General features: G+C 58.3%; 111 protein-coding genes (2 of these 111 only partly in view). 66 read left to right on the top strand and 45 right to left on the bottom strand.

What is annotated here, in order from left to right; all coding sequences use genetic code 11:
• On the bottom strand, positions 1-416 hold the 5' portion of the coding sequence (gene ndk / locus ACR1XY_RS03210; RefSeq protein WP_068334875.1) for a nucleoside-diphosphate kinase. 7 nt of this gene lie to the left of the window's left edge; only the first 416 of its 423 coding nucleotides appear in the window; it begins with the start codon at positions 414-416; its stop codon lies off the left edge, out of view.
• A gap of 102 nt (positions 417-518) precedes the next feature.
• Complete coding sequence (locus tag ACR1XY_RS03205) at positions 519-1,721, bottom strand: multidrug effflux MFS transporter (RefSeq protein WP_480589782.1); 1,203 nt, start codon at positions 1,719-1,721, stop codon at positions 519-521.
• Between the two features lie 243 nt (positions 1,722-1,964).
• Between ACR1XY_RS03205 and ACR1XY_RS03200 the strand changes: the two genes are divergently transcribed.
• The 8 genes from ACR1XY_RS03200 (at position 1,965) to ACR1XY_RS03165 (ending at position 9,239) form a co-directional block, all read left to right on the top strand.
• Positions 1,965-2,240 (top strand): hypothetical protein, encoded by a 276-nt coding sequence (locus ACR1XY_RS03200; protein WP_480589779.1) that lies wholly within the window; start codon positions 1,965-1,967, stop codon positions 2,238-2,240.
• Positions 2,241-2,299: 59 nt separating this feature from the next.
• Positions 2,300-4,153: an ABC-F family ATP-binding cassette domain-containing protein gene (locus ACR1XY_RS03195; protein ID WP_480589776.1), complete on the top strand. Its 1,854-nt coding sequence runs from the start codon at positions 2,300-2,302 to the stop codon at positions 4,151-4,153.
• Entirely contained in the window at positions 4,150-4,773 is a 624-nt protein-coding gene (locus ACR1XY_RS03190; protein ID WP_058281008.1) for a MarC family protein, read from the top strand. Before ACR1XY_RS03195 ends, ACR1XY_RS03190 begins: the two co-directional genes overlap by 4 nt.
• Before the next feature lie 41 nt (positions 4,774-4,814).
• Positions 4,815-5,396, top strand: coding sequence for a retropepsin-like aspartic protease family protein (locus ACR1XY_RS03185; RefSeq protein ID WP_480589774.1), 582 nt, complete (start codon positions 4,815-4,817; stop codon positions 5,394-5,396).
• Between the two features lie 59 nt (positions 5,397-5,455).
• Positions 5,456-6,076: an ImuA family protein gene (locus tag ACR1XY_RS03180; RefSeq protein WP_480589771.1), complete on the top strand. Its 621-nt coding sequence runs from the start codon at positions 5,456-5,458 to the stop codon at positions 6,074-6,076.
• Between the two features lie 64 nt (positions 6,077-6,140).
• A complete protein-coding gene (locus ACR1XY_RS03175; RefSeq protein ID WP_480589768.1) occupies positions 6,141-7,355 on the top strand; it encodes an MFS transporter in 1,215 nt (404 codons plus the stop codon).
• Positions 7,352-7,948, top strand: coding sequence for a YceI family protein (locus ACR1XY_RS03170; RefSeq protein ID WP_480589766.1), 597 nt, complete (start codon positions 7,352-7,354; stop codon positions 7,946-7,948). The genes ACR1XY_RS03175 and ACR1XY_RS03170 overlap by 4 nt, the downstream gene beginning before the upstream one ends.
• Positions 7,949-8,018: 70 nt before the next feature.
• Complete coding sequence (locus tag ACR1XY_RS03165; RefSeq protein ID WP_480589764.1) at positions 8,019-9,239, top strand: MFS transporter; 1,221 nt, start codon at positions 8,019-8,021, stop codon at positions 9,237-9,239.
• A gap of 11 nt (positions 9,240-9,250) precedes the next feature.
• Here the strand turns inward: ACR1XY_RS03165 and ACR1XY_RS03160 are convergent, their stop codons facing one another.
• Entirely contained in the window at positions 9,251-10,186 is a 936-nt protein-coding gene (locus ACR1XY_RS03160; RefSeq protein ID WP_480589762.1) for a hypothetical protein, read from the bottom strand.
• 174 nt (positions 10,187-10,360) lie between these two features.
• Between ACR1XY_RS03160 and metG the strand changes: the two genes are divergently transcribed.
• The 3 genes from metG (at position 10,361) to ACR1XY_RS03145 (ending at position 16,649) form a co-directional block, all read left to right on the top strand.
• Complete coding sequence (gene metG / locus ACR1XY_RS03155; RefSeq protein ID WP_480589759.1) at positions 10,361-12,079, top strand: methionine--tRNA ligase; 1,719 nt, start codon at positions 10,361-10,363, stop codon at positions 12,077-12,079.
• Between the two features lie 268 nt (positions 12,080-12,347).
• The gene (locus ACR1XY_RS03150; RefSeq protein ID WP_480589757.1) at positions 12,348-13,508 is read left to right on the top strand and encodes an efflux RND transporter periplasmic adaptor subunit; all 1,161 of its coding nucleotides are present in this window, start codon (positions 12,348-12,350) and stop codon (positions 13,506-13,508) included.
• 3 nt (positions 13,509-13,511) lie between these two features.
• Positions 13,512-16,649, top strand: a complete 3,138-nt coding sequence (locus ACR1XY_RS03145) for an efflux RND transporter permease subunit (protein WP_480589754.1) — start codon at positions 13,512-13,514, stop codon at positions 16,647-16,649.
• Between the two features lie 38 nt (positions 16,650-16,687).
• Here the strand turns inward: ACR1XY_RS03145 and glpD are convergent, their stop codons facing one another.
• Positions 16,688-18,274 carry a glycerol-3-phosphate dehydrogenase gene (glpD, locus tag ACR1XY_RS03140; protein ID WP_480589751.1) on the bottom strand — a complete coding sequence of 529 codons (1,587 nt, stop codon included), beginning with the start codon at positions 18,272-18,274 and terminating at the stop codon, positions 16,688-16,690.
• Positions 18,275-18,463: 189 nt separating this feature from the next.
• Between glpD and ACR1XY_RS03135 the strand changes: the two genes are divergently transcribed.
• The 6 genes from ACR1XY_RS03135 (at position 18,464) to ACR1XY_RS03110 (ending at position 23,208) form a co-directional block, all read left to right on the top strand.
• Complete coding sequence (locus ACR1XY_RS03135) at positions 18,464-19,225, top strand: DeoR/GlpR family DNA-binding transcription regulator (RefSeq protein WP_480589749.1); 762 nt, start codon at positions 18,464-18,466, stop codon at positions 19,223-19,225.
• Positions 19,226-19,340: 115 nt separating this feature from the next.
• Positions 19,341-19,496, top strand: coding sequence for a DUF5993 family protein (locus tag ACR1XY_RS03130; RefSeq protein ID WP_480589746.1), 156 nt, complete (start codon positions 19,341-19,343; stop codon positions 19,494-19,496).
• A gap of 10 nt (positions 19,497-19,506) precedes the next feature.
• The gene (locus ACR1XY_RS03125) at positions 19,507-20,070 is read left to right on the top strand and encodes a disulfide bond formation protein B (protein ID WP_480589743.1); all 564 of its coding nucleotides are present in this window, start codon (positions 19,507-19,509) and stop codon (positions 20,068-20,070) included.
• Between the two features lie 34 nt (positions 20,071-20,104).
• On the top strand, positions 20,105-20,467 hold the full coding sequence (locus ACR1XY_RS03120; RefSeq protein ID WP_480589740.1) for a DUF3302 domain-containing protein: 363 nt from the start codon (positions 20,105-20,107) through the stop codon (positions 20,465-20,467).
• 21 nt (positions 20,468-20,488) lie between these two features.
• A complete protein-coding gene (locus ACR1XY_RS03115; RefSeq protein WP_480589738.1) occupies positions 20,489-21,634 on the top strand; it encodes an HlyD family secretion protein in 1,146 nt (381 codons plus the stop codon).
• A gap of 11 nt (positions 21,635-21,645) precedes the next feature.
• A complete protein-coding gene (locus ACR1XY_RS03110) occupies positions 21,646-23,208 on the top strand; it encodes an efflux transporter outer membrane subunit (protein WP_480589735.1) in 1,563 nt (520 codons plus the stop codon).
• Between the two features lie 3 nt (positions 23,209-23,211).
• Here ACR1XY_RS03110 and mprF read toward each other — a convergent pair whose 3' ends face one another.
• Together mprF and ACR1XY_RS03100 are read right to left on the bottom strand one after the other, a co-directional pair.
• On the bottom strand, positions 23,212-25,821 hold the full coding sequence (gene mprF, locus ACR1XY_RS03105; RefSeq protein WP_480589733.1) for a bifunctional lysylphosphatidylglycerol flippase/synthetase MprF: 2,610 nt from the start codon (positions 25,819-25,821) through the stop codon (positions 23,212-23,214).
• A gap of 103 nt (positions 25,822-25,924) precedes the next feature.
• Positions 25,925-26,353: an Lrp/AsnC family transcriptional regulator gene (locus ACR1XY_RS03100; protein WP_170324645.1), complete on the bottom strand. Its 429-nt coding sequence runs from the start codon at positions 26,351-26,353 to the stop codon at positions 25,925-25,927.
• An 86-nt stretch (positions 26,354-26,439) separates the two neighbouring features.
• On the opposite strand from ACR1XY_RS03100, the gene rocF reads away from it, so the two are divergent.
• Genes rocF through ACR1XY_RS03085 form a run of 3 tightly spaced genes read left to right on the top strand, consistent with a single transcriptional unit; the run spans position 26,440 to position 29,327 of the window.
• Positions 26,440-27,360 carry an arginase gene (gene rocF, locus ACR1XY_RS03095; protein ID WP_480589731.1) on the top strand — a complete coding sequence of 307 codons (921 nt, stop codon included), beginning with the start codon at positions 26,440-26,442 and terminating at the stop codon, positions 27,358-27,360.
• Positions 27,360-28,277 carry a citrulline utilization hydrolase CtlX gene (gene ctlX, locus ACR1XY_RS03090; RefSeq protein WP_480589729.1) on the top strand — a complete coding sequence of 306 codons (918 nt, stop codon included), beginning with the start codon at positions 27,360-27,362 and terminating at the stop codon, positions 28,275-28,277. Before rocF ends, ctlX begins: the two co-directional genes overlap by 1 nt.
• 9 nt (positions 28,278-28,286) lie before the next feature.
• Complete coding sequence (locus ACR1XY_RS03085) at positions 28,287-29,327, top strand: ornithine cyclodeaminase (protein ID WP_480589727.1); 1,041 nt, start codon at positions 28,287-28,289, stop codon at positions 29,325-29,327.
• A gap of 51 nt (positions 29,328-29,378) precedes the next feature.
• Here ACR1XY_RS03085 and ACR1XY_RS03080 read toward each other — a convergent pair whose 3' ends face one another.
• The 3 genes from ACR1XY_RS03080 to dctP all read right to left on the bottom strand — a co-directional run bounded on the left by ACR1XY_RS03080 (position 29,379) and on the right by dctP (position 32,495).
• Positions 29,379-30,782: a TRAP transporter large permease gene (locus ACR1XY_RS03080; protein ID WP_480589725.1), complete on the bottom strand. Its 1,404-nt coding sequence runs from the start codon at positions 30,780-30,782 to the stop codon at positions 29,379-29,381.
• A 3-nt stretch (positions 30,783-30,785) separates the two neighbouring features.
• Positions 30,786-31,415 (bottom strand): TRAP transporter small permease subunit, encoded by a 630-nt coding sequence (locus ACR1XY_RS03075; protein ID WP_480589723.1) that lies wholly within the window; start codon positions 31,413-31,415, stop codon positions 30,786-30,788.
• 63 nt (positions 31,416-31,478) lie between these two features.
• Positions 31,479-32,495, bottom strand: coding sequence for a TRAP transporter substrate-binding protein DctP (gene dctP / locus ACR1XY_RS03070; protein ID WP_480589721.1), 1,017 nt, complete (start codon positions 32,493-32,495; stop codon positions 31,479-31,481).
• A 415-nt stretch (positions 32,496-32,910) separates the two neighbouring features.
• Between dctP and acs the strand changes: the two genes are divergently transcribed.
• From acs to ACR1XY_RS03030, 8 genes are all read left to right on the top strand, one after another.
• Complete coding sequence (gene acs / locus ACR1XY_RS03065) at positions 32,911-34,875, top strand: acetate--CoA ligase (protein WP_480589719.1); 1,965 nt, start codon at positions 32,911-32,913, stop codon at positions 34,873-34,875.
• Between the two features lie 7 nt (positions 34,876-34,882).
• The gene (locus tag ACR1XY_RS03060; protein WP_480589717.1) at positions 34,883-35,566 is read left to right on the top strand and encodes an adenylate kinase; all 684 of its coding nucleotides are present in this window, start codon (positions 34,883-34,885) and stop codon (positions 35,564-35,566) included.
• A gap of 184 nt (positions 35,567-35,750) precedes the next feature.
• Positions 35,751-36,035, top strand: a complete 285-nt coding sequence (locus tag ACR1XY_RS03055) for a DUF4212 domain-containing protein (RefSeq protein WP_480532861.1) — start codon at positions 35,751-35,753, stop codon at positions 36,033-36,035.
• 15 nt (positions 36,036-36,050) lie between these two features.
• The gene (locus ACR1XY_RS03050; protein WP_480589716.1) at positions 36,051-37,835 is read left to right on the top strand and encodes a sodium:solute symporter family protein; all 1,785 of its coding nucleotides are present in this window, start codon (positions 36,051-36,053) and stop codon (positions 37,833-37,835) included.
• A gap of 109 nt (positions 37,836-37,944) precedes the next feature.
• Entirely contained in the window at positions 37,945-39,768 is a 1,824-nt protein-coding gene (locus tag ACR1XY_RS03045; RefSeq protein WP_480589715.1) for a DUF294 nucleotidyltransferase-like domain-containing protein, read from the top strand.
• 48 nt (positions 39,769-39,816) lie between these two features.
• A complete protein-coding gene (locus ACR1XY_RS03040) occupies positions 39,817-40,335 on the top strand; it encodes a hypothetical protein (protein ID WP_480589714.1) in 519 nt (172 codons plus the stop codon).
• A 1-nt stretch (position 40,336) separates the two neighbouring features.
• A complete protein-coding gene (locus ACR1XY_RS03035; RefSeq protein ID WP_480589713.1) occupies positions 40,337-41,749 on the top strand; it encodes a 3'-5' exonuclease in 1,413 nt (470 codons plus the stop codon).
• An 88-nt stretch (positions 41,750-41,837) separates the two neighbouring features.
• Positions 41,838-42,338 carry a flavin reductase family protein gene (locus ACR1XY_RS03030; RefSeq protein WP_480589712.1) on the top strand — a complete coding sequence of 167 codons (501 nt, stop codon included), beginning with the start codon at positions 41,838-41,840 and terminating at the stop codon, positions 42,336-42,338.
• Here ACR1XY_RS03030 and ACR1XY_RS03025 read toward each other — a convergent pair.
• Genes ACR1XY_RS03025 through ACR1XY_RS03015 form a run of 3 tightly spaced genes read right to left on the bottom strand, consistent with a single transcriptional unit; the run spans position 42,335 to position 44,564 of the window.
• Positions 42,335-42,814: a DUF6505 family protein gene (locus ACR1XY_RS03025; protein ID WP_480589711.1), complete on the bottom strand. Its 480-nt coding sequence runs from the start codon at positions 42,812-42,814 to the stop codon at positions 42,335-42,337. The two genes, ACR1XY_RS03030 and ACR1XY_RS03025, sit on opposite strands and share 4 nt — an antisense overlap.
• Positions 42,814-43,506, bottom strand: coding sequence for a biotin/lipoate--protein ligase family protein (locus ACR1XY_RS03020; protein WP_480589710.1), 693 nt, complete (start codon positions 43,504-43,506; stop codon positions 42,814-42,816). The genes ACR1XY_RS03025 and ACR1XY_RS03020 overlap by 1 nt, the downstream gene beginning before the upstream one ends.
• Positions 43,503-44,564, bottom strand: coding sequence for an Mrp/NBP35 family ATP-binding protein (locus ACR1XY_RS03015; RefSeq protein ID WP_480589709.1), 1,062 nt, complete (start codon positions 44,562-44,564; stop codon positions 43,503-43,505). Before ACR1XY_RS03015 ends, ACR1XY_RS03020 begins: the two co-directional genes overlap by 4 nt.
• Positions 44,565-44,672: 108 nt before the next feature.
• Between ACR1XY_RS03015 and ACR1XY_RS03010 the strand changes: the two genes are divergently transcribed.
• Complete coding sequence (locus ACR1XY_RS03010; RefSeq protein ID WP_480589708.1) at positions 44,673-45,401, top strand: c-type cytochrome; 729 nt, start codon at positions 44,673-44,675, stop codon at positions 45,399-45,401.
• Here ACR1XY_RS03010 and ACR1XY_RS03005 read toward each other — a convergent pair.
• The gene (locus tag ACR1XY_RS03005) at positions 45,395-47,347 is read right to left on the bottom strand and encodes a 4Fe-4S binding protein (RefSeq protein ID WP_480589707.1); all 1,953 of its coding nucleotides are present in this window, start codon (positions 47,345-47,347) and stop codon (positions 45,395-45,397) included. The genes ACR1XY_RS03010 and ACR1XY_RS03005 overlap by 7 nt on opposite strands.
• 232 nt (positions 47,348-47,579) lie before the next feature.
• On the opposite strand from ACR1XY_RS03005, the gene ACR1XY_RS03000 reads away from it, so the two are divergent.
• From ACR1XY_RS03000 to ACR1XY_RS02950, 11 genes are all read left to right on the top strand, one after another.
• Positions 47,580-48,134 (top strand): DUF3305 domain-containing protein, encoded by a 555-nt coding sequence (locus tag ACR1XY_RS03000; RefSeq protein WP_480589706.1) that lies wholly within the window; start codon positions 47,580-47,582, stop codon positions 48,132-48,134.
• Positions 48,131-48,691, top strand: coding sequence for a DUF3306 domain-containing protein (locus ACR1XY_RS02995; RefSeq protein WP_480589705.1), 561 nt, complete (start codon positions 48,131-48,133; stop codon positions 48,689-48,691). The genes ACR1XY_RS03000 and ACR1XY_RS02995 overlap by 4 nt, the downstream gene beginning before the upstream one ends.
• 4 nt (positions 48,692-48,695) lie before the next feature.
• On the top strand, positions 48,696-49,307 hold the full coding sequence (locus tag ACR1XY_RS02990) for a TorD/DmsD family molecular chaperone (RefSeq protein WP_480589704.1): 612 nt from the start codon (positions 48,696-48,698) through the stop codon (positions 49,305-49,307).
• A gap of 61 nt (positions 49,308-49,368) precedes the next feature.
• Positions 49,369-49,557, top strand: a complete 189-nt coding sequence (locus tag ACR1XY_RS02985; RefSeq protein WP_142634359.1) for a ubiquinol-cytochrome c reductase iron-sulfur subunit N-terminal domain-containing protein — start codon at positions 49,369-49,371, stop codon at positions 49,555-49,557.
• Positions 49,558-49,690: 133 nt separating this feature from the next.
• A complete protein-coding gene (locus tag ACR1XY_RS02980; RefSeq protein ID WP_480589703.1) occupies positions 49,691-52,585 on the top strand; it encodes a formate dehydrogenase subunit alpha in 2,895 nt (964 codons plus the stop codon).
• Positions 52,586-52,596: 11 nt separating this feature from the next.
• Complete coding sequence (gene fdh3B / locus ACR1XY_RS02975) at positions 52,597-53,190, top strand: formate dehydrogenase FDH3 subunit beta (RefSeq protein ID WP_170324620.1); 594 nt, start codon at positions 52,597-52,599, stop codon at positions 53,188-53,190.
• 110 nt (positions 53,191-53,300) lie between these two features.
• Positions 53,301-53,651 carry a putative quinol monooxygenase gene (locus tag ACR1XY_RS02970; protein WP_480589702.1) on the top strand — a complete coding sequence of 117 codons (351 nt, stop codon included), beginning with the start codon at positions 53,301-53,303 and terminating at the stop codon, positions 53,649-53,651.
• Positions 53,652-53,678: 27 nt separating this feature from the next.
• On the top strand, positions 53,679-54,878 hold the full coding sequence (locus ACR1XY_RS02965) for a formate dehydrogenase subunit gamma (protein WP_480589701.1): 1,200 nt from the start codon (positions 53,679-53,681) through the stop codon (positions 54,876-54,878).
• Positions 54,879-56,156: a c-type cytochrome gene (locus ACR1XY_RS02960; RefSeq protein WP_480589700.1), complete on the top strand. Its 1,278-nt coding sequence runs from the start codon at positions 54,879-54,881 to the stop codon at positions 56,154-56,156.
• On the top strand, positions 56,153-56,278 hold the full coding sequence (locus ACR1XY_RS02955) for a hypothetical protein (RefSeq protein ID WP_302478164.1): 126 nt from the start codon (positions 56,153-56,155) through the stop codon (positions 56,276-56,278). The genes ACR1XY_RS02960 and ACR1XY_RS02955 overlap by 4 nt, the downstream gene beginning before the upstream one ends.
• Positions 56,279-57,151 carry a substrate-binding domain-containing protein gene (locus ACR1XY_RS02950; protein ID WP_480589699.1) on the top strand — a complete coding sequence of 291 codons (873 nt, stop codon included), beginning with the start codon at positions 56,279-56,281 and terminating at the stop codon, positions 57,149-57,151.
• A gap of 6 nt (positions 57,152-57,157) precedes the next feature.
• Here the strand turns inward: ACR1XY_RS02950 and ACR1XY_RS02945 are convergent, their stop codons facing one another.
• From ACR1XY_RS02945 to ACR1XY_RS02905, 9 genes are all read right to left on the bottom strand, one after another.
• Positions 57,158-57,973: an ABC transporter substrate-binding protein gene (locus ACR1XY_RS02945; protein ID WP_480589698.1), complete on the bottom strand. Its 816-nt coding sequence runs from the start codon at positions 57,971-57,973 to the stop codon at positions 57,158-57,160.
• Between the two features lie 22 nt (positions 57,974-57,995).
• Positions 57,996-58,730 carry an ATP-binding cassette domain-containing protein gene (locus tag ACR1XY_RS02940; protein WP_480589697.1) on the bottom strand — a complete coding sequence of 245 codons (735 nt, stop codon included), beginning with the start codon at positions 58,728-58,730 and terminating at the stop codon, positions 57,996-57,998.
• The gene (locus ACR1XY_RS02935; RefSeq protein WP_480589696.1) at positions 58,723-59,436 is read right to left on the bottom strand and encodes an ABC transporter permease; all 714 of its coding nucleotides are present in this window, start codon (positions 59,434-59,436) and stop codon (positions 58,723-58,725) included. The genes ACR1XY_RS02940 and ACR1XY_RS02935 overlap by 8 nt, the downstream gene beginning before the upstream one ends.
• 153 nt (positions 59,437-59,589) lie before the next feature.
• Positions 59,590-60,579: an ABC transporter substrate-binding protein gene (locus tag ACR1XY_RS02930; protein WP_480589695.1), complete on the bottom strand. Its 990-nt coding sequence runs from the start codon at positions 60,577-60,579 to the stop codon at positions 59,590-59,592.
• Positions 60,580-60,635: 56 nt separating this feature from the next.
• Positions 60,636-61,481 (bottom strand): ABC transporter permease, encoded by an 846-nt coding sequence (locus ACR1XY_RS02925; protein WP_480589694.1) that lies wholly within the window; start codon positions 61,479-61,481, stop codon positions 60,636-60,638.
• Positions 61,478-62,410: an ABC transporter permease gene (locus ACR1XY_RS02920; RefSeq protein ID WP_480589693.1), complete on the bottom strand. Its 933-nt coding sequence runs from the start codon at positions 62,408-62,410 to the stop codon at positions 61,478-61,480. The genes ACR1XY_RS02925 and ACR1XY_RS02920 overlap by 4 nt, the downstream gene beginning before the upstream one ends.
• Positions 62,403-63,197, bottom strand: coding sequence for an ABC transporter ATP-binding protein (locus ACR1XY_RS02915; protein ID WP_480589692.1), 795 nt, complete (start codon positions 63,195-63,197; stop codon positions 62,403-62,405). Before ACR1XY_RS02915 ends, ACR1XY_RS02920 begins: the two co-directional genes overlap by 8 nt.
• A 56-nt stretch (positions 63,198-63,253) precedes the next feature.
• Entirely contained in the window at positions 63,254-64,708 is a 1,455-nt protein-coding gene (gene hydA, locus ACR1XY_RS02910) for a dihydropyrimidinase (protein WP_480589691.1), read from the bottom strand.
• Between the two features lie 91 nt (positions 64,709-64,799).
• A complete protein-coding gene (locus tag ACR1XY_RS02905; RefSeq protein ID WP_480589690.1) occupies positions 64,800-66,050 on the bottom strand; it encodes a Zn-dependent hydrolase in 1,251 nt (416 codons plus the stop codon).
• 171 nt (positions 66,051-66,221) lie between these two features.
• Here ACR1XY_RS02905 and ACR1XY_RS02900 point away from each other — a divergent pair, with 171 nt between their 5' ends.
• Together ACR1XY_RS02900 and ACR1XY_RS02895 are read left to right on the top strand one after the other, a co-directional pair.
• Positions 66,222-66,830 carry a TetR family transcriptional regulator C-terminal domain-containing protein gene (locus tag ACR1XY_RS02900; RefSeq protein WP_480589689.1) on the top strand — a complete coding sequence of 203 codons (609 nt, stop codon included), beginning with the start codon at positions 66,222-66,224 and terminating at the stop codon, positions 66,828-66,830.
• A 582-nt stretch (positions 66,831-67,412) separates the two neighbouring features.
• Complete coding sequence (locus tag ACR1XY_RS02895; RefSeq protein WP_480589688.1) at positions 67,413-67,958, top strand: M48 family metalloprotease; 546 nt, start codon at positions 67,413-67,415, stop codon at positions 67,956-67,958.
• Between the two features lie 475 nt (positions 67,959-68,433).
• Here the strand turns inward: ACR1XY_RS02895 and preA are convergent, their stop codons facing one another.
• Entirely contained in the window at positions 68,434-69,738 is a 1,305-nt protein-coding gene (preA, locus tag ACR1XY_RS02890; protein WP_480589687.1) for an NAD-dependent dihydropyrimidine dehydrogenase subunit PreA, read from the bottom strand.
• 47 nt (positions 69,739-69,785) lie between these two features.
• On the bottom strand, positions 69,786-71,120 hold the full coding sequence (locus ACR1XY_RS02885; protein ID WP_480589686.1) for an NAD(P)-dependent oxidoreductase: 1,335 nt from the start codon (positions 71,118-71,120) through the stop codon (positions 69,786-69,788).
• A gap of 311 nt (positions 71,121-71,431) precedes the next feature.
• Here ACR1XY_RS02885 and ACR1XY_RS02880 point away from each other — a divergent pair, with 311 nt between their 5' ends.
• The 3 genes from ACR1XY_RS02880 to ACR1XY_RS02870 all read left to right on the top strand — a co-directional run bounded on the left by ACR1XY_RS02880 (position 71,432) and on the right by ACR1XY_RS02870 (position 74,554).
• On the top strand, positions 71,432-72,427 hold the full coding sequence (locus ACR1XY_RS02880) for a hypothetical protein (RefSeq protein WP_480589685.1): 996 nt from the start codon (positions 71,432-71,434) through the stop codon (positions 72,425-72,427).
• Positions 72,428-72,499: 72 nt separating this feature from the next.
• Positions 72,500-73,792, top strand: a complete 1,293-nt coding sequence (locus ACR1XY_RS02875) for an O-acetylhomoserine aminocarboxypropyltransferase/cysteine synthase family protein (RefSeq protein WP_480589684.1) — start codon at positions 72,500-72,502, stop codon at positions 73,790-73,792.
• Between the two features lie 3 nt (positions 73,793-73,795).
• Positions 73,796-74,554 carry a GNAT family N-acetyltransferase gene (locus tag ACR1XY_RS02870; protein ID WP_480589683.1) on the top strand — a complete coding sequence of 253 codons (759 nt, stop codon included), beginning with the start codon at positions 73,796-73,798 and terminating at the stop codon, positions 74,552-74,554.
• Here ACR1XY_RS02870 and ACR1XY_RS02865 read toward each other — a convergent pair.
• On the bottom strand, positions 74,510-75,205 hold the full coding sequence (locus ACR1XY_RS02865) for an SIMPL domain-containing protein (RefSeq protein WP_480589682.1): 696 nt from the start codon (positions 75,203-75,205) through the stop codon (positions 74,510-74,512). The two genes, ACR1XY_RS02870 and ACR1XY_RS02865, sit on opposite strands and share 45 nt — an antisense overlap.
• A 164-nt stretch (positions 75,206-75,369) precedes the next feature.
• Between ACR1XY_RS02865 and ACR1XY_RS02860 the strand changes: the two genes are divergently transcribed.
• Positions 75,370-77,226, top strand: coding sequence for a hypothetical protein (locus ACR1XY_RS02860; protein WP_480589681.1), 1,857 nt, complete (start codon positions 75,370-75,372; stop codon positions 77,224-77,226).
• Positions 77,227-77,259: 33 nt separating this feature from the next.
• On the opposite strand, the gene hppD is transcribed toward ACR1XY_RS02860, so the two are convergent.
• On the bottom strand, positions 77,260-78,357 hold the full coding sequence (gene hppD, locus ACR1XY_RS02855) for a 4-hydroxyphenylpyruvate dioxygenase (protein ID WP_480589680.1): 1,098 nt from the start codon (positions 78,355-78,357) through the stop codon (positions 77,260-77,262).
• A gap of 145 nt (positions 78,358-78,502) precedes the next feature.
• On the opposite strand from hppD, the gene ACR1XY_RS02850 reads away from it, so the two are divergent.
• Positions 78,503-78,958, top strand: coding sequence for an Lrp/AsnC family transcriptional regulator (locus tag ACR1XY_RS02850; RefSeq protein ID WP_480589679.1), 456 nt, complete (start codon positions 78,503-78,505; stop codon positions 78,956-78,958).
• A 19-nt stretch (positions 78,959-78,977) separates the two neighbouring features.
• On the top strand, positions 78,978-80,858 hold the full coding sequence (locus ACR1XY_RS02845) for a monovalent cation:proton antiporter-2 (CPA2) family protein (protein ID WP_480589678.1): 1,881 nt from the start codon (positions 78,978-78,980) through the stop codon (positions 80,856-80,858).
• Between the two features lie 28 nt (positions 80,859-80,886).
• Here ACR1XY_RS02845 and cobT read toward each other — a convergent pair whose 3' ends face one another.
• The gene (cobT, locus tag ACR1XY_RS02840; RefSeq protein WP_480589677.1) at positions 80,887-81,900 is read right to left on the bottom strand and encodes a nicotinate-nucleotide--dimethylbenzimidazole phosphoribosyltransferase; all 1,014 of its coding nucleotides are present in this window, start codon (positions 81,898-81,900) and stop codon (positions 80,887-80,889) included.
• Positions 81,901-81,979: 79 nt separating this feature from the next.
• Here cobT and cobS point away from each other — a divergent pair, with 79 nt between their 5' ends.
• On the top strand, positions 81,980-82,744 hold the full coding sequence (gene cobS, locus ACR1XY_RS02835; protein WP_480589676.1) for an adenosylcobinamide-GDP ribazoletransferase: 765 nt from the start codon (positions 81,980-81,982) through the stop codon (positions 82,742-82,744).
• On the opposite strand, the gene ACR1XY_RS02830 is transcribed toward cobS, so the two are convergent.
• The 6 genes from ACR1XY_RS02830 to ACR1XY_RS02805 form a co-directional block, all read right to left on the bottom strand.
• Positions 82,741-83,511, bottom strand: coding sequence for an ion channel (locus ACR1XY_RS02830; protein ID WP_480589675.1), 771 nt, complete (start codon positions 83,509-83,511; stop codon positions 82,741-82,743). The two genes, cobS and ACR1XY_RS02830, sit on opposite strands and share 4 nt — an antisense overlap.
• A 112-nt stretch (positions 83,512-83,623) precedes the next feature.
• Entirely contained in the window at positions 83,624-84,133 is a 510-nt protein-coding gene (locus tag ACR1XY_RS02825; protein ID WP_170381457.1) for a CarD family transcriptional regulator, read from the bottom strand.
• A gap of 285 nt (positions 84,134-84,418) precedes the next feature.
• Positions 84,419-84,757 carry a ferredoxin FdxA gene (gene fdxA / locus ACR1XY_RS02820; protein ID WP_170742515.1) on the bottom strand — a complete coding sequence of 113 codons (339 nt, stop codon included), beginning with the start codon at positions 84,755-84,757 and terminating at the stop codon, positions 84,419-84,421.
• Positions 84,758-84,822: 65 nt separating this feature from the next.
• Entirely contained in the window at positions 84,823-85,188 is a 366-nt protein-coding gene (locus tag ACR1XY_RS02815) for an RNA-binding S4 domain-containing protein (protein ID WP_480589674.1), read from the bottom strand.
• 6 nt (positions 85,189-85,194) lie between these two features.
• On the bottom strand, positions 85,195-88,002 hold the full coding sequence (locus ACR1XY_RS02810; RefSeq protein ID WP_480589673.1) for a helicase-related protein: 2,808 nt from the start codon (positions 88,000-88,002) through the stop codon (positions 85,195-85,197).
• A 21-nt stretch (positions 88,003-88,023) separates the two neighbouring features.
• Positions 88,024-88,632 (bottom strand): tetratricopeptide repeat protein, encoded by a 609-nt coding sequence (locus ACR1XY_RS02805; RefSeq protein WP_480589672.1) that lies wholly within the window; start codon positions 88,630-88,632, stop codon positions 88,024-88,026.
• 30 nt (positions 88,633-88,662) lie between these two features.
• Between ACR1XY_RS02805 and ACR1XY_RS02800 the strand changes: the two genes are divergently transcribed.
• The 3 genes from ACR1XY_RS02800 to ACR1XY_RS02790 all read left to right on the top strand — a co-directional run bounded on the left by ACR1XY_RS02800 (position 88,663) and on the right by ACR1XY_RS02790 (position 91,833).
• Positions 88,663-88,953, top strand: coding sequence for an SCP2 sterol-binding domain-containing protein (locus ACR1XY_RS02800; RefSeq protein ID WP_480589671.1), 291 nt, complete (start codon positions 88,663-88,665; stop codon positions 88,951-88,953).
• Positions 88,953-89,930, top strand: a complete 978-nt coding sequence (locus tag ACR1XY_RS02795) for an alpha/beta fold hydrolase (RefSeq protein ID WP_480589670.1) — start codon at positions 88,953-88,955, stop codon at positions 89,928-89,930. Before ACR1XY_RS02800 ends, ACR1XY_RS02795 begins: the two co-directional genes overlap by 1 nt.
• An 82-nt stretch (positions 89,931-90,012) precedes the next feature.
• Positions 90,013-91,833 (top strand): M3 family oligoendopeptidase, encoded by a 1,821-nt coding sequence (locus ACR1XY_RS02790; protein ID WP_480589669.1) that lies wholly within the window; start codon positions 90,013-90,015, stop codon positions 91,831-91,833.
• On the opposite strand, the gene ACR1XY_RS02785 is transcribed toward ACR1XY_RS02790, so the two are convergent.
• From ACR1XY_RS02785 to ACR1XY_RS02775, 3 genes are read right to left on the bottom strand one after another with little or no spacing between them, the layout of a single operon-like run.
• The gene (locus tag ACR1XY_RS02785; RefSeq protein ID WP_480589668.1) at positions 91,834-92,709 is read right to left on the bottom strand and encodes a DMT family transporter; all 876 of its coding nucleotides are present in this window, start codon (positions 92,707-92,709) and stop codon (positions 91,834-91,836) included.
• 13 nt (positions 92,710-92,722) lie between these two features.
• Positions 92,723-92,992, bottom strand: coding sequence for a DksA/TraR family C4-type zinc finger protein (locus tag ACR1XY_RS02780; protein WP_480589667.1), 270 nt, complete (start codon positions 92,990-92,992; stop codon positions 92,723-92,725).
• Between the two features lie 59 nt (positions 92,993-93,051).
• Entirely contained in the window at positions 93,052-94,026 is a 975-nt protein-coding gene (locus ACR1XY_RS02775; RefSeq protein WP_480589666.1) for a Gfo/Idh/MocA family protein, read from the bottom strand.
• Positions 94,027-94,178: 152 nt separating this feature from the next.
• On the opposite strand from ACR1XY_RS02775, the gene ACR1XY_RS02770 reads away from it, so the two are divergent.
• Entirely contained in the window at positions 94,179-95,357 is a 1,179-nt protein-coding gene (locus ACR1XY_RS02770; RefSeq protein WP_480589665.1) for a dipeptidase, read from the top strand.
• A gap of 207 nt (positions 95,358-95,564) precedes the next feature.
• A complete protein-coding gene (locus ACR1XY_RS02765) occupies positions 95,565-96,644 on the top strand; it encodes a fasciclin domain-containing protein (protein ID WP_480589664.1) in 1,080 nt (359 codons plus the stop codon).
• Positions 96,645-96,692: 48 nt separating this feature from the next.
• Here ACR1XY_RS02765 and rpoH read toward each other — a convergent pair whose 3' ends face one another.
• Together rpoH and ACR1XY_RS02755 are read right to left on the bottom strand one after the other, a co-directional pair.
• Positions 96,693-97,589 carry an RNA polymerase sigma factor RpoH gene (gene rpoH / locus ACR1XY_RS02760; RefSeq protein ID WP_170324581.1) on the bottom strand — a complete coding sequence of 299 codons (897 nt, stop codon included), beginning with the start codon at positions 97,587-97,589 and terminating at the stop codon, positions 96,693-96,695.
• 145 nt (positions 97,590-97,734) lie between these two features.
• The gene (locus tag ACR1XY_RS02755) at positions 97,735-98,769 is read right to left on the bottom strand and encodes an RluA family pseudouridine synthase (protein ID WP_480589663.1); all 1,035 of its coding nucleotides are present in this window, start codon (positions 98,767-98,769) and stop codon (positions 97,735-97,737) included.
• Here ACR1XY_RS02755 and ACR1XY_RS02750 point away from each other — a divergent pair.
• A complete protein-coding gene (locus ACR1XY_RS02750; RefSeq protein ID WP_480589662.1) occupies positions 98,768-99,073 on the top strand; it encodes a DUF6476 family protein in 306 nt (101 codons plus the stop codon). The genes ACR1XY_RS02755 and ACR1XY_RS02750 overlap by 2 nt on opposite strands.
• A gap of 3 nt (positions 99,074-99,076) precedes the next feature.
• On the opposite strand, the gene ACR1XY_RS02745 is transcribed toward ACR1XY_RS02750, so the two are convergent.
• From ACR1XY_RS02745 to ACR1XY_RS02725, 5 genes are all read right to left on the bottom strand, one after another.
• Positions 99,077-100,060, bottom strand: a complete 984-nt coding sequence (locus tag ACR1XY_RS02745) for a hypothetical protein (RefSeq protein WP_480589661.1) — start codon at positions 100,058-100,060, stop codon at positions 99,077-99,079.
• A 31-nt stretch (positions 100,061-100,091) separates the two neighbouring features.
• Positions 100,092-101,090 carry a glycosyltransferase family 2 protein gene (locus ACR1XY_RS02740; protein WP_480589660.1) on the bottom strand — a complete coding sequence of 333 codons (999 nt, stop codon included), beginning with the start codon at positions 101,088-101,090 and terminating at the stop codon, positions 100,092-100,094.
• Positions 101,091-101,226: 136 nt separating this feature from the next.
• Positions 101,227-103,215, bottom strand: coding sequence for a hypothetical protein (locus ACR1XY_RS02735; RefSeq protein ID WP_480589659.1), 1,989 nt, complete (start codon positions 103,213-103,215; stop codon positions 101,227-101,229).
• Positions 103,212-104,147 (bottom strand): hypothetical protein, encoded by a 936-nt coding sequence (locus ACR1XY_RS02730; RefSeq protein WP_480589658.1) that lies wholly within the window; start codon positions 104,145-104,147, stop codon positions 103,212-103,214. The genes ACR1XY_RS02735 and ACR1XY_RS02730 overlap by 4 nt, the downstream gene beginning before the upstream one ends.
• 5 nt (positions 104,148-104,152) lie before the next feature.
• Positions 104,153-105,136, bottom strand: coding sequence for a glycosyltransferase family 2 protein (locus tag ACR1XY_RS02725; RefSeq protein WP_480589657.1), 984 nt, complete (start codon positions 105,134-105,136; stop codon positions 104,153-104,155).
• A 322-nt stretch (positions 105,137-105,458) separates the two neighbouring features.
• Here ACR1XY_RS02725 and ACR1XY_RS02720 point away from each other — a divergent pair, with 322 nt between their 5' ends.
• The 9 genes from ACR1XY_RS02720 (at position 105,459) to ACR1XY_RS02680 (ending at position 111,957) form a co-directional block, all read left to right on the top strand.
• Positions 105,459-106,634 (top strand): tyrosine-type recombinase/integrase, encoded by a 1,176-nt coding sequence (locus ACR1XY_RS02720; protein WP_480449960.1) that lies wholly within the window; start codon positions 105,459-105,461, stop codon positions 106,632-106,634.
• Positions 106,635-106,704: 70 nt separating this feature from the next.
• Entirely contained in the window at positions 106,705-107,559 is an 855-nt protein-coding gene (locus ACR1XY_RS02715; RefSeq protein ID WP_480589656.1) for a hypothetical protein, read from the top strand.
• 91 nt (positions 107,560-107,650) lie between these two features.
• Complete coding sequence (locus ACR1XY_RS02710; RefSeq protein WP_480449962.1) at positions 107,651-107,926, top strand: helix-turn-helix transcriptional regulator; 276 nt, start codon at positions 107,651-107,653, stop codon at positions 107,924-107,926.
• Entirely contained in the window at positions 107,923-110,025 is a 2,103-nt protein-coding gene (locus tag ACR1XY_RS02705; RefSeq protein ID WP_480589655.1) for a VapE domain-containing protein, read from the top strand. The genes ACR1XY_RS02710 and ACR1XY_RS02705 overlap by 4 nt, the downstream gene beginning before the upstream one ends.
• A gap of 229 nt (positions 110,026-110,254) precedes the next feature.
• On the top strand, positions 110,255-110,482 hold the full coding sequence (locus ACR1XY_RS02700; RefSeq protein ID WP_170716965.1) for a hypothetical protein: 228 nt from the start codon (positions 110,255-110,257) through the stop codon (positions 110,480-110,482).
• 15 nt (positions 110,483-110,497) lie between these two features.
• Positions 110,498-110,953, top strand: a complete 456-nt coding sequence (locus ACR1XY_RS02695) for a hypothetical protein (RefSeq protein WP_480589654.1) — start codon at positions 110,498-110,500, stop codon at positions 110,951-110,953.
• On the top strand, positions 110,941-111,213 hold the full coding sequence (locus ACR1XY_RS02690; RefSeq protein WP_480589653.1) for a hypothetical protein: 273 nt from the start codon (positions 110,941-110,943) through the stop codon (positions 111,211-111,213). The genes ACR1XY_RS02695 and ACR1XY_RS02690 overlap by 13 nt, the downstream gene beginning before the upstream one ends.
• A complete protein-coding gene (locus ACR1XY_RS02685) occupies positions 111,210-111,440 on the top strand; it encodes a hypothetical protein (RefSeq protein WP_480589652.1) in 231 nt (76 codons plus the stop codon). The genes ACR1XY_RS02690 and ACR1XY_RS02685 overlap by 4 nt, the downstream gene beginning before the upstream one ends.
• A 46-nt stretch (positions 111,441-111,486) precedes the next feature.
• Positions 111,487-111,957: a hypothetical protein gene (locus ACR1XY_RS02680; RefSeq protein WP_480589651.1), complete on the top strand. Its 471-nt coding sequence runs from the start codon at positions 111,487-111,489 to the stop codon at positions 111,955-111,957.
• Here the strand turns inward: ACR1XY_RS02680 and ACR1XY_RS02675 are convergent, their stop codons facing one another.
• Positions 111,958-112,167: a hypothetical protein gene (locus tag ACR1XY_RS02675; RefSeq protein ID WP_480449968.1), complete on the bottom strand. Its 210-nt coding sequence runs from the start codon at positions 112,165-112,167 to the stop codon at positions 111,958-111,960. It abuts the gene before it with no gap.
• The gene (locus ACR1XY_RS02670; protein ID WP_480449969.1) at positions 112,164-112,334 is read right to left on the bottom strand and encodes a hypothetical protein; all 171 of its coding nucleotides are present in this window, start codon (positions 112,332-112,334) and stop codon (positions 112,164-112,166) included. The genes ACR1XY_RS02675 and ACR1XY_RS02670 overlap by 4 nt, the downstream gene beginning before the upstream one ends.
• Before the next feature lie 469 nt (positions 112,335-112,803).
• On the opposite strand from ACR1XY_RS02670, the gene ACR1XY_RS02665 reads away from it, so the two are divergent.
• Positions 112,804-113,280 carry a plasmid mobilization protein gene (locus ACR1XY_RS02665; RefSeq protein ID WP_480589650.1) on the top strand — a complete coding sequence of 159 codons (477 nt, stop codon included), beginning with the start codon at positions 112,804-112,806 and terminating at the stop codon, positions 113,278-113,280.
• Positions 113,277-113,313, top strand: partial view of a hypothetical protein gene (locus tag ACR1XY_RS02660; RefSeq protein WP_480589649.1) — the 5' end (the start) only. The gene runs 1,199 nt beyond the window's last position; only the first 37 of its 1,236 coding nucleotides appear in the window; its start codon is at positions 113,277-113,279; its stop codon lies off the right edge, out of view. The genes ACR1XY_RS02665 and ACR1XY_RS02660 overlap by 4 nt, the downstream gene beginning before the upstream one ends.

The following is a 113,313-nucleotide window of genomic DNA, read 5'->3' as shown; positions in this document are numbered from 1 at the left end:
ACCAGTTCGATGCCCGAGAAGAAGTAGGCGATCTCAACAGCTGCGGTTTCCGGAGCATCCGAGCCGTGGACCGAGTTTTCGCCAACCGATTCAGCGAACTCGGCGCGGATGGTGCCGGGGGCTGCGTCTGCGGGGTTGGTTGCGCCCATGACTTCGCGGTTCTTTGCAATGGCGCCTTCGCCTTCCAGAACCTGAACAACAACCGGAGCCGACGACATGAATTCGCACAGTTCGTCATAGAACGGACGCTCGGCGTGTACTTCGTAGAATTTGCCGGCTTGTTCTTTGGTCATGTGGATGCGCTTTTGCGCAACGATGCGCAGGCCCGCTTCTTCGAACTTGGCGTTGATTTTGCCAGTCAGGTTGCGGCGGGTTGCATCGGGTTTGATGATCGAGAATGTGCGTTCCAGTGCCATGTCGGCCTCTCCTTAACATAAGGCGCGGGGTCGCGCCGAAATCCATCGCGCGCCGCCTAGCATGGTCTGTCTCATATGAAAAGCACTATGATGCGCTACGGCTCAGATCGTTTCGGGCAGTGGGTCATGGCGGTCAACCCAACGCACATACAGCACCGCCAACAGCCCGGCGAAACTGCACGCCCACATCATGCCCAGAACCAGAAACGGACCGTTTTCGGGGCTAACCCAAACACCGGTGAGCGAGGTCAGAACGGCCCCAAGTGCCACGATCATTGCGCCGGACAGGCCAGCGGCGCTGCCCGCCAGTTTGGGGCGGACTGACATCGCCCCGGCGGATGCATTGGCATTGGTCAGACCATTGCCAAAGCCGACGAAGATTGCCGAACCGAAAAACACCCAGACCGAACCCAGTTCGGCAAGGAACAGAAACAGACCACCCAGCGGTCCCGTCGATGCAATAATGCGCCCGATCAGAATCATGGTGGTTAGCCGGGTACGCACCGCGATCCGTCCGGTGATAAAGTTCCCCACCATAAAACCTCCGGTGATAATCCCGATGCCAAGCCCCAGCATCGCCGGGCTAAGATCAAACCAAGCTGCTGCCACCAAGGGCGCTCCGGTGATGAAGCTATAGAACCCGCCGATCGAAAAGGCCGCGCACAGGGCATAGCCCCAGAACCGGCGCGCGCGGAACAGGTGCGGGTATTCCCTCAGTTGCGCGGCGAAGGTCGAGGACCGGTTGTCGTTGGTCTCGCCCATATCGACCCAAAGCAACAGCAGCATCCCTGCCCCCAGCACGGAATACAGAACAAAGCCAGCGCGCCAGCCAAACACACTGTCGAGCGCACCGCCCAGCATCGGCCCCAGCATCGGGGCCAGCGCCATCGCCATGGCCACATAGCCCAGTTTGCTGGCGGCCTCGTTTGGCGAGTACATGTCGCGGATGGCGGCGCTGGACAGAACAGGCCCGGCTACCACGGCGGCCTGCATCAGGCGGAAACTCAGAAAAACCCAGATCGCGTCGGCCAGCACGCAGCCGACCGACGCGGCGACGAAGACCACCATACAGATCAGCAGAACAGGTCTGCGGCCAAACCGGTCGGACAACGGTCCCATGATCAGTTGCAGCACGGCAGACACCGCCAGGTATCCCGCCACGGACAAGTTCACCAGCGCGTAATCGACCTGAAAGTCTTCCCCCATCCGCGCCAGCGACGGCAGGAACATGTTAAGCGACAGTACTGACAACGCAGTCGCAAAAACCAGTGTTACCAGAGATGGAGGTGATTGTGCCGCGCGCATGAAGAAATCCGGCTAGAAATGCAAATCACGGCAGAGCTATCACAAGGTCCGCGTCGTGCCCATGCCAATCACTTGGCGCAAAGCCTGTAGGTGTGGGCCTCTCGGACAAGGTTAAACGCGCAATGCGCCAAAGGGATAGCGCGTAAGAATGACGCGGTTGAAAGAAATCGATTTTATTGCCTGACTTTTTCTGTCAGTTATTTTGCTGTGCGGACAGAAAGTGTTAACAAAAAGGCCACTCTGATGACACCGAAAATTGCGGCTATCGCCTGCATCCTTGCCTCAACCGCCGTAGCCGATCCGGCGCCCGTGCCGATGAACTACGAACTATTCGAAACAGCGGTTGCTCACACCGATCTGGAAACCTGCCCGTTAAACCTGTCTCAGTCGGGTGTGTTTTGCCGTGCCACGTTGCACCACGACGAAGTTCACGTCTTTGCATTCAGCGAAGAAGGTGACCAGGCTTTGGTTGGTTTTGCCTCGTACCCCTTTGAAGACGTGGCCGCAGAACTAAACTGACAGGCCATCGGCGATTCACCCCATTGACAAGCGTCAGGCCGTGCCGCAGTGCTCGGCCTATGCTACGGATCGAAGACATCACCTTTGCGGTCGAGGGCCGCCCCCTGTTTGACGGTGCCAGCGCCACCATTCCCGACGGCCACAAGGTTGGTCTGGTGGGGCGGAACGGCACCGGCAAGACCACTCTGTTCCGCCTGATCCGGGGCGAGTTGGCGCTGGAATCGGGCAATATCGTTTTACCGAAACGGGCGCGGATCGGGGGCGTGGCACAAGAGGCACCCTCGTCCAACGTGTCGCTGATCAACACGGTGCTGGCGGCTGATACCGAACGCAGCTCTTTGATGGCCGAGGCCGACAGCGCCGAAGATCCCGCGCGGATTGCAGAGATTCAGACCCGTTTGGCGGATATCGACGCTTGGTCGGCTGAAGCCCGCGCGGCCTCGATTCTCAAAGGGTTGGGGTTTGATGATGAGGACCAGTTGCGCCCCTGCTCCGATTTCTCAGGCGGTTGGCGGATGCGTGTCGCGCTGGCTGCGGTACTGTTCTCTCAGCCCGACCTGCTGTTGCTGGACGAGCCGACCAACTATCTGGACCTCGAAGGTGCGCTATGGCTGGAGAGTTATCTGGCCAAGTACCCGCATACGGTCATCATCATCTCTCACGACCGTGGACTGCTGAACCGTGCGGTAGGGTCGATCCTGCATCTGGAAGACCGCAAGCTGACCTACTACGCGGTGCCTTATGACAAGTTCGCCGAGCGTCGCGCCGAACGTCTGGCCCAGGCAGAATCGGAAAACGCCAAGGCCAAGGCCCGCATAGCCCATCTGCAGAGCTTTGTTGACCGTTTTCGTTACAAGGCATCCAAGGCGGTGCAGGCCCAGTCGCGACTGAAAATGATCGAACGCATCCAACTGGTTTCGACCCCGCAAGAGGCCGCCCTACGCGCGTTTTCTTTCCCCGGACCCGAGGAGCTTTCGCCGCCGATCATCCAGATCGAGGGCGGAGTGACCGGCTATGGTGAGACTGAAGTTCTGCGCCGACTGAACCTGCGCATCGACCAGGACGACCGCATCGCGCTGCTGGGGAAAAACGGTCAGGGCAAGTCAACGCTTTCCAAGCTGCTGTCCGACCGCCTGCCCCTCATGGCGGGCAAGATGACCCGCAGCAACAGGCTGCGTATCGGATATTTTGCACAGCATCAGGTCGATGAGTTGCATGTGGACGAAACACCACTGGACCATCTACGTCGGCTGCGCCCGGATGAGGCTCCGGGCAAATGGCGGTCGCGCCTTGCTGGGTTCGGGTTGAATGCTGATCAGGCGGAAACTCTGGTCGGGCGGTTGTCCGGGGGCCAGAAGGCGCGGCTGTCGCTGCTGATCGCGACCATCGATGCGCCACATATGCTGATCCTCGACGAACCGACCAACCATCTGGACATTGAAAGCCGCGAAGCGCTGGTCGAGGCGTTGACCGCCTATTCCGGCGCGGTGGTCCTGGTCAGCCACGACATGCACCTGCTGTCGCTGGTAGCAGATCGACTGTGGCTGGTCTCGGACGGCACGGTCAAACCCTTCTACGGTGACCTCGAAGCCTATCGCGCCATGCTGCTGGCCCGCGACAAACCGGTCAAAGAAAACCCTCGGGTGGAGAAACCTAAACGCGCTTCGCGCGAGACTGTTTTAGCCCTGCGCGCCGACCTGCGTAAGTGCGAGGACCGGATCGAAAAGCTATCGGACATGCACGAAAAACTCTCGGCCAAGCTGGCAGACCCTGCCCTGTACGAAGACGACAAGATCAACGATCTGGAAACCTGGAACCGTAAGTTCGCCGAGGTAGTCGAAGCGATGCAAAAGGCGGAGTCGCTTTGGGTCGCCGCCGCCGAACGCCTTGAAACCGCCGAGAATGCCGCATGATGGATCTGGCCTTTTTCATTACTGCATTTACCACCTTGTTCGTGGTGATCGACCCCTTTGGCACCACCCCGATTTTCGTGGCGCTGACGCAGGGTATGGATTCGCGCGCGCGGCGCAAGGTGGCGTTGCGCACCTGTGCCGTGGCTTCGGGAATCCTGATCGCTTTTGCGGCCTTTGGCGAGGCAGTGTTGGGCTTTGTCGGCATCTCGATGGAGGCATTCAAAGTCGCCGGCGGAGCGCTGCTATTCCTGACCGCGCTCGACATGCTGTTCGAACGCCGCACCAAACGCCGCGAAGACCGTGTCGAAGAGGAAGAAGAACACCCCGACCCATCTGTGTTCCCTCTGGCCATTCCGCTTGTCGCCGGCCCGGGATCGATTGCGACCATCATTCTTCTGGCCGGTCAACATCCGGGCATTCTGGGCATCTTTGAAGCTATTCTGGTGATGCTTGCAGTGATGGCCGTGGTTCTGACGTTCTTCCTGTCCGGTGGCCTGATTGCACGTATTCTGGGCAAAACCGGCCTGAACGTGTTGACCCGGTTGCTGGGCATGCTACTGGCGGCGCTGTCGGTTCAGTTCATATTGGATGGCCTGAAGGCCTTTGGTTTTGCGTCTTAAATCCCCATATACCTAAGAGTGAATTCAGTTAGGGTAACGGTATGGATGGCGACAGCATTGGGCGTTTGGTGTATCTGGTCGTGCTTGGCGCGGCGGTGGTGTTTTGGTTTGTCTCGCAGAACCGCCAGTCGCTGAACAAAACCATGCAGCAGGCTATGGCTTGGGTGTTCATCTTCGTCGGTGCAATCGCCGTTGTCGGCTTGTGGGAGGACATCCGCTCGACCGTTGCCCCTGCCCCGCAGATGACCGTCACCGGCGAAACCATCGAAGTTCCGCGTGCCTATGACGGACATTATTATCTGCCTGTTGTCGTGAACGGAGAGCCAATCAACTTCCTTGTCGATACCGGTGCAAGCCAGATTGTGTTCAGCGAAAAGGACGCCCGGCGTATCGGCGTTGACCCCGACCAGCTGAATTACCTTGGTCGCGCTTCGACTGCGAACGGAGAGGTGCGCACCGCGCCCATCCGGCTGGACAGTCTTGAACTTGGCCCGATCACCGATCATGGCGTTGCGGCCTGGGTCAATGAAGGCGATTTGCGTCAGTCTCTGCTTGGCATGGACTACCTACATCGGTTCTCGAACATCCAATTCACGGATGGCCGCATGATTCTGTCCCGGTAACGGGTTCATGGCAGCATTCCCAGATTGAGAACAAAATGAGAACATGCTAGGCTGGCGGCATGTCTACAAATCTTCTTGGCCGCAAGCCCGCGCGTGAAGCGCCGGGGCTGGCCCTACACTCGCAGATCACCCTGCAACTGGGCCGCGTGCACGAGGCCTGCGGCCCCGCCCGGCGCAGCTTTGCCATGTGGTTAGCGGGCCAAGCACAAGGGCCGGTGCTGTGGATTTCCCCCGCGTGGGAGCCCGGCCAACTGAACCCCGATGGGATGATGCCCTTTGCCGATCCTGCCCGGTTTATCTTCGTCCGTCCCACCCGTGCCGAGGATCTGCTGTGGTGCATGGAAGAGGCGCTGCGCAGCGGAGCGATCCCGCTCATCATCGGCGACCTGCCCGGCGCGCCGGGGCTGACGCCGGTGCGGCGAATGCATCTGGCCGCCGAACAGGGTGGCGCGATGGGGCGGGCTCCACTGGGCCTGCTACTGACACCCGGCGATGGCGGCGCGCAAGGGGTCGAGACTCGCTGGCACATGGCGGCGAACCATCAGGGAGAGGCCCGCCGCTGGACCCTGACCCGCCGCCGCGCCCGCGCCCTGCCCCCGGTTAGCTGGCAGGCCACCCAGACCAAACCGCGCGCCGGGCTGAACCTGACCCGGATCGAAACGCAAGATGTATTGGGGTGACACCTCACCGGGATCACAAAACATGTGACTGGCCAAAGCCCGACCCCGGCCCTAGCGTTTCCGTATGAGCCACCCGATCCATGACAGCCGCTACTCCTGGCTTCGCCTTCTGATCACGCTCGCCATAGCAATGGTGGCAAATGTGGGCATGTGGGCGGTGATCGTGGTGATGCCCGCCGTCGAGGCGCAGTTCGGGGCCGGACGGGCCGAGGCTTCTTTGCCCTACGTTCTGGCCATGATCGGCTTTGCGTTGGGGAACATGTGGCTGGGCCAAATGGTCGACCGGCTGGGCGTGACCAAGGCGCTGATCGGAGCCGCAATTCTAAGCGCAATAAGCTACCTGCTGGCGACATGGGCACCGAACATCCTGCTGCTGTCGGTGGCGCATCTGCTGCTGGGGCTGGGCACGTCCATTGGGTTCGGGCCGCTGATCGCCGATATCTCGCACTGGTTCATGCGGCGGCGCGGGATCGCCGTCGCGCTGGTGGCCAGCGGGAATTACCTGTCCGGGGCGATCTGGCCCACCCTCCTGTCGGGCATTCTGGCCCGCGACGGCTGGCAGCAAGTCTATCTGACGCTGGCAGTCATAACTTTGGCGGTCGTCATCCCCCTGTCCCTTCTTCTACGCCGTCAGGTCCCGGTCGAGGCGCACAGCACCGCCGCCGCCAACGCGCAGATCAAAGCCCGCAGCGTTGGAATATCGCCACGCGCCCTGCAATACATTCTGGGTCTGGCGGGGATCGGATGCTGCGTGGCCATGTCGATGCCGCAGGTTCACATCGTCTCGTACTGCGTCGGTCTGGGATACGGTCCGGCCGTCGGGGCCGAGATGCTGTCGCTGATGCTGTTGGGCGGCGTGGTCAGCCGCGTGATCTCGGGACTGGTGGCCGACAAGTTGGGCGGGGTGATGACCCTGCTGATCGGCTCGGTTCTGCAATGCATCGCCCTGTTCCTGTTCCTGCCTTATGACGGGATGGTCTCGCTTTACGTCATCAGCCTGCTGTTCGGGCTGGCGCAGGGCGGTATCGTGCCCAGCTATGCACTGGTGGTCCGCGAGTATATGCCTCCGCAAGAGGCTGGCGCCCGCGTCGGGTTCGTCATGATGATGACGATCATGGGCATGGCTTTGGGTGGCTGGATGTCCGGTTGGATTTACGACGTGACCGGCAATTACCAACTGGCCTTCATCAACGGCATTTTGTGGAACGGCTTGAACATTGCCATCCTGCTGGTGCTGCTGAACCGTTCACGCCCGCGCAGGCAGGAGGCCTTGGCATGACCCACCTGACCCGGCGCACACTTCTGGCCGGGTTGGCCATTCTGCCTCTGACCCGCCCGGCCCATGCGGACCTCAGCACCTACGTGCTGGTGCCCAAGGGCACATCCGTGGACTTTACCTTTGACCTGTCGGGCCTTGCCCAATCCGGCACCATGCCGATCCACTCGGCCGATATCCGGATCGACCTGAGCAACCTGACCAACAGTCGCGTCAGTGTCACCCTGAACGCCGCCGAAGCCCGCACCAAACTGCCATTCGCCAGGAACGCGATGCTGGGTGCAAGCGTATTGGACGTCGCACGGTTCCCGACCATTCACTTCGTATCGACCCGGGTACAGCTGGGTGACGGCGGGCGGATCTCCCGCGGGGCGAAAATCACCGGCAACCTGACCCTACGAGGCGTCACGAAACCGATCGCCTTGCAAGCCGACCTCTTTCGCCCGCCAGGCAGCACCTCTGACAATCTCGACATGCTGTCCATCCGCCTGACCGGCGCGCTGAACCGCCACGATTTCGGCGCGTCCGGATACCCCGATCTGGTGCAGGACACCGTCGGGCTGAACATCCGGGCCGAAATCAAAAAGGCAGGATAGCCAAAAAACGACGCCTGCGCGTCGATAAGGCGCGCGCATTACTGGCGTATTGGGTAAAGGTGAGCCCATCATGCGCACGATCATTTCCTTTGCCGCCCTTTTTCTTTCTGTCATTCTGCTGCAGCTCTCCACCGGCGGCGTCGGACCACTGGACGCCATCTCGGGCATTACACTGGATTTCACGACCGAGCAGATCGGTCTGTTGGGATCATCGCATTTCCTTGGCTTTTTTATTGGCTGCTGGTGGGCTCCACGGCTTATGGGGAACGTCGGCCACTCGCGGGCCTTTGCCGTCTGTACAGCCTTGGGGGCGATGGGGCTGATCGGGCATACTCTGACTGACAACCCTTATTTATGGGCCCTATTGCGGATCGCCTCGGGCACCTGCGTAGCAGGCAGCTACACTGTGATTGAGGCCTGGCTGAACGCCAAAGTCACCAACGAAACCCGTGGGCGCGCCATGGGGACGTATCGGTTCGTCGACATGGGGGCGTCGCTGGGTGCGCAGTTGATCATTGCCGTGCTGCCGCCCGCCTCGTACGTGTCCTATAATCTGTTGGCGATCCTGTGTTGCGCTTCGCTATTGCCGCTGACATTGACCCGCGCCAGCCAGCCGATCACACCTGACGCCCCCCGCCTGAGACCGAAACTGGCCTGGCGCAGTTCCCCCCTGGCGGTGGCGGGAGTGATCGTGGCGGCGCTTAGTTCGGCCTCGTTCCGTATGGTCGGCCCCGTTTACGGGCAAGAGGTAGGGCTGGTCGTGGATCAGATTGCGTTTTTCCTCGCCTCATTTGTTTTGGGAGGGGCTCTGGCCCAATACCCGTTGGGATGGCTTGCCGATAAATATGACCGGCGCTGGGTGCTGATCTGGCTATCCGGTGCTGCCGTGCTCAGTTGTGGTGTTACGATGGCCGCAAGCGGCACCGGTACGCTGGGTGTTATGCTGGCCGCTGGAATCTTTGGCCTAACGACCTTTCCGATCTTCTCGGTTTCCTCTGCACACGCAAATGACTTTGCTACCACGGAGGAACGGGTGGAACTGTCAGCCGCGCTGATGTTCTGGTACGCGCTGGGGGCAATTGCCTCACCTTACATCTCATCCACGCTGATCCAGCAATTTGGTCCCGGTGCCCTGTTCGCCTTTGTGGCCACCGGACACTTGGTTCTGATCGTATTCGGCGTGGCGCGGATGCGCTCTCGTCCGACACCGGAAGAGCGAACCAACTATGTCTATGCCCCGCGCACCTCGTTCACCATCGGGCGTTTGCTGAAACGGTCGCGCGAGGAATAGAGCCCCGAACGCTACTCCGGCGGCGGCACGGACGGGATCATTTCATCGAGAAGCGAGCCTGCTTCATAGCCCAGTAGATCAACCTCCATGCGCCCCGGATCCCCGAATGCCCAAGCGCCCACAAGACGTTGCATCTTCTCATAGCCGACGTAATCGGCCATCGCCTTGTTGCCATGCGCATTTTCGGCAAACATAACCTGACCCGTCAGAACTTTCTGCGGCATCACGCGCTCCAGATAGAGTTCGACAACATTGATCCCCGTTACATTGGACCCGCCGTGATGAACCACATACATTTTATCCCAGTCTTCTTTGCTGATTGCCGCACGCGCCTCAGTCACGGCCTTGTGCAACGAGGCAAGCTCAGCTCGCGCCGCCTCGCGCATGTTGGCCGCCCAGATGGGACGCATGTCGTTGATCACTCTTGAGACGTCTTGTCGTGTAAGGGTTCCGCGCTGGACCGCCATATTCGTAAAGCTACGCGCGGCCTCAAGCATCTGACGTTGCCGGGCAATCTCCTCTTTTGGCAGGTCGAGCTTCTCTATCCACGGCGTCAGCGTATCGATTTCCTGCGCGATGGCCGCAAAATCCTTTTTCCATCTTGCGCCATCGGCATATTCCGTGGGCCACGGGGTCACAGCACCGATAATCCCCAGAAGAACGTGTGATGTAGATTTGAAAATCAGGTAGTTTGGCGCGTCCCTGGGAAACGACACCTGCCCATGCTCGGACAGGACCGTAACATCCCGTGCGATCACCATGACCGGGCGTGTCTGCGACGTCAGCGTATCCTGACCACGGCGGAAAATCGACAGCATCGCCTTGTCAAAGCTGTCAATCGCATCCATGGCTTCGCCTTGGTCTGCCTGAACGCTCGGCGCCAGGAAATTGATCAGACAGAGAATTGCGGTCACCTGTATCAGGCGATGAACCAAGAATAGTTTCATTTTATCCCCCGTGAACGAATTGCGCGCCCATTATACATGGTCAGGGGCCATCACGCGAAAGCCACGCGCACATGCGCATACACTTCTTTTCAGGCGCTTATCGGTGAAACCGGGCTTTTGCTGGCGGGTCACATAAGGTAGACGGGCGCGCAGATAGATACTTGGAAGCGCAAAATGGCTCGGATTCTCATCACTTCGGCGATCCCTTACATCAACGGGATCAAGCACCTCGGCAACCTGATCGGCTCGCAATTGCCTGCCGACCTGTACGCGCGCTACCAGCGTGGCCGGGGGAATGAGGTCATGTTCCTGTGCGCGACCGACGAACATGGTACGCCGGCGGAACTGGCTGCTGCCAAGGCGGGCAAACCAGTGGCCGAATACTGCGCCGACATGTATGCAGTTCAGGCGGATATCGCCAACCGTTTCGGCCTCAGTTTCGATCACTTTGGCCGTTCGTCCAGTGATCAGAACAAGCGCCTGACACAGCATTTCGCGGGTAAGCTGGATGATGCCGGATTGATCCGCGAAGTCAGTGAAAAACAGGTCTACTCCAACGCTGATGGCCGTTTCCTGCCCGACCGTTACATTGAAGGCACCTGCCCCAACTGCGGCTATGAGCGCGCACGCGGGGATCAGTGCGAGAATTGCACCAAGCAGCTGGACCCAACCGATCTGATCGAGCCGCGCTCGGCCATTTCCGGTTCAACCGATCTGGAGGTGCGAGAGACCAAACACCTGTACCTGCGGCAATCCGCGATGAAGGATCAACTGGATGAGTGGATCGATGGCAAGGCTGACTGGCCGATCCTGACCACCTCGATTGCTAAGAAGTGGCTGCATGATGGCGACGGCCTGCAGGATCGCGGCATTACCCGCGATCTGGACTGGGGTGTTCCGGTCAAGAAAGGTGATCAGGATTGGCCGGGCATGGAAGGCAAGGTCTTCTACGTCTGGTTCGACGCGCCGATCGAATACATCGCCTGTGCCAAGGAATGGGCGGATGCCAATGGCAAGTCCGATGCCGAGTGGGAGCGCTGGTGGCGTACCGACAAAGGCGCCGACGACGTGCGATATGTGCAGTTCATGGGTAAGGACAACGTGCCATTCCATACACTGTCCTTCCCGGCCACAATTCTGGGATCGGGCGAGCCGTGGAAGATGGTCGACCACCTGAAATCCTTCAACTATCTGAACTACGATGGCGGTCAGTTCTCGACCAGCCAAGGCCGTGGCGTATTTATGGATCAGGCGCTGGAGATTCTGCCCGCCGACTATTGGCGCTGGTGGCTGCTGAGCCATGCGCCGGAAAGCAGTGACAGCGAATTCACCTGGGAAAACTTCCAGCAGTCGGTGAACAAGGATCTGGCTGATGTGCTGGGCAACTTTGTGAGCCGGATCACCAAGTTCTGCCGTTCGAAATTCTCAGAAGCCGTGCCCGAAGGCGGAAGCTATGGCGAGCGTGAACAGGCACTGATCGAGGAACTCACCCGTCGCGTCCGCGCCTATGAAGGGCATATGGAGGCAATGGAGGTTCGCAAGTCCGCGCAGGAACTGCGGGCAATCTGGGTGGCAGGTAACGAATACCTACAAGCCGCCGCTCCGTGGTCGACATTCAAGGAAGACCCGGAACAGGCCGCAGCTCAGGTGCGCTTGGGTCTGAACCTGATCCGTCTCTATGCCGTTCTAAGCGCCCCCTTCATCCCCGAAACTTCGGCCAAAATGCTGAGCGCGATGAACACGCTGGACACAAACTGGCCCGATGATGTCGCGGCCGCGCTCAGCGCCCTGCCCGCCGGGCACGCCTTTACCGTGCCCGACGTTCTGTTCGCCAAAATTACCGACGAACAGCGCGAAGACTGGCAGACCCGATTTGCCGGCACACGCGACTGATCGAACACTTGATATTGAACAGGGAACGGGGGCATACACGGCCCCCATTTTCGTAATCCTGACGTGAAATTTGAAACGCGCGGTTAAGAAAGCCGGTCTAAGTTGACCGGATGGCGCGAAAAATTCCACGAACCGGGACAAATAAATCGCATTCAAGAAGCTTGAGATATACACGCAAAACCGCCATCCTGACCAAGAATTCAATCGACTCGTCGGGGTGCACAGCCTGCCTTGGCGCAAAAACCGTAGTTTTAACGAGGCGCCTGCCATGTCCCTTGCATTGAAGATTTCCCAATCCCGCTTCTGCGGGCCATTCATTGCGGCTTTGGTCTGCATGGGCATGGCACATGCAGCCCTGGCACAGGATCAAGGCGACGCACCACCGCCCAAAGTGTCCATTGCTGCGGCCTACACGCAGGAAATCACCGATGAAGCCGTGTTCATCGGGCGGGCTGAAGCCTTGGACAGAGCGGACATCGTGGCACGTGTCAGCGGCTTTCTGGAAAGTCAGGACGTGGAAGACGGGGCGCTGGTAAAACAAGGCGACGTTCTGTTCACCATCGAACCCGACCTCTACGAAGCGACACTGGAAGCCCGCAATGCCGATCTGGACCGGGCCGAAGCCAACCTGGAACTCGCCAAGGTCGAACTGGCCCGTAAGGAAGAACTCTATCTGCGCGATGCCACGCCGGAATCCGAACGGGACATCGCCCGCGCCAACGAACTGGTCGCCGAGGCCGAGGTCAAATCCGCCAAGGCCGCCATCCAACAGGCCGAGCTGGACCTGAGCTATACCAAGATCCATGCCCCGTTCTCGGGCCGCATCGGTCGGGTTGCGATTAGTGTCGGTGACGTTGTCGGACCGACCAATCCTCCGCTGGTCAATATCGTCAGCGAAGCCCCAATCTATGTTAATTTTTCCCTGAATGAGAAACAATTTACGACCGTTCTTGAAACCGTAGGCGAAAACGCCTCGTCGCTGGCTGAAAGCCAGAAAAGCCCCGTTGTTCGCGTGACTTTGCCGAACGGGACCGAGTTGGACGAGACAGGAAAGATCGTTTTCGTCGACAACCGGATCGATCCCCTGACTGGCGCAATCACGATGCGCGCCGAGTTTGACAATGACAGCCGACTGATCGTCGACGGAGCCTTTCTGAACGTGCACATCGAGGCGCTTGAACCCACTCTCGAGGTTCTGATCCCTCAGGCCGCGCTGCAACGTGACCAGAGAGGCGATTTTGTGCTGGTCGTAAATGACAAGCAGATGGTCGAACAACGCTATATCACCACCGGAGATAGTGTCGACTCGGCGATCATCGTAAAAGAAGGATTGCGCGAAGGAGAAAGCGTGATCGTTGAGGGCCTGCAAAGGGTTCGTCCGGGCGTGGCCGTGGATGCGGTCGTGGCCTCTGAGCAGCCGGGAGAGTAACAGATGTTCTCTGCCCTGTTCATTAGCCGGCCCAAGCTGGCGCTTGTTATTTCGCTGGTCCTGACCATCATGGGCGGGATAGGCTATCTGGTTTTGCCGGTCGCCCAATTCCCGGACATCACGCCGCCTGTGGTCAGTGTGACCACCACCTATACCGGCGCTAACGCCGAAACCGTGGAAAACACCGTCGCTGCGCCTATTGAGGCTCAGGTGAACGGTGTGGACGACATGATCTATATGACGTCCACCTCGTCCGATAACGGTTCCTACTCGCTGAACATCACATTCGAAGTCGGAACCGACCCCGATATCGCCTCGGTCAACGTGCAGAACCGCGTGGCGCAGGCGATGTCCTCGTTGCCGGCCGAGGTGACGTCCTCGGGTGTGGTCACGCAGAAAGCATCGACCAATATGCTGTTGCTGGTCACTCTTACCTCACCCAATGGCACCTATGACAGTGTGTTTCTGTCGAACTATGCCTCGATCAACCTGAAGGACGCTCTGGCGAGGGTTCAGGGTGTGGGTCGCGCGGACGTTTTGACCAATCTGGAATACGCAATGCGGATCTGGATGGACCCTGATCAGATGGCGGCCTTGTCCATCACGCCCGGGGATGTGATCAACGCCATCCGCGAGCAGAACGTCGAAGTTTCAGCCGGTTCGATCGGTGCGCCTCCGGTGCCCGAGGGGCAAACGTTTCAATACACGATCAAAACCAAAGGCCGCCTGACTTCGGCCGATGAGTTCGGTGAGATTGTCATTCGGACCGGTGATGCCGGTTCAATTGTGCGGGTCAAGGATATCGCACGGGTAGAACTGGGCGCGGAGTACTATGCGGCCTCCGGTTTCTTTGACAGTGTTCCGGCAACCGTCATCGGCATCTATCAGGCCCCCGGCGCCAACGCGCTGGCAGTATCTGATCGGGTCGAGGCCGAACTGGAGCGGTTGTCGCGCAGCTTTCCCACGGATGTGGAATTCGCCGTGCCGTTTAACACAACTGACTTTGTGGAACAGTCGCTGAACGACGTGGTCACAACGCTGATCATGACCTTCACGCTGGTGATCACGGTTGTTTTCATCTTTCTGGGTAGTTGGCGGGCCACGATCATTCCCGCTGTCGCAATCCCGGTTTCTCTGATCGGTACATTCGCCTTCTTGCTGCTTTTCGGCATGTCGCTGAACACGATCTCATTGTTCGCGTTGGTTCTGGCCATCGGGATCGTGGTGGATGACGCCATTGTTGTGGTTGAAAACGTAGAACGGATCATTGCCGACGAGGGGCTGCCCCCTGCCGAGGCAACCCGAAAGGCCATGGGTCAGATCACCGGCCCGGTCATCGCGACCACGCTGGTTCTGCTGGCCGTGTTCGTACCAGTGACCTTTATGCCGGGTATCTCTGGGCGGCTTTATTCGCAGTTCGCTGTGACGATCTCGACCGCTGTTGTGATCTCGTCAATCAACGCGCTGACCCTGTCACCGGCCTTGTGCGGGCTGGTTCTGCGTGCTCGCTCGGGTCCGCCAAAGGGGCTGTTGGCGGTGTTTGAGAATTTCATTGGCACCATTCGTGGCGGCTATGTGGCCATCGTGCGCAAGCTGCTGATCCTTCCGGTCATTGGCCTTGGTGTGATTGCCGCGCTGGCTATGGGTACCGGGACAATCATGTCAAATACGTCCAGCGGGTTCCTGCCGCTTGAGGACAACGGCTATCTGTTTGTCGACATTCAGCTGCCCGATGCGGCGACGCTGGAACGTACCGAGATTGTCTCCGCCCGTGTCGATGATCAGATTCAGCAGATCCCCGGCGTGGCCAGCACCGTTCTGATCAACGGGTTCTCGATCCTGAACGGCACCACGACTAACGGCGCTGCGATCTTTGTGAACCTGGATAACTGGGATGAGCGTCAGGAAGACGGCCTGAGCGCGGAGGCGATCCTGCAAAAGGTACTGGCCATCGCCTATGGTGAGTCCGCGGCCTCGATCGTGGCCTTCAACCCGCCGCCCATTCAAGGCTTGGGCATGTCTGCAGGTGTCGAGATGGAGGTCCAGCAGACCGGGGGCGGAACGCCTCAGGATCTGGCCTCGGCCGTGGGATCGTTCGTCTATGCGGCGAACCAGCGGCCCGAGATCGGACAGGCCTACACCACTTTCCGAGCAAACGTGCCGCAGCTTTTCGTCGATCTGGACCGTGAGAAGGCCAAGACGCTGCAAGTATCCGTGGCCGAAGTGTTCCAGACCATGCAGGCGCAGTTGGGGTCCTACTACGTGAACGACTTCAACCTGTTCGGCCGTGTCTATCGCGTGATGATCCAGGCCGACGGCAGCTATCGCGACAACGTCGAGGACATTTCAAACCTCTATGTCCGCTCGCAACAGGGTGAGATGGTTCCGCTTGGAACGCTGGTCGATGTTGAAAACGTGCTGGGTCCGGTGCTTCTGAAACGCCACAATCTGTTCCGCTCGGCGACTGTGACGGCAGTTCCTGCGCCGGGGCTTTCGACGGGCGATGCGATCAATGTCATGACCGAGGAATCAGCGACCGCCCTACCCCCAGGCTATGCGTTCGAATGGACAGGGACTGCGCAGCAACAGCTGGCTTCGGGCAGTCTCGTGATCGTCATTCTGGGTCTGGCTATCCTGTTCGGCTATCTGTTCCTTGTCGGGCAATATGAAAGCTGGACGATGCCGGTTTCAATCCTGCTATCGGTGATTGTCGCCCTGTTCGGGGCCGTGGCTGCCGTGGCCATCGTGGGTAGTGACATCAACCTCTATACGCAGATCGGGATGATCATGCTTGTTGGTCTGGCCTCGAAAAACGGCATTCTGATCGTTGAGTTTGCGATGGAGCAGCGGGCCAACGGTCTTTCGATCAAGGACGCCGCCGCCGAGGCCGCATTCCAGCGATTCCGCGCGGTGATGATGACCGCGCTGTCCTTCCTGTTGGGTGTTGTGCCGCTGCTGGCAGCGAGCGGCGCAGGTGCGGCCAGCCAGAAAGCCATCGGCGTCGCCGTGTTTGGCGGCATGCTGGCGGCCACGCTGGTCGGTGTGATTCTGGTTCCGGTTCTGTATGCCCTGATGCAAAGCCTCAGGGAATGGATCAAGGGAACAAAGAATGATCCGGGACCTTCCGAGGAAGCAGCGTAACTCAACAAAAAGCCCCACCAGACAGGTGGGGCATTTTCTTAGGCAGCAGCTTGCGCGCAGTGCTGCGACATCCAATCATCGATCCGGGCAATCTGATCGGCAGTCAGCCGCAAGCCCAATTTGTTTCGGCGCCAGACGACATCATCAGCCTTGCGCGCATATTCCTGGTCCATCAGCCATACCAGTTCCCTCGCGGTCAGAGTGGCACCAAAGTCCTCTCCCAAATCGCCCGCAGATTTGGCATCGCCTAAAATAGCGCGGGCCTCGGTACCATAGGCCCGTACAAGACGTTCAGCCCAGGCGCGATCCAGAAAGCTGAAATCAGCCTCAAGTCCAGCCACCAGATCCTGCACTCCATCGACAGCGAAGTCCCCACCGGGCAAAGCAACCCCTGCCGTCCAGGGTCCAGGCAGGTCTGCAAAATGCTCAGCAACTTTCTCTAGCGCGCTCTCCGCCAAGCGCCGATAGGTGGTGATCTTGCCACCGAAGACGTTCAGCACCGGTGCTCCGCCCTGCGCGTCGACCTTCAAGGTATAATCCCGCGTCGCAGTCGTCGCACTGCTGGCCCCATCATCGTACAGGGGCCGCACGCCGGAATAGGTCCAGACGATATCATCGCGGGTCACCGGGCTTTTGAAATACTTCGTTGCGAAGGCGCACAGGTAATCCTGCTCGGCTGCAGTACAGATCGGAGGCTCGGACGGATTCGGATGATCCTGATCCGTGGTGCCAATCAGGGTGAAGTCGCGCTCATACGGGATGGCAAAGATGATGCGACCATCTTCGCCTTGGAAGAAATAGCATTTATCGTGGTCGAACAGCCTGCGGGTCACGATATGACTACCGCGCACCAGCCGAACGCCTTCACGCGAATTCACGCGGATTTTCGTCTGGATGATGTCCCCGACCCACGGACCGCCCGCGTTGATCAGCATTTTGGCCCGAACAACACATGTCTCGTCGCTGTCACGATCCCGTACCGTCACCTCCCACAGGTCGCCTACACGTTCCGCCGACAGAACCTCGGTACGGATCATGATCTTCGCCCCGCGCGCCTCGGCATCGCGGGCGTTGAGAACAACCAGCCGGGAATCCTCGATCCAGCAATCCGAATACTCATAGGCCGTCTCGAACTTGTCATGCAACGGCCGCCCTTCGGGTGCGATTTTAAGGTCCAGCGCATCCGTGCCGGGCAGAATTTTACGCCCGCCCAGATGATCATACAAGAACAGGCCGAGGCGGATCAGCCACGCCGGGCGCCGCCCTTTCATCCACGGCATCACCATGCTCAGCAGGCGCGAGGTCGGGGTTTCCGAGTCAAACCGCATATCCTCGTGATACGGCAGCACAAACCGCATCGGCCAACTGATATGTGGCATCGCTCGCAGCAGGGTTTCGCGCTCGATCAACGCCTCACGCACAAGGCGGAACTCAAAGTATTCCAGATACCGCAACCCGCCGTGAAACAGCTTGGTCGAGGCCGAAGACGTCGCCGAGGCGAGATCGTTCATCTCGGCCAATGTCACCGACAGCCCCCGCCCCGCAGCATCGCGGGCAATACCGCACCCGTTGATACCGCCGCCGATGATAAAGAGATCGGAGATCTGATCCTGTGTCTGCTTCATATCCGGATGATTCCCCATTGGTGGAAAACGCGCGTTCATTAACCTTACGCACCCTCGTTTCGTCAACGTTTGTTTTCGTTTATGTTCGTTTTGTCACATATTCACGCGGATAACCTTTTCCCATCCCTCAATGAGTTGAAAATTTCTAAAAACAGAACAAAAACGAAAACACCGTATTCGGAGCCAGCCGTGTCCTTATCCTTTCGCCAATCAGATATCCTGAACCTCGCCAGACAGGACGGCCGCGTGATGGTTGAAGATTTGGCCACGCGGTTCGAAGTCACGGTTCAAACCATCCGCCGTGACCTGTCCGAACTGGCCGACATGGGCAAACTCGACCGGGTACATGGCGGCGCGGTCCTGCGCTCGGGTGTGTCGAATATCGGCTATGAGGATCGACGCGCTCTGAACGCCGACACCAAGGCGCGCATCGCTCAGACATGTGCGCAGGATATCCCAAACGGTGCGTCTGTGTTCCTGAACATCGGCACCTCGACCGAGGCCGTTGCCCGGCAACTGCTGAACCACAAAGACCTGATGGTGGTGACCAACAACATGAACGTCGCAAACATCTTGGTGGACAACCCAGATTGTCAGATAGTTGTGGCCGGTGGCGTGCTGAGACGATCCGACGGTGGATTGATCGGCAACCTGACGATATCGACCATTGAACAGTTCAAGTTTGACTATGCGATCATCGGCTGCTCCGCGCTGGACATTCACGGAGACCTTCTGGACTTCGATTTTCAGGAAGTGCGGGTCAGCCAGACCATCATCATGCAGGCGCGCAGGATCTGTCTTGTGGCCGACCAGTCCAAGTTCCAGCGCGCCGCGCCGGCGCGGATTGCCTCGCTGTCCGATGTTGATGTGCTCTACACCGACCACGCCCTGCCCGATGAGCTGACCAGGAAATGCAAGGAGTGGAAAACCCACGTCAAACTCTGCGATTAACGTTAAGTAACTCTCATTAAAAGTGAATCCTGAACGCGGGTTCTTGCCAGACCGGCTATCACCTGACACACTCGCCCCATACAGCAATCGTCGCACGGGAGGGGAGAACCGGGCCATGATAGCGCTTTTATTTGCGTTACTTACAGCCACGATGGGGCTGAATTATTTCAATCGCACCACAGCCGCCAATGTGCTGTTCTTTTTCACGCTGGCGTTGAGTGTGTATTGGTTTAAGTTCCACGCCACCAGCCAACTGACGATCCAGTTGTAGGAGGGCTGAGATGACACCGGAACTCTCACGCAGCCTGAACGCGCTTGGCATGTTGGCGGTATCTCTGGTGCTGTTGCTGGCCTATATCTATCAGCTGAAACTATACGAACTGCCCTGCCCATTATGTCTGTTGCAGAGGGTTGGCTTCGTCGCTGTGGGCGTGGGACTGGGGTTGAACCTGCTCTACGGTGCCCGCCCCCGGCACTACGCAATAATACAGCTCGCGGCATTGTTCGGCGGCAGTGTTTCCGTGCGCCAGATCCTGCTGCATATCGTGCCGGGAACCGGGCATTACGGCTCGCCCGTGCTGGGGCTGCATTATTACACTTGGGCCGCGATCTGTTTTTTCCTGATCCTGCTGGGCACGGCACTCATGCTGTTGTTTGACCGCCAGTTCAACAAAGAGCCACAGCCCCGTTTCGGCGGCAGCACGCTGGCGAAAACCGCGTTTTTCATCATGTTCGGTTTGGCCGCGCTGAATGCGGTCTCGACCTTGGTGGAATGCGGGCCGGGTATCTGCGCCGATCCTCCCACCAGCTATAAATTGATTGACGAAATGGGTGGCAACGGCTGAGGATGAGGTAACCTTCCCAAAAGGAGGCACGAGCATGGGTTTACTGGGACAGCCGCTTGGCTTTTACGACTATCTGACCTTCGTGGCACTGATATTGCTGCTGGCAGCGGTGATGGCATTGTTTCTGTTCATCATGGGGCTGCCGGGGCGGATCGCGATCAAACGCAACCATCCACACGCCGAAGCAGTCAAGATCATGGGTTGGATGGGGTTTCTGGCAGTTGTTCCTTGGGTTCATGCCTTCATGTGGGCATTCCACGATGGCGTTACCGTTGACATTCGCCGTACGCCTGATGACGAAAAGGATGCCATTCGCAAGGAAATCAAACGGTTGGGCGGTACGGTAAACGAAGAATACCGCGACCCGCTGGACCCGGACGACACACAGAAGAGCTAAAGCCAAAGGAATACACAGACTATGTTCGTCGCCCTCGGCATTACGCTGTTCTACATCATTTTCGTCTGGTTCATTTTTTTCAAAGTTCAATGGCTGAAGTTCAACATCACCTGGGGGATTGTCACCTTTTGGATTGGTGCACACCTGTTGCTGGTGTTTCTGGTGGCGCTACGGTTCTTTCAGCCGTTCTCGATCGACAGCCACGTTGTCCGTTCGACCATTCAGATCGTGCCGCGGTTGACCGAACCGACCATTCTGACCGAGGTGCTGGTCGAACCGAACACCGAGGTCAAGAAGGGCGATCCCCTCTACCGCTTTGACGACACCGTGTTCGCGCTAGAGGTCGAGGAGGCTACCGCGCAACTGGTCGCAGCCGAGCAGAACGCCAAGATCTTGGAACAGGATGTCATTGTCGCGGGTGAAAACGTAGAACGCGCAAACGCGCAACTGGCCTATGCGCTGACGCAACAAGCGCGCTATGAAAACCTCGTGCCTGCGGGCGGTGCACGTCAGGATGAGCTGGATCGTTGGAATGAACAGGTCACCGAGGATCAGGCGCAGATCAATGAGGCCGAAGCCAACCTGGAAAAGGCCCAACTGGCGCTGGATTCTCAGATTGACGGAGTGAACACCGGCATCCTTCAGGCGCAGGCTCAGTTGGAAAAAGCCCAGTACTTCCTTGATAACACAACGATTTACGCACCCGAAGACGGTATGATCGTATCACAACAAGCCCGTCCGGGTCTGGTTGTGGGTGATATCCGTTTGGGTGCAATCGCCAGTTTTGTCACCAAGGACAACCCCTATATCCTGGCCACCTACCGCCAGCAGAACCTGAAATTCGTCGAAGTCGGTCAGCCGGTTGAAGTGGCATTGGACCTTTATCCCGGCGAGATTCTCACCGGCAGGGTCGAGGCGATCTGGTGGGCAACCCGTCAGGGTCAGTATCTGCCCTCGGGCCGCCTGCCCGGCTTTGAACTACCAAGACTGCCGGGGCGCATCGCGGTGCAGATCTCGGTCGATATCCCGGACGGTCACACCTTCCCCGCAGGCGGACATGCGGCGGTGGCAATCTATACCGGTCAGGGAAAAAGCTTCGAGTTTCTGCGGCGCATCAACATCCGCCTTTACTCTTTCGCCAACTTCATCAGACCTTTGGATATCTGAGGACGCATGACATGACCCGGGCCAAGCTTCACCGCACACTGATCGGCACTGCCCTATGCGCGACCCTGCTGGTCGGCTGCGCACCTGTCGGCCCGGATTTCGTGCGTCCGAATTCTCCGGTCGTGAAAGAATGGATTGAGGTCAACAGCCCCAGCGCCGGTCCTAGCGGCCTGACCTCGCGCAGTGCGCCGGTGGTGAAATGGTGGGAGACGTTCAACGATCCCACCCTGAACAAACTGATCGCCGAGGCTTATGCGCAGAACCTCGATCTGCAGGTCGCAGGAGCTCGCGTTCTGCAAGCCCGCGCGCAATTGGGGATCGCGTTCGGAGAGCTGTACCCGCAATCGCAGGCCATCGGAGGATCGATTGAGCGGCGGCAGATCAGCGATAACCTCGGACCGATTTCCGATATCCAACGGATCATTCCCTTGGATACCGAGTTTTCTACCTCGCAAGTTGGTTTCGATGCACAATGGGAACTGGACGTCTGGGGCCAACAACGCCGCGGTGTTCAGGCCGCGCGCTCAAATCTGGCGTTGCAGGTGGCAAACTATGACGACGCACTGGTTACGCTGACCGGCGACGTCGCGGCGCTGTACGTAAATATCCGCGCCTTACAAGAGTCCCTAGCCGTCGCACGTGAAAACATCAAATTGCAACAAGAATCCGCTGACCTGACCGAATTGCGTTTCAACAACGGCGTAACAACCGAGTTGGACGTGCAGGAGTCCACGGCCCTGCTGAACAACACTAAGGCTCTGGTGCCCGAGATTGAGAGCGACATACAGCAAGCCAAGAATGCGCTAGCCGTTTTGCTGGGCACCACTCCGTCGCGGATGACCAGCCTGCTGGGCAATTCCGGGCGCATCCCCTCGGCCCGCTCCAACGTCGCCGTTGGTGTTCCGGCCGAGCTGTTGCGCCGCCGCCCGGACGTGCGCGCAGCCGAACTGGCGGCGGCAACGCAGTCGGCCCAGGTCGGAATTGCGATGGCCGATCTCTACCCCCAATTCATTCTTTCGGGGTCCATCGGCCTGCAAGCCTCGGGCGGGCGGGATCTGTTTTCTTCGGCCAGCACCACCAGTCTGGCCAATGCAGGTGTAGTCTGGAACGTGCTGAACTATGGCCGGATCAAGAACAACGTCCGCGCTCAGGACGCGGCCTATCAGGCGCTGATCGCGAACTACCAGAACACCGTTCTAACCGCCTATTCCGAGGTTGAAAGCGCGATGGTTGCCTATGCCCAGTCGCGCAAGCAGGTTGGATTCTATGAGAACAGCGTGGCGGCATCGCGCAAAGCGGCCGAGATTGCTGTGGACCAATACCGAGACGGCATTGCTGATTATTCCCGCATCCTGAACACGCAAACTGCGCTGCTGCGGTCGCAGGCCAATCTGATCGAGTCGCGACAGCAGGTGTCCAGCAATCTGGTGGCGGTGTACAAGGGTCTGGGCGGTGGCTGGCAGATCCGTCAAAATCGGGAGTTCCTGCCCGAGACCGTTCTGGCCGAAATGGCCTATCGCACAGATTGGGGCGATCTGCTGCAGGAAACCCCGACCCGCGCCAGCCTGAACTGACCCCTACTTCGTCAGCCCGCGCAGCCCGCCGGATATCAGGATATTGACTTCGTAAAGAATGCGCGGCGCAGCCAAACCGCCTGGGCTGGCCAAGTAGTTCGGGCTCCATTCCGGGTCGAATTTCTGTTTGAACGACCGCAGCCCTTCAAAGTGGTAGAACTGCTCACCATGCTCATAGACGAACCCGCCGACGCGGTTCCAGAATGACGCCAGCTGCCGGTTCTCAATCCCCGAAAACGGCGCCGCCCCCAGCGAGAACCAGTGGAACCCCTGCTCCGCCCCCCAGGACATCATCTCGGCAAACAAAGCGTCCATGATGAAATTCGAGCCGTCCGGCTCATACCGCATCAGGTCCAACGACAATTCGGATTTGTGCCCGCCCTGAAACAGGTTGGCGAAGGCAACGATCTGGCCTGTGTCGCCCTTTCGCAGCACGGCATGATCAAAATAGGACAGGTATTTCTCGTCGAACCCGCCAAGGGCAAACCCCTTCTCTTCGCCCGCCTTTTGCTGAAGCCAGTCATCGGAAACTTTGCGCAGCTCGGGCAGGACCGGTGCCAATTCCTCTTTCGGAATGACCTCAAAAACATAACCTTCGCGTTCCGCACGATGCTTGGCCTGTCTGAACCGCTTGCGGGATTTACCGTCCAATGAGAAGTCTTTCAGCGGCACCCGGGCGACCTCACCGATTTTCAGGATCGACAGACCAAGGTCCAGAAAGGTCGGCAGATACTTGGTCGAAACACTATAGAACGCACACAGCTTGCCCTCACGATCCGCCAATTCCCGCAGTTGCCAGATCAGTTGCTGGCCGGCTTTTTCATCCCCAACCGGCTCTCCTTTGGTGATCAGCGCGTTGCCGGTATCGGCATAAGCCAGAAACGCGCCTTCATCCGGTGCGATCAGGAACTGCTTGTCTCCGGTCAGTGAAATCTGCGCCTCTGTATCTTCGCTTTCCAGTGCGAGGCGTTCCACGGCCGGAGGAATTTCCGTACGCTGCAACTGGGGAATTTCCCGCCCGAACAACGAATTCACCGCCACCACCCCAAGAATGACCGCCACCACAAGACTGGACCGAAGAAAGCGCGAGGCGTCGCCGTTCCATGCAAACTCCCACCACAACGCGTTCTGGTATTCGACGTGGGAATAGGCGAACAGACCGATCCAGAAAATGACAGCCAGCAATGCGATGACACTGACCAACCACGGGATGTTCAGGCGAAAGATCGAGGCGCCACTGACGCGGTAAAACGCCCCGCGGAAGGTCGCCAATACGGCGATCGAGGCCAACATGCCGATCGCCTCATGCGTATCCAGCCCTTTGGTCAGTGAGGCCACAAACCCAGCCACCATCAGCAACATCGCCACGATCCACGCGCGATAGAGCTTGCGGAACAGCCCGCGCGAGATAAGGATCAGCAGAACGCCAACCGCACTACCCGCCAGATGGGAAGCTTCGACAAAGGACAAAGGCAGGAAGTCCCGCAACACGCCAAGGTTCTGCGTACTGGACGGCAAAGCGCCCGAAACCAGCAGGATGATTCCCGCCACCGCAGTTACACCCGCGGCCACCATCGGAACAATCGGTCGGATTGCACGATAGACCCAAGTTGCCGCTCCGCTGATGTGGTGGCGATGCGTCAGCGCCGAGGCGACAGCGATTGACAGGCTGGCAATGGCAAAGGGCAGGAAGGTGTAGACCAACCGGTAAAGCAGCAAGGCCGCGATCACGTCAGACCGGCCCGAAGCCCCCAGCCCGGCGATCAGCGTTGCCTCAAACGCGCCGATTCCACCCGGTGCGTGGCTGACGATGCCGACGGCAATCGCCCCGATATAGATCGTGAAGAAATAAGGATAGCCGACCCCAATATCATCGGGCATCAGCGTATAAAGCACCATCGAGGCACCAAACAGGTCTCCGATCGCGGCCAATGTCAGCAAACCGGCCAGCTTGCCACCGGGCAAATTGAACCCAAGCCCGCCATACGCCAGCCTGCGCCCCCCCTTTGCGAGCCAGAGGAACAGGACAACGACCGCCGTCAGCAGGCACATACCAATCACGGTTTCAATCGTGTCACTGATTGGCAGAACGTTGGAAATCCCGTCGGGGTGCAAGGTCAGAAGGATACCCAGCAACAAAACCAACCCTGACCAGAACGCGATCCACGAGGTGGCTATGACTCCGGCAACACGGCTCAGGTCCAGCCCAAGCGAGGCATAGATGCGATACCGGATGGCCGTCCCGGTAATGTAGGAAAACCCAAGACAGTTGGATACGGCGTAACCGCTGGCCCCGGCCATGCCTGCAACTGGTAAAGGCACCTCTCCGTCCGCCACACTCTGCACGGCGAGCACGTCATACATGGACAGAGACAGAAAGCTGAAACATGTCCAGCAGAAGGCAACGAACAGCAGCTTCCACGAGGTGTTCGCAACATCCGTTTGCACGTCCCCCCATTTCACATGATGAGACAACTCGTGCAGCACCACCAGCGCGATCAGGGTGACCAGGATCGGCACCGCAATCCTGACCAGAGGTTTCTCGAGAAACCCGGTAACCCGCTCAGCCCAGCGTACGGCCCAGAGTTCTTTGCCTGTCTCCTGCGTGGTCATGGTTTTTCCCTGCTCTGAGGTGCTGCAATGATCCCGCGGGCGGATCGGCCGCGCGAGGGAACTCTTGCACATTTTCCTTGAACCTCAAAGCACTATGGGCGGATCAGACGCGACCCTTGCGCGTGGACAGCAACAGATTGGTCTCGGACTTGGTGATCCCTTCCATCCTCCGGATCTGAAACAGAACCTCATCCAGTTCGGCTAGAGTTTCGGTTCCGATTTCGGCGATCAGGTCCCAACTGCCATTGGTCGTATGCACGGCGCGGACCTGACGCAGGGCGGCGATGCGGGCCATCGTCCGTTCGGTTCCGCGTCCTTCGATCTCCAGCATCATCAACCCTCGCACCGGGCTTTCCGCCACGTCCTGCCGGGTCAGGACGGTAAAGCCCACGATCTCACCGGATTGCTTCAGGCGTTGCAGGCGGCTGCGGACAGTCGTGCGGGTAACGCCAAGCGTTTCGGCCAACTCGGACAGCGATGCCCGCGCGTCTCGGTGCAAAGCATTCAGCAGTCTGCTATCCAAATCGTCCATGATAGTTTCTCATTTTGTATATCTAAGTTTCATTTTGAGCAATTTGCCCTCTTCTCGCAACCCGGCCCGCAGCCCTAAATAGTCATATGGATAGTAAACACGTAATATTGGTCGGCGCTCCGATGGACGCTGGCAAGCGGCGACAGGGCTGCCGGATGGGGCCTGATGCCTATCGCGTGGCGGGTCTGGATCAGGCCCTGGCGGATCTGGGACACCGGGTGACCGATCTGGGTGACATCATCCCGGACAAAACGGCAACCCCCAAGCACACACATCTGTTCGCCCTGCCCGAAGTGATCGGCTGGACCAGCGCCTTAAGCCGAACGGCGAAGGACATGGCACCGAAAGGCCTGCCAATCTTTATGGGCGGTGATCACGCCCTATCGATGGGTACCGTCTCAGGAATGGCAGTCCATGCTGAAAAACTCGGACGACCGCTCTTCGTACTCTGGTTGGATGCTCATAGCGATTTTCATACGCCCGACAGCACAGACAGCGGCAACCTGCATGGCACACCCGTGGCGTACTTCACAGGCCAGCCCGGTTTCGACGCCTTCCCGCCTGTAACAGCCCCGGTGCCAACCAACCGCGTTGGCATGATCGGCCTGCGCTCCGTCGACCCGGCCGAACGTGCCCGGCTGGAGCAGGACCACGCCATGCTGGCCGATATGCGCAGCATTGACGAGCACGGGATAAAAGCGCCTCTAATAGCGTTCCTGGATCGGGTTCGGGCGGCCGATGGCATACTGCATGTTTCACTGGACGTCGATTTCCTCGACCCATCCATCGCCCCTGCCGTCGGCACCACCGTCCCCGGCGGCGCAACCGAGCGCGAGGCGCATCTGGTGATGGAACTGCTGCACGAAAGCGGCCTCGTCTGTTCGCTGGATCTGGTCGAGTTGAACCCGTTCCTCGACGAACGCGGGCGTACCGCAAAACTTATGGTCGATCTGGCCGCCTCACTGTTGGGGCGCCGCATTTTTGACCGCCCAACCCGGAGTTTCTAATGCAGTCCCTGCAAGCCCCTTCAGCCGTTGTGATGATCCGGCCCCATGCCTTTACCTCGAACCCCGAGACACAGGGTGACAACGCGTTCCAGACACTCGCCACGCGCTCGTCCGAACCCTCGGCCGCGGCACGCGCGGAACATGACAAAGCGGTCGCTCAGTTGCGGGACGCTGGTGTGAGGGTTCACGTCTTCGACGATCTCGGCGATCTTGACACACCAGACAGCGTTTTCCCGAACAACTGGTTTTCGACCCATCCCGGTGGGCATGTGGCGATCTATCCGATGTACGTTCCGTCGCGCAGACGCGAACGCCGGGCAGACGTCATCGAAATGCTGAAACAGGAATACCGCGTTCAGGACGTGATCGACTATTCCGGGTTGGAACAGGACAAGCTGGCGCTGGAAGGTACTGGCGCCATGGTTCTGGATCACATCGGCCGCGTCGCCTATACGGTCAAATCCAATCGCGCCGATCCCGTGTTGCTGGAAAGGTTCTGCACCCATTTCAACTATGAACCCATCGTGTTCGAGGCAAAGGATGCAGAGGGGCGCGATGTCTATCACACCAATGTTCTGATGGGCATAGGCACCAACTACGCGCTGATCTGTCTGGATATGATCACCGACGCGGAACGGCGCGCGACGGTCCAGTCGCGACTTGAGGAAAGCGGTCGTACCGTGATTGATCTGAGCTACGAGCAGATCGCCGAGTTCGCCGGCAATGCCATTGAACTCAGCGGTCGCGACGGCCTGGTGCTTGCCCTGTCCAGTCGCGCGCTCGCCGCGCTCACCCCTGAACAAATCGCCACAATCGAAGCCAGCGCCACACCGCTGCCGCTCTCGGTTCCGACAATTGAAACTGCCGGTGGATCCGTGCGCTGCATGATTGCAGGCATCCACCTGTCCCGCCGATAGGAGACCCCGATGCAACCTTCTGACAAGGCGCTAGTGCCCTTCGTGTCCGTCGACAACATGATGCGTCTGGTGCATCACGTCGGGGTCGAGCGGATGATCACCCAGATCGCAGCCCAGATCGAATCCGATTTCAAACGCTGGGAGAGCTTTGACAAGACCCCGCGCATCCCGGCCCACTCGCCGCATGGCGTAATTGAGTTGATGCCCACCTCGGATGGCGAGGCTTACGGGTTCAAATACGTCAACGGCCATCCGAAGAACACCTCAGAGGGGTTGCAGACGGTGACCGCCTTTGGCCTGTTGGCGGATGTTTACACCGGCTATCCTACCCTGCTGACCGAGATGACCATGCTGACCGCATTGCGAACAGCGGCAACTTCGGCATTGGTCGGTAGTTATCTGGCACCAAAGTCCTCAACCGTCATGGCGATGATCGGCAACGGTGCCCAGTCGGAGTTCCAGTGTCTGGCCTTCAAGGCGATGTGCGGGATCACCACCGTGCGTTTGTATGACACCGACAGTAACGCAACCAGCAAATGTGCCGCTAACCTGCAGGGCAAGGGCCTGACCGTCGTACCCTGTACCACCCCTGAAGAGGCTATCGAGGGCGCGCTTATCATCACGACCTGCACGGCTGACAAGAAATACGCCACGATCCTGACCGACAACATGGTCGGCCCCGGCGTCCACATTAACGCCATCGGCGGTGACTGCCCCGGCAAAACGGAACTGCATCGCGATATCCTTCTGCGCTCGGATATCTTTGTTGAATACCCCGAGCAAACGCGGATCGAAGGCGAAATTCAGGCGCTGGAGGACGATCACCCGGTGACAGAGATGTGGCAAGTCATGACCGGACAGGCCGAAGGGCGCCGCGATGATCGTCAGATCACCCTGTTCGACAGTGTTGGCTTTGCGATCGAGGATTTTTCGGCTCTGCGTTACATCAAATCTGCCATCGAAGGCACAGACTTCTTTGAGCCTTTGGACATGCTGGCCGACCCAGATGACCCGCGTGATCTATTTGGGATGCTCATGCGGGCAAGCTGAAGAACCCGCAAAAGCAGTACCTCGCCCCCGGTTAACCCCCGGGGGCTTTTTCTATCCGGCAAGAGATGGCAGGTAGAGAACAATGCTCGGGAATGCCACAAGCAGCGCGATGGTCACGCCGTCTGCGATGAAGAATGGCGTAACGCCTTTAAACACGTCCTGAACGCTCAGGTCCGGGCGCACACCCGCGACCACGAAGCAGTTCAGGCCGATTGGGGGCGTGATCAGGCAGAACTCGGCCATTTTGACCACCAGTATTCCGAACCAGATCGCGCACATCGGGCCGGACATGCCAAACGTGCTTTCAGCGGCGCTGACAGTTTCGCCCCCATTCAGGGCCATAACGGCCGGGTAGACCACCGGCAAAGTCAGCAACAGCATACCGATGGCGTCCATGAACATGCCCAGCACCGCATAGGCCAGAAGGATGCAGATCAGGATCAGCATCGGCGACATTTCCAATGAGGTAATCCAATCCGAAAACACCCCCGGCAAATCCGCAAATCCCAGAAAACGCACATAGATCAGCACACCCCAGATGATCGTGAATATCATGGCTGTCAACTTGGCGGTTTCCAGCAGCGCCGATTTCAACTCGGTCCACCGCATCCCGTGAAACAGGGCAAAGCAGAAGACAATGAAGGCTCCGATGGCGCCGCCTTCGGTCGGAGTGCCCCAGGCCTGTTCTCCGAAAGGGTTGTAAACAAAGCAGATGATGATCAGGATCACGGCCACGATCGGGAGGGCACCGGGCAAGGACGCAAAGCGTTGTTTCCACGTGAAGCCCGTGACAGGGGGGCCGACAGTTTTGAAGAACACAGCAATGCCGACGATCAAAAGCCCGTAGATCACGGCCGAGAACGCCCCTGGAATGAAACCGGCCAGCAACAGCTTGCCCACGTCCTGCTCAACGATGATGGCGTAGATCACCAGGATGGCCGAAGGCGGAATCAACGACGCCAGAGTGCCCCCGGCGGCAACGACTCCGGCGGCGAATTGCTTATTGTAACCGACCTTCAGCATCTCGGGGATGGCGATCCGGGCGAAGACGGCAGAGGTGGCGACCGACGCACCCGATACCGCGGCGAACCCGGCAGTCGCAAACACGGTCGAAACCGCCAGCCCACCCGGCACCCACGCCACCCAGCGCTTGGCCGCTTCGAACAGCGCGCGGGTGAGACCCGCGTAATAGGCCAGATAACCGATCAGGATGAAGGTTGGGATCAGGCTGAGCGTATGGGCGGCAACTTTGGAATGCGGCACCTGCCCGGCCGTTTTGACCGCGACCGTCAGTGCCTTGCCAAAGCGATCGGGGTCGTATCCGAATTTTGCCCAAAAAATCCAGACCAGTCCGACCAACCCGGCAAGCCCGGCCGCAAAGGCCACACGCATTCCTGTGACAACCAATAGCAGCAGGCCACCAGTGACCCACAGACCAATGTCTATCGTGTCCATACGCTAGTCCTGCCCCTCGAATTGCTCAGCTTCAGCAGCGGCTTGCGCCGCCGCATCTTGGATCAGCGGTACTGCCACAGGATGCTCTAGACCCAATACAAAGGCGCGACCATATCCCCAAACCTGTAGCACCAACCGTGCACACAGGACTGAAAAGGCCACTGGCGCCAGCAGCTTGGCGGGCCAGAGCGGGATTCCGATGTCAATCGAACTGTCGCGGCTCCACATCGGAGCACCAAAGTCGAAAGAGCGGTCGAAATGGGACCAACTGCCCCAAACCAGCGCCAGCATCAGAACAAGGATGAGGATCACCGAGATCAGCTCGAACAGCCACAACGCCCGGCCATGCAGGCGCGAGATGACAATGTCCATACGGATGTGGCCGCCTTCGCGCTGCACATAGGAAATGCCCAGAAAGGCGATTAAGGGCATGGCCTGCTCGATCCAGTCCACATACCCCGGCAACGGCGCGTTGATCGCATTACGCCCACTGACCGAGACCACAGCCAACACCATAAGTCCGAACACGGCGAGCCCGCTGATCAGCGCCAGAAACTGCTCTAACTTCAATAGATTGCGATCCAACCGACTAAGACGGCTACCGTCCTCAAGCACCGTGGCCTGTCCTGCCATTCCGGTGACCCCCTGTCTTTTGATTGGTGTCCGGGTGCCCGATCAGGCACCCGGATCGGGCAATCAGTTGCCGCCGCGTTGCTGCTTCAGCGTTGTCTGGACCAGATCATAGAGATCCTGTGCCGGAAGCCCCTGAGCGGACATGTCCGCGATCCATTGTTCGCGGATCGGATCGGCGGCCTTGGTTCGGAATTCTTCGATCACGGCGTCGTCGATTTCAACTTTCTGGACACCTTTTTCATCCAGAACGCTGTCCCATTTCTCAAGCAGCCCGCCATAATTCGCAAGGTAATGATCAATCGCCTCGCCGATCGAGCTGTTCAGCGCCTCTTTATGTTCGGCGGGCAGCGCCTCGTAGGCCTCGATGTTGACCACAACCGGGCAGTTGACGGTGCCGGGGTTCAGGTTCGCGGTCCACCAGTCAGCCTCGTTAATGGTGCCAAATGACAGGTGGGCGTGCTGGGCAAAGGCGACCGTGTCGACGACACCAGACTCCATTGCGTTGAAAGCTTCGGTTGCGGGCACTGAGGTCGGCACACCTCCGACCGCTTCGAACGCCTGGCCCAGACCACCCGTGGCGCGCACGCGCATCCCGTCGAAGTCGCCCAGCTCATCGCGCGGATCGCCGGTGCCGACCAGATTGTACTGCGGCATGGGCGAGGTCATGATAATGCGCGCGTTCCACTGCGCCATCTCATCCTTGACTGCCGGGTGATCATATACAGCATGGCTGACAGCTACCTCTTCTTCCAGAGTGTTCACACCCAGAAACGGCAGTTCCAGCACGGTGATGGCGCGGTTCTTGTCGCGATGATAACCGGCACAAAACTGGGCCATCTCGAAGGCGCCAATCTCGATGCCGTCCAAATTCTCCTTGGGCTTGGACAAACCGCCATAGCTGACATTGATGGTGAATTCACCACCGGTCTTTTCACTGACCAGTTCAGCAAGTTTTTCAACATGTTCGGTGAAGGCGCGCCGCTTGCCCCAGACAGACGCATTCCATTCGGTTGCTGCGGCCTCTGAAACGAATGCAACACCCAAGGCGGCGACGGCAGCGCCGCTCAATATCTTTTTCATCATGATTTCTCCCTTTGCTGCGCTTCTTGTGCAAGCGCTTGAGATTCAAGCTAGCGCCAACATCGAAATGTGCCAACCCCGGTCCGGCCGTCGCAGCGGTGCGCGCCAGCGCTAACAACCGAAAGGTGAATCGAATGCGCGGAAAAACCCGAAACCACCCCACCATGACGCGGGTTAATTTCGTTACACATATTTAGTTGTTTTTATTTTGTTTTTTGAGTTTATATGCATTTTGTTTACTGATTTATCCAAGCGGGTAAAATTTTTTTACAAACAAATGCTGAGATTTCGGTAATTTATTTCATTGTTTTCAGTTCTCCGTATTATCCATGTCGGGGAGGAAGCGGATCGACAGTGCTCGTGCGTCGGGCAAGTATTGGTCCAGAATTTTCAGTCCAGAGGGAGGAGCCTCAGAATGACAACCGCTGCCCAGGCAGATGCCAACGTTTTTCCGCCGTCCGCCGAGACCGTTGCGCGCGCGCATGTCGATGCCGACAAGTACAACGAAATGTACAAGGCATCGATCGAAGATCCCGTTGCGTTCTGGGGTGAACAAGGCAAGCGGATCGACTGGATCAAGCCGTACACCCAGGTCAAGGATGTCAACTATGACTTCGGTTCGGTTAACATCAACTGGTATGCAGACGGCACGCTGAACGTTTCTGCCAACTGTCTGGACCGTCACCTGAAAACACGCGGCGATCAGACCGCCATCATCTGGGAGCCGGACGATCCGTCTGAGGCGGCGCAGCACATCACCTATGCGGAACTTCACCGCCGCACCTGCCGCATGGCCAACATTCTGGAATCGATGGGCGTGCGCAAAGGCGATCGTGTCGTCATCTACCTGCCGATGATCCCCGAAGCGGCTTATGCGATGTTGGCCTGCGCCCGCATTGGCGCGATCCACTCGATCGTGTTCGCTGGCTTCTCTCCTGACGCTCTGGCCGCACGTGTTAACGGAAGCAATGCCAAAGTTATCATCACCGCCGACGAAGCGCCGCGTGGCGGTCGCAAAACACCGCTTAAGTCGAACGCCGATGCCGCGCTGCTGCACTGCAAGGACACGGTGAAATGTCTGGTCGTCAAACGGACCGGCGGCCAAACCACCTGGGTTTCCGGTCGCGACTACGACTATAACGAAATGGCGCTGGAAGCGGATGACTATTGCGCACCCGCCGAGATGAGCGCCGAAGATCCCCTGTTCATCCTCTATACTTCGGGTTCGACCGGTCAGCCGAAAGGCGTTGTGCACACCACCGGCGGCTATCTGGTTTATGCCGCACTGACTCACGAGATCACGTTCGACTACCACGAAGGTGACGTGTACTGGTGTACTGCGGATGTGGGCTGGGTCACCGGTCACAGCTATATCGTCTATGGCCCGCTGGCCAACGGCGCGACTTCGGTCATGTTCGAGGGCGTCCCGACCTACCCGGATGCGGGTCGTTTCTGGGAAGTCTGCGCCAAGCACAAGGTCAATCAGTTCTATACCGCTCCGACAGCCATCCGCGCCCTGATGGGCCAAGGCAACGAGTTCGTTGAAAAACACGACCTGAGCGACCTGCGTCTGCTGGGCACCGTGGGTGAACCGATCAACCCAGAAGCCTGGAACTGGTACAACGACGTTATCGGCAAAGGCAATTGCCCCATCGTCGACACTTGGTGGCAAACAGAAACCGGGGGACACCTGATGACCCCCCTGCCCGGCGCACACGCGATGAAACCCGGTGCCGCGATGAAGCCCTTCTTTGGCATTCAGCCTGTGGTTCTGGACCCGCAATCGGGCGTCGAGATCAACGGCAATGGCGTCGAGGGCGTTCTGTGCATCAAGGACAGCTGGCCAGGTCAGATGCGCACCGTCTGGGGCGATCATGAGCGGTTCGAGAAGACCTATTTCTCGGATTACAAAGGCTACTACTTCACCGGTGACGGCTGCCGCCGTGACGAAGATGGAGATTACTGGATCACCGGCCGCGTCGACGACGTGATCAATGTCTCGGGCCACCGCATGGGCACTGCCGAGGTCGAAAGCGCACTGGTGGCACACGCCGCCGTGGCCGAGGCCGCCGTGGTTGGCTACCCCCATGAAATCAAAGGGCAAGGCATCTATTGCTATGTCACTCTGATGAATGACCGAGAGCCGTCGGATGAGCTGCTGAAGGAACTGCGCACCTGGGTCCGGACCGAGATTGGTCCGATCGCTTCACCGGATGTCATTCAGTGGGCCCCGGGCCTGCCCAAGACTCGTTCGGGCAAGATCATGCGCCGTATCCTGCGCAAGATAGCCGAGAACGACTTCGGCTCGCTGGGTGACACCTCGACCTTGGCCGATCCGTCGGTGGTCGATGACCTGATCGAAAACCGCGCGAACAAGTGAGGATGTGATGGACGCTGCCGCTACCACTACCCCCGCCGTTCTGATCCTTCTCGGTCCTCCGGGTGCCGGAAAGGGTACGCAAGCGCGTATGCTGGAAGACCAGTTCGGGCTGGTTCAGCTCAGCACCGGTGATCTGTTGCGCGAAGCAGTTGCTGTCGGCACCGAGGCCGGTCTTGCCGCCAAGGCCGTCATGGAGGCCGGTGATCTGGTCAGCGATGAAATCGTTATCGCCATCCTGCGAGACCGCATGGCCCAACCGGATTGCACCAAGGGCGTCATTCTGGACGGCTTCCCCCGCACCACGGTTCAGGCCGAGGCGCTGGATGGCTTACTGGCATCCGCCGATCAAAAGATCAGTGCCGCGATCAGCCTTGAGGTTCAGGACGCCGAAATGGTGATCCGCATCTCGGGCCGCTACACCTGCGCCGGCTGCGGCGAAGGATATCACGATCAGTTCAAACAGCCTGCCGAAGAAGGCAAGTGCGACAAGTGTGGCCACACCGAATTCAAGCGCCGCGCTGACGACAACGCTGAAACCGTTGCGTCCCGCCTTGCTGCGTATCACGCGCAGACTGCACCGCTGATCGAATACTATCAGGCTCAGGGTGTGCTGAAAGGCATCGACGCCATGGGTCAGATCGATGACATCGCGAACGACCTGCAAGGGCTCGTGCACGAGGTCATGAATTAAGGGGAGGAGATAAGCCCCCCGGGCTTTGATCCTACAGAAGGATACTTCAAAGGAACCGCCTTGGCGGACCGGTGGAGTTTTGCCTGACACCAATCCGGTGTTCGGCACAATCGAGAAGCGGCCCGGCGCACTGGAGGAGTTGGGTGACGGGCCGCCCAACGAGGAAGCGAAGGAGGAACCCGCAATGGCGGATCATTCAACAAACTCCGCGCAGACTGCCGAAGCCGACAAGGGCTATTGGCAGGCCAACCTGCGCCTCATTTACATCAGCCTCGCGATCTGGGCGCTGGTGTCGTTTGGATTCGGCATACTGCTGCGTCCGTTGCTGTCGGGCATCGCCGTCGGCGGAACCGATCTGGGCTTTTGGTTCGCTCAGCAAGGATCGATCCTGGTCTTTCTTGTGCTGATCTTCAACTACGCCTGGCGCATGAACAAGCTAGACGCCGAATACGGCGTGGACGAAGAATAAGGGAGAGCGGGGAAAATGGATCAGTTTACCATCAACCTGCTGTTTGTTGGCGCTTCATTCGCGCTATACATCGGCATCGCGATCTGGGCCCGTGCGGGTTCCACATCGGAATTCTACGCCGCCGGTCGCGGCGTTCACCCGGTCACCAACGGTATGGCGACAGCGGCGGACTGGATGTCCGCGGCCTCGTTCATCTCGATGGCGGGCCTGATTGCCTTTACCGGCTATGACAACTCGACCTTCCTGATGGGTTGGACCGGTGGCTACGTGCTGCTGGCTCTGCTGCTTGCGCCGTACCTGCGTAAGTTCGGCAAATACACCGTCTCGGAGTTCATCGGCGACCGCTTTTACAGCCAAACCGCGCGCATCGTTGCCGTTATCTGTCTGATCGTCGCATCGGTGACCTACGTGATTGGTCAGATGACCGGCGTGGGCGTGGCCTTTGGCCGCTTCCTCGAGGTGTCGAACACATCCGGTCTGCTGATCGGTGCCTGTGTCGTGTTTGCCTACGCGGTTTTCGGCGGGATGAAGGGTGTGACCTACACCCAGGTTGCTCAGTACTGCGTGCTGATCACGGCCTACACCATCCCGGCGATCTTCATCTCGCTGCAGTTGACCGGCACGCCGATCCCGGCCCTGGGTCTGTTTGGTGACACCGCCAGCGGTGAACCCCTGCTGACCAAACTGGACGCGATCGTGACCGAGCTGGGCTTTGCTGACTACACGGCGCACCATTCGAACACGCTGAACATGGTTCTGTTCACGCTGTCGCTGATGATCGGTACCGCCGGTCTGCCGCACGTGATCATGCGCTTCTTCACCGTACCGCGCGTGGCTGACGCCCGTTGGTCGGCTGGCTGGACGCTGGTCTTCATCGCCCTGCTGTACCTGACCGCCCCCGCGGTTGGCGCAATGGCGCGTCTGAACATCACCGACATGATGTGGCCCAACGGTGGCATCGAAGGTGGCGCTGTCTCGGTCGAGGAAATCGACACCGATCCGCGCTATGACTGGATGAAAACCTGGCAGAAAACCGGTCTTCTGGATTGGGAAGACAAGAACGGCGACGGCAAGATCCAGTACTATAACGACCAAAACACCGACATGCAGGCGATTGCGGAAGAAAAAGGCTGGGTCGGCAACGAGCTGACCAAGTTCAACCGCGACATCCTGGTTCTGGCCAACCCCGAGATTGCCAACCTGCCGGGTTGGGTGATCGGTCTGGTCGCTGCCGGTGGTCTTGCGGCTGCCCTGTCAACCGCTGCGGGCCTGTTGCTGGCGATTTCGTCGGCTGTGTCGCATGACCTTGTCAAAGGCGCAATCAACCCGCAGATCTCGGAAAAAGGCGAGCTGATGGCGGCTCGGATCGCAATGGCTGTGGCTATCGTTGTTGCCACCTATCTGGGTCTGAACCCACCGGGCTTTGCGGCTCAAACCGTGGCCTTGGCCTTCGGTCTTGCAGCAGCCTCGATCTTCCCGGCGCTGATGATGGGGATCTTCTCGACCCGCATCAACAACACCGGCGCGGTTGCTGGTATGCTGGCAGGTCTGACCGTTACGCTGATCTACATCTTCCTGCACAAAGGCTGGCTGTTCATTCCGGACACCAACTCGTTCACCGATGCTGACCCGCTGCTGGGTCCGATCAAGTCGACCTCGTTCGGCGCTATCGGTGCGATGATCAACTTTGCAGTCGCATATGTTGTCGCCGGAATGACCAAAGAGACTCCGCGGGAGATCGTCGAATTGGTCGAAAGCGTTCGCATTCCCCGTGGCGCGGGCGCAGCTCAGAACAAATGAGCATGATGCGGCATCTGGCTAACTTCCATGTGCCGCATTTTTCGATCTACTACTCCCGTCCGGCACACCACCGGGCGGGATTTTTCAACCAGACGCCCAGGATTTTTTGATGCCTCTCTCTCACGACCAAATCACCCGGTTTCTGAAATCCGTACATCCTTATGACGCCCTGCCCTCTGAAGCACTGGACGATCTGGCCAAACAGATCGAGGTGCGAGAGGTTGATGAAGGCTCTCCGGTGTACACGCTGGGACATACCCTGCCCGGTGTCTTCCTGATTTACGAAGGTCAGGTCGAAATCACAGATGAAAACGGCGCAGTCGTCTCTCATCTCGGGCTCAGAAACTCTTTTGGCGAGCGCGGCCTGTTGAAAGACGGCAAAGCGGCAACTCATGCGCACGCGGATACGCCGTCGGTAGTGTTTATTCTGCCTTCGGCAGTGGTACGTCAACTGATCGACAATCATGATTTCGTCGCCAAGTTTTTTAACCGGACGCGCGGCGAGCGTTCCGGCCCGCAAAGCCTGGCAACCAGTTCGATTGATGTCCTGATGGCGCGCAATCCGGCCACCTGCCCCGCGGCCATGCCGGTTCAGGAGGCGGCGCGGCTGATGCGTGACCGCCACATTTCATCCCTGTGCGTGACCGAGGGCGACTCGTTGCTGGGCATCGCCACGCTACGCGACATCTCGGGCAAATACGTGGCAGACGCCATGCCCGACACCACTCCGGTTTCGGCGATCATGACGGTTGATCCGATCACCTTGTCGCCCACCGATATCGGCTCGGATGTGTTGCATGTGATGATGGAGCGCGGAATCGGTCACATCCCGATCGCCGAGGGTGGCAAGCTGGTCGGCATCGTGACACAGACCGATCTGACGCACTATCAAGCCGTCAGCTCGGCTGAACTGGTTCGTCAGATCGCCCTTGCCAATTCGGCGGATGAAATGGCGCAGGTCACGGTCGAAATCCCGCAATTGCTGATGCAACTGGTTGCCGCGGGCAACCGGCACGAAATCGTTACCCGTCTGATCACCGACATCGCCGACACGGCAACGCGCCGACTGCTGGCATTGGCTGAAAAAAAGCTGGGGCCAGCGCCAGTGCCCTATCTGTGGCTGGCCTGCGGCTCGCAAGGACGGCAGGAGCAGACAGGCGTATCGGATCAGGACAATTGCCTGATGCTGGATGACAGCGTGACCGAGGCCGACATGCCCTATTTTGCGGAACTTGCGAAATTCGTCTCTGACGGGCTGGATACCTGCGGGTATTTCTATTGCCCCGGAGACATGATGGCGACCAACCCTCGCTGGTGTCAGCCGGTGCGCGTCTGGCGCGACTATTTCAAGGGCTGGATCGCGAAACCGAACCCCGAGGCGCAGATGCTGGCATCGGTCATGTTCGATCTGCGCCCAATCGGCGGCGCGTTCGAACTGTTTACCGATCTTCAGGCCGACACGCTGGCCGCAGCCAATTCGAATTCGATCTTCGTGGCGCACATGATCTCAAACTCGCTGAAACACACCCCGCCACTTGGCTTGCTGCGTGGTTTCGCCACCATCCGCTCGGGCGAGCATCGCAACACGTTGGACCTGAAGCACAACGGCGTGGTTCCAGTGGTCGATCTGGCCCGTGTCTACAGCCTGCAGGGCCAATTGACCGAGGCCAACACCCGTGCCCGCCTGAAGGCCGCCGAAGCCGCCGAAGTGCTAAGCCCCTCAGGCGCGCGGGACATTCTTGACGCTTATGACCTGATTGCGGAAGCGAGGCTGGAACATCAGGTAAGGCTGATCAAATCCGGTGAAAAGCCCGACAATTATCTCCCACCATCCGCCTTGTCGGATTTCGAGAGGAGCCATCTGCGCGACGCCTTCGTTGTCGTAAAAACGATGCAATCCGCGGTGGGTCATGGCAAGGGTATGCTGGGCTAGGCCAGAAAAAACAATACGGACGCAAGCGTCTGAAATTTGGAGTGACACATGTTTCTGGAACTGATCGGTACCATCTTTGCGGGCTTTGCCTTCGCAGGTGTGGTGATGGTAGTGAACAAATTGACGGGCGGCCGCCTGCCCCGCTGGGCGGCTCCGGTCGCTGCAGGCCTGGGCATGATTGGCATGACCATCGCCAGCGAGTACTCTTGGTATGACCGCACTGTTGAGACCCTGCCAGATGGCATGGAGATCGTGCAGGAAGTCGAAAGCCGGGCCTTCTATCGCCCGTGGACCTATGCGGTGCCCTTTGTTGATCGGTTCGCCGCTATTGACACGGTCTCGGTTCGCACCAACGAGCAGGTTCCGCAACAACGGCTGGTCGATATGTACTTCTTTGGCCGCTGGGCTCCGATTTCTAAACTGCCGGTGGCCGTCGATTGCGCCGCCAACAGCCGCGCCAGTCTGGCCGATGGTGTCGAATTCGGTGATGATGGCCATTTACAGAACGTTGATTGGCTGAGTGTCGGCGACGGTGACCCGATAATTGAGGCAACCTGCGGAGTGTAACATGCTGACCCGGTTGAGCCTGCGCATTCGCATTTTTCTGTTCTTCTGCCTGCTTGCCCTGGGCGGCGTGGTGGTCAGTTCTCTGGCACTGTGGATCAGTTACAAGCGCGCCGCGGACCCGGCCCTTGCTAACGCTTTCATCTTTGCCGAAATCCTCATCGCCTTCGGTATTGTCGGTTTAATCGTAGGTGTATGGCTGCTGTTTGACGACAACGTCGCCAAACCGATCGAGAGGTTGTCAGCCCAGCTGCGCGCCCGCGCCCATGCTGGGGTCAGTACAGATGTCGATATGCAGGCTGCGCGCTATCTGGGAGATCTGGCCCCCGCTGCAGCTGGATTGGCGGATCAATTGTCGGGCAAGACAATGGATGTCGCCGAAGCTGTGGCTGCAGAAACCGCGCATCTGTCAGCCGAAAAACAACGGCTAACTGCGTTGCTGACCGAGATACCCGTGGCAATGGTGCTGGCCAGCCCCACTCATAAGATCGTTCTCTATGACGGTCAGGCCGCCGGGGTTCTGGCCCAGATCGCGCATCCCCGTCTGAACGCCTCGTTATTCGAATACCTGCAGCCAGTGCCTCTGCAGGAAGCCTATGAAAAACTGTCAAAAACCGGGCTTGAGGTCGAATGTACACTGACCAGCATTGACGGCGCGCAGACCTATGCCGCCCGGATGAAACCGCTGGGCGACGCGCCCGGTTATCTGCTGATCTTTGACGAAAGTGCCGCCAATATCGAGCCCGAAGCCGCGCGGCCGCTGGTCTATGATTTCGACCTGCTCAACAGCGCAGCCGGAGGACAATTCGAAACGCTCGCGCTTCAGGAGTTGTGCTTTGTCGTCTTTGACACCGAAACCACCGGGTTGCTGCCGCACAAAGACGAGATCGTCCAGATCGGCGCGGTGCGGGTGGTGAACGGCCGGATTGTCGCGGGTGAGAAGCTGGATATGCTGGTCAATCCCGGCATGCCCATCCCGCCAGCCTCGACCAAGGTTCACAAGGTCAGCGACCGCATGGTCGAAGGCGCGCCGGACATTGCCGAAGCCGGTCGCACCTTTCACCAGTTCGCGCGAGATGCGGTGATCGTGGCGCATAACGCACCCTTTGACATGGCGTTTCTGCGGCGTCACGCCAAACACATGGATGTCGAATGGGATCACCCCATTCTGGACACGGTTCTGTTGTCCGCCGTTCTGTTTGGCGCCAGCGACAAACACACGCTGGATGCCCTGTGCGACAGACTGGAGATCACCATCCCGCACGAGCTGCGCCACACGGCACTGGGGGATGCGGTCGCCACGGCGCAGGCGCTGGTCAAGATGCTGCCGATGCTGAATGCGCGCGGCATGACCACCTTTGGCGCTGTCATCGAAGCCACCCGTCAGCATGGTCGTTTGCTGGAAGATCTGAATTAACCGCAAAATATTCAGATAGAATTCAGCTTTTCATGGACAATCACAGTTGGCCATGGCACCTGATGCCCGGCCACTGCACGAGCGCGTAATGACGGAAAAAACCTTCATCCCCACCCCGGATCAAAGCCCCGCGTTTCGCGAAGCATTGGGGTGTTTTGGAACCGGGGTCACCGTCGTTACGACGCATTCGGCAAACGGACCGCGCGCGATCACTGTCAACTCTTTTTCGTCTGTGTCGCTGGATCCGCCACTCGTGTTATGGTGTTTGGCCAAGGATTCGCACAGGTTCAGTTCCTTTAATGCCTGCCAACACTATTCCATTCACGTGATGGCCGAAGAACAGCAGGATCAGGCTTTGCGGTTCGCGCGCGACGGGTTGGATTTCTCACATGCCGTTTGGGAAACCGATCACAAGGGCCGTCCGCAACTTGCCAACTGTCTTGCCCGGTTCGACTGCCAGCTTCATGCCAAGCACGAGGCCGGTGATCACCTGATCCTGGTTGGTGAGGTCGAACAGGTGATGTACCGAACCGGCAAAGGCCTGATCTTCAAACGCGGTCAGTTCGGCGGGTTTGCGGACCTGCTTTAATCGTCCAACGAGCCGTGGACGGCCAGCGCCTCAAGCTGTGTTTCCTGCGGGGTGATGATGCGAAACGACTCATGTACGCCGCTGTCGGACAATTCGCGCGCAACGGTCAATAGAGTATTGGGGGCGTGTTCCTCGCATAGTTCAGCCATATGGACGATCTCGGTCTGCGCCACACCCAACGCAGCCTCGACCGAGGGCGCGCCGTAGAATTGCACGAAATGTTCGGCCAGGTTCCGCGCGATCTGATCCATTTCCGCCTGTTGGATCTGGGTGACGGCGACAAAAGTCACGCGCCCAAAAGTCTCAACGCCCAGCCAGCCGTTTGAAAAGGCCTGCCGTGCCTTGCCCTCCAGATCAGCCTGCCCCCAGTTTGAAAACTCGAACCCGCCCGAGATGCACCATTCTCCGGTCCGGGCCGGGGAATGGAAGACGTTTGTGTCGCTTTCATCGAAATGGATCGCGCGGGCCAGTTTCATTATCCGTTCTCCAACAGTTCGGTCAAAGGGCGCAGGCGGGTTTCGGCACCTTCGCGGATCAGCATCCCGAACCGCTCATCCGTTCCCAGAAAAACGCCGGTCTCGCAGGGTTCTCCGACACCGCGCAGCAACCCCATCCATTCGCCATGCAGAGGCGCATTACCGTCCTCCTGCCAGCGGTTGAGCCAAGTCAGCATGTGCCGCGACCAACTCTCGACCAGTTGTAATGGCGAAACCTCGGCGCAGCCTTCGTCATACAACGCCGTGATATCCGGCGTTTTGCCCGGTGCCACGCTGGTTTGCATCAGCGCCAATTCCCATCCTACGGCCAACCAGTCGGGTTCTTCGTCCGGGGTCGTCGTGGACGCTGAAACACGAAACTCACCGCATTTCGCGCCGTTCACGCAGATCAACCCGTCCCAGCCAAGATGCACGGCGACCTCGGGCGGGGCCAGTGCGCCCAGTGCGTTCTGGAACCCCACGGCGCATAGCGGCAGCATCGCCATGGCATCCTGCAAGGGAACCTCGGGCGCGAAGACAATCGCCACCCGCAGCCGGTCGGCCTGAATGTTGTACACGACCGATCCGGCATCACAGCCCAGCGCTGCCATGGCTTGCGCGCGTTCGAACGGGTCTTCCCCACCCTGCACCGGATGGCCCGACAGCAAGGGCGGGAAGACTGGCTCGCTCATGCGTTGCCCTTGGCGATCATGTCCCGAGCGATCTTGCGGAAGGCTTCGGCCTGCGGGCTGTCAGGCTTGCTGACGACGATGGGGGCACCTCCGTCGGCGGCAACCCGGATATTCAAGTGAAGCGGGATTTCGCCCAGCAGCGGTACGCCCAGCGCCTCGGCCTCGGACGCAACACCGCCATGACCGAACACGTGTTCCTCATGCCCGCAGTTGGAACAGATATGCGTCGACATGTTCTCGATCATTCCAACGATCGGCGTCTTCAGCTGGTTGAACATGTCGATCCCTTTGCGGGCGTCGATCAAGGCCACGTCCTGCGGGGTGGAAACAACAATGGCGCCGTCCACCTTGAACTTTTGGCTGAGCGTCAGTTGCACGTCACCGGTTCCGGGCGGCAGGTCAACGATCAGCACGTCCAGCGCGCCCCATTGCACCTGGTTCATCATCTGCTGCAGCGCGCCCATCAGCATCGGTCCGCGCCAGACAACCGCCTGTCCTTCATTGGTCATCAGCCCCATCGACATCATGGTGACGCCGTGATTGCGCAGCGGCAGGATGGTCTTGCCATCCGGGCTGGCCGGACGGCCTGAGACTCCCAGCATCCGGGGCTGCGACGGGCCGTAGACGTCGGCATCCAACAGACCCACACGACGACCCTCAGCCGCCAAGGCACAGGCGAGGTTTGCCGAAATGGTGGATTTACCGACACCGCCCTTGCCCGAAGCTACGGCAATGATCCGGTCCACGCCCGGAACGACCTGCGGACCGGTTTGCGAGGGTTTGGGTTTGGGTTTCAGATCCGGCGGCGCCTTGTCGGAATGCGCGGTCATCATCGCCGAGACCTTGGCCACCCCGTCCACCATCTGCGCCGCCTTCTCGGCGGTGGCGCGCACCGGCTCCATCTGCTCGGCGTGTTTCGGGTCAATCTCCAGCACAAACCGCACCGTATCGCCCTCGACGTTCAACGCACGCACCACTCCCGCGCTGACGATATCCTGGCCGGACACAGGATCAGTGATCTTCTTCAGGTTCGCCAGAACCGCGTCACGAACACTCATGCCGTTACCCCTTTGACTTGTCCCACCACGAGGTTGCATTTCATTGCATGTGTCTCCGTCTTGTTCAGTTCAATTGACGCATTCGGGGCCGGACCGTTAGGCTGGGCCATGCGCTTTGTCCTCTTGTGCCTGAGCCTGACGCTCTCTGCCAGTCCCTCTTGGTCGCAGGAGGCATTGGGTCTGGCCGCTCCGGCCGAGGTAAAAGACTCTGGTCTGTTGCAACATATCCTTCCGCGCTTCTCTCTCAAGACCGGGATACGCGTTATTGCAGATGATGCGGGCGTTTTGGTGCTGGAAACCGCGCCACCGGGCGATCCGGTCTTTGCCCGCGACGGCGTGGTCTATCACCTGCGGATCGGAGACAACGCCAGACACGAACGGTTCCGCGACTGGCTGTTGTCCGATATCGGCAAGAACACGGTTGAGAGCTTTATCCCGGAACAGGGCGCGCCTTTCTCTACCCGTTTCGAGTCCACGGCGACACAAGCCGACCCGGTAATCGATGGCGACACCGCCCTCGGTGAGAAACTGTCGATGACCCATTGCGGACGATGCCACGTAATCGGGCCAAAGAACCGCATGAACGGGTTGGGCTCGACACCCTCTTTTGCCGTGCTGCGCGCGATGCCCGACTGGTCGGAACGGTTCGAGGCGTTCTTTGCGCTGAACCCACATCCTGCCTTCACTCAGATCGACGGACTGACCCCGCCTTTCGATCCCGCACGCCCCTCGCCCATTCATCCGGTCGAGATGACCGTGCAAGAGCTGGACGCCATCCTGGCTTTCGTCTCGGTCATCAAGGCAGCCGATCTGGGCGCGCCACTACAACTTCAGTGATCCTTGCGTTTTGAGAAATAGTCCTCGGTCGTGATCACCTTGGGCTTTGGGTTTGACTGAAACGGGTTGTCCTGCTGCTGGAACTGCGCGTTCACACGGCAATTGTCGCACATCTGGATCATCCGGGCCTTGTCCGAGGTCGCAAACATCGGATGTGTGCCCGAGAGTTTCTCCATTATCCGCTCGACCGTGGATTTCACACCGAACAAAGCACCGCATTCGACACAGGCGAACGGCTCTTCTTCGTTCAGCACTTGCTGCGACAGCGCAGCGTCACTGAGATCGAGTTGCGGAACCAGATTAATCGCATCTTCGGGACAAATACTTCTGCACAATCCGCATTGAAGGCAAGCATCCTGCTGGAAGTTCAACTGCGGCTTGTCGGGGTTATCAACCAAAGCACCCGACGGGCAGAGCGAAACGCAACTAAGGCACAACGTGCAGGCATCCGTATTCACTGCCACGGCCCCGTAAGGCGCGTTTTCGGGCAACGGCAACGGAGTCTCCGCCTGCGGATTCAGCGCCTGCGCCGATAGTCGCGCGATTTGTCTGCGGTTGCCCAAGGGCAGCACCGGATTGGCCGGAGGTGGCGGGACTTTCTGCGCGTATAGCAAATCCACCATCGCGTCCGGGCCGGCCTCATCTATCAGCTCCATCTTACCCGGCCCGGAAATCGCCTGCGCCAGTTCAAGTTCCCGGACCAGCGCGTCGCGTTCGGTGGCCGGAGCCAGCAGCACATCGACCCGGGCAAAGCCGTGCGCCAGTGCGGCCAACATCTCGGCATGGCCAAAGCCCGAGATCACGTTCAATTCCAACGGAATGACATCTGCAGGAAGGCCGCGACCGAACCGGGCGGCCAGCCGGATCATCTTGGCCCCGTGGGCGTCATGCACCAACAACCGGGGAGCGGTGCCCCCTGCACGCCGATAAGTGCGCGCAAGAATGTGCATCCGTGACAACAGGGCTGAAACCGGCGGGTCCTCGTAGGTGATCGCCGTTGACGGGCACACCGACGCGCATTCGCCGCACCCGGCGCAGATCATTGGATCTATAGTCACATGCTCACCAGCTGGAGTGATCGCACCTGTTGGGCAGATATCCAGACAGTTGGTGCAGGCCACCTGTTCGGCGCGGGAATGGGCGCAGAGCGTCTCTTCCATTCGCACATAAAGCGGTTTCTCGAACGTCCCGACCAGTTGCACCGCCTCGAATGCGAGGCGCTCGACAGCGACCATATCCTTGGGGTCGGCACGCAAGTACCCTTCACGCTTGGCAGGGGCTTGCACAAACGGTGTTCCCCCGGTCAGGTCGATCACGATGTCACAGGCCGATTTCGCTCCGTCCCGAGGTTCGGACCATGTAAACGCACCGCGCCCGCCGGGTTCGATCTGCTGCAGGGCGTCCAGCCGTAGCGAGAACCCTCCGAGCGCGCCGGTCAAAGACCGCATCTGCCCGCGCACCACGTCAAAGGCCCGCGAGATCGGCTGGGCGTCATCGGTGACCATCACCGTAACCGCCAGCGTGGTCGCCAGACGTTCGGCCAGATCAAAACACAACTCACCCGGTCCGATGATGATGCATGTACCCTCACTGAACACATCCACACTGGACGTGATCGGCTGCGGCAGCAACGCTTCCGCAGCCAGTGCGGCCATCTTGGGCGTGGCGTCCTCACCCTGCTCGGACCACCCGGCACGGTCGCGCAGATCGAAAAAGCCCGGCGTTTCTATATTCAACTCTTCGGCAAGCGCGCTGAACACCTCCTGTTCCTGACCACAGGCAATCACGACTTCCCCGTCCTGCATCAGCGATGCTGCGGCTTCCAACTCAGCGGTGCACAGGGCCGTGTGAACCTTGGAACACTCTGCTTTGCAGGTGGACGCGATTTTCTCGGCGTTCAGGTTTTGTGTCCCTGCACAGTCGCATAACAGAAATTTTGTGCCCATAGCCACCCCTCCCGGACGTCTCCCCATCTCGGGATCAGATTAGGGTGTATGCAAAAAGTGGCAATCCCTGCAGACCAAACTACTTTCGGCATTAGGCCGGTGAAATGGCTCAGACTCATAAACAAACGGTGATCGCGTCCGTGGCCAAAAAGTTCAGGCTTGGCAGAAAGCTAACTTGTGTACCATAGTAGACGCAGTGGAAGGTAGGGGAGAGCCTTCCGGGGAGGACTAAGTGGCGAAGGCCGCAAGCCAGATTGAAATGCCAATCGGCGTCGTCGTGCGCAAAACACCCGGTGTCACCCGCTGGGCGAAGTGGAACTGGCGCGCCGTTGCAGTGTTGCCCGGTGCGGGGCCTGCCGATTGGCAGGAACTGCGCCGCGAAGGCGAGGCTGTGGAGTATCACGCCGCTACCCTCCCCCTGACCCTCTGGGTTGATGAAACCGAGGCCTACATGGTCAACCTCTCCGACGGTCAGCCCTCAATCTACTTGGTTCTGCGTGACGCGCTGGATGGTGAACGCCCGATGGATGCGGTGCTTGTCACTGCATCTCCATTCGAAGGGCAGGACTACGCAGATACCGGCGAAGAGATTGTCGAGAAGATTCCGATGACCGAAGGGCTAATCGCATGGGTCCGGGATTTCGCTCTGGAACATCACCGCGACGAGATTTTCGTCAAACGCCGCCGTGACAAGAAACGCACCGATCTGGTCGAGGACGGCAAAGGAGATGCGCGTATCCGTCAGGACTCGGATGTCTACCGCGCCCCGCGGAGGATCGTGCAATGACGCAGGCCCGCGATTTCTGGTCCCGTCGCAAAGCGGCAGTGCAGGCCGAAGCCGAAGCCGAGGTCATCGCGGTTGAAGAACAGGTACTTGCTACCCAGCAAGCCGAGCTGGAGCAGAAATCCGATGCCGAGATTCTGGCCGAGTTCAATTTGCCCGACCCGGACGAATTGCAGGCAGGCGATGATGTCTCAGGCTTCATGGCCAAGGCAGTTCCCGACCGTCTGCGCCGTCGCGCATTGCGGAGGCTGTGGCGACTGAACCCGGTGCTGGCCAATGTGGATGGGCTGGTTGATTATGGCGAGGATTTTACCGACGCGGCTTGCGTGATCGAAAACATCCCCACTGCCTATCAGGTCGGAAAGGGCATGTTGGCCCATATCGAGGCACTGGCGGCACAAGCCGAAGAGATCGAGCCAGAATGCCTCACTGAGGAACCGGAACCAGAGGTGGTCGAGGAGCCAACGCCTGAACCGGTCGTCATGGCAGAGCCTGAAGACCTTGAAGAAGTTGATATGCCCCCCACCCCGCGCCGCATGAAATTTGAGTTCGAAGGATAGCCCCATGACCGCAGGCAACGCGCAACAAATGGATGTTTCGGCCGAAGATCGCCTGCGCGCGGATTTCTACAATTTTCTTGGGCTGCTGTTGGCGGTTCCGCCGGATCAGATGTTGCTGGATCAGGTGGCCAGTCTGACTGGAGATGGTACCGACTTGGGTCAGGCCATTCAGGCGATGGCGCGCGTGGCCAAGGTCACGAAGCCTGCCGCAGCCGAGCGGGAGTTCAACGCCTTGTTCATCGGGCTGGGGCGTGGTGAATTACTGCCTTATGCTAGTTTTTACCTGACCGGGTTCCTAAACGAAAAACCACTAGCCCAACTGCGCAACGACATGGCTGCACGCGGAATTACGCGGGCACAGAACGTATTCGAACCCGAGGACAATATCGCATCGTTGATGGAGATGATGGCGGGCATGATCGTTGGCCGTTTCGGCACTCCTGCCTCTCTGGAGGAACAGAAAGCGTTCTGGAACAAGCATATCGGCCCCTGGGCCATGCATTTCTATTCGGATTTGGAAGCTGCCGATGCATCGGTTCTTTATGCTTCGGTCGGCACGGCCGGACGGGTATTCATGGAGATCGAGCGCGAGGCATTCCGAATGACGACAGCGTGAAGCGCTGTCATTCGCCAACGTCTTTAGGGGCGTTAAACTGCAATTGGGAAAGGAGGATCCCATGAGCAAGACCAAGGAAGAAGGCGCCACACGCCGCGACTTCCTCAAACTGGCCGGAACGGCAGCGCCCGCTGCCGTCGCCGCCGCCAGCCTGAGCGGTCAAGCCGAAGCAGCCGAGCTGCCCACGGATGAAACCCGCATGCAGGACACAGCGCATACCCGCGCTTACCTGGACAGCGCGCGCTTCTAAGCCGCCTCGACTGCGCCCGGTTCTCTGACCGGACGATGTCACCTACCCGACGGACGGTTGCGATTGGCCCTGATGTCGGCACTCACAGTACCAAGCCAGCCATGGCTTACATGGCGAGCAAGGGAGGAAACCAATGCTAAGGAAAAAGACCAACGGGGTTGCGAGACGCCCCCAGCGGACAAGTATCCTGTCCCAGGTCGGCGAAAAAACCGTCGATCGCCGCGCATTCCTGCGTGGCTCGGGCCTGACGATCGGCGGCCTCGCCGCGATCAGCGCCACGGGTGGAACCGTGACGCCTGCCAGCGCCCAGACAGCCGCAAACCAGGCCGTTGAGAATATCAAATCCGTATGCACCCACTGCTCGGTCGGCTGTACAGTCGTCGCCGAAGTGCAGAATGGCGTCTGGATCGGGCAAGAGCCCGGTTGGGACAGCCCGTTCAATTTGGGAGCACATTGCGCCAAGGGAGCCTCGGTCCGCGAGCACGCCCACGGCGAACGTCGCCTCAAATATCCGATGAAAAAGGAAGGCGGCGAGTGGAAGCGCATCAGCTGGGAAGAGGCGATCAACGAGATCGGCGACGGTATGATGAGCATCCGCGAAGAATCCGGGCCGGACAGCGTGTACTGGCTGGGTTCTGCGAAACATAACAACGAACAGGCCTACCTGTTCCGCAAGTTCGCCGCCTATTGGGGCACGAACAACGTGGATCATCAGGCCCGTATTTGCCACTCAACCACCGTTGCGGGTGTTGCGAACACATGGGGCTACGGCGCCATGACCAATTCGTACAACGACATCCATAACTCGCGGGCCATCTTCATCATTGGCGGCAACCCGGCCGAGGCACACCCCGTCTCGCTGCTGCATGTTCTGCGCGCGAAAGAGCAGAATAACGCCCCGCTGATCGTCTGCGACCCGCGCTTTACGCGCACGGCGGCGCATGCGGATGAATATGTCCGTTTCCGTCCCGGCACCGACGTTGCTCTGGTCTGGGGTATTCTGTGGCATATCTTCGATAACGGCTGGGAGGACAAAGAGTTCATCCGAACCCGGGTCTGGGGCATGGACCAGATTCGTGAAGAAGTTGCCAAGTGGAACCCGGACGAGGTCGAGCGCGTCACCGGCACTCCCGGTTCGCAGTTGCGCCGCGTGGCCCGCACCATGGCCAACAACCGTCCTGGTACGGTGATCTGGTGTATGGGTGGTACTCAGCACACCAACGGCAACAACAACACCCGCGCCTACTGCGTGCTTCAACTTGCGCTTGGCAACATGGGCACCTCGGGTGGTGGCACCAACATCTTCCGCGGCCATGACAACGTGCAGGGCGCGACGGACCTTGGTGTTCTGTCCCACACCCTGCCCGGCTATTACGGTCTGTCCAAAGGGGCATGGGGTCATTGGGGTCGTGTCTGGGGTGAAGATTCCGAATGGCTGGCGGGTCAGTTCGCCACGATCAAGGACAAGGAAGGCAAGGACAAACCGCTACAGAACGAGCGCGGCATCCCGGTCTCGCGCTGGATCGACGGTGTTCTGGAAGATCCGGCCAACATGGATCAGGACAACAACGTCCGCGCCATGGTTCTGTGGGGTCACGCTCCGAACTCGCAAACACGGGGGCCGGAGATGAAGACGGCGATGGAGAAGCTGGACATGCTGGTCGTAATCGACCCGTATCCCACCGTTTCCGCCGTTTTGCATGACCGAACCGATGGCGTCTATCTGTTGCCCGCCTGTACGCAGTTCGAAACCCGTGGCTCAGTCACAGCGTCGAACCGCTCGCTGCAATGGCGCGACAAGGTGGTTGATCCGCTGTTCGAAAGCTTGCCGGACGAAGTCATCATGGCCAAGTTCGCCAACAAGTTCGGCTGGGCGGATCGATTCTTCCGCAATATCGAGATGGAAGACCCGGAAACCCCGAATGTTGAAAGCATCACGCGTGAGTTCAACAAGGGCCTCTGGACCATCGGCTATACTGGTCAGTCGCCGGAACGTCTGAAAAGCCACATGGCCAACCAGCACACGTTCGACAGAACCACGCTGCAAGCCATTGGTGGACCAAACGACGGCGAGTATTATGGTCTGCCCTGGCCTTGCTGGGGAACGCCGGAAATGGGTCATACGGGGACACCGAATCTCTATGATATGTCCAAACCGGTGGCCGAAGGCGGCCTGACTTTCCGCGCCCGTTTTGGCGTGGAACGCGATGGTGACAACCTGCTGGCCGAAGGGGTCTATAGCGCCGGGTCGGAAATTCAGGATGGTTATCCAGAATTCACGATGCAGATGCTGATGGACCTTGGTTGGGACGGTGATCTGACCGCCGAGGAACGCGCGGCCATTGACGCCGTTGCGGGGCCAGAGACCAACTGGAAAACCGACCTGTCAGGCGGTATCCAGCGGGTCGCGATCAAGCATGGCTGTGCGCCCTTCGGGAACGCAAAGGCCCGCGCGGTCGTCTGGACCTTCCCGGATCCGATCCCACTGCATCGCGAGCCGCTCTATACGAACCGGCGCGATCTGGTGGAGGACTATCCGACCTACGAGGACCGTCAGGCATACCGCCTGCCCACCCTTTATGCTTCGATACAAAAGAACGACTTTTCAAAGGATTACCCAATAATCCTGACATCAGGTCGTCTGGTCGAATATGAAGGCGGCGGTGATGAGACGCGGTCAAATCCGTGGCTGGCTGAGCTGCAGCAAGACATGTTCGTCGAGATCAATCCCCGCGACGCCAACAACCTTGGTATCCGTGACGGGCAACAGGTCTGGGTCGAAGGTCCCGAAGGCGGCAAGGTCAAGGTGATGGCGATGCTGACCAACAGGGTCGGTGCCGGGGTGGCTTTCATGCCGTTCCACTTTGGCGGCCATTTCCAGGGTCAGGACTTGCGGGAGAAATACCCCGCAGGTGCCGATCCCTACGTTCTGGGTGAAAGTTCAAACACCGCCCAGACCTATGGCTATGACTCGGTAACCCAGATGCAGGAGACCAAAGCGACTCTCTGCAAAATCTCGGCAGCGTAAGGAGGACGATAATGGCTAGAGCAAAGTTTCTCTGCGACGCTGAACGCTGCATCGAGTGCAACGCCTGCGTCACCGCGTGCAAGAACGAGCACGAGGTCCCATGGGGCATCAACCGCCGCAGGGTGGTGACGATCAACGACGGCAATCCGGGCGAACGCTCGATCTCGGTTGCCTGCATGCATTGCTCGGATGCGCCCTGTATGGCGGTGTGCCCGGTCGACTGCTTCTATCAGAACGAAGAAGGGGTCGTCCTGCACTCCAAGGACCTGTGCATCGGTTGCGGTTATTGCTTCTACGCGTGCCCGTTCGGTGCGCCACAATATCCGCAGGCGGGCAACTTCGGATCGCGCGGCAAGATGGACAAATGTACCTTCTGCGCTGGTGGTCCCGAGGAAACGCACTCGACCGCAGAGTTCGCCAAATACGGTCGCAACCGGATCGCCGAGGGCAAACTGCCCCTCTGCGCCGAAATGTGTTCCACCAAGGCCCTGCTCGCCGGAGACGGTGATGTGGTCTCGGCTATTTACCGCGAGCGAGTTGTTGCACGCGGATTTGGCTCGGGCGCATGGGGTTGGGGCACGGCCTACGACCAAAAAGACGGTTAACTCCGTTCAAAAATGGCGGCTCCGCGGTGTCAGCCACGGGGTCGCCTAAGCCCGGTCACAACCTGTTGGCCGAGCATATGTAGGCGTGACGTGTCCGAGAGGAACCTTCTATGACTTCAGATGTTTATTGGTTGCTGAAACTCGACCTGCAGGCAAATCAGGATGTCACATTCGATGCGCTGACGGCTGAAATGGTAGAGGCAACACTGAAGGAAAGCGGCGCAAAATCCTATGAATGGCATCGCAGCGGATCGGCTGTTCACATCTTTGAACGTTACGCCAGTTCCGATGACGCGATGATCCATATGCAGAACTTCGGGGCAAATTTCGCCGATCGTTTTCTAGCAATTCTAACACCGACCCAGTTAGACGTTTACGGACCCGCAAAAGAAGACCTGCGCGCAGCGCTTACACCCGTTGGTGCGACTTTTCACAAGCAAGTCGGCGGCTTTGACCGGTAAACACGAACGACACAGGAGATTCGACAGATGCGCCTGATCCAAATGCTGCTGATCCCCCTTTTTCTTGCAAGTTTCGCCTGGGCTCAGGAAAATGTGGACATCCCTCAGGAATCTGACCGCAGCACGACCGGCGGCGCAACCACTTTGGAAGACATTCTGGCCCGCCAACGGGGTGAAAAGGTCGACAATAGCTACCGCTCGGATAACACCGGACAGGGGAATGCCGAGGGCCTTTTAGGGCAACTGGGTACACGCGGCGTGGCCTCTGACAGCGATGTTTACCGCGCCATACGTTATGGCTCGGCCGATACCACCGTTTCGTCCAAAGGACCCGCAGCGGGGGTTCTGATTCAGGATGGCGGTATGTGGTGGCTGAACTTCCGCACTGGGCCGCTGCGTGAATATGGAACCTATATTCTTGGCGGGATGATCGCCATCATCGCTTTGTTCTTCCTGATCCGCGGGAAAATTCGCATAGACGGAGAAAAGACCGGCCGCACAGTCACCCGTTTCAATGGCCTTGAACGCTTCGGACACTGGCTGTTCGCCGGATCTTTCCTGGTGCTTGGGGTAACTGGACTGCTGACCCTCTATGGCCGGGATTTCCTGATCCCGATCTTCGGGAAAGAAGGTTTCGCGACCATCGCACAAGGCTGCAAATGGCTGCACAACAATTTGGCCTGGTCCTTTATGCTGGGACTGATCATCGTCACCGTGAACTGGATCGCCCATAACATCCCCAACCGGACTGACCTGAAATGGCTGGCAGCCGGGGGAGGCTTGTTCACCAAGGGCAGCCACCCGCCTGCCAGGAAATTCAACGCGGGCCAAAAGGTTATCTTCTGGGCGTGCATCCTGCTGGGCGTTTCGATCAGCCTGTCGGGCCTGTCTCTGCTCTTCCCGTTCGAGCTGCCTATGTTTGCCAAGACTTTCGAGATCGCCAACTCCACCGGTATTCCTCAGATGCTGGGTCTGAACCTGCCAACGCAGATGTCACCACAAGAAGAGATGCAGTATGCACAGGTGTGGCACGTGATGGTCGCCTATGTATTCATCGCCATCATCATCGCCCATATCTACCTCGGCTCGGTCGGCATGGAAGGCGCGTTCGATGCGATGGGCTCGGGCGAGGTCGAAGAGCAATGGGCGCGCGAGCATCACTCGCTGTGGCTGGAAGAGGTGCAGGAAAAAGAGGCTGGCAAGGCTGCGGCCTCACCCGCCGAATAGATGCGCTGGCTGGCTCTGGCACTGGCGCTGGTTCCCCTGCCCGCCTTGGCCGAGTTTTTCACGCTCAAGGGCCACGGTGGGCCGATCATGGGGATCGCCGCTGCGCCCGACGGGCGGATCGCCACGGCCAGTTTCGACAATTCCGTTGGTCTTTGGTCGGACCGCACGCCCGAATGGCTGGAGGGGCACGAGGCCGCCGTCAACTCTGTCGCCTTCAACGGGCGCGCGATCTATTCTGCCGGAGATGACTTCACTCTGCGCCGCTGGCCGGGCGGAGAGATTGTCGGCCAGCACAAGGGCAAGATCGTGGGGCTTGCGGCCTCGAAAACACACGTGGCTACTGCCAGCTGGGACGGTACGATTGGTCTGTGGCCCGAGGATGGATCGGCCCCGAAAGTGCTTGAGGCGGACAGCGGCGTGAACGCCGTGACGTTCTCCCCGGATGGCGCGACGCTGTATTCGGCAGACATGGACGGAACGCTGAGGGCCTGGGATGTAGCCACCGGGCAGGAAATCCAGCGACTGGTCGAACATGGGTTTGGTATTAACGAACTGGTTCTGAACGACCAAGACAACTGGATCGCTTATGGCGCCGTGGATGGCGTCACGCGCATTCTGGACCTGATTACCGGAGATGTGCGGGACTTTACGCTCGACCGCCGCCCTATTCTGGCCCTGGCGCTGAACCCAGATCGCAGCCTGTTGGCTGTGGGCGATGGTCAGGGCTACATCATGGTGATCGACACCGCCGAATGGCGTATCGCGCAGGATTTCCGCGCCACCCTGCGCGGGCCAGTCTGGGCGCTGGCCTTTTCGCCCGACGGCCAGAACCTGCACGCAGGCGGTCTTGATGAGGCGATGTACAGCTGGCCCGTCACCGCGCTTGGCGACCAGACGCAGATGGCCGCCGCCGAACCCAGCTTTCTGAAAAACCCTGATGAGATGAGCAACGGAGAGCGACAGTTCGCCCGCAAATGCTCGATCTGCCACAGCCTGACGCCCGACGGGCAACGGCGCGCTGGTCCAACCCTGCATGGCATCTTTGGCCGCAAGGCTGGCACGCTGCCGGGATATTTCTACTCGGACACGCTGCAAGACTCTGATATCATTTGGAATGACGAAACGATAAACGCCCTTTTCCATCAGGGGCCAGACCACTACATACCGGGGTCAAAAATGCCGATGCAGCGGATCACGCAGGCCAGCGACCGGGACGACCTGATCACTTTTCTGCGCCGTGCGACAGCACCGGAAAACGGAACCGGAGGAGACCAATGAAAGCCTTTCTTGCCGCTGTGGCCGCAATGGTCGTAATCACCGTCGCCGCGCCCTTCACATTGCAACAGATCGGGTTCAGCGCCGCTGACGCGGGCTCTGGTGCGGCGGTGCGGCTCGACTGAATGTCCGAATATCTGACGACCAAAGAACTGGCCGACCTGCTGCGCATTGGTGAGCGCAAGGCTTATGATCTGGCTTCCTCCGGCGAGGTGCCCTGCGTCCGCGCCATGGGCAAACTGTTGTTTCCCCGGGCCGAGGTCATCGCGTGGCTGAACGCCTCTCGATCCGGACCACAGGTGGCCGAACCGCCCCTGCCCCCTATTGTCGCCGGTAGCCACGATCCGCTGCTTGACTGGGCCTTGCGCGAAAGCGGTTCGGGACTGGCCACCTATTACGACGGTTCGTTCGATGGCCTGAATCGCCTGAAGGATCGCAGCGCACAAGCCGCCGCATTGCATATACACGAAGACGACGGGTTCAACACACAAGCCCTGCGTGACACGCTGGGTGAAGCCCCGGTTGTTCTGTACGAGATAGCACACAGACAGCGCGGGTTGCTGCTGGCCCCCGGTGTGACCGGTATCTCTGGCTTTGCAGACCTGAAGGGTCGCCGAGTGATCCTGCGTCAGGACAGTGCCGCAAGCCAACGGCTGTTCGACACACAACTCGAGATCCATGGCCTGTCGCGCGAGGACCTGGACGCCCTGCCCACGTGCGCCCGCACCGAAGAGGAATTGGCCATAGCCCTGCATGACGGCAAGGCCGAGGTCGGGTTCGGCCTGGGCGCATTGGCGGGTTTCTATGATCTGAGTTTTACCCCAACCCATTCCGAACGCCTGGACCTTGCGATCTGGCGGCGGGCCTATTTCGATGACCCGATGCTCAAACTGCTTGGGTTCGTGCAATCGGACCGCTTTACTACCCGCGCCACCGAATTCGGTGGGTATGATCTGTCCGGTCTGGGCACGGTCCACCACAATGGCGCAAGCGGTTAGCCTCGGTCACTTGGCGTTGGGAAAGAATAGCTGCTCACCATCAAACTTGTATGACTCTATTGCCGCCTGCCCGTCCGGGCCGATCAGCCAGTCGATGAACCTCTGCCCGGCGGCCGCCCGCACGCGCGGGTGCTTTTCTGGGTTCACAAGGATAACGCCATACTGATTGAACAAGCGCGGATCACCTTCTACCAGAACCTCAAGGTTGCCTTTATTCCCAAAGGACTGCCAAGTCGCACGATCTGTCAGGACATAGGCGTCCATCCCGCTGGCCACATTCAAGGTCGCACCCATACCCGAGCCCGTCTCACGATACCACTCGCCCGAGGCCTTGGTCGGATCAGTTTCCGCTACTCCCCACAAGCGCATCTCGGCCTTGTGGGTTCCGCTATCATCACCACGTGACGCAAATGGCACCTCGGCCTCGGCCACGGCACTCAGAGCCGCTACGATATCTGTGCCACCTTTCACCTTTGCAGGGTCCGATGTTGGCCCGACGAGGACAAAATCGTTGTACATCACGTCAAACCGCTCAACGCCCCAACCATCAGCGACGAACTGCTCCTCGGCCTGTTTTGCGTGCACCAGCAACACATCACCATCGCCGTTGACCGCGTTTCGGATCGCCTGACCGGTGCCAACCGCAACGACACGTACGTCGATGCCTGTCTCGGCCTCAAACCCCGGCAGGATGTAATCCAACAGGCCCGAGTTCTGGGTCGATGTTGTCGATTGCACGACGATAAACGGTTCTTCGGCGCTGACTGACGTTGCGGTCAGGCCAATAGTTACCAATGCTGCCCGAACAATATTCCGGATCATTTCGATCTCCATATTTTTTTGATTAAGTCACCAGCCCACCAGCCAAATACCGGCGTGAGGCGTCGCTTTCAGGGGTATCAAGTATCTGTTTGGCCGCCCCATGTTCAACCACATGGCCACCCTGCATCATTACGATATCGGCGGCCAACCGCCGAGCCTGCCCGATGTCATGTGTGACCATGACGATGCGCACTCCGCAGGTCGAGGCGCGCAGGACCATCTGTTCGATCATCTGCGTCGCGTTTGGATCCAGCGCGCTGGTGGGTTCGTCCAGGAACAGCGTTTCAGGATCCAAAGCAAGGGCGCGCAAGATGGCCAGCCGCTGTGCCTCGCCCCCGGAAAGGGACCGCGCTGATTGCCGGGCTTTACCGTCCAGCCCACCTTCGGCCAGCAGCTCTTCGATACGGGCTTTACGGTCGCTTCGGGGCAGACCTTGCCGCTTTAAAACAAAGTCCAGATTGGCCGCAACCGACCTGCGCAACAACACGGGTTGTTGAAAAACCATCGCCTGCCGCGCCTTGTGTTCGGCGTTCAGGGCCACCTCATCCTGTCTGACCTGCCCGCGGTCAGGCACGATCAGCCCGTGCAGGCAACGCAGCAGAAGACTTTTACCGGACCCGTTCGGCCCAAGGATCAGGGTCGGCCCCGGCCCATCAAGCGCCAGGTGCGGCACGTCCAGCAGTACCTTGCCTTTGCGGGTGATCCGCACTCCATCCACCGACAGGCAGCTAGCCATTTCCGAAACCAGATCACGCATGGCGCAACCCCTCCTGCTCGGCCCGCAGGCTAAGCGAGCTGACTATGGCGTTAACCGCTACGGCAATTCCAATCAGGATGGCGCCAAGCGCCAATGCCAGCGCCAGATTGCCCTTGGATGTCTCAAGAGCGATGGTCGTGGTCATCACCCGGGTCACATGGTTGATATTGCCGCCGACGATGATTACCGCCCCGACCTCCGCAATCGCGCGGCCAAACCCGGCAAGCAGTGCAGTCACCAGCGCCAACCGCGCATCCCACAGCAGCACCGGTACCGAGGCCAGCCGGGACACGCCCAGCGAACGCAGCTGTTCCGAGTACTCCTCGGCCAGCATCTCGACCACTTGCCGGGTCAGCGCCGCGATGATTGGCGTGACAAGAACCACCTGCGCTATGATCATCGCGGTCGGCGTGTAAAGCAGCTCAAGAACACCTAACGGCCCCGTGCGCGACAGCATCAGATAGACCAGCAAACCCACAACAACCGGCGGGAACCCCATCAAGGCGTTCATCAGCACTATCAGCGCCCGCCGCCCCGGAAAACGCGCGACCGCCAGCGCGGCCCCCACGGGCATACCAATCAGAGCCGAAATCAGGACCGCAAAGATTGAAACTTTCAAGGACAACAGCACAATCGCCCACAGCTCTGCATCCCCTTGGAGGATCAAAGACAAGGCTGAACTGAATTCTGATGCAAATCCCTGCATTTTATTCCTGTATTTCGACTAATCGTATGAATTGCACCTGATTTCAGGATAATACTAACCTGCCTACGCACCAAGTACAGACACGATTCCGACATCTGAAAAAGAAAACGCGGCCCCGATTGGGACCGCGCATGTTTCCGGATTGGGGCTGGATTAATTCAGAGCAGCATCCGTGATCTGATGCGTCCAGGCACCCTCGGGTTGCTTGGTAATCACCGGATCAGACCCACCGGCCAGCAATGTGCCCACCGTGCGCTCGAAATCCGCCGGGTCCAGCGCACCGTTCGAACCGGCGGTCAGCTTGGCGATCTCGCCCATCATGCGCTTCTGATGCTCTTCGGTCTGGGCACCGGTGGCATCATTCTCCAGCACGATATCGGCGGCTTCGTCCGGGTGTTCCTCTGCATATTTCCAGCCTTTCATCGAAGCGCGAACAAAGCGCTCCATCTTGTCAGCGAAAGCTGCGTCGCTGAGGTTTTCTTCCAAAACATACAGACCGTCTTCCAGCGTGGCGACGCCCTGATCTTCATATTTGAAGGTCACCAGTTCGTCCGGGCTGACACCAGCGTCAATTACCTGCCAGTACTCGTTATAGGTCATCGTGCTGATACAATCGGCCTGACGCTGCAGCAGCGGGTCAACGTTGAAGCCCTGTTTTAGAACCTCGACCCCGCTTTCGCTTTTGCCACCGGTGTCGATGCCCAGCTGGCTCATCCAGCTCATGAAGGGAAATTCGTTGCCAAAGAACCAAACGCCCAGCGTGCGGTTCTTCAGATCCTCGGGTGAGGAGATCCCGGCGTCTTTCCAGCAGGTCAGCATCATGCCTGAGCTTTTGAACGGCTGCGCGATATTGACCAGCGGCAGACCCTTTTCGCGCGCGGCCAGAGCGGCAGGCATCCACTCAACAGTCACATCGGCGCCGCCACCCGCGATCACCTGCGTCGGGGCAATGTCGGGGCCACCCGGCAAAATGGTAACGTCCAGCCCCTCTTCTTCGTAGAACCCCTTGTCCTTAGCCACGTAATAGCCCGCAAACTGTGCCTGCGTGACCCATTTGAGCTGCAAGGTCACCTCATCCGCCGCAAGCGCCGCGCTGGCTGCCAGACTGAAAGCGGCGACCGCCCCGCTGAGTAGCTTGTTCATCTTCATATCTCCTGGTTGTTGTTGGTGCCCCGTTTTCGGGGTCTGTTGAAGTCTTGTTATCCGCGTTGTGACGGGTGCCAAAAGGTCACCGCCTTTTCGATCATTGCGACAACCCCATAGAACGCCGTCCCAGCCAATGCGGCCACGACGATCTCGGCCCAAACCATATCCAGCGAGAGTTGCCCGACACTGGTTGAGATCCGGAACCCCATACCCAGGGTTGGCGAACCAAAGAACTCGGCCACGATAGCGCCGATCAGGGCCAGAGTGGTAGAAATCTTCAGGCCATTGAAAATAAACGGCATCGCCGCCGGTAGACGGAGTTTCATAAAGCTCTGCCAATAGGTCGCCGCATAGGTCTCCATCAGGTCGCGTTGCATGGCCGTAGCCTCTCGCAACCCCGCCACGGTGTTCACCAGCATCGGGAAGAAAACCATCACCACGACCACGGCAGCCTTGGAGTGCCAGTCGAATCCGAACCACATCACCAGAATGGGCGCCGTGCCCACAATCGGCAGCGCCGCTACGAAGTTCCCGACCGGCAGCAACCCAAGGCGCAGGAAATCCCAGCGGTCTACGGCAATCGCCATCAAAAAAGCCGCTCCGCAGCCAATGATGTAGCCACTGAGCGCGCCTTTGATGATGGTCTGCACGAAGTCGGCCCAAAGGACTGGCAGACTGCCACCAAAGCGCACCGCGATCACCGAGGGGGCTGGCAAGATGACCAACGGCACTTCAAGCCCGCGCACCACCAGTTCCCAAATGCCGATCACGGTCAGACCGAATACCAGCGGTGCCACGAACCGCACCATCCGCGTATCGGCATAAGGACCGCTGGCCAGACGCCCATTCATCCACCAGCCGAACAGCCACAATAGGATTCCACAGAAAACAAGGATCATTGCGCCATCCCCATCCGCTTGAGAACCATCCGCTCAATTAATCCCAGCAATCCGACCAGACAGGCCGCCAAAATGGCTGCGGCAAACAAGGCCGACCAGATTTGCACCGTCTGACCGTAATAGCTGCCCGCCAGCAGGCGCGCTCCCAATCCAGCAACCGCACCCGTCGGCAACTCACCAACGATGGCCCCGACCAGAGAGGCCGCGATGCCAATCTTCAGCGAGGTGAACAGGTACGGCATCGACGCCGGCAAGCGCAGCTTCCAGAACCCTTGCGACCTACTGGCATTATAGGTGCGCAACAGGTCCAGCTGCATCGCATCCGGGCTGCGCAGGCCTTTGACCATGCCGACCACGACCGGGAAGAAACTCAGATAGGCCGAGATGATCGCTTTGGGGATGATCCCTTGAATGCCGACCGAATACAAAACCACGATGATCATCGGCGCCAAAGCGATGATTGGAATGGTCTGGCTGACAATGGCCCAAGGCATAACCGAAAGATCCATTACCCGGCTGTGCACGATCCCGACGGCCAACAGGATGCCCAGCCCGGTACCAATCGCAAAGCCCAGCATCGTCGCGCTGAGTGTTACCCAAGAATGATAGATCAACGACCTCTTCGAGGTGATCTTCTTCTCGACTGTTGTGTCCCATAACTCCTCAGCCACCTGATGCGGAGCGGGCAGACGAGGTCGGTCCTGCTCCCAAGTTTCGTCGATGGCGTAAGGGTTGTCGATGACCAGCTCAAACTCGCTCATGTCGCGCCGATCAACCGCCTTGGGTGGATCGACCTGCTCACCTGCTCGTTCGAATTCGTTCAGAACGCCCTTGATATTCATCGGCACGCTGGCGGCGTACCAGAACAGGATAATGACGGCCACAACGGTCAAGACGGCCAATACAGCTCTGATCCCTGCGCTAGTCATCCGAATGCCCCGCCCGCAAGCCCTCGCGCACGCGATGGGCTACTTCGATAAACTCTGGAGTATCGCGGATATCCAAAGGACGCTCTTTCGGCAGAGGGCTGTCGATCACATCCGTAATCCGCCCCGGACGCGGGCTCATGACTACGATCTTAGTGCTGAGGTACACCGCCTCGGGGATCGAGTGCGTTACGAAACCGATGGTCTTTTCAGTCCGTGCCCAAAGTGCCAGAAGCTGTTCATTCAGGTGGTCGCGCACGATTTCGTCCAGAGCGCCGAAAGGTTCGTCCATCAGCAGGATATCGGCATCAAAGGCCAACGCCCGGGCAATACTTGCGCGCTGCTGCATCCCACCCGACAGCTGCCATGGAAACTTGCCGCCAAACCCTTCAAGGTCAACGAGTTCCAGGACCTTCTTTACCCGCTCTTCCTGCTCGGCTGCAGAATAGCCCATGATCTCAAGCGGTAATTTGACATTCTTGGAAATCGTGCGCCAAGGGTACAGGCCAGCTGCCTGAAACACGTACCCATAGGCCCGGTTCCGCCGTGCCTCATCCGGGGTCATGCCGTTGACGGTCAGGGCACCGCCTGTCGGTGTCTCCAGCGCCGCGATACAGCGCAAAAAGGTGGTTTTGCCGCAGCCCGAGGGGCCGATAAAGCTGACGAACTCGCCCTTGTCGATTGTCAGATTCACGTCTTTCAACGCGTGAACCGGTCCGTCATTGGTTTGGAAAGTAAGATCCAGTTGCCTTGCCTCGATCACGGGCTGGGTAGTGCTTTCAGTATTCATTCCATTGCCTTGAAAAGGTTAGGCTTTGGGCCGCCCAGACGACGGCCCGCGCACAATCACACACCCGTCGCCGGGATACCCGTCCGCTCGACCGGCCGCGGCGCGGTCAGCTCTTTCCAGGTGCTCAGCGCCTTGTTCACGTGACCGTTTGGCTCACGGGCCACAAAATCACCATGCCCTTCCTGAGTGCGGATTTCGCCGTCATGCACCGCCACCTGACCGCGTGTCAGGGTAAAGCGCGGCAGACCTTTGACCTCTTTACCCTCGAACACGTTGTAGTCGATCGAGGATTGCTGCGTGTCCGCACTGATCGTCTTGGACTTTTCAGGGTCCCACACCACGATATCCGCATCAGCCCCAACAAGGATCGCACCTTTTTTCGGGTAGCAATTCATGATCTTGGCGATGTTGGTTGACGTCACGGCGACAAACTCGTTCATCGTCAGCCGTCCGGTATTCACCCCATGGGTCCACAGCATCGGCATCCGGTCTTCCAAACCGCCAGTGCCATTCGGAATCTTGGTGAAATCACCCACGCCATAGCGTTTTTGCTCAGTTGTAAAGGCGCAATGGTCGGTCGCCACAACACTCAGCGTGCCGGAATGCAGACCGTTCCACAGGCTATCCTGATGCTGCTTATTCCGGAACGGAGGACTCATGACCCGCCGCGCCGCGTGGTCCCAGTCCTGATGGAAATACTCGCTCTCATCCAATGTCAGGTGCTGGATCAGAGGTTCCCCCCACACGCGCTTACCCTGCATCTTGGCCCGGCGAATGGCCTCATGCGCCTCTTCGCAGGAGGTGTGCACCACATAGAGCGGCACACCCGCCATATCGGCGATCATGATGGCGCGGTTGGTGGCCTCACCTTCCACCTGCGGCGGACGCGAATAGGCGTGCGCTTCGGGGCCGGTGTTGCCTTCGGCCATCAGCTTGGCCTGCAACTCGGCTACGACGTCGCCATTTTCGGCGTGCACCATGGCGATACCACCCAACTCGGCTAGTCGCTTGAACGAGGCAAAAAGCTCGTCGTCATTCACCATCAACGCGCCTTTATAGGCCATGAAGTGTTTGAAGGTGTTGATGCCGCGCGTCTCGATCACTGTCTTGATGTCGTCGAAGACCTGCTCACCCCACCAGGTCACTGCCATGTGGAAGGAGTAGTCACAATTCGCCCGCGTCGACTTATTATCCCAGCGCTTCAAGGCATCCAACAGGCCCTCACCGGGGTTCGGCAGCGCGAAGTCCACCACCATCGTAGTGCCCCCGGCCAATGCCGCGCGTGTGCCGCTTTCGAAATCATCGCTGGAATAGGTACCCATGAACGGCATTTCCAGATGGGTGTGCGGGTCGATCCCGCCGGGCATCACATAACACCCGGTCGCATCCAGTTCCTTGTCACCTTTCAGGTCCATTCCGATCTCGGTGATCACCCCACCTTCCACCAAAACATCCGCCTTGTAAGACAGATCGGCGGTCACGACGGTCCCGTTCTTGATAACAGTGCTCATCTTAGTCTCCCTGTTGCGGTCTGTGCCGCTTGCTTTATCTGGCCATTAGCATCCCGGGGGAGTCGCCCAGTCGGCGACGGGGACGGTGACCCTATTCTACGATTTCCGCCGTCTCGACGACTGCATGAAACAGAACATCCGCGCCGGCCGCAGCCCAATCCTTGCTGATCTCCTCGGCCTCATTGTGGCTCAGCCCATCCACGCAGGGGCACATCACCATCGCAGTCGGTGCCACGCGGTTGATCCAGCACGCATCATGCCCCGCGCCCGAGATGATGTCCGTGTGCGAATAGCCCAGCCGCTCGGCCGCATCGCGCACGGCTGCCACACAACCTGCATCGAATTCTACCGGATCGAAACCGCCGACCTTCTCGAACTCGATCTGCAGACCCATCTCATCGACGATGCTCTCAGCAGCGACACGCAGACGGTTCTCCATATCGGTGATCACGTCCAGCTCGGGTGAGCGGAAATCGACCGTGAATACCACCTTACCCGGGATCACATTGCGCGAGTTCGGATACACATCAATGTGCCCCGCGGCGCCCACGGCATGGGGTGCATGTGACCACGCGATCTCATCCACCTTCTCAAGAATCCGCGCCATCGCAAGACCGGCATTCTTACGCATCGGCATCGGGGTTGAACCGGTATGGGCGTCCTTGCCTGTCACTGTGATCTGGGTCCAGCTCAGGCCCTGACCGTGGGTGACAACGCCGATGTCCTTGCCTTCGGCCTCAAGGATGGGACCCTGCTCGATGTGCAATTCAAAAAAAGCGTGCATCTTGCGGGCACCGACCTCTTCGTCGCCGCGCCAGCCAATGCGCTGCAACTCATCGCCGAACTTCTTGCCCTCGGCATCCTCGCGGTCATAGGCCCAATCCTGAGTGTGGACACCTGCAAATACGCCCGAGGACAACATCGCTGGCGCATACCGCGTGCCCTCTTCGTTGGTCCAGTTGGTCGCCACAATCGGATGTTTGGTCTTGATCCCCAAATCGTTCAAAGTGCGGATAATTTCCAACCCGCCCAGAACGCCCAACACACCGTCATACTTTCCGCCCGTCGGCTGTGTGTCCAGATGCGAGCCGACATAGACCGGCAGCGCCTCGGGATCAGTACCCTCACGTCGTGCAAACATGTTTCCCATCTGGTCCAGCCCCATGGCACAGCCCGCGTCCTCACACCATTTCAGAAACAATGCGCGCCCCTCGCCATCCTCGTCCGTCAGGGTCTGGCGATTGTTGCCGCCCGCGACGCCGGGGCCGATCTTGGCCATCTCCATCAGACTGTCCCACAACCTGTCGCCATTGATCCTGAGATTCTGCGCCGGAGCTGCCATTTTCTTCTTCCCTGTTGCTTGCGATTTGGCTCGCTTTTGGTGTCTTGATTTGACCATCTGGTCAAACTCACGCTATCACGGGTTGGTCATCAGTCAAGAAATTGCGAGACGCCGTCGATAATTTTGGCATAAACGGCGCCTGCTTGCCGGAAAAAGAGACAACCTGAAAACATGCCCAAAGATCGCGCCCCAACCAGAATTCAGAAGAAGAACCGAGCAGCGATTCTGGAAGCCGCCCTGAATGTGTTCTCGGCACACGGGTTTCGCGGCTCGACCGTTGATCAGATCGCGGCCGAAGCCGGGCTGAGCAAACCAAACCTGCTGTACTATTTCCCGTCGAAAGAGGCGATTCACACTGCCTTGCTATCCGGTCTGCTGGACGTCTGGCTCGCACCGCTGCACGATCTGGATGAGGATGGCGACCCGATGCAGGAAATCCTCTCTTACATCCACCGCAAACTACAGATGAGCCGCGAGCTCCCACGTGAAAGCCGCCTGTTCGCCAATGAACTGGTCCAAGGTGCGCCGCGCATTCACGACGCGCTGTCGCAGGATCTGAAACAGCTGGTGGATGAGAAGACCGCGGTCCTGAAGCAATGGATGGACGACGGCAAAATCGCGCAGGTTCATCCCTATCACCTGATCTTCTCGATCTGGGCGCTGACCCAGCATTACGCCGATTTCGACGTGCAGGTTCGCGCAATTCTTGGCGACGAGGACCCGTTCGAGGGCGCGGAACCGTTTATCGACACGCTCTATCGCAAACTGCTCACACCCTAAATAAGGGGCCGTTCACCCGACCCTTCACAGTATGTGGTGCAGGCGGCCGATAGTGAAGCTTGGAACTTAATGTCCGTTTCGGACCCATACCGGAAGCACCCATTGAATTGTGCGTGCACTCGCAACACTCCCTTCGCCGCAAAGCAGATAGGTTTCAAGCCGTTGTGCAGCGGGAGTAGCAGTTGTTGTCGCGGTTCAGGTCGTTAGTGTCGGGGTCCGCAGCCCGATTGGCCGTTCGTTTCAACGCCATTTGCGGTGCTTACCATTTTAGCGGCAGCAAATCCGGGTGCGACCAGAGACAATTTCCTCTGTTATTGAATAACAACTCACACAGGCCCTAGTCTCGGATTTAAATGTTGGTTTGTCGAAGAATACGGACTGTATTTCGGTACTCTAAATTATTGGAAAGGTGCGTTTATGAAGCGAACTGTATTGGTATTTGCACTTTTGGTGCAGGCGGGATGCGTATCAACCACCACTCCTCCATCGGCACCTATACCAAACCCCGGTCGTGCGAGCGCCCCCGTTAGCTCACAGCATGCACAAGCAAGATTCCGTCAGGTCGCCTCTCGAGTAGAACCCGTGGCAGAGCAAGAATGCCGCCGCCGCACTGCGGGCGTAAATTGCGATTTTTTGATCCGCATTGATCCAAATAAACAAGCGCCCTCAAACGCCTATCAAAGTTTAAGTAAGTCGGGGCGCCCGGTGATCACAATGACCCAATCGCTGACACGAAATGTGAACAATACCGATGAGCTTGCATTTGTTATGGCGCATGAAGCCGCTCACCACATTCAAGGTCATTTAGCGCGACGCGCTCAAAACGCGGCCGCTGGTGCAGTTATTTTGGCTGGTCTGGCAACAATAGCCGGGACTGGACCGAATGACATTGCCGCAGCTCAAGATCTAGGAGCTTTTGTCGGCGGGCGCAGCTATTCCAAGAACTTTGAATTGGAAGCTGATCAACTAGGTACGGTAATAGCCTATAAAGCGGGCTATGATCCACTCAAAGGTGCTCTGTACTTCGCGCGAGTTCCTGATCCTGGTGATCGCTTTCTAGGGACGCATCCGCCCAACGCTCAAAGATATCATGCGGTTCAAGCTACAATGAACCAGATTGGTGGCTAAATCACTGGAACGTTGGGTATTCGCAGAACCGCAAAACCAAAGTTCGAGCAACCCTTGATTCCACAGTTACAGCTGACAACCGTCCCGGCGGATCGCGCTGCGGCACCACGATCACCGGCTTCGGGCCGTCAGCGTCAGTTCGGGCTGTTTTAGGAATGAAGGGAAAATTGCGTTCCTCAAGTATCGAACCTGAGTGCGGCGAAAGGACAGTTTCAAACACCTGAAAATAGCACTCTGAATGTCGGCTCTGGTGACACACGCTGAGTTGCCGCACTGGCTGTGGTGCGTCAGCGATAGCTGCTCATGCACAAGGCTGCTTTGTCTCATAACCGGACCTCACTACTCTGCTCCCGAAGAAATCTCCGGGAGCTTTGCTCGACATAGAATAACGAACCCATAGGCCTGTGGTCACGCGTGCGACACATACGGCAAAGGACTGGCTATTCACCGGCCCTTTCATATTCTGCAATTTGTTTTACTCGGCGGCGTTTGCCATCGGATTGTTCGGGTGTGTTGTCCAGTTGGCATAGTCGGGCTGCACCTCCAAGCCGGTGCGCGGATCGACCTCTCCGGCCGCCATCGGCACCATCGAGATACATCCGTCCACGGGGCAGACATCCACGCAAAGGTTGCAGGCGACGCATTCATCATCCATGACCTCGAACACCCGGTCCTCGGACATCGAAATCGCCTGGTGGCTGGTGTCTTCGCACGCCGCGTAGCAACGGCCGCATTTGATGCACTGGTCCTGATCGATCTTGGCCTTGGCGATATAGTTCAGGTTCAGATACTGCCAGTCGGTCACGTTCGGAACAGCCAGGCCGACGACTTCGGAAACGTCCTTGTAGCCCTTTTCGTCCATCCACTTGGACAAGCCAGCGGTCAGTTCGTCGATGATCTTGAACCCATAGGTCATGGCCGCAGTGCAGACCTGAACGGTGCCGCACCCCAGCGCCATAAACTCTGCCGCATCGCGCCACGTGGTCACGCCACCGATACCCGAGATCGGCAGGCCATGCGTGGCTTGAGCCCGCGAAATCTCGGACACCATCGACAGAGCAATCGGCTTCACCGCCGGACCGCAATAACCGCCATGGCTGCCCTTGCCGTCAATCGACGGCTCAGGGCTGAACGTGTCCAGATTGACGCTGGTGATCGAATTGATGGTGTTGATCAGCGACACCGCATCCGCGCCACCATTCTTGGCGGCTTCGGCAGGCTTGCGAATATCGGTGATGTTGGGCGTCAGCTTCACGATGACTGGGCGGTCATAGTATTGCTTGCACCAGCGGGTCACCATCTCAATATACTCCGGCACCTGCCCCACTGCGGACCCCATACCGCGTTCGCTCATCCCGTGCGGACAGCCAAAGTTCAGCTCGATCCCGTCTGCACCAGTCTCGGCAACACGCGGCAGGATGGCTTTCCATGCCTCCTCTTCGCACGGCACCATAATCGAGGCGATCAGCGCGCGATCCGGGTAGTCGGCCTTGACCCGCGCCATCTCTTCGAGGTTCACCTCAAGCGGGCGGTCAGTGATCAGCTCAATGTTGTTCAGGCCCAGCAGCCGACGATCAGCGCCATAGATCGCGCCATAGCGCGGCCCGTTCACGTTCACGACCGGAGGCCCCTCGGCCCCCAGCGTCTTCCACACAACGCCGCCCCATCCGGCCTCGAAGGCACGGCGGACGTTGTATTCCTTGTCGGTCGGTGGCGCCGAGGCCAGCCAGTACGGGTTCGGGCTTTCGATACCCAGAAAGTTTGTCTTCAAATCAGCCATTTATCCGGCCTCCCTGATGCAGTTCAGCATCTTTGTGTCTTTGAGTTTCACGCGGTCAGGCTTGCGTGGATATCCATTGCGGCGTCGCGGCCCTCGGCCACGGCGGTCACGGTCAGGTCTTCGCCACCGGCCGCACAGTCGCCCCCGGCCCAGACACCAGCCACCGAGGTTCGACCAGCCCCGGTCACGGCGATCTTGTTGCCGTCCAGCTTCAGCCCTTCCGGCGCGCCTTCCAGGGTCTGACCAATCGCCTTGAGGACCTGATCTGCAGGCAGGCGAACCATTTCTCCGGTGCCCGCAAGCTGACCGTTGTGACTGGAAGTATACTCCAATTCGACCTCGGCCGCCGCACCGTTTCCGTGAACGGCAACGGGTTGCACATTGGTCATGATCTTGACGCCATGCGACGAGGCCAGATCCTGCTCGTAACGGCTGGCCCCCATTGCTTCGCGACCGCGCCGATAGGCGATGGTCACATGCTCGGCACCCAGCAGTTTCGATTTCACCGCCGCATCCACGGCTGTCATGCCGCCACCGATAACGACGACATTGCGACCCACCGGCAGATCCGCCAGATCAGATGCCTGACGTACGTCCGAGATGAAGTCTACAGCAAAGCGCACGCCGTCCTTTTCTGCCCCATCCGCGCGCAGGGCGTTCACCCCGGCCAGCCCGATGGACAAAAATACTGCGTCGTAGTTTTCGACCAGACCGTCCAGCGAGACACCCTCGCCCAGCACCGAACCGGTCTCAATCGTGATACCGCCGATGTTCAGCAGCCAGTCCACCTCAGCCTGTGCAAAGTCATTGGTCGATTTGTAGGCGGCGATACCGTACTCGTTCAGACCGCCGGGCTTGGGCTTGCTTTCATGAATCACCACGTCATGCCCATGCATCGCCAGACGATGCGCGCAGGCCAGGCCCGCAGGCCCTGCCCCGATCACGGCAACGGTTTTGCCAGTCGGCGCGGCACGCTCGAACGGGTGGCCCCCTGCAGCCATTACGCTGTCCGTCGCATAGCGCTGCAGGCGACCGATCTCGACCGGTGCACCCTCGGCAGTTTCGCGTACGCAGGCCTCTTCGCACAATGTCTCGGTCGGACAAACGCGCGCGCACATGCCGCCCAAAATGTTCTGCGCCAGAATGGTCTCACCTGCCGCCTCGGGTTGCCCGGCCTGAATCTGACGCATGAACAACGGAATATCGATATCCGTCGGACAGGCCGTCACACATGGCGCGTCATAGCAGAAATAGCACCGGTCTGCCGCCACAGCGGCCTCATGCGCGGCCAATGGCGGATGCAGATCGGTAAAATTCGAGGTCAGCTCATCGCTGGAAAGCCGCCCGGAGACAATGCCGGGGGCAATCTGGCCCTGTGCCATCGCTCTACTCCCTGTAGATATGTTTGTTATAATCTCAGCTTGCCACAATCTTATTTTTTATCAATTGGTAAAATTTGGAAAATCACCAAAAACCGCAAATCCAGGGTGGATTCCCCGGGTTTCGCAGGCGATTACGCCCGATTTTCTTGCATTCTGAAGACTCGCGGCAAATGCACCGCACCCAAACGGCCTCTGGCTGCAGGGAAACCGAAGATTCCCCGTATCTGGTTTTGACGGGCTTTACGGCGTGTTGTAGGTCAAGAAGAACCCGAGCAGCGCCGAACAGCGGCCTTATACGTGAAAGTCACCCGATGCAGGCCAGCCCTTCGAAATTCAACATCGTCATCATCGGGCAAAACAATCGGCTGCAATACGAGGCCCTGCTGTTTGCAGCCTCTTTGCGCCACAGCTCACCGAATTTCTCAGGGCGGTTATTTGTCGCCGTCCCTCAGCCCGGGTCGCGCTGGCGTCAGGACCCGAGCATCCAAAACGAAGATATCCTGAAAGCCCTGCGACAACTGAATGCCGAGATTCTGCCCTTTGACTCTCACGTCTTCGGCGACAGCTATCCCTATGGCAACAAGATCGAGGCCCTGTTGGCCTTGCCCGAAGGCGAACCCTTCGTATTCTTCGACAGCGATACTCTGATCACCGGCGATCTGACCTCGGTGCCGTTTGACTTCGACCGCCCCGGCGCCTCGCAAAAGGTCGAGGGCACGTGGCCCAAGCCGACGCTCTATGGCCCCGGTTTCGATGGCATCTGGAGCGCTTTGTACCGACGATTTGAGCTGGATTTCGAAAGCTCGCAGGACGCCAGCCAGCCGATGGATTACTGGCGACGGTATCTGTATTTCAACGCGGGCTATTTCTTCTATTCCTGCCCGCGCGAGTTCGGAGAGCGATTTCTGGACTATGCCCGCACGATCCGGGATGAGGAAATCCCTGAGTTGGCCGGGCAGAACCTTGACCCCTGGCTGGATCAGGCCGCCCTGCCGCTGGTCATCCATTCCCTCGGTGGCGGGCGTGATGCGCTGCCCCCCGGCCTGCTGGACGGATCGGTCAGCTGCCACTATCGCCTGTTCCCACTGCTCTATGCACGTGAGAGCGACCACGTGGTCGAAGTGCTGGAAACCGTCGCGGCCCCCAACCGGGTCAAGAAAGTGCTCAAAGGGTATGAGCCGATCAAAAAGCTGGTTCTGCAACGCAAGGGCCACAAGATCCGCGACCTGTTCGACCGGGAAAACCTGCCCCAGCGCGAGCAGGCCATTCGCAACACGATCCGCAACAACGGCCTGTGGATGCGCTGACAGGATTGTTGTGCGCGCGCGCCGGATCGCCTAGAGATTCAGCAACACACATTCCAACAGGAGATTTCGACGATGTCTGACGGCCCGACTTACGGTTTCGACACACTGCAAATTCACGCGGGAGCGCGGCCCGACCCGGCGACAGGTGCGCGTCAGACTCCGATCTACCAAACCACCGCCTATGTGTTCCGCGATGCCGACCACGCGGCCGCCCTTTTCAACCTGCAAGAGGTTGGCTTCATCTATTCCCGCCTGACCAACCCGACCGTGGCCGTTCTGCAGGAACGTATCGCCACGCTTGAGGGCGGCGTCGGCGCGGTGTGCTGTTCTTCGGGTCACGCGGCGCAGATCATGGCCCTGTTCCCGCTGATGGGTCCGGGCTCCAACGTGGTGGCCTCGACCCGCCTGTATGGCGGTACGGTCACGCAGTTCAGCCAGACCATCAAACGCTTTGGCTGGTCGGCCAAGTTCGTCGACACCGACGATCTGGACGCAGTAAAGAACGCCATCGACGAAAACACCCGCGCGGTGTTCTGCGAATCCATTGCCAACCCGGGCGGCTACGTCACCGACATCCGTGCGATGGCCGATATTGCAGATGCAGCGGGTATCCCTTTGATCGTCGACAACACCTCGGCCACGCCTTACCTGTGCCGCCCTATCGAACAGGGAGCTACTCTGGTGGTTCATTCGACCACCAAGTATCTGACCGGCAACGGCACCGTCACCGGCGGCTGCATCGTGGACTCGGGTAAGTTCGACTGGTCGGCGAATGACAAGTTCCCCTCGCTCAGCGAACCGGAAGCCGCCTATCATGGTCTGAAATTCCACGAGACCTTCGGCCCGCTGGCCTTCACCTTCCACGGCATCGCCATTGGTCTGCGTGATCTGGGCATGACCATGAACCCGCAAGCCGCCCATTACACTCTGCTGGGGATCGAGACCCTGTCCCTGCGGATGGAGCGCCATGTGGAGAACGCCCAGAAAATCGCTGCCTGGCTCGAGGCCGATGAGCGTGTGGACTATGTGACCTATGCGGGCCTGCCCTCTTCGCCTTATTACGACCGGGTTCAGGCGCAATACAAGAAGGGTGCTGGCGCGCTGTTCACCTTTGCGGTCAAGGGCGGCTATGACGCCTGCGTCAAGCTGGTGAATTCGCTCGAGATATTCAGCCACGTCGCCAACCTGGGCGATGCACGGTCGCTGATCATCCACTCGGCATCGACCACCCACCGTCAGCTGACCCCGGAACAGCAAGAGGCGGCAGGTGCCGGGCCGAACGTGGTACGCCTGTCCATCGGCATCGAAGACGCCGACGACCTGATCGCCGATCTGGATCAGGCGCTGGCCAAAGCATCGGCCTGATCGATGAGCGGACACGACACCAACGATCAGGGCCAACCCATCGGCAGGCCGGTTCCGGGCGACTTCCCTCGTCCGACGCCGCCCTATACGCCAATGGAGGGTCAGTATTGTTCTGTCGTTCCCTTGGACGTGAATCGGCACGCGCCCGGACTATACCGGGCGTTTGCCAACGATACGGACGGTCGCAACTGGACCTATCTGCCCTATGGGCCGTTCGACTCGGAACACGATTTTGTTGAATGGGCTCGCGCGACCTGCATGGATGCCGACCCGATGTTCCACACGGTGCTCGACAGTGATGAAACGCCGGTCGGCGTGGCTTCGTTTCTGCGGATCGCACCCGCGGCGGGTGTGATCGAGGTCGGCCATATCCACTTCTCACCCCTGTTGCAGCGCAGCCCGCAATCGACCGAGACTATGTACCTGATGATGCGCCGTGTGTTCGACGAACTGGGCTATCGTCGGTACGAGTGGAAATGCGATGCTCTGAACGACGTTTCCCGCAACGCCGCCGAGCGGTTGGGCTTTACCTTCGAGGGCATTTTCCGGCAGGCAACCCATTACAAGGGTCGCAATCGCGATACGGCGTGGTATTCGATCCTCGACAGTGAATGGCCGCGCATCAAGACCGCGTTCGAGGCCTGGCTGTCACCTGACAATTTCGACCAGACGGGCCAGCAGCGACAACCGCTGAAGGCCCGCGCCAAAGCTGTCGGCTCAGTCGGAAATCCCGAATTCCATCGTCACATTGACCGAGACTGAAATCTCGCCCCCCGCAACCGGAACGCCGCCGGCCTCGGCCATGCTCATCGCACGCATCTGAGGCGCGGGACGAATGCCGCCAGCTTGTTCGCTGATCGTCTGGACTTGCCCCAGAGTCACGCTGGCTGCCTGAGCCAATTGCTCAGCTTTTGCAGTGGCTTCGGCCACGGCCTTGGCGCGCGCCTCTGCCTGAAGCGGCGCGGGATCCTGCACACCAAAGCTCAGCCCGCCGAAATCATTGGCGCCGTCCTGAATGACCGCATCCATGATGGAACCCAGCTTGGTCAGATCACGCACACGCACCTGAACGTTGTTCGAGGCGACAAAGCCGGAAATCTCGGGCCGTTCGCCGCTGGGGTTGTTGCGCCCGGACCAGACCGGCGACAGCGACAGATCACGGGTCTGCACATCGCGGGATTCGACGCCCATATCCTCCAGCCGCTTCAAAATCTGTGCAACGGCATCAGAGGTCGCCTGCATGGCATTCGACGCCTCGGCATCTTCGTTTGTAACGCCCAGAGTTATGGTCGCCATATCGGGCGCGGCCTGAACGGTTCCGGCCGCATCCACCGTGATGCGACGTTCTTCCGCATGGGCCATGCCCGCTGCGGTCACGGCCATCATCGCGGCCAGAAAAGCGATTTTCTTCAAGGTCTTCCCTCCAATTTCTCCAGAACCAACATGGGGATGTGAGGGCCGATCAAACAAGGGGAACATCCGGCTTTTTCTTTCCCTCGGCGGGAACCTGCTTTAATGTCACTCTGCGGACGAGATGTCGTTTGCATTGATGCTGACAATTATGGTTCTTCGGGAATATGAAACCCGCCTTTGCGCTGTCTTTTTCTGCGACCAAGATATCTGTGCACCACCAATCGGATGACGACTGGTACTGCATTGGTGCGGTCGCACTGGATGCGCCAGACCTGAACGCTCAGCTTCATGCCTTGCGGGACAAGGCGTTCGCGCTGGAAAACAACCTGAGTTGCAAGGTCGTGATTCCGGCAGATCAGGTCCGGTTCCTGTCAACGGAAACAGATGGAGAAACGCCGGAAGAACGCACAAAACAGGCCCGGTCCGCGCTGGCCGATGCAACACCATACTCGGTCGATGATCTGGTTTTTGACGTCGCAACGGTCGGCTCCACCGCCCACGTTGCGGCCATCGCGAGACAGACGCTGGGCGAAGCACGCGATTTCACAACCGAACACGGGTTTATTCCGGTTCAGTTCACGGCGGACACCGATCAGGCCCAGTTCCCGACCGAGCCCCTGTTTTCGGACCAGAAAAACGAAAGCCTGGCGGCACCGCAGGACAGGGATATCCCTGCATCCAACGTCCACGCTATCGCCGACACAACGGCTCCGGACTTGTTCCGCGCGCCGTCCGATGATGAGACGCCCAAGGCGAACTTTGAAGCGCTTGCCAAACGATACGCCGTACCGGCGGCAGCTGCGATCACCGCTGCGGTGGCGTTAGGGGCATGGGCTCTGATCGCGCCGGACAGTGACGAAGAGCCCGAAACGGCGCAGGTCGGAATCACCCTGCCCGAGCCTGACACTCAGTTCAGTGTCACCAAGCCGGAAGTTCCGACCGAGCCCGAAGCGCCGCCCGCTGAAACAGCCGAGCGCGAACCGGATGTCCCTCCTGTCGATATACCTGAGCTGTCCCCCACGGATACCGCGATTCTCGAAGCGCTAAATGTGGCGCCAACGGTTGTCGAAGATATTGATCGCGACCCCGAACCGCAGGACACCCCAGCACAACCCGGCATCGAGATCATCACGCCCGCCCCTCTGACGCCCCCGGTTCTGCCCCCGCAGGACGAGCTGTATCTGGCCTCCATCGACAAATCCAACCTGTCCAACGACGCAATTGCCCAGCCTTCCGTTGAAAGCTTTGCCACCGACGTACCTTTTGATCAGGTCGCCCTACCCAGCGTTGCCGGTTCCCGGTTTGACCTGGATGAACGAGGGCTTGTCGCTCCCAGTGCTGAGGGAACATTGAACCCCGAGGGGATTGCCGTCTATCTCGGGCGCCCTGCCAAGGCACCGCCACCACCCCCCGTCCGGTTCGAGCAGGAACCGACCCTTGAAGAGCCCTCTGACCGGCTGGCCGGGCTGCGCCCGAAACCGCGCCCTGGTGACCTGATCGAGCGGTTCGAGCGTCAGCAACTGGGTGGACGGTCTCGCGAGGAGCTGGCGGCGCTGCGCCCCAAAACTCGCCCTGCGTCGCTGCAGCGACCAGAGGTTGAAGAAACACCTGCCCCTGCTGTGCTGGGGGGACTGCGCGTACCGCGTCCAAAAACACGTCCTACCGGTCTTGCCCCTTCGTCGAGCACCCAAACTGCCAGTTTGGGTTCGACGGCCGGTATTGGTCAGGTCGAAGCCGGATCTTTCCAGCCCAAGGCCGTGGCGCCCAAGATTCCGTCATCAGCCTCGGTTGCGCGGCAAGCAACGATCGACAATGCGCTGAACCTGCGCAAGCTGAACCTGATCGGCGTCTATGGCACGCCCGCCAACCGTCGGGCGCTGGTGCGCTTGCCCAGCGGCCGCTACATGAAACTGAAAGTGGGTGACAGGTTGGACGGGGGCAAAGTTATTGCAATCGGTGACAGCGAGCTGCGCTATCAGAAAAAGGGCCGGAACCTGACGCTAAAAATGCCACGAGGTTAAAGCGGACGAGAACGCCCGCTTTAACTTATGATATTAAGCTGCTGAAATTTCGCCGCTTTCGATTTGCTCTCGTTCAATAGACTCGAACAGGGCCTGAAAGTTCCCCTCGCCAAACCCATCATCGCCTTTGCGCTGAATGAACTCGAAAAAGATCGGTCCGATCACGGTTTTCGAGAAGATCTGCAGCAGGATTCTGGTTTCGCCGCCGTCCAAAACACCCTCACCGTCGATCAGGATGCCATGTTTCATCATCCGGTCCAGCGGCTCGTCGTGGTCGGTGACGCGATCCTTGGACATGTCATAATAGGCCTTGTTCGGTCCGGGCATGAACTTCAACCCTTTCTCGGCAATGGCATCGGTCGAAGTATAGATATCATCGCTGCCTACCGCGATATGCTGGATGCCTTCACCCTTGTACTTGTTCAGGTAGGACACGATCTGCCCGGTCTCGCCACGATCTTCGTTGATCGGAATGCGGATGCGGCCGCAAGGCGATGTCAGGGCGCGGCTGAAAAGGCCGGTATATTTGCCCTGAATGTCAAAGAACCGGATTTCGCGAAAGTTGAACAGGGTCTCGTAGAACTTAAACCACTTGTCCATATTCCCGCTATAGACGTTGTGCGTCAGGTGATCGAGGTAATAAAACCCGTCGCCGCGCGGCTTGGACTGCTTAGTCCAGGTGAATTCCTGATTATAAGGCGAAGTGTCATGGTATTGGTCGATGAAATAGATCAGCGACCCGCCGATACCCCTGATTGCGGGAACATCCATGGTCTTGTCTGCAGCATCATAGGGTTCTGCGCCTTTGGACACCGCGTGATCATAGGCCTTTTTTGCGTCCACGACACGCCAACCCATCGCGGATGCGCAGGGGCCGTGCTCGGCAACAAACCGCGCGGCGAAGCTTTCGGTGTCGGCATTCAGAATGTACGTTACATCACCTTGCTGCCACAGCTCAACCTCAGGCCTGTCCGTGTGGTAGCCAACCTGTTCAAAGCCCATTTTGGCGAACAGATCACGCAGTTCCTGAGGCTCAGGATGCGCAAACTCCACAAACTCAAACCCGTCGGTACCGACCGGGTTTTCTTTGCTGATGACAGATTTCGGGGCGTTGTGCGGGAAAGGACCCATGGTGCACCTCATTAAAACAGGAATTTCTTTGCTGATTCTAAAATACGCCTTAATCAACGCTGTTTCTGCGCATTGTTTTCGTGTATCCTATTAAAGTACGCGCAGAAGCCGCATTATTTCGAGCAAAAACGAAGAAAGTCCGCATATGCTGGATGCCACCGACACGCGCCTGCTCTCTGCCCTGCAAAAGAATGCCCATCTAACCGCGCATCAACTGGGGGAAATGCTGAACCTGTCACCCAGCCAGGCCGGGCGGCGGCGGCAAAGGCTGGAGGCTGAGGGCTACATCACCGGATACACCGCGCGGCTGGACGCGCTGAAGCTGGGTCTACATGTTCAGGGGTTCATTCAGGTGCACCTAGGCACACATGGCCCCGAACAATCGGAGAGTTTCGCCCGCATGGTCCACTCACGCCCCGAGATCACCAGCGCCTGGACGATGACCGGTGAGGCGGATTACCTGCTGCGCGTTTATTGCGACGATCTAACTGCGCTCAACCGCTTGCTTCACGAGGTGATACTGCCGCATCCTGCGGTCGCACGGGTGCAAAGCCAAATCGTGATGGATCAGCTCAAGCGCGACGCCCCTTTACCCACCTGACCTGACCGAAAGGACCGACATGGACGATTTCCTCTATCAGGCCTCAATCTATCTGGCAGCCGCCGTGATTGCCGTGCCCCTGTCGGCGCGTCTGGGGCTGGGGTCCGTGTTGGGGTATCTTGCCGCGGGCATCGTCATCGGCCCCGTATTCGGCCTGGTCGGCGCCGAAACCGAAAGCCTACAACACGTGGCCGAGTTTGGCGTGGTCATGATGCTGTTCCTTATCGGGCTGGAGCTTGAGCCGCGCGCGCTGTGGGATATGCGTGACAGGTTGCTGGGCCTGGGCGGTCTGCAGGTCGGTCTGTCGACAGCTGCCATCGCCTGCGTCGCCATGTACGCAAACCATCCCTGGTCGGTTGCGCTGGCAGTCGGGTTGACCCTGTCCCTATCCTCGACCGCAATCGTACTGCAAACGCTGTCGGAAAAAGGGCTGATGCAGACCAATGGCGGCCGCGCCACGTTTTCGGTGCTGCTGACGCAGGACATCGCCGTCATCCCAATTCTGGCGCTGCTGCCGTTGCTTGCACTGCCTTCGATACCGCATCTGAAAAGCGACGGGTCGATCGATCGGGGCGTGAAAGACCTGCACGATGCAGGCCATCACAGCCTGTCTCTGGTCGAAGGCCTGCCGGGCTGGGCCGTGACACTGGTCACCATCGGTGCAATCGCCTTCGTGATCCTTGCGGGCGTCTACCTGACACGGCCCCTGTTCCGCTTTATCCACGCCACCCGCCTGCGCGAGATGTATACCGCGCTGGCATTGATGATCGTGGTGGGGATTTCCTTCCTGATGACGCTTGTTGGCCTGTCGCCTGCCCTTGGCGCCTTTCTGGCGGGCGTTGTTCTGGCCAGCTCGGAATTCCGGCATGAGATGGAAAGCGACCTTGAGCCGTTCAAAGGCCTGTTCCTGGGCCTTTTCTTCATCACGGTCGGCGCCGGGATCGATGTCGCCTATTTCTTTAATGACCCGCTCGAACTGTTCGGTTTGGCCCTTCTGGTAATTCTGTTCAAAGGGATCATTCTCTTCCTCGTAGGCCGCGCCTTCAAGCTGCGCGGACGGGACCACTGGCTTTTCACGTTAGGCTTGGCACAGGCGGGGGAGTTCGGCTTTGTCCTGCTGGCTTTTTCGACGCAGCAGAATGTCATCCCGTCCGACCTGTCGCAGAAACTACTGATGATCATCGCCCTGACCATGCTGATCACGCCGCTGCTGTTCATCATCTACGATCTGCTCTCCCGCCGGATTCGGGACAGCGGTCCGCAGCCGGAACCGGATAAAATAGATGAGCAAGGCCCCGTGATCATCGCGGGCATCGGCCGCTTTGGTCAGATCGTGAACCGTCTGGTCCGCGCCAGCGGCTTCAAAACCATCGTTTTGGATCATAATATCGACACCATCCAGTTGATGCGTCGCTTTGGCGTCAAAGGGTTTCTGGGTGATCCGACCCGGCCAGAGTTGTTGCGCGCCGCAGGGCTTGAGAAAGCGACTGTGCTTGTTGCCGCGATGGATGACCGCAAACAGGTGACACGTCTGGTCAGCTTTGCCCGACGTCAGCGCCCGGACCTGCACATCATCGCCCGCGCCCATGACCGAACCCATGTGTACGAGCTGTATCAGGCAGGCGCGAACGATATCGTACGCGAGATGTTCGACAGTTCACTGCGAGCCGGGCGTTATGTCCTCGAAAATATCGGCCTCAGTGAATACGAGGCCGCGCAGGCCGAACAGACATTCTACCGCCACGACCGCGCATCGATCCGCGAACTTGCCGAGCTTTGGATCCCTGGGATGCCGACGGCGGAAAACAAAAAATACATCGAACGCGCGCAACAGTTCGAGAAAGATCTGGAAACAGAGCTTCTGGAACTGGCCGAGAAGCACGCCCAGAAATCGGCCTGACCCTGAAATGCGGGTCAGGCCGTTAAGTTTATCCGTCTGAAACTCCGGCTTCGGCAAAGGTGGCCATGCCCGAATGGCAGGCTACCGCGCTTTTCAGAATGTTGATCGCCAGCGCTCCGCCCGAGCCTTCGCCCAATCGCAGGCCGAGTTTCAGTACCGGTTCCTTGCCGAGCTTTTCCAGCACAGCACCATGCGCGCCTTCTGCACTCTGGTGCCCGGCAATGGCGTGATCCAGGGCCCCTGCGGAGACGTTTGCCAGACAGGCCGCAGCCGCCGAGCAGATGAAACCGTCCAGAATGACCGGAATGCGCAGAACACGCGCGGCGGCGATGGCACCGGCCATGGCAGCAATCTCGCGCCCACCGAGGCGACGCAGAACCTCCAGACCGTCACCAGCCCCTGCGTGCAGGGCCACGCCTTCGGCCACGACGCGGGTTTTGTTGATTAGTCCGGCATCATCCACACCGGTTCCCCGCCCGGTCCAGTCAGACGCGTCTCCGCCGAACAGGGCACAGGCGATCGCAGCAGCCGGGGTGGTGTTTCCAATCCCCATCTCTCCCACAACCAGCAGATCCGCCTTGGGATCAACGGCATTCCAACCGGTGCACAGCGCCTGCAACAACTCATCCTCGGACATGGCCGGACCTGCGGTGAAATCGGCGGTGGGCGCATCCAAATCCAGCGCGTGTACATCCATCGTGGCACCGGCAGCCTTGGCCAACTGGTTGATCGCCGCGCCACCGTGTTCAAAGTTCATTACCATCTGCACGGTCACTTCCGGTGGAAAGGCCGAGACGCCTTGCGCCGTAACGCCATGATTGCCCGCAAACACAATCACTTGCGGAGAGCTAACCTGCGGACGCGCATCCCCGCGCCACCCCGCATACCATATAGCCAAATCCTCGAGCCTACCCAGCGCACCCGGCGGCTTGGTCAGCTGTCCATTGCGGTCAGCCGCCCCTTGCAGTGCAGTTTCGTCCGGAGCGGGTGCTTGGCTCAGAGTATCACGGAGTGTTTTCAGATCATTAAGTTCAGGCAGCATCGAAAGCCTCGTTGCATCAGAGTGGTCCTGTGTGTTTAACCGAAGCGTTCAATCCAACAAGACCCGGAAAGGCGCGGGAGTGTATAAAAACGACAACACCCTGATTTCCGCATGGGATATTCCGCTGGCGCTGGTGCTACTGACTCGCCTGCCAGTACCGCGCCTGCCCGAAAAAGCCTTTGCACGTCAGGCCGATTCCGCCTGGGCTTTTCCCGTGGTAGGACTGGTGGTGGGCCTGCTGGCCTGCACCGTTGGTTGGATTTCGATGGCATTGGGCTTGCCTGCAATGGTCGCTGCTGTACTCGTCACCGCAACGCTGGTGATTTCAACCGGCGCCATGCACGAAGACGGGTTGGCTGACACAGCAGACGGGCTTTGGGGCGGGTTCACGCGGGAGCGCCGGTTGGAAATCATGAAGGACAGCCATATCGGGGCCTATGGGGTTCTGACGCTGATCTTCACCCAATTGATGCGCGTCGCTTTGATCGCAGCCTTGCTGACGGCTGGAGCCTACGGTGCCGTTCTCGCCGCCTGCATCGCGTCCCGCGCGTTCATGCCGGTTCTGATGAGCACCCTGCCCAACGCCCGCAACAGCGGCCTGAGCCATACAGTCGGCGGGCCACGTGGCACAACAGTTGCGGCCGGGCTTGTACTGGCCGTTTTCTGCGCCGCGCTTTTGATGGGGTTCGCAGCCACCCTTCCCGTCCTCCTTGCTGCTATGGTCGTCGCTGTGCTTGCGAAGGTCGCGAAAACCAAAATCGGCGGCCAAACCGGTGACATTCTGGGTGCGACGCAACAACTGGCCGAACTGGCCTTTCTGGCCACAACTGTGGCGGCACTTTAGGTCGTACCGCCAGTTTCGATCCTCAGGGTTTCGCCGCAATGCTTGCAATGCACCGCGTCCGGGTCGTGACGGTAAAGTCCGCAGCTTGGGCATTTGTGCCGGACTTTCTGTGGCATGAAGATCGCCTGGGCCAACCGTACGAACAGCGCCACGCCCACCACCATGATGAACACCGAAAACAACTTACCACCCGGAGTCGCCAAGGTGATGTCACCGAACCCGGTCGTGGTCAGCGTTGCCATGGTGAAATAGAGGGCATCGATATACGCGGTCTGGCTGTTGTCGGGGATAAAGAACACAAGAACCGCCGTGGAGGTCGCGAACACGAACACCATCAGGTTGATCGCTGCGATAACGGCGTCTTCATGCGTCCGGAAAAACTGACTGTCACGCCGTAGGTCGCGCAACAGATGATAGGAATGGATCAGACGCAAGGCACGCAAAATCCGCACGAAGGCCAGGTTCCCTGGCAGGAAAGGCTCAAGCAGCAGCGAGGAGATCACTACGATATCCGCCAGCGTGTAGACCTTGCGCAGCAGCTTCCACCGGTCCTTTGCAATCCACATCCGGGCCAGAAAATCCAGCAGAATCAGAAACCCGACGCACAGGCTGGCAACGGTGATCCCCGGACCATGCGGGATGTTTGCCGTGGCCACAAAAAACACTATCGACACCGCGTCGAACAGGATCAGACCATAGCGGAACCAGACCGAAACCGGTTCATGCGCAACGTACAGAAACTTTACGGTTTGCTTTATCCCGATCATGTATCCGCCTCTGGTTACAGGAAAATTAGCGGCAAACGCAGAATTCACCAAGACCAGAGACGAAAAAGGCCACCCCTTGCAGGAGCGGCCCCAAATTCCGTGTTGGCAGCGATCAGGCAGCGCGCGAGGTCAGGACCTCATCCACCTGCTTGGCAGCCGAAACCTCGCCAGCGCCAGAGACAGCAGCCACTTCGCGGGTCAGGCGTTCGAGCGCGGCTTCGTACAGCTGACGCTCGGAATAGCTCTGCTCGCGCTGATCGTCAGTGCGGTGCAGGTCGCGAACCACCTCGGCGATCGAAATCAGATCGCCCGAGTTGATCTTTTGCTCGTACTCCTGCGCCCGGCGGGACCACATAGCACGCTTGACCTTGGCCTTGCCTTTCAGGGTTTTCATCGCCTGACTGATGACATCCGGCGAGCTGAGTGACCGCAGGCCGGATTCGGTGACCTTGTTGGTCGGCACTCGCAGGGTCATCTTGTCTTTTTCAAAGGAGATGACGAACAGCTCAAGCGAGTATCCCGCGACTTCCTGCTCTTCGATCGAGATGATCTGACCCACGCCATGCGCAGGGTAAACAACATAGTCGTTCGGGCGGAACTCAAGCTTTTTCGACTTAGACATACAGGTTCATCCTTGGTTACAGAGCGAGATACGGGACAACAAAAAAACCTGAGCCGGAGCCTTTTTCGGCTCCGCCAAGCGGCTGGTTTGTAATTAAATCAGAACTCCAAAGCAGTCATACTTACGGAGCACATCCCCATCTCAGTCATCATTCAGCTTACGATTATATCACAAAATTACGACGCCCGAAAGGCCACGTCCATTTGCAGCCTTGAAAGCCTATGCTTTTCAAAGCAATGCAACCTGTTTTTACACCTGAACGAACAAGTTCAGAGAGCGAATCGCTCAGCCACCTTCGCCGGGCGCTTCCGAGAAATACTTCTCCATTTTACCCTCTTCACCGTCGCGTTCTTCGGCATCGGGCAGCGGGTCTTTCTTGGTCACGATCACCGGCCATTGTTCCGAGTATTTCCGGTTGAATTCGACCCACTGGTCCATGCCCGGTTCGGTGTCGGGGCGGATGGCGTCGGCGGGGCATTCAGGTTCGCACACGCCGCAGTCAATGCACTCGTCGGGGTGAATGACCAAAGTGTTCTCACCTTCGTAGAAACAGTCCACCGGGCACACCTCGACACAGTCGGTGTATTTGCAGGCGATGCAGTTTTCAGTGACAACGTAGGTCATGGTCGGATTCCCATTTTCGCTTTGGGCGTTAGCTAATCCAGTATTGCATTGTCTTCAAGGGAAGATCAGCCCTCTTTGGTGCGAGAAAGATCAAGCGCGCGCCGATCTTTCTTGGTCGGACGACCTTTTCCTTCGAATCCCGGATTTTTGGGTGGGGCGTCCCGTTTTTCCGACATATCGAAATACAACGTCTGCGCCTCGGGCGCCGGGCCGCGTCGCTCGCCGAGCTTTTCGACCCGAACCACCCGCACGATGCGACCCTGTGGGAAGGTCAGGACGTCTCCGGGTCCTACGGCCTGCGCCGGTTTCAGGATCCGGTTTCCGTTCAGCCGGACATGGCCTCCGTTGACCTGTTTGGCGGCCTGGCTGCGGGTCTTGAAGAACCGCGCCTGCCACAGCCATTTGTCAATCCGCAGCTTGGCCTCGGCCATCGGCGTTTAGTTACCGTCCTTCAAACCCATCAACGCTGCTGCGAACGGGTTATCGGGATCGATAGCCTTTTCCTTCTTGGGCGGACGGGACGAGAAGGACTTAGCACCTTGCGGCTTGCCCCCCTTCTTACCCTGCGGCTTGCCGCGCCCGTCCTGAGGCTTCCCGCGCGGTTTGCCTTTGCCCTGCCCCTGCCGCTGTTCACGACGCGGGCCCCGGTTGGCCTGGCGCTGACGACCCCAGGTGAAGGTGTAGAATACTTCGACCCCGGGTTCCTCTGATTCCAGAACCTCAGCTACTGCCTCGGTGCTTTCGGTGGCCTCGGCTGGCGCCTCGGCGGGGGCGACGACCTCTTCGGTTTCCGCGACCGGTGCCGGGGTTTCTTCGGTTACCAGTTGTTCGGTCGCTTCCGTGTTGGGTTGCTCTGCCGGAGCAGGTTTCACCTTTTCACGCTCACCACGTTCAGCCTTGTAGCCCAGGCCCTGCATCAGGTCGGCGAACTGTTCCAGCGTCATACCGGTGATCGACAACATGTCAGGCTTCGCTTCGAATCCACCACGGCTGTCTTCGGCTCGCAGCATGTCCGCCAGACGTTCCAGCATGTCGATCCGGATCGAGCGTTCACCTGCATCGCGGTAGCCGCACATGGTATCGTAGCCCGCGGGCGCATCCTTGGCGACCGGTACGGTGACCAGACCCGGAGGTGGCGCTTCGGGGAATTCCTGCAGGCCGTTGGACAGCGCCCACAGAACCAAACGCAGACGCGTCGGAGCGGGCTTCAGCAGTAGCGGCATGAAGATCGTGAACTGGCCAAAGCGAATGCCGTGCTTGCGCAGCGCGCCGCGGGCGTCCTGATCCAGGTCCTTGACCTCTTGTGCAACGCCAGCGCGGGGCAGCACACCCAGTGCTTCGACCATGCGGAAGGCGAAACCCTTGGCCAGACCGGTCAGTTCTTCGTCGCGCGACAGGTTCAGCAACGGCTCGAACAGCGCTGCGACCTTGCGGTCAATGAAATGCTGCAACCGACGCTGAACTTTCTGTTCGACATCCGGTCCTGCGGCCTCATCCACAAAAACCTCGACCAACGGCTTAAGGGGCTCTGCCCCGGCAACCAGTTTGCCGACGGCATATTCGCCCCACATCAGGCCACCCTGATCGGTGAAATCAATTTCGGTATCGGGCGCATTGTAGAAGCGATCGGCGCGCAGATGGAATTGCGGCGCGAGAGCTTGCAGGGAGGCCGATTTCAGAGCTTTCGCCTCAGTTCCTTGCGCGCTTTTGTCCGGGCTAAACCGGAACCCTTCCAGACGACCGACGAATTCGCCTTCGACGGTCACTTCACCCTTGTCATTTACTTCGGCCAAAAGGGCCTCCTTCTGTTTGAGCCGGCGCAGCAACACAGATGTGCGCCGGTCCACAAATCTTTGCGTCAGTCGGTCATGTAATGCGTCCGACAGCCTGTCTTCTACAGTGCGCGTTTCGTCACGCCAATGTGATTCGTCACGCACCCAACCGTTTCGCTGCGCAACATATGTCCAAGTGCGAATATATGCCAACCTTTTGGACAATGCATCAATATCCCCATCCGTGCGGTCGATTCGACGGATTTGCCGCGCCATGAAATCATCCGGGATCGATCCGCGTTCATGCAAGTGACCATAGATCACTTCAAGCAGGCTGGCGTGTTCGGCATGGCTTATGCCGCGAAAATCCGGGATTCGGCACACATCCCACAGCAATCGGACGGATTGGGGGTCACTGGCGCGTGCCGCTACCTCGGTCACTTGCGACAGTGATTTCAGCACATTCAGGTCATCCGCGGGCCGTGCCTTGATCAGATGTTCGTCGTTTGGACTGACCTCAAGCGAGTCGATCAGCGCCGCAACCGAGCCAAACCGCAGGGCGGCATTCCGCCAGTTCAGCTTTTTCATCGGCGTGAACCGGCTGTCCATGATGGCCTGCGCCACGCCTTCCTCTAGTTGCGGAGCCTCACCGGTCACGCCGAACGTGCCATCCGACATCCCGCGACCAGCGCGGCCTGCGATCTGGGCCAACTCATTGGGAGCAAGCGGACGCATCCGGCGGCCATCGAATTTGCTTAGGGAGGAAAAGGCGACGTGATCAACATCCAGGTTCAACCCCATGCCAATGGCATCGGTGGCGACCAGATAGTCGACCTCGCCATTTTGATACAGGTCCACCTGCGCGTTCCGCGTGCGCGGGCTGAGCGCCCCCATGACCACGGCCGCGCCGCCCTTTTGGCGGCGCAAAAGCTCGGCAATCGCATAGACACTATCGACTGAGAACCCGACAATCGCACTGCGCGGCGGCATTCGGCTGATCTTTTTCGAGCCCGCATAGACGAGTTGCGACATCCGTTCACGGCGAACAAACTGAGCCTCGGGCACCAGCGCCGCGATGGAGCCGCGCATAGTGTCTGATCCCAGAAACAGCGTCTCATTGGTGCCGCGTGCCCGCAGCAGGCGGTCGCTAAAGACATGGCCGCGTTCGGGATCGGCGCAGAGCTGGATCTCGTCGATGGCCACAAAATCCGCGCCCATGCCCTCGGGCATCGCCTCGACTGTGCAAACCCAGTACTGGGTGCGCGGCGGCACGATCCGCTCTTCACCCGTGACCAGCGCCACAACGGACGGGCCGCGAATAGCGACGATCTTGTCATAAACCTCGCGCGCCAGCAGACGCAGCGGCAGACCGATTACACCGGTCCGATACCCCAGCATCCGCTCGATAGCGTAATGGGTTTTTCCTGTGTTGGTCGGGCCGAGTACGGCCACGATTCGGGATGACCCGCTCACCTTTGCCCCCTGCCCCGTCTCTTAGAGGGCCGAGCCCTCGACCTGGGGCTTCAGTCGATTCACCGCATTGGTTACTTCTTCATGATGAGGATGTATAGCCAGCGCGCGCTCATAGGCGTCGAGCGCTTTGTCGGGCTGTTCGATGATCTCGAAGATCAGCCCGAGACCGTAGATCGCTTCGTAGTTATTCGGGTTCAACGTCAGCGCGTGCTCAAGATCGGCTGCCGCCATGCCAAAGCGATCCATTCCGAAAAACGCCGAAGCCCGCAAATGCCAGCCTTCGGCAAATCCGGGCGCGTGATCGGTCAGCGCCGTCAGGTGTTCGATAGCGGTTAAAGTATCTCCGTCTTCCAGCGCCTCGCGCCCGCGCTCCAAAAGCAAATCCGCCGAGGCCGAGCCGGATTGCGACCACAGCGCCTTGAGCTGCCGATCCAATCCAATCGCCTGTTCCGGCGTGGCCAGCGCCAGTTGCTGCAACAGCGCGACCTCATCCCGCAGGTCCGCCTGTTGCGCGGCGGAACTGGTGGAAAACATGACTGTGACAAAAAATGCCGCAACGGTACCTTTGAGATTGTTGATTGCAATGCCCATAACAATGTTCAGTGTAGCGTTGCGACCGGGGATGTCCATTCACGGCGCAGAAACAATATGAGGAACACAATGAGCGACACTCTTGAAAAGGCCGCGGCCGCGCTGAACGAAAAATTGACCGGCGGCGATTTCGACGCATCGGCCAAGTTTGCCATTGCCGATCTGGGCGCTATCGTTCTGGACGCAAACGGCGCACGCGTCAGCGACGAAGAAACCGACGTAACCCTGAGCGCCGATGCAGACACGTTTGAACAGATCCTCAGCGGCGACCTGAACCCCACCGGTGCGTTCATGTCTGGCAAGCTGAGCGTGGACGGTGACATGGGTGTTGCCATGAAACTCGCTTCGGTGCTGGCCTGATGCAGGTCTCGCCGGCCCCTTTTTATGAAGACGTGGCCGGCGGACCCGCCGGTGGTGCCGCTCACTGGGTGACAACTTCGGACAACATCCGGGTTCGCGTAGGCCACTGGCGCCCCGAAGGCGAGGCAAACGGCACGGTGATGCTGTTCCCCGGTCGAACTGAATACATCGAGAAATATGGCGATGCCGCAGTTGAATTTGTTGGTCGCGGCTTTGCCTGTCTGGCCGTTGACTGGCGTGGTCAGGGGCTGGCAGACCGTCTGCTTGAAGACCCCCGCGTCGGACATGTCGAGCACTTCACCGACTATCAGCAGGATGTGAAGTCCACTCTGGATCTGGCCGAGCAACTGGAGTTGCCGAAGCCATGGTACGTGATCGGCCATTCGATGGGCGGCGCGATTGGCCTGCGCGCAGTTCTTGAGCGCGACTGTTTTACCGCCTGCGCCTTTACCGGCCCCATGTGGGGCATCTTTTTCACTCCGATCATGAAACCGCTCAGCCGATTAACCGCCTATTGGGGGCCGCGCATCGGGCTGGGGGAAAAGACCCCTCCGACCACGTCGCTGGAAAGCTATGTTGCCTCGCAACCCTTTGACGGCAACGTGCTGACACGTGATCCGGCGATGTACCAGATGATGAAGGATCAACTGGTCGCGCACCCCGAACTGGCCCTCGGTGCGCCGTCGACGATCTGGCTGCGCGAAGCACTGGACGAATGCGCCTGGTTGATGGAACAAACCGCCCCCGCGACACCCGCCCTGACCATCCTGGGCAGCCATGAGCAAATCGTTGACCGGAAGGCGATCCGCGCGCGGATGGCGAACTGGCCCAACGGTACGCTGGTCGAAATCCCCGACGGTGAACACGAGGTGCTGATGGAGCCGCCTGAGGTGCGTGGCCCTGTCTACGACCAGTTGGCCGCGCATTTTCTAGCCGCGCAATCGGGCGCTGCACCTGCGCCGGCCCTCTCGAACTAAAGATACACTCACGCAATGGCGGCTTGTGATCCGGGCCGCCCGCGCCTAGATGTTTGCGAAAGCAGATATTTCGAGGTGATCCATGCGCGACCTTCCCTTTCCCGTCCGAGACGCAAACGCAGCCGGAGGAGCCGGCGATCTTGGCAACCTGCCGGAATGGGATCTGACCGACCTTTACAGTTCGGAAAAAGCGCCGGAACTGGGCCGTGATCTGGACTGGTTGGAGGGCGAATGCGCGTCTTTTGCAGCCGACTACGAGGGTAAGCTGGCGGATCTGGATGCCGAAGGCCTGCTGACTTGCGTCCAGCGCAACGAAAAGATCAACTCGATTGCCGGTCGCATCATGTCATTCGCCGGTCTGCGGTATTACCAGCTGACCACCGATGCCGAGCGCGCCAAGTTCCTGTCGGACATGCAGGAAAAAATTACCATCTTCACTACGCCGCTGGTTTTCTTCACGCTGGAAATCAACCGGATCGACGATGACGCGCTAAAGGCGCGTTTCGACGCAAATGTCGATCTGGCACGCTATGAGCCGGTCTTCCGCCGCATCCGGGCAATGAAACCCTATCAGCTTTCGGACGAACTGGAGAAGTTCCTGCACGATCTGGGTGTTGTTGGCGACGCATGGGAGCGTTTGTTCGACGAAACCATCGCAGGTCTGACCTTCACCGTCGACGGTGAAGAGCTGAATATCGAGGGCACCCTGAATCTGCTGACGGAACAGGATCGCAGCAAACGCGAAGCCGCCTCGCGCGAGTTGGCTGCTGTGTTTCAAGACAACATCAAGACCTTCGCCCGTGTGCACAACACTCAGGCTAAGGAAAAGGAAATCGTCGACCGCTGGCGCAACATGCCGACTGCGCAGACCGGCCGTCACCTGTCCAACGACGTCGAACCCGAAGTGGTCGAGGCGCTGCGCGAGGCCGTTGTGGCCGCCTATCCCAAGCTGAGCCATCGTTATTATGAATTGAAACGCAAATGGCTGGGCCTGGATGTGATGCAGGTCTGGGACCGCAACGCGCCGCTGCCGATGGAAGACACCCGGGTTGTCGGCTGGGAAGAAGCCGAGAAGACCGTAATGGATTCCTATAACGCCTTCGATCCCCGCATGGGTGAGATTGCAGCGCCGTTCTTCTCGAAAGGCTGGATCGACGCAGCTGTAAAACCGGGCAAGGCTCCGGGTGCCTTTGCACATCCGACCGTGACCGAAGTGCATCCGTATGTGATGCTAAACTATCTGGGCAAACCGCGCGATGTGATGACCCTGGCGCACGAGTTGGGCCACGGCGTCCATCAAGTGCTGGCCGCCGACCAGGGAGAAATGCTTTCTTCAACACCTCTGACACTGGCAGAAACTGCCTCGGTGTTTGGTGAGATGCTGACCTTCCGCAAGATGCTGGATCAGGCCGAAACGCCGGAACAGCGCAAGGTTCTGTTGGCCGGTAAGGTCGAAGACATGATAAATACGGTAGTCCGCCAGATCGCCTTCTACGACTTCGAATGCAAGCTCCACGCCGCCCGCCGCGAAGGCGAACTGACCCCGGACGACATCAATGCCCTGTGGATGAGCGTTCAGGCCGAAAGCCTTGGCCCGGCGTTTGAATTCATGGATGGGTATGAAACTTTCTGGGCCTATATACCGCACTTCGTTCACTCACCCTTTTACGTCTATGCCTACGCCTTCGGCGACGGCTTGGTGAACGCGCTCTATTCCGTCTACGAAAGCGGATCGGAAGGGTTCGAGGACAAGTATTTCGAGATGCTGCGCGCTGGCGGGTCCAAACATCACAAGGAACTGCTTGCCCCGTTCGGGCTGGATGCGAGCGATCCTAAGTTCTGGGACAAGGGCCTATCGATGATTTCAGGCTTCATCGACGAACTGGAAGCAATGGAAGGCTGATCACTTCTCGCTTTTGGTCGTCAGGAACACGGCGGCCACGATCAACACGGCTCCAAGGGCTTCAATCGGTGTGATTGCGGCCCCCAGAAACAAAGCCGAATTGACAAAGGTGAACACCACAGAAGCGGCAAACATCAAGGTCGCCGTCAATGTCGACACCCGAGCAGCAGCCTCGTACCAAAGGTAGTAGGCCAAAGCGGTTGGCAGTACACCCAATAGAATCAGGAACACTACGTCATTGGTGGTAGGTAGCTGCAGCGAGAACGCAGCCACAGGGACCAGCAGAACGCCCGAACACAGAAAGATCCCGAACAGGAAATTCAATCGGTCGCCGGTCGATTCAGAACTCCGCATTGCGCGGCTGCTGGAGATCAGAAACACTGCCCAGCTTAGTCCTGCGCCAATCTCAAGCAGATCACCAAACAAGGGCTCTCCGCCTCCCTGGAAATCCCGATAAACAGTTAGAAAAACGCCCAAAATGGCCAAAGCTGTGGCCAGAAAATCGGTGCGTGTGACCGGGGTGTCCGCAAAGAAATACAGGAACACCAGAACAAAGAAAGGAGCTGTATTTTCGAGCACCATAGCGTTGGCTGCACCGGTATGCTCCAGCCCGATATGGAAAAGGATGTAGTTGACCACTGTCGACAAAACAGCCAGACGGAAATTCCAGTCGCCTAGTCGGATCGACACAGGAATGTGCATCGCCCGCAACAAGCCGAATATGGTGAGCGTGGCGATGAACAGGCGGGTCACCGCGATCTGCATCCCCCCAAGATCAGCGGTTAAATAGCGGACGATGACACTGTGCGTTCCCCACAGAAACGCAGCAAGAAACCCCAGAACCAGACCGTTTTGCAGAAGGCTGGCTTTAGGCATCCCACTGCCCCGTTTACTTCAGCTGGCTGTCTTTGGAACCGCGCCGGTTAATGCCCGAACGCGCCTTGAAGGCTCCGTCGCGTTCTTGCTGGCAATCGAGGCACAGCTTGACGCCTGGCAAGGCCAGCCGCCGCTTCTCTGGAATCGGCTCTTCGCATTCGGCGCAATGGGTCAGGCTTTCCCCTACTGGGCGCTTTTGCGCCTGCATCCGGGCCAACTCGTCCGATATGGACGCCTCAATCTGTTCACTCACCGCGCCATCGCGCGCCCAGCCGCCTGCCATGGGCCTCTCTCCTGATCAGGTACCGGCCAGATTAGCCCGGCGGTGCGTAGCGTGGCAAGTCAGAGTGGCACGGCCCTTTCCAGAACCAGATCAATCATTTCCTGCGTTCCGCGCGAGAATTCCAGGGGGCACGGATACACGGCCCCTTCGCGCACCGAGCGGCAGAACGCCTCGACCTGCAGTTTGTAGTGGTCGTCGCCGGGGAAACGCATGACCTGAACCTCAAGCCCCGGGCGGTGCAACTCCACCCGTGCCTCGCCAAAGACCCGCGCGTTAAACGGCGCAGTCAGGCGGATTACACCGCCTTCTCCGTGGAACACCATTTCCTGATGCGGGTGCATACGAATCGAGACATAGCTTGAATAGGTAAACCCCGGAAACTGCGCGCGGATTTCCGCAAAGGTGTCGATACCATCTTCCCACCGGATCGCGGAATCGACCTGCACCGGTTCCTGACCTGTCGCAAACCGCGCACCGCCAATCACATAGACGCCGATGTCACGCAGCCCCCCACCACCTGTTTCGGCGCGATTGCGGATGTTCGTAGTATCCGCACGATTGTCGAAACTGAACGCACCGGTCACATGCGCAAGGTTTCCAATAGCTCCGTCCGCGATCAGTTTTTGTACCAACTGCCACTGAGGATGATGCACGATCATATAGGCCTCGGCCGCCAGCAAACCGGTTTCATCCCGCTTTTGGATCAGCGGTGCAAACTCGGTCGCGGTCATTGTCATGGGCTTTTCGCACAGCACGTGTTTCCCCGCATCCAGCGCTTTGAGGGCCCATTCCACATGTAGGTGATTGGGCAGCGGGATGTAAACGGCTTCGATCTGAGGATCGGCAAGCAGAGCCTCATAGCTGTTGTAAACCGTCAGATCGGGGCAATAGGCCTGGAACGGTTCGGCCTTGGCCGCGCTTGACGTGGCCAGCCCGGCCAGGCGCGCACCGTTGGCTGCGTGAATCGCTGGCGCCATGAATTGGCGCGCAAATTTGGCCGCGCCCAGAACACCCCATTGAACTGGTTTTTGCATATTCTCCTCCGACATACGTGATCTCAGCCGAACCCGAGAGTTAACGCTAACAGACAGTTTCTCGCCCTTCTAGCAACCTTCCGACGTTAAGTCAGGCTTTTATCTGCAAGGAACCACCCTAATCTGCCCGTACAGGTCGGGAGGGTGTGAGAATGAAGCGGGTCTTCAAATGGATAGGCGTTCTGCTCGGGTTTGCGGTGATCGTCGGTGCTGTGGTGTTTTTCGGATTTCTGCCGTCTTACATCGAAGCGAAACGCAACAGCGTGATCGACCACGCACCCTTTGAAATATCGGGGGACGCTGCCACCTTACACGAAACCCTGATTGTCGGCGACCTGCACGCAGACCCCTTGTTGTGGAGCCGAGATCTGAACGAACGCGGCACACGGGGTCAAGTCGACATCCCCCGTCTGATCGAAGGCAACGTAGCCTTGCAAGTCTTTACCGCCGTGACCAAATCCCCCGCCGGACAGAACTATGAGGCAAACTCGCCCGAGGCGTTCGACAACATCACCCTTCTGGCGATCGGGCAGCTTTGGCCCTTACGCACCTGGGACAGCCTCAAAGAACGCGCCGTCTATCAGGCCGAAAAGCTGCACCAGTTCGAGGCTTCTTCGGACAGCCAGTTGAAGATTATCAAAACCCGCGCCGACCTGGATACCGTATTGGCCGCACGTGCCGCGGGTCAGCCGGTTGTCGGAGGCATTCTGGGCATCGAAGGCGCACACGCGCTGGAAGGTGACCTGAGCAATCTGGACACGCTGTTCGATGCCGGGCACCGCGTCTTTGGACTGCACCACTTTTTCGACAATGAACTGGGCGGGTCGCTGCATGGTTACGGCGAAACCGGCCTGACCGAGTTCGGCCGTCAAGTCGTGACAGAACTGGCGCAGCGCCCTGTCGTCATCGACCTTGCCCATTCCAGCCCGCAGGTCGCTCATGAGGTGATCGCAATGACCGACGTCCCCCTGATTGTCAGCCATGGCGGTCTTCACGGGTTCTGCCCGGTCAAACGTAATTTTCCGGACAACCTGATGCAGGACATCGCCGCAACCGGGGGCGTCATTGGCATGGGTTATTGGGCGGATGTGACCTGCGGCGACATCACTCCGACCGGAATCGCCAGGATGATCAAGGTCGCGATCGATACGGTGGGAGAAGATCATGTGTCGCTGGGTTCGGACTATGACGGCTCGGTTGAAACGGCGTTTGACACCTCGGAACTGGCCACCTTGACGTCAGCTTTGCTGGCGCAGGGTCTGACCGAAATGCAGGTTCGCAAGGTGATGGGTGAGAATATGGTGCGCGTTTTCAGGCAACAATTGAACTAGCTGAAGCTTGCGCCGTAACCGCTTGATTTCACGACCGGGATTCACTCAAAAACCGGTGGGTAACCCCACTGTTTCAAATCTCGACATCCGAATTTCGTGATCCGTTTTTCCGCTCTCTCCGTACCAAAAGTATCGCCGATGGGAAGAGGTGCTTTTGCAAGCCCTTTCCCTGTCAAAGGTGGCAACTAGGGTGGGAGATGAACCGAAATGCCAGAAATGACAGACGGACCTACGATCACGGAACGCGTTATTCAGATCAGCGGAGACCCGGGAACATTTGACAACAACGGCGGGGATTTCGACATCCTCCGTGAAGCCGTAATCGCGGCGGGACTTGCAGGGACACTGGACAGCGACGCGGTCGATCTGACCGTATTTGCACCAACGGATGCTGCCTTCGTGGCCTTGGCGCAGACCTTGGGCTTTGGCGGCACGGATGAGGCCGGGGCGCTTGGGCACATCGTGAAGGCGCTAACCCTTCTGGGCGGCGGTGACCCCCTGCCCCTGCTGACCAATATCCTGCAATACCACGTCGTTGACGGTTCTTTCACCAAAGATGCCGTTGTCAGTCTTGGTGACGGCGCCCAGATCGAAACCTTGCTGGGAACAAGTCTGGAACTGAACCTGCTGAGTTCGCCTCCAAGCCTGGAAGACGCGGATCCGGGCATTGCGGACCCGGGTCTCATTGCCTTCGACGTCGAAGCTTCGAACGGGATCATCCACGTGCTTGACGGCGTACTGCTTCCGGTCTCGGTTACCGGAATTCTGGGGCAGAAGAACACAGACTTCATTATTGGTGACGACTCGGACGAGTTTCATTTTACCGGACGCGGTCAGGACTTTGTGCATGGCGGCGGCGGCAGTGATTTTATCGTTGCCGGGCGCGGCAATGATGTCGCCTTGGGCGGCACTGGGCATGACACCATCTTTGGTGGCCGCGGCAAGGACATCCTGCGCGGTGATGAAGGCGAAGACTCTATCTTTGGCGGTCGTGGAAAGGATCTGATCGATGGCGGAGCCAACGATGACTTTCTGGTTGGTGGTCGCGGGCACGACACCTTCTTCTTCGACGATGGCGACGGAGAAGACCTCATCCTCGACTTCCAGGTTGGCAAGGACAAAATCGACCTCAGCGCCTATGACGGCATTCACAGCTTTGAGGACATCGAAGACCATATCTCGGGCGGTTTCTTCAGCACAACCATCGAGTTGGGAGATGGCGACAGCATAGACCTGCTTGGCGTGCGGGCCGGCCAGTTGTCCGAGAGCGATTTTGTATTCGCGTAACAAAAAAAGCCCGCCGTGAAAGGCGGGCTTTCTTAGCTTGGGCAGGTCTCAGACCGTGCCCAGCATTCCTTTTTCACGCGCCAGTTCACGCATCTTTTTCTGCAGCTTCTCGAAGGCACGGACTTCGATCTGGCGAATGCGCTCGCGGCTGACATTGTACTGCGTGCTCAGTTCTTCCAGCGTGACGGGCTGATCCATCAGACGGCGCTGCGTCAGGATATCCTTTTCCCGATCGTTCAGCACGTCCAAAGCAGCCGCCAGCAACTCACGCCGCGCATCCAGTTCGTCACGCGCTTCATAGTCGCCAGCCTGGTCGGCATCTTCATCCTCAAGCCAGTCCTGCCACTGCATGGTGCCTTCACCCTCGGACCCGACGGTCGCGTTCAGCGAAGCATCGCCACCGGACATCCGGCGGTTCATGCTGATGACTTCTTCCTCGGTCACGCCCAGATCATTGGCGATCTGCGCGACGTTTTCAGGTCGCAGGTCACCCTCTTCCAGCGCACCGATGCGCGCCTTGGCCTTGCGCAGATTGAAAAACAGCTTCTTCTGCGCCGAGGTCGTTCCCAGTTTCACCAAAGACCACGACCGCAGGATGTATTCCTGGATCGAGGCGCGGATCCACCACATCGCATAGGTCGCCAGACGGAAACCCTTTTCCGGGTCGAACCGTTTGACCGCCTGCATCAGGCCCACGTTGGCCTCGGAAATCACCTCGGCCTGCGGTAGGCCGTAACCGCGATACCCCATAGCGATCTTGGCCGCCAGTCGCAGGTGCGAGGTGACCATTTTATGAGCCGATTCAGTATCTTGCTCTTCCACCCAACGCTTGGCGAGCATGTACTCTTCTTCCGGTTCCAGCAGCGGGAACTTGCGAATTTCCTGCATATAGCGGTTCAGACCGCCTTCCGGCGTCGGCGCGGGGAGATTTGCGTAATTTGCCATGTTTCATGTCCCTCCGACAAATGTTTAAGTCGTTAACATGGATATGGGAGGTCTTCCCAATCCGTTCAAGAGGTACCGTTAACAGTTTGGAATTAACGATTGATAAAGGAAACCTAAGAAAGTCTTATTCACGGAACTTTGCGCATTATGTCAGCGGCGCGCGAAGCTGTTCAATCAGTTTTTGCATGTCTTCCGGCAATTCGGCCTCAAAGCGCAGGTTTTCCCCCGTCACCGGGTGTTCAAAACCCAAAACGGCAGCGTGAAGTGCTTGGCGTGGGAAGGCGCGGACGGCTTCGGAGGTTACGGCGCTGAACGCCTTGGCCGCCAGTTTGCGCTTACCCCCATAGACAGGATCACCCACCAACCCATGCCCGGCATGGGCCATGTGGACGCGAATCTGGTGCGTGCGGCCGGTCTCCAGCCAGCATTCGATCAGCGCCAACCCCGCCGGAATGCCGAATGCCTCGACCACGCGCGCCCGAGTAACCGCGTGGCGACCACCGTGAAACAGCACTGCCTGTCTTTGCCGGTCGGTCTTGTGCCGCGCCAACTGAGTGGTCAGACGCATGATGTTTCCAGGCTCGAAGCTAACCCCCTTCACCCCACGCAGACGCGGGTCAATCGCATCAGGCACGCCGTAGCAAATGGCTCGGTAATACCGCTCGACTGTGTGCGCCTCGAACTGCGCCGCCAGCCCATGATGTGCCGCATCCGATTTCGCGACCACCAGCAAGCCACTGGTTTCCTTGTCGATACGATGCACGATTCCGGGGCGTTTCACTCCACCAACGCCAGACAGGTCGTCGCCGCAATGATGCAACAACGCGTTCACAAGTGTCCCGTTCGGAGAACCCGGCGCAGGGTGCACGACCATACCCGCCGGTTTGTTGATAACGATCAGATCAGCGTCCTCGAATACCACCTCCAACGGGATATCCTCGGGACCGATATGGCTGTCCTCGGCCTCGGCCACAGTGATGACCACGGTTGTGCCTTCCGCCATCTTAGCCTTGGGGTCGCGCACCACGGTCCCGTCGATCCGCACGGCGCCTTCATCGATCAGCTTGGCCAATCGCGTGCGTGACAGGTTTTCCTCGGCTGGCACATCGCGCGAAAGCGCCTTATCAAGGCGTGGCGGCGGATCGGCCGCGATATGAAACTCAATCTGACGGGTGCTCATGACTGTCCCTTCCGAACCCCAAGAACCGCAGGAAACGCCGCAGCTTCGCCTGCTACGGAGAATGGTCATGCTGCTGACCGCGGTGATGATTGGCGGGGTTCTAGTGACATTCGCGCTGATTGTCATCCGACTATCGGATAGAACCCCCGCCCTGCCGGAACAAGTCGAACTGCCCGATGGCGCGAAGGCGCAGGCCGTAACCATCGGCAACAACTGGTACGCGGTGGTGACGGATGACAACCGCATTCTGATCTTTGACAAGACCACCGGCCGCCAGCGTCAGGAAATCACTATCGAGCCCTGACTCTCAGTTCTCCAGCGCCATGCGGAACACGATCTCGGACGCGCGGCGCAGGGCATCGTATTCCTGGGCCGTGTCGCGACGGAATTTCTGATCCTCGTCGCTCAACTCAACCGGGTCGAACATCTGAGGGCGTTCGGGAAAAAACTCTTGCCGGAACGCGACATCGTGGCTGGCTACGAATTCGTCCAGCCAGGCCCGCTCATCCGGTTCCAAAACGTCGTACCTCCGGATCATGACCGGATCTTCGACCACGCGTCGGCGCAGACGACGGCTTTCCTGACGCCCGAGCGCCCTGGACACGATGCCAAAGGCCTCGCTGGCGGCTCGCGAATGCGACAGGTTCGAAGGTTGATCGACCACCACTTCGCCGGGCAAAGACACACCGATACGCGACATGAAATCGTCGACCACATTCCCCTGCACCATCTGAGAACGATCATAAAGAACCGGCACGATGGCGACCCCCGGAAAAGCCTGACGGATTCGATCCAGCTTTGCCGAAAAGCTGTAAATCCCCGGATCAGCCTTGATCCTGCTCAGCAAGTTCCCGACATAGTCGGTTGCACTCCCCCCCAACCGGCCGTTCTTGGCACGTTGCTTGTAGTCAGCTTCGAGGAAATCGGAATACCTGCGGCAATAGTAGGTGACCCGCAGCTCGCGCGAGGGGATTTCCGCAAAGACCTGCGCCAACCTGCTCAGGTCGCAGTTATAGAACATTTCGGATGACACCAGGCAGGTCTGATCTCTGTGCGCGTCATATTCGATGGCCATTGCCTCACGAAACGAGTCCATCGGTTGATTGGTCTGGTTCATGTGAAAGGCAATGATGTTGTGGCTGATCGCAAGACGGCCTTGGCCTTCACGGCGCCGCCGCCCGGTTTCCATATAGCGCAACCCTACATCGGCAAGCTGTACCCTGTTCTGCTGCACATATCCCTGAAGCGCAGTCGTGCCGGTCTTGGGCATACCCAAATGCAGCCAAAGCATCAGATGCCTCCTGTTTCAGATTTGATCCCGATCATTCGCTGTGACTGGCCGTAAAACCCGCCGTCATCCGCTGCATCAGGCCCTGCATCTCGGGTTGTTCACGCAGCTGCGCAATCTTCTGTCTGTGCAGGTCGCAGGACATGCGGTGCAAACGGGACGTCTCGGGGTCTGAGAGCAGTTCGTAATACTGCTCGCGCTTGCGGTCGAGGATGGCATCAATCGAGCCATCTTCCTTGGCGTTATGGTTCATCATGTCCCAATACTCCATGCCAAGGCTTTCCCCCGTATGGTGGGCGCGGCCGCGTAGTTTCTTGACTAGGTAGCTTTCGCAGGACTTCAGCGCATAGTGGTTGATCTGGACCAGATCATAGCCAATGGAATCCCGCGCAGACCGCCAGCTGCCGGTAAAATACCGGTCCGGCATCAACTGCCCCGATCCGTTGTACCAATGGCACTCTTCCATGGACTCGACCGTGGGCCGCTTTGGCCTGTGAACGCCCAGGGTGTTCCAAAGCTCACGCCGGAACATTGTCTTGAACCCCCAGGCTTGCGGCGGTCGGTGCTTTTTCTGCTGTGCCGCGCGTCGAAACTGATCCGACAGGAATCGGTCTTCATACCGAACGACACCTGCATTCCCGAACAGCCGCCACGTCATCGAGATCATTTTCGCGTCCGGAATCGCATCGGTCAGCGCCCTCAGCGTGTTATTCCCGGTTTTGATGTTGATGTGTTCGTCGGCGTCAATCACGAGAACCCAGTCCTGAGGCCGCGCGATCTCCATCTTCAGGAATTTCCTGTAGGCCCGTTTTTGCGGATTGCTCTGGCGGCGTGCATTGTTGTCGACATGGGTCAGGATGCCCCTTTCATCCAACCGCTGCAGCAGGGCGTCCGTGCCATCGGTGCAGTCATTGGTCATCACGACAATCTGGTCGATACCGATTGCGCGGCAATGGGCCACCCACTCCAGCACAAAGGGACCCTCGTTCTTCATCGGGGTCACGCTTATGAATCGGGGATCGTGGTCAGACACTTATTCGCCTCGTGTTTTACCGCTTATTGAACCTGCGCCCGAAACCCTGCGGCTTTCGCTCGGGCCACAGCCTAGGCTTACTGGGCACAACAGCCAAGAGTAATAAGCTTCGTATTGAAGACCTGCGTCTTTCTCATCATGTACGGGCCAGTTGGTTCGCAAAACGCTTGAATGGCGGAAACAGGTCATGCGCTTTTTGCAGGTATGACCTTGCCTTGCCCTTTTTGCCCCGCCGCAGGTATATTTGACCGGCTTCCCCCTGAATAACCGCTGAGTTGTCATCGAGGTCAGCCGCCTGAACGATCTGGTTTTGCCCTTGCTCGACGGTCTCATTCCTTTCCAGAAACTTCCCCATCGCGAAAACCAGAAACGGGTTTCCGGGATCACACGCCACAGCTTCGGCCAGTGTCATCCGGGCGCGGGGCAAATCACCATCCGCTTCGTAAAGCACTGACAGCCTTTTATGATAGAGCGGGTTTTCCGGCCAGTCGGACGTAATTTTCCGCATAGCATCAATGGCTTGCGATAGGCTAATGGCGTCCAATTGCCAGTGCAGTACAGCCCTGCCCGCCAGAACACCCGGGTTATCAGCACTTGTACCCACAAAACCGTCGAACCCTTCGCTCAAGCGCTCCAAACGAGAACGATCATCAAGAATCCTGCGAGCTTTTTGATCCAATGCTAGATCGGCCCAATCCAACAAGATGAAATCGAAATTGCAGGGCTGCCTGACCAGTACCTTGTGCTGCACCAAGTACAGATTGTTGAATGGTGGGAAACGCCGTCGACGAACCTGTCTCTGCACCTGCCAGTCCGTTGGTGGAAACAGCCGGGCGGAAACCTGATCGCGGTACAGCATTCGGGACGCCAGCACTGCAACATCGGGACGTAATGGCTTGCCCCAGAACGCCCGCGCCAAATAACGGCTGGCAGACCACCGTTTCTTTTGCGCCCCCAGTGTGGCCGCGCGCAATGCAAGCAATACGGCATAGTCTTCGGACCACAGGTTCCCGTTGGCCAGCCCGGCTGCGGCCAGCTTTTCGCATTCCTTCCACTTTGACAGGTAGAAACAGTTCATAGCCTGCAACAGCGGCATGAACGCGTTGTCGGCCCCTTCGTCCAGTATGGGCCGCGCCAATTCGTAGGCTTTTTCTATTTCATCCTGCGCGCACAGATATTGAGCGGCCTTGGCATAGATATGTGCTGCCTCAGACGGGTTCAAAAAGGCATTGGGCCCCTTGGAAACACGATCAACCACACGATGATTGGCAACAGAGATTTCATCGTCGGACAGGACATTCTTGAACACTAGGCGTTGCCGCCCCGATATCCGGGCAGCGGCCATTGAAAACGCTGATATGTAAGGCGCGACCACCTGCTCGGCCCGTGACATCGTGTACAGTTCAAGAAAATCGCGCTGCGCCCGCGTCAGATCAGAGACATCCGCGATGTCTGACATCCGCAATAGCTTAGGGTACCGCGTTTGAAACCGGGTGATCAGCTCCGGCTGATCTGAAAACATGATGGCCGTTTGCCCGGAGTTTTTTTCTAGATGCGCCTCGTACAACTCCTCCGGTTCAATCTTGGCGGGCCACGTCGTGTGCTTCCAAGGCAACCCGTTCAGAATGTCACCCCGCCGGATGTGGTAGGCCGACACCCCTTGCCCGGACAGTTTCTCATCGGCGCTTGCCATCATGGCGCGGATCTCGTCCGTAAAGCCGATCTGATGGATAAAGTCCCGGTATCGCGGGCGGATCGTCTCTATATCCTCCCAGGGGAAGGCCAGCACCTCGAACCCTTCCTCGACCAGAACCGAGCGGCCCGCATTGAGATGTGCAATCAGGCGATCCGGAGTTTTGTCGCCCCGAAAGGTCCAGATGGGCAGGGCCTTTCTGGTAAGGCGGTCGAATGCCTTGGCGCTGAGAAAGCGCGCATTCATCCAGTCCTGCGCGAACAGTTCCTGCGGCTGATCCAGCTCGGGCGCGTCCGATCCCTGCGGAAACCAGTTCACTTTGTATGAAGTGTCAAAATCCTCGGCCAGACGGATGCAGGTCAGCATCATCAACAGGCGCGCGCCCATGCGGTCCTTGCGCTGTCCGATGAATACCCCTTTTTCTCGCGTCATGAGGAGTTCCCGTCCAATGCAGCGCGACGCAGCGTTCGGAACCTCTGGCGGGCCTGCCGCACCAATACCGGGTGACTCTCGCCTGCCTGCGCCTCGATGGCGCGCATAACCATGGGCAGACGGCGGCGCGCGCGCATCATCCGGTAAAACTCACCCGTCGTTAGCGTACCGTCCATCGCCTTCAGCATTACCGGCTTGAGGATATCCAGTTTGCGCAGCATCGGTGCAGCGAAGTGGTTCGAAAACCACGTCTTGAGCAAAATGACGTTTTCCCCCTGCAACCGCGTGACCTGCCGCCGGTCGAGCTCGAAAAAGGGGTCATAGAACACATAGGCCCTACCCGCCGCCTTCACTGTCTGCGCTGCGTCCCCCAAAGGCAGGTCCCAGTCCTGAACCTGACCAAAACGATACCGGGTTTCCCACGGCACCAGACGTTCATCCAGCGTGGTCTGCGGGTTGAACGCAACCACATGCGCGCCGGGCACCAGTTCGGAAAAGGTCAGCGCCCCGAAGCCGCCCATCGAAGCACCGGCAAAGACGACTTGATCAAAGTTGTCGAAAAACCCCTCAGCCGCGCGGCTCTGAAAATACGAGATGATCTCGGGGTCGCGATACCACGCCTTGGTGCGCGCAAAGACCCCCATATGAGACCAGCCTTCATCACGAAAGAACTTCCAGCCCCAGGGTTCGCGCGCAAAAGACAGATCGTTGGCATTGGCGATATTGTCAAAACTGACAACCAGTTGTGACGCGGAACGCTGGTGAAACAAAACCGAATGGCGTTCCAGCTTTTGCAGGAACCCGGAACCGTCGCCGCCCGGATAAAGCTCAACAAACCACGGCGGCGCGGGATCGGTCAAAATACGCTCGTACCCCGTCTTGCGGTCGGGGTGTTCTGGCTTAAGCTGCTCTTTCGAAAGGTCGTCTGCCATGATCCTCAGGTGAGATTATCCGCCAACCACATCCGGAAATCCACCCAATCCGGGCGCGTTTTGATCTCGGCGATTTTTGCGCGGTGCCAATCGCAGGCCTGCGCGTGCAATTCACGCAGCACCGGGTCTGCTTTCAGCTCTGCCAGCAGAGGTGCCGCACGCCGTGCGATGGGCTGAATGGACGGGTCGGTTTCTTTGTTGGCGTTCATGTCCTGCCAGTAGGACTGTCCCTGATCCACCTTGATATGGTTGGTCCGGCCCCGGTCGCGCTTGATCAGAAAACCGTCCAGAGACCGGACCGAATAGTGGTGCAGACGACCAAGCGAATGATCGAAATTGCGCCATGCACGCCAGCCAACCTTCTCGGCTGGGAACAGTTTACCTCCGGCATCCGACCAAGCGACCTCGCCTTCCTTGCCCTCTTCCACACCCTTCGGACGATGCGGCCCGAACCGGGTGAACTTGCCATTGTTGCGGAACAGGGTTTTCAAACCATAGGCCCGGCCCGAGTGATAGGGAAACTCCTGATCCCCCATCGCAAAGGCTTCGGTTACAGGCCGGTCTTCAAAGCTGATATTTCCGGAGCTTCCAAACAGTTTCCACGCGAATGAGATCGCATCCACCGGCTGACCTGCTCGGCTTTCGACCTCGGCGATCAATGCGTCAAAGCTGTTGTCGCCGTGGCGGATATTCCAGAACTCATCCACATCCAGACACAGCAGCCAGTCGGCTTCTTTCACCTTGGGCTGACGCCGCGCCCGCCGCAACATCTGATGCTGTGGGTTACCACCCTCTTTCACCTCGTTCGAGACGTGGGTGGCCAGCCCCAGTTCCTGCAATCTGCGAGCGATATCGTCGGTGCCGTCATCGCAGTCATTGGTGAAAATCACAAAGTGATCGACACCCAACGTCTTATGAAACGCAACCCATTCCAGCATGTAGGGGCCTTCGTTCTTCATCGTGGTGAATACGGTTATGGCCTGCGACATCAAAACTTCCCAACTTGTATTGACGTTCGTCATACACAACCCCGAGGGCGTGGGCGAGACAGGAAATCACGACAAGGATAATCCAGGGCAAACTGGTGCACCTCTACCCGCCCCAACGGGCAAATCGCCAGATTGTCTGATGAGAATGGTGCGGTCGAGACGCTTCGAAATCACGTATCACCTAAAATCAGCCGATCTCAACGAGCAGCGTTATTCATTTTTATTTTTTATTTTTAGATAGTTACTTGCCTCTTTTAATCTCAGGATCTATCAATAGCCATCATCAAACCTCGCGGCAAAAGGTGGACACTAAGGTGGATAAATGACGAGAGCGCTTCATAAACTTACCGCACTTAAAGTAAAGAACTCACCACCTGGAAAGTACTCCGACGGCGGCGGCCTCTGGTTGCACAAACGCGCTGACGGCGGGGCTCAATGGTTTCTCCGGTATGTATTGTACCGCCGCAGACGAGAAATGGGCTTAGGCTCCGCCCGAGAAGTCTCGCTGAAAGAGGCACGGAATGAAGCAGAAAAGTGGAGAAAAGTTCTACGAGAAGGCAAGGACCCGATCAAAGAGAGGGAGAAACAAAAAAAGGAAGCCGCGCGAGATTTGTACCTGCTTCGCGATATAGCTCAAGACGCCTTCGAAGCTCGAAAGGCCGAGCTAAAAAACGACGGTGAAGCGGGACGCTGGTTTAGTCCGTTAGAGCTTCATGTTCTTCCTAAGCTGGGTTCGATGCCAGTCTCTCTAATCGACCAAAACGATATTCGGAACACCCTCCAGCCTATTTGGCACGAAAAAGCATCCACAGCCCAAAAGGCTATTGAACGATTGGGAATTTGTATTCGCCATGCGTCCGCACACGATATCGATGTTAACCTTCAGGCGGTTGCGAAGGCAAAAATCCTGCTTGGGAAACAGCGCCACAAAGTAAAACACATCCCTGCGATGCACTGGAAAGATGTGCCTGACTTCTACGCTAGTCTCGTCGAGCCGACACCGACACATCTTGCCTTACGCCTGCTAATACTTACCGCAATGCGATCAGGGCCCATCCGCTTCTTGCGGACGGAGGAACTTTCATCAGATTTATGGACCATTCCCCATGAGAAAATGAAATCCAAGGTTGGCGAAGATGATGACTTTCGTGTCCCACTTTCGAAAGAAGCCCAACATGTAGTCAAATTGGCGAAGCCATTTGCGCGAAACGGTTATTTGTTTCCAGCCAAACGAAAAGGCGTTTTAAGCGACGCCACAATGGCAAGGTTGATGGAACGAAGGGACTTAGATGCCCGACCTCACGGATTTCGGTCAAGCTTTCGCGATTGGTGCGAAGAAGCCACGAATACTCCCGAGCACATCTCAGAAGCTGCCTTGGCTCACTCAAGCGGGAACAAAGTTATGGATGCTTACCGTCGAACCCAGTTTCTCGATAAACGTCGCCCTCTAATGGAGAAGTGGGCGAAACACGTAACCAGCTTCGCAACCAAGACATGAAGGCCAGCAATTGTTTGTAAACGACCGAACCAGAACGTCGCTCTACGACATCCACTCAAAAGTCCTGTCCTTGATCGAAAGCAAAATGCCAACCTTCAGATGGGATCCCGATGGTGATGTGCGCGAAGACGAGCCTAACTACTACGCCGCCTCAGAAATTGTAGGGCAAGAAGAAGACTATGATCCTGCGATATTGATGCTCCCTGGTGGGCGAAAAAGAACTGTTTACGAGTTGAAAGAGAAACCTAAAGAAAAACAGAGTGGCTTCCCAGCGCCGACTTTTCTTGACGCTCCTGCCGTAAGTGGTTTCTACAAGGACGATGAAGCTTGGGACTACTTCTACAACCATTTTTTGACGCTTGCTCAAGATTTCACTTGGGATTTCGTAAGCTCTAATAAACACAAGGCAGAAGTTTTGATGCCTACTGGCGGTTCGGCAGCTGTCAGTGCGGAACTATTCCGACGTCCAGACAACGAAACTGGGCCTGCGAACACTCATATCGATGTCCGTATTGGAACAGTTGGATCAGGGCATTTGAAGTACCTACCTTCTCTAGGCAAAGGATCGCATGGCGCGAACTCTAATCTGCGGATCTTGTACGGAGCGCAGCTTTATCAACCGATCACATTCGCAGGGTCGGATTTCGGCAGGTTTTTTGAAGATCTCAAGAAAGCAAAACTAGATATTCCGATGGATTACGATGCGCTCTTGGTCCACGACATCCTTACTTTGAGCATCGAGGGAAGGTGGAACAAGCAAGAAATCAAGCAAAAATTGGCTCCCAAGATGAAAGACGCTTCGTGGAATGTAATTTGGGCTGATGCTGCTAGGGAAAATGTCAAATTAGGCAAACCTGGGCCGAAAGGTGGGCCTAAGCTGAGCTTCAACGTACTGAAAACTAAATTAAAAACAGTCCGTTTATAATTCATTCAAATAATTCGCAACGCTAAGTAGTTCGTTGCAACGAATTCATCGTTCAGGATCAGCCCAAGTCACAACATGAAAGGGCTGATCAATGGACAACATCGATCCACTTCTTACCGCCTCTGAGAGCGCGCAGTATCTTCAAATCTCAGTGCCAACATTTTGGCGCAGGGTTGCCGATGGCACAGTACCACCGGCTGTCAAAATCGGATGCCTGTCACGCTGGCCTCGCTCGGAGATTGTGGAGGTCATCGAGGACGCCAAATCCAGGCGCTTTGAACCTGAAGCCGCGAAGAAAGTACTTCTTGCACCTCAGAAAACTGAGCCAGCCTCCTTTGTCTCGCCATTGACCGGAAATTTTCAATGAACATGCGCACTGATTATACCAGCATCGCTAAATCGGCGGCTGAGTACGCTGCTCGAGGGTGGCATGTTTTTCCCGTGCCGCCCGGAGAGAAAAAGTCTTACAAATCCGAGAAACACTGTGGCGGTCAAAAATGGGGCGCTACTACGGACCAAGGTGTAATTGCGAGGGACTGGCAGAAATGGCCATCCGCTAATGTTGGAATCGTCACGGGACCAAAGTCCGGTTTTTTTGTGATCGAGGCGGATACACTGCAAGGGCACAAGACAGATGGGATCTCCAACTTGCTCTCCCTCATCGATGCCAACGGAACTCTGCCTGAAACGGTGGAAGCCCTCAGTCCCACCGGCTCTTGGCATTTATACTTCAAGTGGCCGGAAGGCACTAATATTCGCAACTCGGCAGGCCAAGTAGCACCAGGTGTGGACGTACGCGCTGATGGAGGGATGGTATTAGGAGTGCCTTCCGTCCGGCCTGGGTTTGACCAAAGATACCGCTGGAAGAACCCACCTGGATTGTTCGAATTAGCCGAATGCCCAGACTGGCTGCTGAAGTCAGTGTTGAAGCCAGAAAAGGAAAAGGCTGAACCCAGGCACAGCTTGAATGCCGACATCGACAACCGTTGGGCACAAGCGGCGTTGCAATCTGAACTAGCTGCACTACTCGCCACACCAGTAGGCGGTCGCAATCATCAGTTGTTCAAATCTGCGTCCGCACTGTTTGAGGTCGTCTCTGGCGGTCACTTAGGTGAAGCATTGGTTCGTGAGCGACTGGAGGCAGCAGCTTGTGCCATTGGCCTCGACTCCTTGGAAACTTGGCGCACCATCGATAGTGGTTTTAAGGCTGGTATCGAGAAACCCAGAGGCCCCAAACAAAGAAAAGAAAACACGGAACTAAAGTTCCGCCATAGCGAACTGAGCCTAGTTCGGGACGACAAAGGTCGTCCGTTCTTTAACCCAGCAAATGCACTTACTCTGCTTTCCCAACACCCAGAATGGTCAGGTGTTTTAGCTTACAATGGGTTCACCGCGCAAAAGTACTTGTTGAGGCCAATTCCTGGACAAAAAGCAGGTAGCTCTCCTCGTCCTCTCGAAGATGATGACTACGTAGCTGTTCAATGCTGGTTCAATCGAAATGGCTTTCCACGAACCAGCATGGATATTGTTCAAGGAGCTGTACGAAAGACCTGCCGCGACAATTACTTTGATCCCCTCCAAGATTATCTAAACAACTTAATTTGGGACGGAGAGGAGCGTTTAAACACTTGGTTAAGCGCTTATTGCGGAGCAGAACCAAGTGTTTTTTCTTCCGAGGCGGGCAAGCGTTGGTGCATTTCAGCAGTTGCTCGCGGCCTTTCACCGGGGTGCAAAGCTGATCATATGCTGGTTTTAGAGGGCTCCCAAGGACGAAAAAAATCTACCGCCTTGGCAACTCTGACCGGCGTTGACTGGTTCAGCGATGCTCTTCCAGCGATGGGGACCAAGGATGCTTCAAGTTTTTTGCGTGGAAAGTGGGTAATCGAAGTCGGCGAACTAGAGGCGATGCGGAGAGAAGTGGATGCGGTTAAAGCATTCATTTCGAGGCAGGTGGAAACATTCCGTCCGGCTTATGGTCGTGAGGAGGTTAGCGAACCCCGTCGATGCGTATTCGCTGGCACAACCAACAAAGAAGATTGGCAACGTGACGAAACCGGTGGACGCCGATTTTGGCCTGTCCGTGTTGGAGAAATTGACATCAATGCACTTGCCCGCGACCGAGACCAGATTTGGGCCGAGGCCGTCGAGTTATATCGTCAAGGTGAGAGATGGTGGCTCGAAGGTGAGGCGGAGAAAATTGCTCGCAAAGAAGCTTCAAATCGCCGTCCCATCGATCCTTGGAGTGAAGATATTTGTAAGGCGGTGCACGGCCACACGGAAGTGACTGCCAAGCAGGTGTTGAGCAAGATGGGTGTTAAGCGCGCCGACATGACACCGCTTTTAGCCAAGCGGGTCGCACAAGAATTGGTGGCACAGGGATGGAAAAGAGCCGGACGTATCACTTCAGGTGAAGGAAAGGGAGCTGTGAGGTTTGTTCCCGACGACAAATCGATGAAGGCGAAGTGAAGATGGTGAAGGTGGTGAAGAAGGTGAGGCAGAGAAAGCCAAAACCCAACACAACAGATAAGTGCATGTTATTAGGCACTTTGTTGAAGATTCTTCCATTCAAGGAAAAACTCTTCACTCGCTTCACTGAAGAAAGCAACTTGCGCATACAGCTATGTGAGCGCTGCTAAACAGCGGTCCATTTCGTTCCCTAGACATTCTGAACGAACTCTCCAAAGAGGAAAACCGAATGACCAAAATCACAGCCCTTGACTGCATCCGCGATGCAATAAAAACCGCCGAGTTAGAAGTCCGCGCCCTCGAGATTGAGGAAGCGCTGAACATCCTGTGCGATCACATCTCGCCACCGGACTGCCTAAACCTGACAAAAATCGACATGCGCTACAACAGGCTGCATCGCGAGTTGTGCGACATCTACCAGTCGCTACATCTGCGCTACCGCAGTTTAGCACAATAAAGAAAGAGGCAGAGCATGACTACCAAAGGCCCAAACACAGACATGATATCCGCAACCGAAAGTAACTGCACAGATGAAACCTCACAGAAGCTCAAGAAGTTCAGCGAAGTGTTAGTAGCGGAATATTACCAGCGGTACGATGAGGTAGGCGAAGTGAATATACCTATTGGTGCTATTGGACCAATTGTTGAGAACATTGAGGGTAAGAGGGGACAGGTACACTACCTAGGAGGCTCGATCTGGCACGTAATCGTTCAGCGGCAGCCCAGAGGACATATTCGGACGAGGATCAAATCTGGCGCTTGGCTTGCGGTTCTAGAACACATCCTGAATTATGGCGGCGACAACACTTCAAACCGTGAAGCGCTCACACACCTGCGAAGTTTTATTGAAACCGTCAGTGACAAAAACTTTGAAAAAAATAAGAAACAAATAACTAAGTTGCCGAAGGTAATCGAATGTCAGAAATAATCGAAGCAGCAGAAGCTGCGTTAAAGTCAGCTCACTTTGTTCTCGCAAAAGTCAACGAAAACGGCGCTGAGTTCAACGATTTGGCGGTTGCAATGATCGGAGTGATTGGCGGTTTCATCGTGGCGCTGGAAAGCGAGCTAACAAGCAATCTTGCGCCAGAGGTCCGCAATAGAATCCTTGGCGTAATTAAGCGACTTCGCGCAACACAAACTGAGCTGGAAGAAGCGATCACCCCTCTAACAAGTATGGCCCCGCGATGAACCACGTTTTCGGATTTGCAAGCTCAAAAGGCGGGGTCGACAACGAGTTCGACGAAGCAATCGTTGCCCTCTTCGGCCTAAAACACGGTGCAAATTTCTCAATGGCAAACCTTAAATGCCACGTGTGCGACGAGCAGACCAAACACACCGTCGCATTCACCGAAACAAGCCGCGAATGGGAGTGCCAGAGATGTGGCCAGATCGAGATTGAGGACAACGACGAATAAAAAGGGCCGAGGCACTTCTACCCCGACCCTGAGACCTGCCCCCGCCATGCTAACAGTTGCTGAATCTCAAATTGCAGTCACCGCACAAAATACAAGACCTGCCCTTGCTGCTCGGGGCGGCAAGTTGAGGACTTCTAAACGTCTCTTTCATTGGCTGGCACATATGCATCTAATGACCAAAAATCTTGAAACACACCCCTGCAATTTTGACGACTCCGCAGCGGTGGACGCCGCAGCAATGGCTGGCCGTATCCGGCCCCAATTCATGACACCTGACCAGATCGAACGACTACGCCCCGCCCTGATCGAAACAGAGGCTGTGACGGTCGCAGAAGCCGTGAAACAGCTTGCGCATCTGCCCGAGCGTAACCGCGAATGGTGGCAGTTTATTCAGGCTAAAACCAAGCTGAGAATTTCTGAGATTTTGGAAGAAATTGGCGACGAGATCGACCATCCAGAAGACCCAGGCGCGGTCGATATTGCAGGGATCATCAACCGCGAACTAGGCCCGCGCTGATCACATCCCTGGACCGCTGAAAAAGGCAATGTCCCGGCGCGCTCGATGAGCTGCCGCATATGCCAGCAACAACATCCGCGCAGTTGCCACCGTTTTCTTATTCTTCCGAAACCCAACTCCTGAAGGGCGGCCAACCGCCCGAGCAAATGCTCGCCGCAGCTCCTTCGAACTGATGGCGAACATGTTGAACATCACCGTGATAATATTCATTTCCTGCCACCCGTCTCTTGTAGCAGCGCTTCACCAAAAATAGCTAACAGCGCACGTTCCCGCTTTTCGCTCCTTTCCAGATGATCAATGATCGTTCTTTGCAGCTCAAAATGTTCGCGCAACGCCGTATCCATTGCTCTTTTCAGCTCAAATTCTTCAAATTTCATTGCCTGATCCTCCTGCCTTGCAGGTGTGCAGATCGAGGCGGAACGCAAGCTGGCTTTAATGTTCTATAAACATTTCAGGGTGAGCCATGAGGCCCACCCTGCAACCACGTCCGAAAACATGGCTTCTGCCCCCCGCAAATGCGGGGAACAAACTGCCTATAGCAGCCACCGGCGAAACGCTTCTTTTGCTGTGATAATCTCGCCAGATTCACGCTGGGGAATCTCTTCTTTTTCCAATTTGTGGCCCTCCGTTCCCACCGGTCCACAGTTCTCTTTGTGACCCTTTCATGTGGCCCGCTATCCCTCTGAATTTGCATTTTAATGTTTCACTGCAATTTACAAATCAGCGCCTGAACATTTGGGGGTTTAGGAAAGAGCAAGTGGGATCGTCAAGCCCCTCCGGGACCGACGAACACTTGCAAAGGGGAGTTGCATTCCCCCTTGACCCCCTGTGGCGGGCCACAGAATAATGAGGATTTTTATGATGGACCCTATTGCCCCTGAGACCCCGCAGAGCGTTGACCCTGCGGCCCCTGGGCCCGCACCGGGCCAACCGCCAAACAGGACGCATGTTTTCAAGATGCGCTTGACCCCAGACGACGCCGCCCGATTGAAAACATGGGCGCATCGAAACGAGCTATCACAAGCTGACTACGTTCGTTTCATGACGTTCGGCAGGACCACATTTGCGCCGCCGAACAGCTCGAAGTTGGAGGCCATCGCCCGCCAGCTTGTCGGCATCGCTACGAACATTAACCAATGTCAACACTCGATCAATGAGGCTCAGCAATCCGGCACCCTGACTGCCACCCAATTCGAGGCGATGGGCCGCGTTCTGGATCAGAGCCGCAGAGCCTTTGCCAAACCACTGGCCGAGCTGCGCGCCGAGCTGAAGAAGCTGAAGCCCGCCGCCACTGACACATCCGACGAGTTAGACGCCGGATGATAATCAAGACGGGTGGCATAAGCGCAGGCGATG

The organism is Ruegeria sp. AD11(2025) (genome assembly GCF_056542405.1).
This window is presented reverse-complemented; position numbering and strand designations above follow the sequence as displayed.

What these genes read in the sequence shown, in the direction of transcription:
- ACR1XY_RS03020 (WP_480589710.1), bottom strand. Translation starts at nt 43,506, where the DNA reads ATGAGCGAGCCAGTCTTCCCGCCCTTGCTGTCGGGCCATCCGGTGCAG.
- fdh3B (WP_170324620.1), top strand. Translation starts at nt 52,597, where the DNA reads ATGGCTAGAGCAAAGTTTCTCTGCGACGCTGAACGCTGCATCGAGTGC.
- ACR1XY_RS03100 (WP_170324645.1), bottom strand. Translation starts at nt 26,353, where the DNA reads ATGGACGATTTGGATAGCAGACTGCTGAATGCTTTGCACCGAGACGCG.
- ACR1XY_RS02925 (WP_480589694.1), bottom strand. Translation starts at nt 61,481, where the DNA reads ATGATCCTTGTTTTCTGTGGAATCCTATTGTGGCTGTTCGGCTGGTGG.
- cobT (WP_480589677.1), bottom strand. Translation starts at nt 81,900, where the DNA reads ATGCTGCCTGAACTTAATGATCTGAAAACACTCCGTGATACTCTGAGC.
- ACR1XY_RS03060 (WP_480589717.1), top strand. Translation starts at nt 34,883, where the DNA reads ATGGACGCTGCCGCTACCACTACCCCCGCCGTTCTGATCCTTCTCGGT.
- ACR1XY_RS03005 (WP_480589707.1), bottom strand. Translation starts at nt 47,347, where the DNA reads ATGGGCACAAAATTTCTGTTATGCGACTGTGCAGGGACACAAAACCTG.
- ACR1XY_RS02690 (WP_480589653.1), top strand. Translation starts at nt 110,941, where the DNA reads ATGTCAGAAATAATCGAAGCAGCAGAAGCTGCGTTAAAGTCAGCTCAC.
- ACR1XY_RS02720 (WP_480449960.1), top strand. Translation starts at nt 105,459, where the DNA reads ATGACGAGAGCGCTTCATAAACTTACCGCACTTAAAGTAAAGAACTCA.
- ACR1XY_RS02725 (WP_480589657.1), bottom strand. Translation starts at nt 105,136, where the DNA reads ATGTCGCAGGCCATAACCGTATTCACCACGATGAAGAACGAAGGCCCC.
- ACR1XY_RS02970 (WP_480589702.1), top strand. Translation starts at nt 53,301, where the DNA reads ATGACTTCAGATGTTTATTGGTTGCTGAAACTCGACCTGCAGGCAAAT.
- ACR1XY_RS03175 (WP_480589768.1), top strand. Translation starts at nt 6,141, where the DNA reads ATGAGCCACCCGATCCATGACAGCCGCTACTCCTGGCTTCGCCTTCTG.
- ACR1XY_RS02705 (WP_480589655.1), top strand. Translation starts at nt 107,923, where the DNA reads ATGAACATGCGCACTGATTATACCAGCATCGCTAAATCGGCGGCTGAG.
- ACR1XY_RS03115 (WP_480589738.1), top strand. Translation starts at nt 20,489, where the DNA reads ATGTTCGTCGCCCTCGGCATTACGCTGTTCTACATCATTTTCGTCTGG.
- ACR1XY_RS02930 (WP_480589695.1), bottom strand. Translation starts at nt 60,579, where the DNA reads ATGAACAAGCTACTCAGCGGGGCGGTCGCCGCTTTCAGTCTGGCAGCC.
- ACR1XY_RS02730 (WP_480589658.1), bottom strand. Translation starts at nt 104,147, where the DNA reads ATGGCAGACGACCTTTCGAAAGAGCAGCTTAAGCCAGAACACCCCGAC.
- ACR1XY_RS03035 (WP_480589713.1), top strand. Translation starts at nt 40,337, where the DNA reads ATGCTGACCCGGTTGAGCCTGCGCATTCGCATTTTTCTGTTCTTCTGC.
- mprF (WP_480589733.1), bottom strand. Translation starts at nt 25,821, where the DNA reads ATGACCACGCAGGAGACAGGCAAAGAACTCTGGGCCGTACGCTGGGCT.
- ACR1XY_RS03180 (WP_480589771.1), top strand. Translation starts at nt 5,456, where the DNA reads ATGTCTACAAATCTTCTTGGCCGCAAGCCCGCGCGTGAAGCGCCGGGG.
- rocF (WP_480589731.1), top strand. Translation starts at nt 26,440, where the DNA reads ATGGATAGTAAACACGTAATATTGGTCGGCGCTCCGATGGACGCTGGC.
- ACR1XY_RS02850 (WP_480589679.1), top strand. Translation starts at nt 78,503, where the DNA reads ATGCTGGATGCCACCGACACGCGCCTGCTCTCTGCCCTGCAAAAGAAT.
- ACR1XY_RS02880 (WP_480589685.1), top strand. Translation starts at nt 71,432, where the DNA reads ATGCAGGCCAGCCCTTCGAAATTCAACATCGTCATCATCGGGCAAAAC.
- ACR1XY_RS02815 (WP_480589674.1), bottom strand. Translation starts at nt 85,188, where the DNA reads ATGGCCGAGGCCAAGCTGCGGATTGACAAATGGCTGTGGCAGGCGCGG.
- ACR1XY_RS03055 (WP_480532861.1), top strand. Translation starts at nt 35,751, where the DNA reads ATGGCGGATCATTCAACAAACTCCGCGCAGACTGCCGAAGCCGACAAG.
- ACR1XY_RS03165 (WP_480589764.1), top strand. Translation starts at nt 8,019, where the DNA reads ATGCGCACGATCATTTCCTTTGCCGCCCTTTTTCTTTCTGTCATTCTG.
- ACR1XY_RS02945 (WP_480589698.1), bottom strand. Translation starts at nt 57,973, where the DNA reads ATGATCCGGAATATTGTTCGGGCAGCATTGGTAACTATTGGCCTGACC.
- ACR1XY_RS03120 (WP_480589740.1), top strand. Translation starts at nt 20,105, where the DNA reads ATGGGTTTACTGGGACAGCCGCTTGGCTTTTACGACTATCTGACCTTC.
- dctP (WP_480589721.1), bottom strand. Translation starts at nt 32,495, where the DNA reads ATGAAAAAGATATTGAGCGGCGCTGCCGTCGCCGCCTTGGGTGTTGCA.
- ACR1XY_RS02885 (WP_480589686.1), bottom strand. Translation starts at nt 71,120, where the DNA reads ATGGCACAGGGCCAGATTGCCCCCGGCATTGTCTCCGGGCGGCTTTCC.
- ACR1XY_RS02750 (WP_480589662.1), top strand. Translation starts at nt 98,768, where the DNA reads ATGACTGTCCCTTCCGAACCCCAAGAACCGCAGGAAACGCCGCAGCTT.
- ACR1XY_RS02770 (WP_480589665.1), top strand. Translation starts at nt 94,179, where the DNA reads ATGAAGCGGGTCTTCAAATGGATAGGCGTTCTGCTCGGGTTTGCGGTG.
- ACR1XY_RS02775 (WP_480589666.1), bottom strand. Translation starts at nt 94,026, where the DNA reads ATGCAAAAACCAGTTCAATGGGGTGTTCTGGGCGCGGCCAAATTTGCG.
- ACR1XY_RS02965 (WP_480589701.1), top strand. Translation starts at nt 53,679, where the DNA reads ATGCGCCTGATCCAAATGCTGCTGATCCCCCTTTTTCTTGCAAGTTTC.
- ACR1XY_RS02745 (WP_480589661.1), bottom strand. Translation starts at nt 100,060, where the DNA reads ATGCTTTGGCTGCATTTGGGTATGCCCAAGACCGGCACGACTGCGCTT.
- ACR1XY_RS02845 (WP_480589678.1), top strand. Translation starts at nt 78,978, where the DNA reads ATGGACGATTTCCTCTATCAGGCCTCAATCTATCTGGCAGCCGCCGTG.
- ACR1XY_RS03075 (WP_480589723.1), bottom strand. Translation starts at nt 31,415, where the DNA reads ATGGCAGGACAGGCCACGGTGCTTGAGGACGGTAGCCGTCTTAGTCGG.
- ACR1XY_RS02960 (WP_480589700.1), top strand. Translation starts at nt 54,879, where the DNA reads ATGCGCTGGCTGGCTCTGGCACTGGCGCTGGTTCCCCTGCCCGCCTTG.
- ACR1XY_RS02680 (WP_480589651.1), top strand. Translation starts at nt 111,487, where the DNA reads ATGCTAACAGTTGCTGAATCTCAAATTGCAGTCACCGCACAAAATACA.
- ACR1XY_RS02870 (WP_480589683.1), top strand. Translation starts at nt 73,796, where the DNA reads ATGAGCGGACACGACACCAACGATCAGGGCCAACCCATCGGCAGGCCG.
- ACR1XY_RS02780 (WP_480589667.1), bottom strand. Translation starts at nt 92,992, where the DNA reads ATGGCAGGCGGCTGGGCGCGCGATGGCGCGGTGAGTGAACAGATTGAG.
- ACR1XY_RS02860 (WP_480589681.1), top strand. Translation starts at nt 75,370, where the DNA reads ATGAAACCCGCCTTTGCGCTGTCTTTTTCTGCGACCAAGATATCTGTG.
- ACR1XY_RS02950 (WP_480589699.1), top strand. Translation starts at nt 56,279, where the DNA reads ATGTCCGAATATCTGACGACCAAAGAACTGGCCGACCTGCTGCGCATT.
- ACR1XY_RS02875 (WP_480589684.1), top strand. Translation starts at nt 72,500, where the DNA reads ATGTCTGACGGCCCGACTTACGGTTTCGACACACTGCAAATTCACGCG.
- metG (WP_480589759.1), top strand. Translation starts at nt 10,361, where the DNA reads ATGGCTCGGATTCTCATCACTTCGGCGATCCCTTACATCAACGGGATC.
- ACR1XY_RS02795 (WP_480589670.1), top strand. Translation starts at nt 88,953, where the DNA reads ATGCAGGTCTCGCCGGCCCCTTTTTATGAAGACGTGGCCGGCGGACCC.
- ACR1XY_RS02825 (WP_170381457.1), bottom strand. Translation starts at nt 84,133, where the DNA reads ATGTCTAAGTCGAAAAAGCTTGAGTTCCGCCCGAACGACTATGTTGTT.
- preA (WP_480589687.1), bottom strand. Translation starts at nt 69,738, where the DNA reads ATGGCTGATTTGAAGACAAACTTTCTGGGTATCGAAAGCCCGAACCCG.
- ACR1XY_RS03145 (WP_480589754.1), top strand. Translation starts at nt 13,512, where the DNA reads ATGTTCTCTGCCCTGTTCATTAGCCGGCCCAAGCTGGCGCTTGTTATT.
- ACR1XY_RS03200 (WP_480589779.1), top strand. Translation starts at nt 1,965, where the DNA reads ATGACACCGAAAATTGCGGCTATCGCCTGCATCCTTGCCTCAACCGCC.
- hppD (WP_480589680.1), bottom strand. Translation starts at nt 78,357, where the DNA reads ATGGGTCCTTTCCCGCACAACGCCCCGAAATCTGTCATCAGCAAAGAA.
- ACR1XY_RS02830 (WP_480589675.1), bottom strand. Translation starts at nt 83,511, where the DNA reads ATGATCGGGATAAAGCAAACCGTAAAGTTTCTGTACGTTGCGCATGAA.
- rpoH (WP_170324581.1), bottom strand. Translation starts at nt 97,589, where the DNA reads ATGGCAAATTACGCAAATCTCCCCGCGCCGACGCCGGAAGGCGGTCTG.
- ACR1XY_RS03080 (WP_480589725.1), bottom strand. Translation starts at nt 30,782, where the DNA reads ATGGACACGATAGACATTGGTCTGTGGGTCACTGGTGGCCTGCTGCTA.
- ACR1XY_RS02670 (WP_480449969.1), bottom strand. Translation starts at nt 112,334, where the DNA reads ATGAAATTTGAAGAATTTGAGCTGAAAAGAGCAATGGATACGGCGTTG.
- ACR1XY_RS03130 (WP_480589746.1), top strand. Translation starts at nt 19,341, where the DNA reads ATGATAGCGCTTTTATTTGCGTTACTTACAGCCACGATGGGGCTGAAT.
- ACR1XY_RS02900 (WP_480589689.1), top strand. Translation starts at nt 66,222, where the DNA reads ATGCCCAAAGATCGCGCCCCAACCAGAATTCAGAAGAAGAACCGAGCA.
- ACR1XY_RS03205 (WP_480589782.1), bottom strand. Translation starts at nt 1,721, where the DNA reads ATGCGCGCGGCACAATCACCTCCATCTCTGGTAACACTGGTTTTTGCG.
- ACR1XY_RS03030 (WP_480589712.1), top strand. Translation starts at nt 41,838, where the DNA reads ATGACGGAAAAAACCTTCATCCCCACCCCGGATCAAAGCCCCGCGTTT.
- ACR1XY_RS03040 (WP_480589714.1), top strand. Translation starts at nt 39,817, where the DNA reads ATGTTTCTGGAACTGATCGGTACCATCTTTGCGGGCTTTGCCTTCGCA.
- ACR1XY_RS03185 (WP_480589774.1), top strand. Translation starts at nt 4,815, where the DNA reads ATGGATGGCGACAGCATTGGGCGTTTGGTGTATCTGGTCGTGCTTGGC.
- fdxA (WP_170742515.1), bottom strand. Translation starts at nt 84,757, where the DNA reads ATGACCTACGTTGTCACTGAAAACTGCATCGCCTGCAAATACACCGAC.
- glpD (WP_480589751.1), bottom strand. Translation starts at nt 18,274, where the DNA reads ATGAAGCAGACACAGGATCAGATCTCCGATCTCTTTATCATCGGCGGC.
- ACR1XY_RS02685 (WP_480589652.1), top strand. Translation starts at nt 111,210, where the DNA reads ATGAACCACGTTTTCGGATTTGCAAGCTCAAAAGGCGGGGTCGACAAC.
- ACR1XY_RS03170 (WP_480589766.1), top strand. Translation starts at nt 7,352, where the DNA reads ATGACCCACCTGACCCGGCGCACACTTCTGGCCGGGTTGGCCATTCTG.
- ACR1XY_RS02920 (WP_480589693.1), bottom strand. Translation starts at nt 62,410, where the DNA reads ATGACTAGCGCAGGGATCAGAGCTGTATTGGCCGTCTTGACCGTTGTG.
- ACR1XY_RS03050 (WP_480589716.1), top strand. Translation starts at nt 36,051, where the DNA reads ATGGATCAGTTTACCATCAACCTGCTGTTTGTTGGCGCTTCATTCGCG.
- acs (WP_480589719.1), top strand. Translation starts at nt 32,911, where the DNA reads ATGACAACCGCTGCCCAGGCAGATGCCAACGTTTTTCCGCCGTCCGCC.
- ACR1XY_RS02955 (WP_302478164.1), top strand. Translation starts at nt 56,153, where the DNA reads ATGAAAGCCTTTCTTGCCGCTGTGGCCGCAATGGTCGTAATCACCGTC.
- ACR1XY_RS02915 (WP_480589692.1), bottom strand. Translation starts at nt 63,197, where the DNA reads ATGAATACTGAAAGCACTACCCAGCCCGTGATCGAGGCAAGGCAACTG.
- ACR1XY_RS02695 (WP_480589654.1), top strand. Translation starts at nt 110,498, where the DNA reads ATGACTACCAAAGGCCCAAACACAGACATGATATCCGCAACCGAAAGT.
- hydA (WP_480589691.1), bottom strand. Translation starts at nt 64,708, where the DNA reads ATGAGCACTGTTATCAAGAACGGGACCGTCGTGACCGCCGATCTGTCT.
- ACR1XY_RS03010 (WP_480589708.1), top strand. Translation starts at nt 44,673, where the DNA reads ATGCGCTTTGTCCTCTTGTGCCTGAGCCTGACGCTCTCTGCCAGTCCC.
- ACR1XY_RS02755 (WP_480589663.1), bottom strand. Translation starts at nt 98,769, where the DNA reads ATGAGCACCCGTCAGATTGAGTTTCATATCGCGGCCGATCCGCCGCCA.
- ACR1XY_RS02785 (WP_480589668.1), bottom strand. Translation starts at nt 92,709, where the DNA reads ATGCCTAAAGCCAGCCTTCTGCAAAACGGTCTGGTTCTGGGGTTTCTT.
- ACR1XY_RS03190 (WP_058281008.1), top strand. Translation starts at nt 4,150, where the DNA reads ATGATGGATCTGGCCTTTTTCATTACTGCATTTACCACCTTGTTCGTG.
- ACR1XY_RS02905 (WP_480589690.1), bottom strand. Translation starts at nt 66,050, where the DNA reads ATGGCAGCTCCGGCGCAGAATCTCAGGATCAATGGCGACAGGTTGTGG.
- ACR1XY_RS03195 (WP_480589776.1), top strand. Translation starts at nt 2,300, where the DNA reads ATGCTACGGATCGAAGACATCACCTTTGCGGTCGAGGGCCGCCCCCTG.
- ACR1XY_RS03045 (WP_480589715.1), top strand. Translation starts at nt 37,945, where the DNA reads ATGCCTCTCTCTCACGACCAAATCACCCGGTTTCTGAAATCCGTACAT.
- ACR1XY_RS02790 (WP_480589669.1), top strand. Translation starts at nt 90,013, where the DNA reads ATGCGCGACCTTCCCTTTCCCGTCCGAGACGCAAACGCAGCCGGAGGA.
- ACR1XY_RS02980 (WP_480589703.1), top strand. Translation starts at nt 49,691, where the DNA reads ATGCTAAGGAAAAAGACCAACGGGGTTGCGAGACGCCCCCAGCGGACA.
- ACR1XY_RS02805 (WP_480589672.1), bottom strand. Translation starts at nt 88,632, where the DNA reads ATGGACATCCCCGGTCGCAACGCTACACTGAACATTGTTATGGGCATT.
- ctlX (WP_480589729.1), top strand. Translation starts at nt 27,360, where the DNA reads ATGCAGTCCCTGCAAGCCCCTTCAGCCGTTGTGATGATCCGGCCCCAT.
- ACR1XY_RS02700 (WP_170716965.1), top strand. Translation starts at nt 110,255, where the DNA reads ATGACCAAAATCACAGCCCTTGACTGCATCCGCGATGCAATAAAAACC.
- ACR1XY_RS02735 (WP_480589659.1), bottom strand. Translation starts at nt 103,215, where the DNA reads ATGACGCGAGAAAAAGGGGTATTCATCGGACAGCGCAAGGACCGCATG.
- ACR1XY_RS02765 (WP_480589664.1), top strand. Translation starts at nt 95,565, where the DNA reads ATGCCAGAAATGACAGACGGACCTACGATCACGGAACGCGTTATTCAG.
- ACR1XY_RS02675 (WP_480449968.1), bottom strand. Translation starts at nt 112,167, where the DNA reads ATGAATATTATCACGGTGATGTTCAACATGTTCGCCATCAGTTCGAAG.
- ACR1XY_RS03015 (WP_480589709.1), bottom strand. Translation starts at nt 44,564, where the DNA reads ATGAGTGTTCGTGACGCGGTTCTGGCGAACCTGAAGAAGATCACTGAT.
- ACR1XY_RS02985 (WP_142634359.1), top strand. Translation starts at nt 49,369, where the DNA reads ATGAGCAAGACCAAGGAAGAAGGCGCCACACGCCGCGACTTCCTCAAA.
- ACR1XY_RS02990 (WP_480589704.1), top strand. Translation starts at nt 48,696, where the DNA reads ATGACCGCAGGCAACGCGCAACAAATGGATGTTTCGGCCGAAGATCGC.
- ACR1XY_RS03160 (WP_480589762.1), bottom strand. Translation starts at nt 10,186, where the DNA reads ATGAAACTATTCTTGGTTCATCGCCTGATACAGGTGACCGCAATTCTC.
- ACR1XY_RS03125 (WP_480589743.1), top strand. Translation starts at nt 19,507, where the DNA reads ATGACACCGGAACTCTCACGCAGCCTGAACGCGCTTGGCATGTTGGCG.
- ACR1XY_RS03150 (WP_480589757.1), top strand. Translation starts at nt 12,348, where the DNA reads ATGTCCCTTGCATTGAAGATTTCCCAATCCCGCTTCTGCGGGCCATTC.
- ACR1XY_RS02800 (WP_480589671.1), top strand. Translation starts at nt 88,663, where the DNA reads ATGAGCGACACTCTTGAAAAGGCCGCGGCCGCGCTGAACGAAAAATTG.
- ACR1XY_RS02940 (WP_480589697.1), bottom strand. Translation starts at nt 58,730, where the DNA reads ATGCGTGATCTGGTTTCGGAAATGGCTAGCTGCCTGTCGGTGGATGGA.
- ACR1XY_RS03085 (WP_480589727.1), top strand. Translation starts at nt 28,287, where the DNA reads ATGCAACCTTCTGACAAGGCGCTAGTGCCCTTCGTGTCCGTCGACAAC.
- ACR1XY_RS03110 (WP_480589735.1), top strand. Translation starts at nt 21,646, where the DNA reads ATGACCCGGGCCAAGCTTCACCGCACACTGATCGGCACTGCCCTATGC.
- ACR1XY_RS03025 (WP_480589711.1), bottom strand. Translation starts at nt 42,814, where the DNA reads ATGAAACTGGCCCGCGCGATCCATTTCGATGAAAGCGACACAAACGTC.
- ACR1XY_RS02710 (WP_480449962.1), top strand. Translation starts at nt 107,651, where the DNA reads ATGGACAACATCGATCCACTTCTTACCGCCTCTGAGAGCGCGCAGTAT.
- ACR1XY_RS02935 (WP_480589696.1), bottom strand. Translation starts at nt 59,436, where the DNA reads ATGCAGGGATTTGCATCAGAATTCAGTTCAGCCTTGTCTTTGATCCTC.
- ACR1XY_RS02665 (WP_480589650.1), top strand. Translation starts at nt 112,804, where the DNA reads ATGAGGATTTTTATGATGGACCCTATTGCCCCTGAGACCCCGCAGAGC.
- ACR1XY_RS02995 (WP_480589705.1), top strand. Translation starts at nt 48,131, where the DNA reads ATGACGCAGGCCCGCGATTTCTGGTCCCGTCGCAAAGCGGCAGTGCAG.